The organism is Amycolatopsis lurida, from assembly GCF_900105055.1.
Lineage (GTDB): Bacteria > Actinomycetota > Actinomycetes > Mycobacteriales > Pseudonocardiaceae > Amycolatopsis > Amycolatopsis lurida.
Map to the genome: position 1 here is coordinate 7,562,849 of NZ_FNTA01000004.1, position 114,777 is coordinate 7,677,625.

The 114,777-nt window shown below is 67.9% G+C and carries 102 protein-coding genes and 3 rRNA genes (2 of these 105 only partly in view); 51 read left to right on the forward strand and 54 right to left on the reverse strand.

Annotated elements, in window-relative coordinates; genetic code table 11:
- The 3 genes from BLW75_RS40935 to BLW75_RS40945 form a co-directional block, all read right to left on the reverse strand.
- On the reverse strand, positions 1 to 1,237 hold the 5' portion of the coding sequence (locus BLW75_RS40935; RefSeq protein ID WP_034315940.1) for an ArnT family glycosyltransferase. The gene continues 284 nt to the left of window position 1, outside the view; 1,237 of the gene's 1,521 nt are visible here — the first part of the coding sequence; its start codon is at positions 1,235 to 1,237; its stop codon lies off the left edge, out of view.
- A gap of 89 nt (positions 1,238 to 1,326) precedes the next feature.
- Positions 1,327 to 2,853, reverse strand: coding sequence for an ArnT family glycosyltransferase (locus BLW75_RS40940; protein ID WP_241783783.1), 1,527 nt, complete (start codon positions 2,851 to 2,853; stop codon positions 1,327 to 1,329).
- 145 nt (positions 2,854 to 2,998) lie between these two features.
- Complete coding sequence (locus BLW75_RS40945) at positions 2,999 to 3,514, reverse strand: ribonuclease FAU-1 family protein (RefSeq protein ID WP_034316216.1); 516 nt, start codon at positions 3,512 to 3,514, stop codon at positions 2,999 to 3,001.
- Between the two features lie 143 nt (positions 3,515 to 3,657).
- Here BLW75_RS40945 and BLW75_RS40950 point away from each other — a divergent pair, with 143 nt between their 5' ends.
- Positions 3,658 to 4,950: a DUF5685 family protein gene (locus BLW75_RS40950; RefSeq protein ID WP_034315937.1), complete on the forward strand. Its 1,293-nt coding sequence runs from the start codon at positions 3,658 to 3,660 to the stop codon at positions 4,948 to 4,950.
- Between the two features lie 51 nt (positions 4,951 to 5,001).
- Entirely contained in the window at positions 5,002 to 7,158 is a 2,157-nt protein-coding gene (gene uvrB, locus BLW75_RS40955; protein ID WP_034316214.1) for an excinuclease ABC subunit UvrB, read from the forward strand.
- A gap of 177 nt (positions 7,159 to 7,335) precedes the next feature.
- Here the strand turns inward: uvrB and BLW75_RS40960 are convergent, their stop codons facing one another.
- The 5 genes from BLW75_RS40960 to BLW75_RS40980 form a co-directional block, all read right to left on the reverse strand.
- On the reverse strand, positions 7,336 to 8,745 hold the full coding sequence (locus tag BLW75_RS40960) for a S28 family serine protease (protein ID WP_034315935.1): 1,410 nt from the start codon (positions 8,743 to 8,745) through the stop codon (positions 7,336 to 7,338).
- A gap of 69 nt (positions 8,746 to 8,814) precedes the next feature.
- Entirely contained in the window at positions 8,815 to 9,588 is a 774-nt protein-coding gene (locus tag BLW75_RS40965) for an enoyl-CoA hydratase/isomerase family protein (protein WP_034315932.1), read from the reverse strand.
- A 42-nt stretch (positions 9,589 to 9,630) separates the two neighbouring features.
- A complete protein-coding gene (locus BLW75_RS40970) occupies positions 9,631 to 10,053 on the reverse strand; it encodes a hypothetical protein (protein WP_034316212.1) in 423 nt (140 codons plus the stop codon).
- A gap of 257 nt (positions 10,054 to 10,310) precedes the next feature.
- Positions 10,311 to 11,270, reverse strand: a complete 960-nt coding sequence (locus BLW75_RS40975) for an ABC transporter permease (RefSeq protein WP_091599496.1) — start codon at positions 11,268 to 11,270, stop codon at positions 10,311 to 10,313.
- Positions 11,263 to 14,172 (reverse strand): alpha/beta fold hydrolase, encoded by a 2,910-nt coding sequence (locus tag BLW75_RS40980; protein ID WP_167373573.1) that lies wholly within the window; start codon positions 14,170 to 14,172, stop codon positions 11,263 to 11,265. Before BLW75_RS40980 ends, BLW75_RS40975 begins: the two co-directional genes overlap by 8 nt.
- A gap of 319 nt (positions 14,173 to 14,491) precedes the next feature.
- Here BLW75_RS40980 and BLW75_RS40985 point away from each other — a divergent pair, with 319 nt between their 5' ends.
- Both BLW75_RS40985 and BLW75_RS40990 read left to right on the forward strand, forming a co-directional pair.
- Positions 14,492 to 15,466, forward strand: a complete 975-nt coding sequence (locus BLW75_RS40985) for a TerC family protein (protein WP_034324713.1) — start codon at positions 14,492 to 14,494, stop codon at positions 15,464 to 15,466.
- A 30-nt stretch (positions 15,467 to 15,496) separates the two neighbouring features.
- Complete coding sequence (locus BLW75_RS40990) at positions 15,497 to 17,458, forward strand: S9 family peptidase (protein WP_034324711.1); 1,962 nt, start codon at positions 15,497 to 15,499, stop codon at positions 17,456 to 17,458.
- Positions 17,459 to 17,515: 57 nt separating this feature from the next.
- On the opposite strand, the gene BLW75_RS40995 is transcribed toward BLW75_RS40990, so the two are convergent.
- From BLW75_RS40995 to BLW75_RS41005, 3 genes are all read right to left on the reverse strand, one after another.
- The gene (locus tag BLW75_RS40995; protein ID WP_007028108.1) at positions 17,516 to 18,172 is read right to left on the reverse strand and encodes an RES family NAD+ phosphorylase; all 657 of its coding nucleotides are present in this window, start codon (positions 18,170 to 18,172) and stop codon (positions 17,516 to 17,518) included.
- Between the two features lie 97 nt (positions 18,173 to 18,269).
- Positions 18,270 to 18,851, reverse strand: coding sequence for a hypothetical protein (locus BLW75_RS41000; protein ID WP_034324708.1), 582 nt, complete (start codon positions 18,849 to 18,851; stop codon positions 18,270 to 18,272).
- 333 nt (positions 18,852 to 19,184) lie between these two features.
- Positions 19,185 to 20,165, reverse strand: coding sequence for a LacI family DNA-binding transcriptional regulator (locus BLW75_RS41005; RefSeq protein WP_034324721.1), 981 nt, complete (start codon positions 20,163 to 20,165; stop codon positions 19,185 to 19,187).
- Between the two features lie 114 nt (positions 20,166 to 20,279).
- Here BLW75_RS41005 and BLW75_RS41010 point away from each other — a divergent pair, with 114 nt between their 5' ends.
- Entirely contained in the window at positions 20,280 to 21,794 is a 1,515-nt protein-coding gene (locus BLW75_RS41010; RefSeq protein ID WP_034324706.1) for an FGGY-family carbohydrate kinase, read from the forward strand.
- Here the strand turns inward: BLW75_RS41010 and BLW75_RS41015 are convergent.
- Positions 21,725 to 22,411, reverse strand: coding sequence for a helix-turn-helix domain-containing protein (locus BLW75_RS41015; RefSeq protein WP_167373575.1), 687 nt, complete (start codon positions 22,409 to 22,411; stop codon positions 21,725 to 21,727). The two genes, BLW75_RS41010 and BLW75_RS41015, sit on opposite strands and share 70 nt — an antisense overlap.
- Positions 22,412 to 22,441: 30 nt before the next feature.
- Between BLW75_RS41015 and BLW75_RS41020 the strand changes: the two genes are divergently transcribed.
- The 3 genes from BLW75_RS41020 to BLW75_RS41030 all read left to right on the forward strand — a co-directional run bounded on the left by BLW75_RS41020 (position 22,442) and on the right by BLW75_RS41030 (position 24,623).
- Positions 22,442 to 22,846: an NUDIX hydrolase gene (locus tag BLW75_RS41020; protein WP_091599499.1), complete on the forward strand. Its 405-nt coding sequence runs from the start codon at positions 22,442 to 22,444 to the stop codon at positions 22,844 to 22,846.
- Positions 22,847 to 23,190: 344 nt separating this feature from the next.
- Complete coding sequence (locus BLW75_RS41025; protein WP_034324701.1) at positions 23,191 to 23,676, forward strand: MmpS family transport accessory protein; 486 nt, start codon at positions 23,191 to 23,193, stop codon at positions 23,674 to 23,676.
- Positions 23,677 to 23,855: 179 nt separating this feature from the next.
- Positions 23,856 to 24,623, forward strand: coding sequence for an ABC transporter permease (locus BLW75_RS41030; protein WP_091599503.1), 768 nt, complete (start codon positions 23,856 to 23,858; stop codon positions 24,621 to 24,623).
- Here the strand turns inward: BLW75_RS41030 and BLW75_RS41035 are convergent.
- The 10 genes from BLW75_RS41035 to BLW75_RS41080 form a co-directional block, all read right to left on the reverse strand.
- Positions 24,586 to 25,272: a histidine phosphatase family protein gene (locus tag BLW75_RS41035; protein WP_034324819.1), complete on the reverse strand. Its 687-nt coding sequence runs from the start codon at positions 25,270 to 25,272 to the stop codon at positions 24,586 to 24,588. The genes BLW75_RS41030 and BLW75_RS41035 overlap by 38 nt on opposite strands.
- 18 nt (positions 25,273 to 25,290) lie before the next feature.
- Positions 25,291 to 27,159 carry a Na+/H+ antiporter gene (locus tag BLW75_RS41040; protein WP_198935873.1) on the reverse strand — a complete coding sequence of 623 codons (1,869 nt, stop codon included), beginning with the start codon at positions 27,157 to 27,159 and terminating at the stop codon, positions 25,291 to 25,293.
- Positions 27,160 to 27,199: 40 nt separating this feature from the next.
- Positions 27,200 to 27,595, reverse strand: coding sequence for a VOC family protein (locus BLW75_RS41045; protein WP_034324822.1), 396 nt, complete (start codon positions 27,593 to 27,595; stop codon positions 27,200 to 27,202).
- A gap of 5 nt (positions 27,596 to 27,600) precedes the next feature.
- Entirely contained in the window at positions 27,601 to 28,005 is a 405-nt protein-coding gene (locus BLW75_RS41050) for a helix-turn-helix transcriptional regulator (protein ID WP_198935874.1), read from the reverse strand.
- Positions 28,006 to 28,122: 117 nt separating this feature from the next.
- Positions 28,123 to 31,215 carry a glycosyl hydrolase 2 galactose-binding domain-containing protein gene (locus BLW75_RS41055; protein WP_091599506.1) on the reverse strand — a complete coding sequence of 1,031 codons (3,093 nt, stop codon included), beginning with the start codon at positions 31,213 to 31,215 and terminating at the stop codon, positions 28,123 to 28,125.
- A 124-nt stretch (positions 31,216 to 31,339) separates the two neighbouring features.
- Positions 31,340 to 31,726, reverse strand: coding sequence for a YchJ family protein (locus BLW75_RS41060; protein WP_034324826.1), 387 nt, complete (start codon positions 31,724 to 31,726; stop codon positions 31,340 to 31,342).
- A gap of 19 nt (positions 31,727 to 31,745) precedes the next feature.
- Entirely contained in the window at positions 31,746 to 32,123 is a 378-nt protein-coding gene (locus tag BLW75_RS41065; RefSeq protein ID WP_034324829.1) for a DUF1801 domain-containing protein, read from the reverse strand.
- A gap of 71 nt (positions 32,124 to 32,194) precedes the next feature.
- Entirely contained in the window at positions 32,195 to 32,398 is a 204-nt protein-coding gene (locus BLW75_RS41070) for a helix-hairpin-helix domain-containing protein (protein ID WP_034324831.1), read from the reverse strand.
- Between the two features lie 60 nt (positions 32,399 to 32,458).
- A complete protein-coding gene (locus BLW75_RS41075; RefSeq protein ID WP_241784230.1) occupies positions 32,459 to 33,025 on the reverse strand; it encodes a hypothetical protein in 567 nt (188 codons plus the stop codon).
- Positions 33,026 to 33,829: 804 nt separating this feature from the next.
- Entirely contained in the window at positions 33,830 to 35,083 is a 1,254-nt protein-coding gene (locus tag BLW75_RS41080; RefSeq protein WP_091599509.1) for an HNH endonuclease signature motif containing protein, read from the reverse strand.
- Positions 35,084 to 35,624: 541 nt separating this feature from the next.
- Between BLW75_RS41080 and BLW75_RS41085 the strand changes: the two genes are divergently transcribed.
- The gene (locus BLW75_RS41085; RefSeq protein ID WP_198935831.1) at positions 35,625 to 36,422 is read left to right on the forward strand and encodes a DUF1684 domain-containing protein; all 798 of its coding nucleotides are present in this window, start codon (positions 35,625 to 35,627) and stop codon (positions 36,420 to 36,422) included.
- On the opposite strand, the gene BLW75_RS41090 is transcribed toward BLW75_RS41085, so the two are convergent.
- The 8 genes from BLW75_RS41090 to BLW75_RS43105 all read right to left on the reverse strand — a co-directional run bounded on the left by BLW75_RS41090 (position 36,404) and on the right by BLW75_RS43105 (position 44,735).
- Positions 36,404 to 37,399 (reverse strand): BtrH N-terminal domain-containing protein, encoded by a 996-nt coding sequence (locus BLW75_RS41090; RefSeq protein WP_034321488.1) that lies wholly within the window; start codon positions 37,397 to 37,399, stop codon positions 36,404 to 36,406. The genes BLW75_RS41085 and BLW75_RS41090 overlap by 19 nt on opposite strands.
- Positions 37,396 to 38,199: a MerR family transcriptional regulator gene (locus BLW75_RS41095; protein WP_034321491.1), complete on the reverse strand. Its 804-nt coding sequence runs from the start codon at positions 38,197 to 38,199 to the stop codon at positions 37,396 to 37,398. The genes BLW75_RS41090 and BLW75_RS41095 overlap by 4 nt, the downstream gene beginning before the upstream one ends.
- Positions 38,200 to 38,245: 46 nt before the next feature.
- A complete protein-coding gene (locus BLW75_RS41100) occupies positions 38,246 to 41,152 on the reverse strand; it encodes a discoidin domain-containing protein (protein ID WP_034321493.1) in 2,907 nt (968 codons plus the stop codon).
- A gap of 159 nt (positions 41,153 to 41,311) precedes the next feature.
- Complete coding sequence (locus BLW75_RS41105; protein WP_034321498.1) at positions 41,312 to 41,998, reverse strand: hypothetical protein; 687 nt, start codon at positions 41,996 to 41,998, stop codon at positions 41,312 to 41,314.
- Between the two features lie 36 nt (positions 41,999 to 42,034).
- Positions 42,035 to 42,754, reverse strand: a complete 720-nt coding sequence (locus BLW75_RS41110) for a HEAT repeat domain-containing protein (RefSeq protein ID WP_034321501.1) — start codon at positions 42,752 to 42,754, stop codon at positions 42,035 to 42,037.
- A gap of 190 nt (positions 42,755 to 42,944) precedes the next feature.
- Positions 42,945 to 43,430: an AMIN-like domain-containing (lipo)protein gene (locus BLW75_RS41115; protein WP_034321504.1), complete on the reverse strand. Its 486-nt coding sequence runs from the start codon at positions 43,428 to 43,430 to the stop codon at positions 42,945 to 42,947.
- 77 nt (positions 43,431 to 43,507) lie between these two features.
- Positions 43,508 to 44,527: a DUF6734 family protein gene (locus tag BLW75_RS41120; protein WP_034321507.1), complete on the reverse strand. Its 1,020-nt coding sequence runs from the start codon at positions 44,525 to 44,527 to the stop codon at positions 43,508 to 43,510.
- 40 nt (positions 44,528 to 44,567) lie between these two features.
- Entirely contained in the window at positions 44,568 to 44,735 is a 168-nt protein-coding gene (locus BLW75_RS43105; RefSeq protein ID WP_167373577.1) for a hypothetical protein, read from the reverse strand.
- Positions 44,736 to 44,923: 188 nt separating this feature from the next.
- Here BLW75_RS43105 and BLW75_RS41125 point away from each other — a divergent pair, with 188 nt between their 5' ends.
- Together BLW75_RS41125 and BLW75_RS41130 are read left to right on the forward strand one after the other, a co-directional pair.
- Positions 44,924 to 46,108: a hypothetical protein gene (locus BLW75_RS41125; protein WP_091600198.1), complete on the forward strand. Its 1,185-nt coding sequence runs from the start codon at positions 44,924 to 44,926 to the stop codon at positions 46,106 to 46,108.
- A gap of 254 nt (positions 46,109 to 46,362) precedes the next feature.
- Positions 46,363 to 46,719, forward strand: coding sequence for a hypothetical protein (locus tag BLW75_RS41130; RefSeq protein ID WP_034321674.1), 357 nt, complete (start codon positions 46,363 to 46,365; stop codon positions 46,717 to 46,719).
- Positions 46,720 to 47,177: 458 nt separating this feature from the next.
- On the opposite strand, the gene BLW75_RS41135 is transcribed toward BLW75_RS41130, so the two are convergent.
- Positions 47,178 to 47,855: an MBL fold metallo-hydrolase gene (locus BLW75_RS41135; protein ID WP_034321510.1), complete on the reverse strand. Its 678-nt coding sequence runs from the start codon at positions 47,853 to 47,855 to the stop codon at positions 47,178 to 47,180.
- A gap of 107 nt (positions 47,856 to 47,962) precedes the next feature.
- On the opposite strand from BLW75_RS41135, the gene BLW75_RS41140 reads away from it, so the two are divergent.
- Together BLW75_RS41140 and uvrA are read left to right on the forward strand one after the other, a co-directional pair.
- Positions 47,963 to 49,186 (forward strand): acyltransferase family protein, encoded by a 1,224-nt coding sequence (locus BLW75_RS41140; protein WP_034321514.1) that lies wholly within the window; start codon positions 47,963 to 47,965, stop codon positions 49,184 to 49,186.
- A 77-nt stretch (positions 49,187 to 49,263) separates the two neighbouring features.
- Positions 49,264 to 52,119: an excinuclease ABC subunit UvrA gene (gene uvrA, locus BLW75_RS41145; RefSeq protein WP_034321518.1), complete on the forward strand. Its 2,856-nt coding sequence runs from the start codon at positions 49,264 to 49,266 to the stop codon at positions 52,117 to 52,119.
- 25 nt (positions 52,120 to 52,144) lie between these two features.
- Here the strand turns inward: uvrA and BLW75_RS41150 are convergent, their stop codons facing one another.
- On the reverse strand, positions 52,145 to 52,783 hold the full coding sequence (locus BLW75_RS41150) for a fibronectin type III domain-containing protein (protein ID WP_034321523.1): 639 nt from the start codon (positions 52,781 to 52,783) through the stop codon (positions 52,145 to 52,147).
- A 260-nt stretch (positions 52,784 to 53,043) separates the two neighbouring features.
- On the opposite strand from BLW75_RS41150, the gene BLW75_RS41155 reads away from it, so the two are divergent.
- Genes BLW75_RS41155 through BLW75_RS41170 form a run of 4 tightly spaced genes read left to right on the forward strand, consistent with a single transcriptional unit; the run spans position 53,044 to position 55,486 of the window.
- Positions 53,044 to 53,595: a sigma-70 family RNA polymerase sigma factor gene (locus tag BLW75_RS41155; protein WP_167373663.1), complete on the forward strand. Its 552-nt coding sequence runs from the start codon at positions 53,044 to 53,046 to the stop codon at positions 53,593 to 53,595.
- Positions 53,592 to 54,302: an anti-sigma factor family protein gene (locus BLW75_RS41160; protein WP_034321526.1), complete on the forward strand. Its 711-nt coding sequence runs from the start codon at positions 53,592 to 53,594 to the stop codon at positions 54,300 to 54,302. The genes BLW75_RS41155 and BLW75_RS41160 overlap by 4 nt, the downstream gene beginning before the upstream one ends.
- Positions 54,299 to 54,772, forward strand: coding sequence for an SRPBCC family protein (locus tag BLW75_RS41165; RefSeq protein ID WP_034321531.1), 474 nt, complete (start codon positions 54,299 to 54,301; stop codon positions 54,770 to 54,772). Before BLW75_RS41160 ends, BLW75_RS41165 begins: the two co-directional genes overlap by 4 nt.
- A gap of 9 nt (positions 54,773 to 54,781) precedes the next feature.
- Positions 54,782 to 55,486 (forward strand): carbon-nitrogen hydrolase family protein, encoded by a 705-nt coding sequence (locus tag BLW75_RS41170; protein ID WP_241784025.1) that lies wholly within the window; start codon positions 54,782 to 54,784, stop codon positions 55,484 to 55,486.
- Here BLW75_RS41170 and BLW75_RS41175 read toward each other — a convergent pair.
- Positions 55,465 to 56,868: an MFS transporter gene (locus tag BLW75_RS41175; RefSeq protein WP_034321534.1), complete on the reverse strand. Its 1,404-nt coding sequence runs from the start codon at positions 56,866 to 56,868 to the stop codon at positions 55,465 to 55,467. The genes BLW75_RS41170 and BLW75_RS41175 overlap by 22 nt on opposite strands.
- A 98-nt stretch (positions 56,869 to 56,966) precedes the next feature.
- Here BLW75_RS41175 and BLW75_RS41180 point away from each other — a divergent pair, with 98 nt between their 5' ends.
- Complete coding sequence (locus BLW75_RS41180) at positions 56,967 to 57,368, forward strand: winged helix-turn-helix transcriptional regulator (RefSeq protein WP_034321536.1); 402 nt, start codon at positions 56,967 to 56,969, stop codon at positions 57,366 to 57,368.
- Here BLW75_RS41180 and BLW75_RS41185 read toward each other — a convergent pair.
- Both BLW75_RS41185 and BLW75_RS41190 read right to left on the reverse strand, forming a co-directional pair.
- The gene (locus BLW75_RS41185; RefSeq protein ID WP_034321538.1) at positions 57,358 to 57,939 is read right to left on the reverse strand and encodes a DUF6000 family protein; all 582 of its coding nucleotides are present in this window, start codon (positions 57,937 to 57,939) and stop codon (positions 57,358 to 57,360) included. The two genes, BLW75_RS41180 and BLW75_RS41185, sit on opposite strands and share 11 nt — an antisense overlap.
- Positions 57,940 to 58,022: 83 nt before the next feature.
- Complete coding sequence (locus BLW75_RS41190) at positions 58,023 to 59,342, reverse strand: cation:dicarboxylate symporter family transporter (RefSeq protein WP_034321541.1); 1,320 nt, start codon at positions 59,340 to 59,342, stop codon at positions 58,023 to 58,025.
- A gap of 205 nt (positions 59,343 to 59,547) precedes the next feature.
- Between BLW75_RS41190 and BLW75_RS41195 the strand changes: the two genes are divergently transcribed.
- From BLW75_RS41195 to BLW75_RS41215, 5 genes are all read left to right on the forward strand, one after another.
- A complete protein-coding gene (locus BLW75_RS41195; protein ID WP_091599512.1) occupies positions 59,548 to 61,152 on the forward strand; it encodes an ATP-binding protein in 1,605 nt (534 codons plus the stop codon).
- Entirely contained in the window at positions 61,149 to 61,817 is a 669-nt protein-coding gene (locus BLW75_RS41200; RefSeq protein WP_034321544.1) for a response regulator, read from the forward strand. The genes BLW75_RS41195 and BLW75_RS41200 overlap by 4 nt, the downstream gene beginning before the upstream one ends.
- Positions 61,818 to 61,854: 37 nt before the next feature.
- Positions 61,855 to 62,220, forward strand: a complete 366-nt coding sequence (locus BLW75_RS41205) for a MerR family transcriptional regulator (protein WP_034321686.1) — start codon at positions 61,855 to 61,857, stop codon at positions 62,218 to 62,220.
- A gap of 18 nt (positions 62,221 to 62,238) precedes the next feature.
- On the forward strand, positions 62,239 to 63,189 hold the full coding sequence (locus BLW75_RS41210; RefSeq protein WP_034321546.1) for an alcohol dehydrogenase catalytic domain-containing protein: 951 nt from the start codon (positions 62,239 to 62,241) through the stop codon (positions 63,187 to 63,189).
- A 153-nt stretch (positions 63,190 to 63,342) separates the two neighbouring features.
- Positions 63,343 to 63,891, forward strand: a complete 549-nt coding sequence (locus BLW75_RS41215) for a snapalysin family zinc-dependent metalloprotease (RefSeq protein WP_034321548.1) — start codon at positions 63,343 to 63,345, stop codon at positions 63,889 to 63,891.
- Positions 63,892 to 63,942: 51 nt separating this feature from the next.
- Here the strand turns inward: BLW75_RS41215 and BLW75_RS41220 are convergent, their stop codons facing one another.
- Positions 63,943 to 65,193: a choice-of-anchor Q domain-containing protein gene (locus BLW75_RS41220; protein WP_034321551.1), complete on the reverse strand. Its 1,251-nt coding sequence runs from the start codon at positions 65,191 to 65,193 to the stop codon at positions 63,943 to 63,945.
- 67 nt (positions 65,194 to 65,260) lie between these two features.
- On the opposite strand from BLW75_RS41220, the gene BLW75_RS41225 reads away from it, so the two are divergent.
- Positions 65,261 to 66,337, forward strand: a complete 1,077-nt coding sequence (locus BLW75_RS41225; RefSeq protein ID WP_034321554.1) for a DUF5005 domain-containing protein — start codon at positions 65,261 to 65,263, stop codon at positions 66,335 to 66,337.
- Positions 66,334 to 66,876: a hypothetical protein gene (locus BLW75_RS41230; protein ID WP_034321557.1), complete on the forward strand. Its 543-nt coding sequence runs from the start codon at positions 66,334 to 66,336 to the stop codon at positions 66,874 to 66,876. The genes BLW75_RS41225 and BLW75_RS41230 overlap by 4 nt, the downstream gene beginning before the upstream one ends.
- Here the strand turns inward: BLW75_RS41230 and BLW75_RS41235 are convergent, their stop codons facing one another.
- From BLW75_RS41235 to BLW75_RS41275, 9 genes are all read right to left on the reverse strand, one after another.
- Entirely contained in the window at positions 66,877 to 67,458 is a 582-nt protein-coding gene (locus tag BLW75_RS41235; protein WP_034321560.1) for a hypothetical protein, read from the reverse strand.
- A 151-nt stretch (positions 67,459 to 67,609) separates the two neighbouring features.
- Positions 67,610 to 69,022, reverse strand: a complete 1,413-nt coding sequence (locus BLW75_RS41240) for a beta-N-acetylhexosaminidase (RefSeq protein WP_091599515.1) — start codon at positions 69,020 to 69,022, stop codon at positions 67,610 to 67,612.
- A gap of 1 nt (position 69,023) precedes the next feature.
- Positions 69,024 to 69,899, reverse strand: coding sequence for a carbohydrate ABC transporter permease (locus tag BLW75_RS41245; RefSeq protein WP_034321566.1), 876 nt, complete (start codon positions 69,897 to 69,899; stop codon positions 69,024 to 69,026).
- A complete protein-coding gene (locus tag BLW75_RS41250) occupies positions 69,890 to 70,849 on the reverse strand; it encodes a carbohydrate ABC transporter permease (protein WP_034321570.1) in 960 nt (319 codons plus the stop codon). Before BLW75_RS41250 ends, BLW75_RS41245 begins: the two co-directional genes overlap by 10 nt.
- Positions 70,850 to 72,133 carry an extracellular solute-binding protein gene (locus tag BLW75_RS41255; protein WP_034321573.1) on the reverse strand — a complete coding sequence of 428 codons (1,284 nt, stop codon included), beginning with the start codon at positions 72,131 to 72,133 and terminating at the stop codon, positions 70,850 to 70,852. It lies immediately after the preceding gene.
- A 12-nt stretch (positions 72,134 to 72,145) separates the two neighbouring features.
- Positions 72,146 to 73,276 carry a lactonase family protein gene (locus BLW75_RS41260; protein ID WP_034321576.1) on the reverse strand — a complete coding sequence of 377 codons (1,131 nt, stop codon included), beginning with the start codon at positions 73,274 to 73,276 and terminating at the stop codon, positions 72,146 to 72,148.
- 27 nt (positions 73,277 to 73,303) lie between these two features.
- Positions 73,304 to 74,692 (reverse strand): GntP family permease, encoded by a 1,389-nt coding sequence (locus tag BLW75_RS41265; RefSeq protein WP_034321579.1) that lies wholly within the window; start codon positions 74,690 to 74,692, stop codon positions 73,304 to 73,306.
- On the reverse strand, positions 74,689 to 76,284 hold the full coding sequence (locus tag BLW75_RS41270) for an N-acyl-D-amino-acid deacylase family protein (protein WP_034321582.1): 1,596 nt from the start codon (positions 76,282 to 76,284) through the stop codon (positions 74,689 to 74,691). Before BLW75_RS41270 ends, BLW75_RS41265 begins: the two co-directional genes overlap by 4 nt.
- 33 nt (positions 76,285 to 76,317) lie before the next feature.
- A complete protein-coding gene (locus BLW75_RS41275; protein ID WP_034321586.1) occupies positions 76,318 to 77,622 on the reverse strand; it encodes an amino acid deaminase in 1,305 nt (434 codons plus the stop codon).
- Between the two features lie 269 nt (positions 77,623 to 77,891).
- On the opposite strand from BLW75_RS41275, the gene BLW75_RS41280 reads away from it, so the two are divergent.
- From BLW75_RS41280 to BLW75_RS41290, 3 genes are read left to right on the forward strand one after another with little or no spacing between them, the layout of a single operon-like run.
- Positions 77,892 to 78,869 (forward strand): sugar kinase, encoded by a 978-nt coding sequence (locus BLW75_RS41280; protein WP_091600203.1) that lies wholly within the window; start codon positions 77,892 to 77,894, stop codon positions 78,867 to 78,869.
- Positions 78,866 to 79,630: an IclR family transcriptional regulator gene (locus BLW75_RS41285; protein WP_034321589.1), complete on the forward strand. Its 765-nt coding sequence runs from the start codon at positions 78,866 to 78,868 to the stop codon at positions 79,628 to 79,630. Before BLW75_RS41280 ends, BLW75_RS41285 begins: the two co-directional genes overlap by 4 nt.
- Complete coding sequence (locus BLW75_RS41290; RefSeq protein WP_034321592.1) at positions 79,627 to 80,010, forward strand: RidA family protein; 384 nt, start codon at positions 79,627 to 79,629, stop codon at positions 80,008 to 80,010. The genes BLW75_RS41285 and BLW75_RS41290 overlap by 4 nt, the downstream gene beginning before the upstream one ends.
- A 56-nt stretch (positions 80,011 to 80,066) precedes the next feature.
- On the opposite strand, the gene BLW75_RS41295 is transcribed toward BLW75_RS41290, so the two are convergent.
- The 3 genes from BLW75_RS41295 to BLW75_RS41305 all read right to left on the reverse strand — a co-directional run bounded on the left by BLW75_RS41295 (position 80,067) and on the right by BLW75_RS41305 (position 82,159).
- Positions 80,067 to 81,062 (reverse strand): 1-aminocyclopropane-1-carboxylate deaminase, encoded by a 996-nt coding sequence (locus BLW75_RS41295; protein ID WP_034321595.1) that lies wholly within the window; start codon positions 81,060 to 81,062, stop codon positions 80,067 to 80,069.
- Entirely contained in the window at positions 81,059 to 81,697 is a 639-nt protein-coding gene (locus tag BLW75_RS41300; RefSeq protein ID WP_034321598.1) for a GntR family transcriptional regulator, read from the reverse strand. Before BLW75_RS41300 ends, BLW75_RS41295 begins: the two co-directional genes overlap by 4 nt.
- A gap of 102 nt (positions 81,698 to 81,799) precedes the next feature.
- Positions 81,800 to 82,159, reverse strand: a complete 360-nt coding sequence (locus tag BLW75_RS41305; protein ID WP_005163289.1) for a DUF1844 domain-containing protein — start codon at positions 82,157 to 82,159, stop codon at positions 81,800 to 81,802.
- Positions 82,160 to 82,427: 268 nt separating this feature from the next.
- Here BLW75_RS41305 and infC point away from each other — a divergent pair, with 268 nt between their 5' ends.
- The 7 genes from infC to BLW75_RS41340 all read left to right on the forward strand — a co-directional run bounded on the left by infC (position 82,428) and on the right by BLW75_RS41340 (position 91,867).
- Positions 82,428 to 83,003: a translation initiation factor IF-3 gene (gene infC, locus BLW75_RS41310; protein WP_051137636.1), complete on the forward strand. Its 576-nt coding sequence runs from the start codon at positions 82,428 to 82,430 to the stop codon at positions 83,001 to 83,003.
- A 70-nt stretch (positions 83,004 to 83,073) separates the two neighbouring features.
- On the forward strand, positions 83,074 to 83,268 hold the full coding sequence (gene rpmI / locus BLW75_RS41315) for a 50S ribosomal protein L35 (protein WP_007028043.1): 195 nt from the start codon (positions 83,074 to 83,076) through the stop codon (positions 83,266 to 83,268).
- Between the two features lie 62 nt (positions 83,269 to 83,330).
- The gene (gene rplT, locus BLW75_RS41320) at positions 83,331 to 83,708 is read left to right on the forward strand and encodes a 50S ribosomal protein L20 (RefSeq protein WP_005163284.1); all 378 of its coding nucleotides are present in this window, start codon (positions 83,331 to 83,333) and stop codon (positions 83,706 to 83,708) included.
- Positions 83,705 to 84,538: a TrmH family RNA methyltransferase gene (locus tag BLW75_RS41325; protein ID WP_091600205.1), complete on the forward strand. Its 834-nt coding sequence runs from the start codon at positions 83,705 to 83,707 to the stop codon at positions 84,536 to 84,538. The genes rplT and BLW75_RS41325 overlap by 4 nt, the downstream gene beginning before the upstream one ends.
- A 236-nt stretch (positions 84,539 to 84,774) precedes the next feature.
- Positions 84,775 to 85,839 (forward strand): phenylalanine--tRNA ligase subunit alpha, encoded by a 1,065-nt coding sequence (gene pheS / locus BLW75_RS41330; RefSeq protein WP_034321604.1) that lies wholly within the window; start codon positions 84,775 to 84,777, stop codon positions 85,837 to 85,839.
- Positions 85,840 to 88,407, forward strand: a complete 2,568-nt coding sequence (pheT, locus tag BLW75_RS41335; RefSeq protein WP_034321608.1) for a phenylalanine--tRNA ligase subunit beta — start codon at positions 85,840 to 85,842, stop codon at positions 88,405 to 88,407.
- A gap of 88 nt (positions 88,408 to 88,495) precedes the next feature.
- Complete coding sequence (locus BLW75_RS41340; protein WP_034321612.1) at positions 88,496 to 91,867, forward strand: tetratricopeptide repeat protein; 3,372 nt, start codon at positions 88,496 to 88,498, stop codon at positions 91,865 to 91,867.
- Here the strand turns inward: BLW75_RS41340 and BLW75_RS41345 are convergent.
- Positions 91,848 to 92,540: a DNA alkylation repair protein gene (locus BLW75_RS41345; RefSeq protein WP_034321615.1), complete on the reverse strand. Its 693-nt coding sequence runs from the start codon at positions 92,538 to 92,540 to the stop codon at positions 91,848 to 91,850. The genes BLW75_RS41340 and BLW75_RS41345 overlap by 20 nt on opposite strands.
- Before the next feature lie 196 nt (positions 92,541 to 92,736).
- Here BLW75_RS41345 and BLW75_RS41350 point away from each other — a divergent pair, with 196 nt between their 5' ends.
- Positions 92,737 to 94,323, forward strand: a complete 1,587-nt coding sequence (locus BLW75_RS41350; protein WP_034321619.1) for an alpha/beta hydrolase — start codon at positions 92,737 to 92,739, stop codon at positions 94,321 to 94,323.
- A gap of 227 nt (positions 94,324 to 94,550) precedes the next feature.
- Here BLW75_RS41350 and BLW75_RS41355 read toward each other — a convergent pair whose 3' ends face one another.
- Positions 94,551 to 95,000, reverse strand: a complete 450-nt coding sequence (locus tag BLW75_RS41355) for a DUF6294 family protein (protein ID WP_143055434.1) — start codon at positions 94,998 to 95,000, stop codon at positions 94,551 to 94,553.
- 215 nt (positions 95,001 to 95,215) lie between these two features.
- Here BLW75_RS41355 and BLW75_RS41360 point away from each other — a divergent pair, with 215 nt between their 5' ends.
- Positions 95,216 to 95,710: a hypothetical protein gene (locus BLW75_RS41360; RefSeq protein WP_034321624.1), complete on the forward strand. Its 495-nt coding sequence runs from the start codon at positions 95,216 to 95,218 to the stop codon at positions 95,708 to 95,710.
- 42 nt (positions 95,711 to 95,752) lie between these two features.
- On the opposite strand, the gene BLW75_RS41365 is transcribed toward BLW75_RS41360, so the two are convergent.
- Complete coding sequence (locus BLW75_RS41365) at positions 95,753 to 96,718, reverse strand: helix-turn-helix transcriptional regulator (protein WP_034321627.1); 966 nt, start codon at positions 96,716 to 96,718, stop codon at positions 95,753 to 95,755.
- Between the two features lie 90 nt (positions 96,719 to 96,808).
- Here BLW75_RS41365 and argC point away from each other — a divergent pair, with 90 nt between their 5' ends.
- From argC to argH, 8 genes are read left to right on the forward strand one after another with little or no spacing between them, the layout of a single operon-like run.
- Positions 96,809 to 97,837, forward strand: a complete 1,029-nt coding sequence (gene argC / locus BLW75_RS41370) for an N-acetyl-gamma-glutamyl-phosphate reductase (protein WP_034321631.1) — start codon at positions 96,809 to 96,811, stop codon at positions 97,835 to 97,837.
- A complete protein-coding gene (argJ, locus tag BLW75_RS41375; protein WP_034321634.1) occupies positions 97,834 to 98,994 on the forward strand; it encodes a bifunctional glutamate N-acetyltransferase/amino-acid acetyltransferase ArgJ in 1,161 nt (386 codons plus the stop codon). Before argC ends, argJ begins: the two co-directional genes overlap by 4 nt.
- Complete coding sequence (argB, locus tag BLW75_RS41380) at positions 98,991 to 99,911, forward strand: acetylglutamate kinase (RefSeq protein WP_034321637.1); 921 nt, start codon at positions 98,991 to 98,993, stop codon at positions 99,909 to 99,911. Before argJ ends, argB begins: the two co-directional genes overlap by 4 nt.
- Entirely contained in the window at positions 99,908 to 101,101 is a 1,194-nt protein-coding gene (locus BLW75_RS41385; protein ID WP_034321641.1) for an acetylornithine transaminase, read from the forward strand. Before argB ends, BLW75_RS41385 begins: the two co-directional genes overlap by 4 nt.
- A gap of 16 nt (positions 101,102 to 101,117) precedes the next feature.
- Positions 101,118 to 102,044, forward strand: a complete 927-nt coding sequence (argF, locus tag BLW75_RS41390; RefSeq protein ID WP_034321644.1) for an ornithine carbamoyltransferase — start codon at positions 101,118 to 101,120, stop codon at positions 102,042 to 102,044.
- Positions 102,041 to 102,562 (forward strand): arginine repressor, encoded by a 522-nt coding sequence (locus BLW75_RS41395; RefSeq protein ID WP_034321647.1) that lies wholly within the window; start codon positions 102,041 to 102,043, stop codon positions 102,560 to 102,562. The genes argF and BLW75_RS41395 overlap by 4 nt, the downstream gene beginning before the upstream one ends.
- Positions 102,552 to 102,905 carry an adenine nucleotide alpha hydrolase family protein gene (locus tag BLW75_RS41400; RefSeq protein ID WP_034321650.1) on the forward strand — a complete coding sequence of 118 codons (354 nt, stop codon included), beginning with the start codon at positions 102,552 to 102,554 and terminating at the stop codon, positions 102,903 to 102,905. Before BLW75_RS41395 ends, BLW75_RS41400 begins: the two co-directional genes overlap by 11 nt.
- Positions 102,906 to 102,932: 27 nt before the next feature.
- A complete protein-coding gene (gene argH, locus BLW75_RS41405) occupies positions 102,933 to 104,348 on the forward strand; it encodes an argininosuccinate lyase (protein WP_034321653.1) in 1,416 nt (471 codons plus the stop codon).
- A 57-nt stretch (positions 104,349 to 104,405) separates the two neighbouring features.
- Here argH and BLW75_RS41410 read toward each other — a convergent pair whose 3' ends face one another.
- Genes BLW75_RS41410 through BLW75_RS41420 form a run of 3 tightly spaced genes read right to left on the reverse strand, consistent with a single transcriptional unit; the run spans position 104,406 to position 106,287 of the window.
- A complete protein-coding gene (locus BLW75_RS41410) occupies positions 104,406 to 105,044 on the reverse strand; it encodes a TetR/AcrR family transcriptional regulator (protein ID WP_034321655.1) in 639 nt (212 codons plus the stop codon).
- Positions 105,044 to 105,715 carry a DUF4166 domain-containing protein gene (locus tag BLW75_RS41415; RefSeq protein WP_034321658.1) on the reverse strand — a complete coding sequence of 224 codons (672 nt, stop codon included), beginning with the start codon at positions 105,713 to 105,715 and terminating at the stop codon, positions 105,044 to 105,046. The genes BLW75_RS41410 and BLW75_RS41415 overlap by 1 nt, the downstream gene beginning before the upstream one ends.
- Positions 105,712 to 106,287, reverse strand: coding sequence for an SRPBCC family protein (locus tag BLW75_RS41420; RefSeq protein WP_034321660.1), 576 nt, complete (start codon positions 106,285 to 106,287; stop codon positions 105,712 to 105,714). The genes BLW75_RS41415 and BLW75_RS41420 overlap by 4 nt, the downstream gene beginning before the upstream one ends.
- A 118-nt stretch (positions 106,288 to 106,405) precedes the next feature.
- Here BLW75_RS41420 and BLW75_RS41425 point away from each other — a divergent pair, with 118 nt between their 5' ends.
- The 6 genes from BLW75_RS41425 to BLW75_RS41450 all read left to right on the forward strand — a co-directional run.
- Entirely contained in the window at positions 106,406 to 107,041 is a 636-nt protein-coding gene (locus BLW75_RS41425; RefSeq protein WP_034321663.1) for a DNA-3-methyladenine glycosylase, read from the forward strand.
- A gap of 32 nt (positions 107,042 to 107,073) precedes the next feature.
- Positions 107,074 to 108,348, forward strand: a complete 1,275-nt coding sequence (tyrS, locus tag BLW75_RS41430; RefSeq protein WP_034321665.1) for a tyrosine--tRNA ligase — start codon at positions 107,074 to 107,076, stop codon at positions 108,346 to 108,348.
- A 350-nt stretch (positions 108,349 to 108,698) separates the two neighbouring features.
- A 16S ribosomal RNA gene (locus BLW75_RS41435) occupies positions 108,699 to 110,215 on the forward strand.
- A gap of 327 nt (positions 110,216 to 110,542) precedes the next feature.
- Positions 110,543 to 113,679 (forward strand): 23S ribosomal RNA (locus BLW75_RS41440).
- Positions 113,680 to 113,761: 82 nt separating this feature from the next.
- Positions 113,762 to 113,878, forward strand: a 5S ribosomal RNA gene (gene rrf / locus BLW75_RS41445).
- Together the 16S, 23S and 5S rRNA genes form the textbook arrangement of a ribosomal RNA operon.
- A 163-nt stretch (positions 113,879 to 114,041) precedes the next feature.
- Positions 114,042 to 114,777: the 5' portion of a hypothetical protein gene (locus BLW75_RS41450; protein ID WP_034322255.1), read on the forward strand. Its footprint extends 1,214 nt past the window's final position; only the first 736 of its 1,950 coding nucleotides appear in the window; the start codon lies at positions 114,042 to 114,044; the stop codon falls past the right edge of the window.

A 114,777-nucleotide genomic window follows, 5' to 3' on the forward strand; every position in this document is an offset into this window, starting at 1 on the left:
CTCCGGCCTGCCAGTACCCGGCCGTGACGAGCGTGGTGCGCGCCCGCTGCTCCGGCGGGAGCCGGTGGTGGACGTCCGCGACGGAACGGGCGAGGTCCGGCCAGCCGATCTCCTCCAGCGCGTACGCCGGACGCGGGACGTCCCGGCCTTCCGCGAGCCAGGCGGACGGCCACACCGGCAGCGCATAGGGGAGCGTGTACAGCGCGGAAAGCAGGAACACCGGCCAGGTCGGGATCCAGCGGAACCACCAGGACGGTCGCAACTGTCCGAAGTGGACCGCGGCACCCGCCCACAGGACGCCGAACATGCCCGCCGCGTAGTAGTAGCGGCCGTTCGACAGGATGAACAGCGCGATCACGCCGACCGCGGTCCAGCCGAGGAACCGGTATTCGCGCAGCCTGGCCGAGAACAGCAGGACCCCGAGTCCGTAAAGGACACCGACGACACCGATACCGAGCCCGGCGCCGGTCAGCAGCGCGGGAAGGAACCCGGCGCGGCCGCTCCAGCCACCGGTGGTCTCGTGCGCGATGACGTCACCCATCTCCAGTTGCGGCCAGCCGTTCGCGGCCTGCCACCAGAGCGTCGGCACCATCGAGAGGGCGGCGATTCCCGCGCCGAGCCAGAGTTTGGGCCTGCGCAAGAGATCCCGTGGTCCGAAGACCAGGATCGCTACCCCGGCGGCGACCCAGAACGTCGCGATCAGGAGCTTGACGTTCAGCGCGACGGCGGTCGCCACGCCCAGCCACAGCAGCAGAGTGCCGTCGCGGGTTCGCATCCACCGCACGAGCAGCCACGCGATGAGCGTCCACAGCGCCGGGTCGATCGTCGAAGTGGCCAGGTAGTGCCCGCTCCCGAGGAACTGCCCGCAGATCGCGTATGCCGCCGCGGCGCGGGCCTGGGCCCGGCGGTCCCCGCCCATCTCGCAGGCGATGAGCCCGGTGAACACGACACCGGCGGCCGTCGCGAGGACGGCGGGCAGACGGAAGACGAAGACGTTTCCCGGCGCGAGCGTGTCCATGGCCAGTGCCAGGGCCGGGAGCACCGGCGGCTGATCCGCGTATCCCCAGGCCAGCCGCTTGCCCGCGGAGAGGAAGTACAGTTCGTCGCCGAAGTAGCCGTACCGCCACGCCGTCGCCATCAGGACCGCGGCGGCCGCGGCGGCGAGGAGCCCCACCGGGAGCCGGGCGAACGCCGCACTGGACACCGTCGGTGTTTCGGCCGCGCGGGCGGCTTCCATCCATTCCTCGCAGATCCCTCGGGTGCCGGTCCTCTCGCACCTTACGTGCCACCGGCGTGGCGCGTCGGTCGTGAGAGGACCGGTGAGGCTCAGAAGCCCCAGTCCGCGAGTTTCGGCCACACCGTGTCCCAACTCCCGTTCCGGCCGGTGGCCAGCCAGATCTTCATGCCCTGACTCACGTTCTGGATCCCGGCCCCGTTGTCGAGCGCGCCGACCTGACGCACCTGCGTGAAGTACGGCACAAGCCCCGAAGGGTCGTTCCCGACGAAGAGGATGTCCCGTGCCGATTCCGGCGGCCTCGGCAGCGTCACGTAGCCGCGGTTGGGGCTCGACGGCGACGGAAGCCCGAGCTCCGGTCCATAGTGGTCGATGGCACCGGCCTGCCAGTACTTCGCCGTGACGACACCGGTCCGGGAGGGATCGGGAACGGTCCGGTACACCCGCGCCACCGACTCCGTGATCTCCCTCCAGCCGACCTCTTCGACGGCGAAGATCGGCCGCGCCCACATCGGGGCGCTCGCCAGGTCCGCCCGCGGGAGGATCGGAAGTGCCTGCGGGATCGCGATCACCGCGGCCACGAGGTACACCGGCCAGGTGGCGATCCAGCGCCAGTACTTCGACGCCTGGCCCGCCTCGATCTCCACCGCCGCCGCGGCGAACAGCGGGGCGAACATTCCCGCCGCGTAGTAATAGCGCCCGTTCGCCAGCAGGAACAGGGCGAGAACGCCGAGCGCGGTCCAGCCGAGGAACCGATACGGCCGCAGGCGTTCGGACCTCAGCAGGCGCCACAGTCCATAGCAGACCAGGATCGCCCCCACCGGTACTCCGGCGCTCAGCACCAGCGTCGGAACGAAGGTGATCCGCCCGCCCCAGCCTGCCGAGACCTCCTGGGAGATCGCCGCGCCCATGGTCAGTTGCGGCCATCCGTTCGCCGCCTGCCAGACGAGGGTGGGCGCGATCATCGCGGCGGCGATCACCGCGCCGAGCCACAGCGCCGGACGGCGGACGAGGTCACGCGGCCCGAACGCCACCGCGGCGGCCAGTACGACGACCCAGAAGCCCCCCACGAGGAACTTCGTGTTCAGGGCGACCCCGGTCACCACGCCGGCCCAGACCAGGAGCTTGTCCGTCCGGGTCCGCATCCAGCGGACGAGCAGCCAGAGCAGCAGCGTCCACAGGAACGGGTCGATCGTGCTGGTCGCCAGATAGTGCCCGCTGCCGAGCATCTGGATGGACACCGCGAACGTCACCGCCGCGATGGTCTGCGCTTTGCGCCCGCCGCCCAGTTCCCTGGCGATGAGCGCGGTCAGCACGACGCCCGCCACCATCGCCAGCATGGCCGGGATCCGCAGGACGAACGGTGAATCGGCGCCGAACGCGTCCATCAGGCGGGCCAGCAGCGGCAACAGCGGCGGTTGGTCGGCATACCCCCAGTCCAGATGCCGACCGGCCGCCAGGAAGTACAACTCGTCGCCGAAATAGCCGTAGCGATCGGCCGTCGCCGCGAGGACCGCCCCCATCGCCCCGGCGATCACCAGCACCGGTGTCCTGGCGAACGACGCGACCTCCGCGTGTTCTCCTCCACCGGACCGTTCCCGGAGTCCCTCGGCCTCCATGACCACGGGTATCCGCCCCCTCTCGATCGGTTACGCCCTTGATCGAGAGTCCCGCGGCGCCGCCCGTCCGGGGATCCATCGGCCGGTCAGGATCGGCTCACCCAAGGGATGAGCCAGGATCAACCGATCGATGGATGCGGGGGGATCAGTGCCGTCGCCAGCCGAGTGTGATGTCCTTGGTGGACAGCCAGCCGCGCAGGTCGTGGCCGTGCGTCGCCAGTCCGTCGACCGTCGTGTGGCTGACGCCGAGCGCGCGTTCGCCGTCGGCGGGGGAGAGCAGCCCGGCGGTGACCGCGGCGAGGAGCTCGTCGGTGTCGATCACCTGGACGGATTTCTTGTCCCGGAGGACGAGGTCGAGATAGAGGTCGGTGGCCACCCAGACGCCGTCCTCGTGGCGGATGTCGACGACGTCGAGGTAGAAGTCCTGATCGCGTTCGTGGCCTGGAGTGAACCAGAAATCGGTGATCCGCAGGCCGAGATCCGGCAGCAGCCAGGACTCGATGTAGTGGAACTGGGTCCGCCCCGGCGTCGGCCGCGCCATGTAGAGGCCGAAGGGTTCTTCGCGGTATTCCTCGACGTCCCTCACGATGCCCTTGGGATCCGTGTTGGTCTTCGCGGCCGGGTCGAAGTACTCGACCTTGGGCGGATGCAGCGCGGTCATCCGCCCATCTTGGAAGGCGGCGCCGCCCGCGACCACCGCCCAACCGGGTGGACGATCACGGTTTGCGGGTTTCGGAGGAGCAGCGGGGCCCGGCCGGATAAGGTGCGCTGGTTCCGCCAGAGGGGTGAGTGGGGAGTCGACGCATGTTCGGGATCATCAGGCCGTGCCGCCACCGGCTTTCCGCGGGTCTGCACGCGGACTGGCTCGCCCATCTCTGCGGCCTTTGCCTGGCGTTGCGGGACGAACACGGACATCTCGCCCGAATGGTGACGAACTATGACGGACTGATCATCTCGGCGCTCGTCGAAGCCCAGTCACCGCGTGCGGAAGGACGTCGTGACGCCGGCCCTTGCCCACTTCGGGCGATGAAGGGGACTTCGGTCGCGAAGGGCGGGGGTGCCCAGCTGGCGGCGGCGGTCTCCCTCGTGCTGGCCTCGGCCAAGATCAGCGACCACGTCGAGGACCGCGACGGCGCCTTCGCGCGGCGTTCCGTCGCACTCGCCGCGAGGCGGGTCGCGACGCGCTGGGCGGATCAGGGAAGCCGCACGGGAATCCGGGTCGGCTTCGACACGACGGTCCTGACCGAGGCCGTCGACCGGCAGGCCGAGATCGAGAACGCCGTCCGCCTCGGCGATTCGGCCGTCCTCGCCACCGAACCCGCCGAGCTGGCGACGGCGGCCGCGTTCGCGCACACCGCGGTCCTGGCGGGCCGCCCCGGGAACGCGGCGCCGCTGGCCGAGGCCGGCCGCCTGTTCGGCAGGGCCGCGCATCTGCTCGACGCCGTCGAAGACCTCGCGGAGGACGAGGCCGCCGGTGCGTGGAACCCGCTGACGGTCACCGGGACCGGGCTCGCCGAGGCGCGGCGGCTGTGCGACGACGCCGTGCTCGGTGTCGAACTCGCCCTTCGCGAGGTGAAGTTCGACCAGCCCGAGCTGGTGCACGCGCTGCTGGTGCACGAGCTGCGACAGGCGGTGCGGCGCGCCTTCGGGCACAACCTCACCGGCCACGGCCACGGCCACGGGCACGGCCCGCAGCAGCCGCCGCCGGGCTGGATCGGGCCCGGGCCTCAGCCGCAACAACATCCTCACCAGCCTTATCCGCCCCACCAGTACCCGCAGGGCGGCTACCAGCCTCCGCCTCCGCCGGCGGGCGCTCCCGGTGGCGGAGGCCCGCCGCAGGAGCCGCCGAAGAAGAAGGGCAAGCACCGCGGCGAGGGCGGGCCGGTCGATGGTCAGGGCGGTGGCTGCTGGGTCCCGAAGTTCCGGGTCCCGCCGAAACCGAGGAACTTCTTCTTCGGCTGCGCCGTGGCGACCTACATGTGCTGTTCGTGCCAGTTCTGCTGCCGCGATCCCTTCCCCGGCCCGTGGAGCGGCAAGCCCAACAGCAGCTGCGACTGCGACTGTGACTGCTGTTCCTGCTGTGACTGTTCCTGCTGATCCGACCAGGCGAAACGGAAACTGTCGGACCCAGCGCCTACTCTGGTGGACGTGGCTTTCGCAACCGAACACCCCGTGCTCGCCCAGTCGGACTTCCGCCCCGTCACGGACATCCCCCGGACCGGCGGCCGGTTCGAGGTGGTCAGCGAGTACAAACCCGCCGGTGACCAGCCGGCGGCCATCGACGAGCTCGAGCGCAGGATCAACGCGGGCGAGAAGGACGTCGTGCTGCTCGGCGCCACGGGTACCGGCAAGTCGGCGACGACGGCCTGGCTGATCGAGCGCGTCCAGCGTCCGACGCTGGTGATGGCGCCGAACAAGACGCTCGCCGCGCAGCTGGCGAACGAGCTGAGGGAGCTGTTCCCGCACAACGCGGTCGAATACTTCGTCAGTTACTACGACTACTACCAGCCCGAGGCGTACATCGCGCAGACGGACACCTACATCGAGAAGGACTCGTCGATCAACGACGACGTCGAGAGGCTGCGGCACTCGGCGACGATGAACCTGCTGTCCCGGCGCGATGTCATCGTGGTCGCGAGCGTCTCGTGCATCTACGGTCTCGGCACGCCGCAGTCGTACCTCGACCGGTCGACGAAGCTGAAGGTCGGCGAGCAGCTCGACCGGGACGTCTTCCTTCGCGCGCTCGTGGACGTGCAGTACACCCGCAACGACATCGCCTTCGCACGCGGCACCTTCCGCGCCCGAGGGGACACGGTCGAGATCATCCCGGCGTACGAGGAGCTGGCGATCCGCGTCGAATTCTTCGGCGACGAGATCGAGAAGCTGTACTACCTGCACCCGCTCACCGGAGACATCGTCAAAGAGGTCGACGAGGTCCGCATCTTCCCCGCCACCCACTACGTGGCGGGCCCGGAGCGGATGGAGAAGGCCATCGGCGGTATCGAGGCCGAGCTCGAGGAGCGGCTGGCCGAGCTGGAGAAGCAAGGCAAACTGCTCGAGGCCCAGCGGCTGCGGATGCGCACCGCGTACGACATCGAGATGATGCGCCAGGTCGGGTTCTGTTCCGGCATCGAGAACTACTCGCGCCATATCGACGGCCGCGGCGCCGGCACCGCGCCCGCGACCCTCATCGACTACTTCCCGGAAGACTTCCTGCTGGTCATCGACGAGTCGCACCAGACCGTCCCGCAGATCGGCGGCATGTTCGAAGGCGACATGTCGCGGAAGCGGAACCTGGTCGACTTCGGGTTCCGGCTGCCCAGCGCGGTCGACAACCGGCCGCTGACCTGGGAGGAGTTCACCGACCGGATCGGACAGACGGTGTACCTGTCGGCGACACCGGGGCCGTACGAGATGGGGCAGGCGGGCGGCGAGTTCGTCGAACAGGTCATCCGCCCGACCGGCCTGGTCGACCCGAAGGTGGTCGTGAAGCCCACCGAGGGCCAGATCGACGACCTGGTGCACGAGATCCGCGAGCGGGCCGAGAAGGACGAGCGCGTCCTGGTCACCACGCTCACCAAGAAGATGTCCGAGGACCTCACCGACTACCTGCTGGAGCTGGGTATCCGGGTGCGGTACCTGCACTCCGAGGTGGACACGCTGCGCCGGGTCGAGCTGCTGCGGCAGCTGCGCGCCGGCGATTACGACGTGCTGGTCGGCATCAACCTGCTCCGTGAGGGGCTCGACCTGCCCGAGGTCTCGCTGGTCGCGATCCTCGACGCCGACAAGGAGGGCTTCCTCCGCAGTGGCACGTCGCTGATCCAGACGATCGGCCGCGCGGCCCGGAACGTGTCGGGCGAGGTGCACATGTACGCGGACAAGATCACCGACTCGATGCAGCACGCCATCGACGAGACCGATCGCCGCCGCGCCAAGCAGGTCGCCTACAACAAGGAACGCGGTGTCGACCCGCAGCCCCTGCGGAAGAAGATCGCCGACATCCTGGACCGCGTCTACAGCGAGGCGGAGGACACGGAGTCCGTCGCCGTCGGCGGCTCGGGCCGGAACTCTTCGCGCGGCAAGAAGCCCGAGCAGGGCGACCGTGTGCGCAGTTCCGGGATGCTCGCGGACAAGGACGTCGCCGGGATGCCGCGCGCCGAGCTGGCCGATCTCATCCAGCAGATGACCGACCAGATGATGCAGGCCGCGCGCGACCTGCAGTTCGAGCTGGCCGCCCGGCTGCGGGACGAGGTCGCGGACCTCAAGAAGGAGCTCCGGGGCATGGACGCGGCCGGCATCAAGTAGCAGGTCCAGCACCGGGGATGTCCCGTGACCGACCGGACGACACGCGTGATCCGGCGGACGACACGCGTGACTGATCGGACGACACGACCGCGGCCGGGTTCGGCCACGAGTCGTCCGTCTGATCACGCGTGTCGTCCGTTCGATCACACGTGTCGTCCACCGGATCACGACGGCCGGTCAGAGGCGACGGCGTTCCAGCATGGTCAGGTCGGCGTCGAAGTCCGGGAACCCGGCGGGCACCGAACGCGTGCTGACACCCGGGGAGACCGGAGGCAGACCGGCCCACCGCCGCACGGTGTTCGTCGCTTCGGCGGCCTGGGCCGCGGGAAGCTGCGAGATCCGGGCGCCGTGGTTCCCGCCCGGCACCGTGTAGCTGTAGGAATCCTTCGTGCCGAAGCCGAGCTTGAACGGCTCCGCACTCCACGGGTCGTTCTCGCCGTTGACGAACATCAGCCGCTTCCCCTGGGACTTCACCCAGAAGTCGATATCCGGCATCGCCAGATGATCGAATCGCGGGATGTCGACCGACTTCGGCACGAACGTCCGCGACACGTTGGAGCCGGGATAGCGCAGCAGATCCCGCAGATAGCCTTCGTAGGACTCGGGGGCGCCGAGCTGGTAGGCCGCCTGGAAGTAGTACGGGACGTAGACCTCGAGGTTCTGGTCGGAGTAGGTGTTGAGGCTCTCGACGCGTTCGAACCAGGCGTAGATCTCCGCCGCCGGAGCACCGGCCTTCGGGATCGTCGCGCAGTCCGACTGCCTCTGGTACTGCCAGAAGGCGAAGTACGAGTCGATCACGGAGATCTCCAGCGACACGTCCGCCGAGCCGACGGTCTTAAACGTGTAGCCGTTCTTGGCCGCGTCGGCGGCGGCGAGCGCCGCGAACTCGGGACGCCGGGTCAGCACGTCCCGCTGGATCGCCTTCAGCGCCGACCGGCACGACGGGTCGTCGCCGACGTTCGCCAGGAAGCGGTTGTAGCGGTCGTGCGCGTTGATGACGTCGTTGGGCGCGACGTACGGGATCGTCGCGTCGACGTCTTCCGGGAAAAACCTACGGAAGTAGGTCGCCGTCATGCCGCCTTTGCTGCCGCCCGTCGCGAGCCACTTGCCCGGATAGATCCGCTTGAACGCCTCGACGGCACGGTGCTGATCGGCGGCGGCCTGCCAGATCGTCAGCTGCTTGCCCCAGTCCGGATGGTCCGGCCGGGAGGGGGTGAAGAACCGGTACTCCATGGACAGCTGGTTGCCGTCGACGATCTGGGTCGGCTCCGAGCGGTTGGGTGATTGCGAGACGTTGTACCCGCTCGTGTACACCACGGTCGGCGACCGGAATTCCTTGTGCAGCAAGGTGAACCGCTGCTGGAAGGTGCCGCGGTCGGGCCTGTGATGGTCGACCGGCTGGGTATAGGTGAGTTTGAAGAACCGGTACCCGGCCGGCGCCGGATTCTCCGAGACGACGGTCAGCCCGGGTATCCGCCCGAGCGCGTCCTCGATGTCCCCGGGTGCCGCCTGCGCGGCCGGGGACAGCCCGGCCAGTGCGAGAACGGTTGTCGCCAGAACCGACCACGCGGCCGTGAGCTTCCGCATCCATGCCCTCCCCATCGGGACCTGTTGAGCGGTCGGATACTCACAGAGTCCCCGCCGGTGGGCAATCGCCTATCCGGTCGAGCCGCGCAGGACCCTCTCGACGTAGGCCTTGATGGCGGCGAGCGCCTCGGGGGAGCTCCACAGTTCGAGGACGTGGGCGTCGTCGCCGGTGCGGTGCTCGGCGATCCGCTCGTGGAACGGCCGATGCAGTTGTGCTTTCGTGTGCGCGTACGCGGCCGTCGGGATCTCGGCGAGCTTCCGGGCCACCTCCACCGCCCGCCCGACGACGTTCTCGGGCGCGGTCACCTCGTTCACCAGGCCGAGCCGGAGCGCTTCCGCGGGCAGGTGGGTTTCGCCGAGGAACGCGAGCTCGGCGAGGACGTCGGCGCCGAACCCGGAGCGCAGGATCTCCAGCGCCGCCAACGGGAACGGCACGCCGACGAGCAGCTCGGTGATCCCGATCCGGCCGGGGCCGTCGGCGAGGACACGGCGGTCGCAGGCGGCGGCGAGCACCGCCCCGCCGGCGATCGCGTGCCCGTTGACGGCCGCGACCACCGGGCCGGGGAAGCCGAAGACCGAGAGGAACGCGTCCGACAGCGCGGGCAGGAAGTCCTCGATGTAGTCCGCGCCGCCGTCGTGTACTCGTCGCAGGTCGACACCCGCCGAGAAGATGCCGCCGGTACCGGTCAGCACGACGCCGCGATGGCCGCCGAGCTGGACGTCTTCGAGCCGGACGATCAGCTCCTGGCAGAACTCGGTGTCGAGGGTGTTCGCCTTGCCGTGCTGCAGGGTGACGACGGCGATCCCGCCTTCGTCGTCCACGCGGATCGAAGAGGTGGCCATGGCCCGACCGTACCCGAGCCCGCGACGATCTACAGTGGACCGCTAGTCCCGCAGCCGCACGGTGACCGTCGGGCTGAAGGACCGCTTGCGGTTCCAGCCGGTCTCGGCGCCGATGCTGAGCTGGATGGCGCGGTCGGCGGGCGCCCAGTAGCCGGTGCGCACGAAGTAGGCGTCCATCGAACACAGCCTGGCGCAGGACTTGCGGTTGCAGATCGTCTCCCAGCCCCACTGCCTGCCGCTCTCCTCGACGCCGTTGCGCCGGACGAAAAGATGCGGATTTCCGATTTCGCGGCAGTAGGCGCTGCCCTCGGAGATGTAGAGGACCCCGTCGATCTTGTAGAACCGATTGTTGTCGAGAAGCGTCACCTGGCCCGAGACGGCGAATCCGACCCGGCCGCCTTTGCCTGCGCTCATGGTCCAATCAAGAGAGAATTCTTGGACCGGTGTCTCGACTGACTGGGTCATGGTGACATCCCCGCTTTCCGCTCGCGTCGGCACCTTTCCACTGAAGATAAGGATTTCCCGGAGGTCCCCGAAGATGAATGCGAGGTTTTCACCCAATGGGTCGATGATCGGAAAATCGATGTTCTCATGCGCATGAAACACCGGTTACCGGCGCTAATGGGTGAAGGTCGCCACGGCCAGTGAAAACCGGGGCCCACCAGGGAAGAGGATTTCGTCTTCCCGGTGGACCCCGGCGCTTTTCCGGTACGGAAACGCTCTCAGCTGGTGATGTCCTTCGTCGCGAACCGGCGGCCCGCCAGAAGGAAGAAGACCGTGCCGTACAACGCCGCGGACAGCATGCCGTTGGCCATGTTCGTCCAGTCGATGTCGGTCGAGATCAGGTCCATCCACGAGAACGCGAAATGCGTCGGCAGGTAGTCGCGCAACCCCTCCAACGCGGTGATCTGGTCGAGGATCTGCGAGACGATCGCGACGATCACCGCGCCGCCGACGGCGCCCAGCGGGGCATCGGTGGCGACCGAGAGCAGCATCGCCAGACCGGCCACCCACGCCAGCTGCAGGATGATGTAGATCGTCGCGAGCCCCATGGCGACGAGACTGTCGCCGAACGTCACCGCGTCCCCGGTCGGGCTGATCGCGTCGCCCGCGCCGTACCAGATGACGCCGACCACCAGTGAAACCAGCGGCAACAGGATCAGCGCGACCGCGGACAGGATGCCGGAGACGATCGCCTTCTGCCGCAGCACTCGATGCCGGGGGACCGGCATCGCGAGCAAGTACTTCAGGCTCGACCACGACGCCTCGCTCGCGATCGTGTCGCCGTAGAACAACGCCACGATCATCGGGAGCAGGAACGTCCCCGAGACGAACAGCGCGAGCACCACGAAGTTCGGCGCGCTCGCGGTGGCGAGGTCGACGAAGCCGCCGCTGCGGCGGTTCGGATTGGCCTGCCCGATCTCGAACGCGATCACCAGGATGAACGGCAGCAGCGCGACGAACCCCAGCATCAGCTGGGTCCGCCGCCGTTTGAGCTGCCGTTTCAGTTCGACGCCGAGCCGCAGCGTCCGGTCGGCGCGGTACCCCGCCACGGCCCCGTCGGGACCGACCTCGGTCGGTTCGTGCGACGCGACCTCCGTCAGCTCCAGCAGTGCCGCCGGATCGGTGTGCACGCCGTGATCCGCCCGGGTCGCCGGGCCGGAACCATTGGTCTTACTCACCCTTCGAGTCCTCTCCGACCAGCTGCAGGAACGCGTCTTCCAGACGGCGCCGCGGCCCGGCCTGCTCGACCGCGACCCCGGCCCGCACCAGGACGGCGACCGCCTCGGCACGCGCGAGACCGTCGAGATCCGCGTGGACCAGCTCCCCGTCGACGTCGACGCCGGAAACGCCGCCAACCTTCCGCAGCGCTTCGGCCGCTTCGGCGGGCTTGTCGACGCGGAACGTCGCCTCGCCACTGGACGCGGCCAGCTCGCCGACCTCGCCCGAGGCGACCAGCATGCCGCGGTGCATCACGACCACGTGCGTACAGGTCTGCTCGACCTCGGCCAGCAGGTGGCTCGACACCACCACGGTGCGCCCGGTCGCCGCGTAGCGCTGGAGCACCTCACGCATCTGGTGGATCTGAGGCGGGTCGAGCCCGTTGGTCGGTTCGTCGAGCACCATGAGCTCCGGCAGGCCGAGCATCGCCTGCGCGATCGCGAGCCGTTGCCGCATGCCCTGGCTGTAGGTGCGGACCCGCCGGTTCACCGCGTCGCCGAGCCCGGCGATCTCCAGTGCCTCGGCGAAATGCGCCTTGTCCCTCGGGCGGCCCGTGCTCGCCCAGTACAGCTCCAGGTTCTCCTTGCCGGACAGATGCGGCAGGAAGCCGGAACCCTCCACAAAGGACCCGATCCGGGACAGCACCGGCGCGCCGGGCGCGATCAGATGGCCGAACACGCGGATGGTGCCCGCGGTCGGCGTGATGAGCCCCATCAGCATGCGAAGGGTCGTCGTCTTGCCCGCGCCGTTGGGCCCGAGCAGCCCGAGCACCTGACCGGGTTCGACCCGGAACGACAGATCCTTCACCGCGACGAACCCGCCCGCGTAGGCCTTGCGCAGACCTTCGATCACCAGCGGGGTCTTCGCCAGGCTCTCGTCGACGTCGTGGGCACGGCGGCGGCGGAACGCGGCGATCACGGTGATCGCGATCCCCGCGAGCAGCGTTCCGGCGATCCCGAGCAGCTGCGCGGTGGGCGCGCCCGCGCCGACCGAGTTACCGGGGACGACCGGCACGCCGAGCCGCCCGCCGTCCGCCAGTCCGATGCGGAACACGGCGGGCTCCACCGGCGTCGCGAACGCCTGGTCCGTCGTGGCGACCACCAGCCGCAGTGTGTGCCCCGCTTCCAAGGGCCGCACGATGCCCGGCAGGGTCACCGTCACCTCGACCGGGCTGCCGTCGGCGGGCAGACCGGAGACCCGGAAGGGGGCGACGGAGTTGGCCGGAAGCGTGCGGACACCTTCCGAGTTGACGTCGTAGAGCTTCGCGAACAGGACGGCTTCCTGCTGAGGAGCTGCGGTGGAGGGGTCGGCCGAAATCTGGAGCCGGACCGTCGACGAACCGGCCGCGATCGTCTGCGCGTCGAGCGGCGGTGTCGCGAATTGCGCGGCCTGCCCCGGCGGGTCCAGGCTGAACAGTCCGGACAGGCGGGACGAACCCGCCACCGCTCCGTTCAGACCGGGGATCCCGCTCACCGCGGCGGGATTGCCACCGGCGGGGCGCACGACCGGCTGGGCCGGGCCCGCCAAGGTGAACTGCCGCCGTTCGGTGGCGTCCCCGGTCGCTCCCGGGTACGCCGGTGCGGTCACGGTCCGGACCGAAGGCGCGCCGTTGGCCCGCAGGGTGCCCTGGATGTCGTAGCTGAACCCGGTGCCGGGATCGGTGCCCTGCCCGGTGAGGGAGAACTTGAGGAAGTCGGCGATCTGCGCGCGCAGTTTCTGCCCGGGCTTCCCGCCGTCGTGGCCGCCGGTGTACCAGATCGTGCGGACCTTGCCGCCCGCCGCGGTGATCTGCCGGGCGGTCGCGTCGGACTGGTCCAAGCCGAACAGCGTGTCACTTTCGCCCTGTACCAGCAGGGTCGGCACGGTGATCTGGTCCGTCACGGACGCGGGGGAGACCCGGCGGAGCAGGTCGACCGTCTTCTGGCTCGCCTTCCCCGTGGTGGCGAGCTCGGTGTAGGCCTGGCAGACGTCCGCGGTGAACCGTCCACAAGGGTCGGCAGGGCCGGACGGTGGCCGCTGCCCGTTCTGGCCACCGAGCGGCAGCGACTGCGCCGCGGCACCCGCCGCGCCGGTGCCCTGCGCCGCGCCTGATTCGCTCGTCTCGTCACCCGCTTCGGGTGCGTCGTTGGCGGGGGAGCCGCTCTGCGCGGCGCCGGAACCGGCGGAGAAGAAGATGCCCGCCCACGACTTCTTGAAGACGCCGTCCGCGGTGAACGCGCCGGCGGCCGGAGTCGTGGCGTTCGGCGCGGCCGGAGCGGCGGCGTTCGGGAAGAGGCCTTGGGCGAGGTCGTTGTAGGTGATCACCGGCGCGATCGCGTCGACCCGCTTGTCGGTCCCGGCGAGCAGCAGCGAAAGCGCGCCACCGTAGGAAGCGCCGGACACGGCCACCTTCGGGTCGCCGTTCTCTTTGAGGACCTCGGGGCGCGCGGCCAGGCCGTCGATCAGCTTCTTGGCGTCGGCGACCTCGCGGTCGGGGTCGTTCAGCGCGATCTTCCCGGTGCTGCGGCCGAAACCGCGCGCGGACCAGGTCAGCACGACGAAGCCCTTTTCGGCGAGTTCGCGGGCTTCGGTGGTGACACTGTTCTTGTCCCCGCCGAAACCGTGGGCGAGCAGAACGGCCGGAGCCGGGGTCTGTTCGGGCAGGTACGTGGTCGTGTCGATCTTCACGATCTCGGACGAGCCCGGGGTTTCGGGCAGGTCGAGGGTCGTGTCCTGGGTTCTGACCGCGGACGGGGCGGGTTCGCTGTTCGTCCACACGACGGCCGCGGCGGCCAGGACCACCACGACCGCGGCGAGCGCGGTGAGCTTCGCGCTTCGCGTGCGAGGGAGCGGGATTCGGGGCACGGAATGACCGTATTTCACGGAAGCTGAGAACCGCTTCCCCGGCACACACGAACCACACAAGGGTGACTGTTAGGCCGCCACCGGAACGGGTACTCAAGAAGAGAGAAGAGGTGGGTGTGACGGGAGTTACGCCATCTTCTTGGTGACAAGGGCAACCTTAACTGGCGTCATGCGTACAGACAGGTCAAACTGGACCAGCTGTGAGGGGAGTATTCCTTCGCGGCGGTGTCGTCAGCACGGTGGCCTTCGCAGGCCCCCGGCACCGTCGGCCGGTTTCGCACCGGCGGAAGAGACCTCCGGTTAGTTGCTGCTGTGCACTATCCGGAGGGTTGGATACATGTCTGTTCCCCTGTGGCTGTGGATCGCCACGGTCGGTGGCCTGCTCGCGCTCATCGCGCTGGACCTGGTCATCGTCGATCGCAAGCCGCATGAGGTCACCACCGGCGAAGCCGCCCGGTGGGTCGTCTTCTACATCGCCGTGGCCATCGCGTTCGGCGTCGGCGTCTGGGTCTTCGCCGGGCACGACTACGGTGTCCAGTTCTTCACCGGTTACATCACCGAGTACTCGCTGAGCGTCGACAACCTGTTCATCTTCATGATCATCATGACGTCGTTCAAGGTGCCCGCGATCCACCAGCACCGGGTGCTGCTGATCGGCATCCTGCTCGCGCTCGCCATGCGCAGCGTGTTCATCGCCGTGGGTGCCGCGCTGATCGCGCAGTTCGTCTGGGTCTTCTTCCTCTTCGGCGCCGTCCTCGTCTGGACCGCGATCAGCATGGTCCGCAACAAGGACGAAGAAGAGGAATACGAGGAGAACGCGCTCACCCGCTGGGTGCGCAAGCTCTTCCCGGTCACCGACGAGTGGCACGGCCACAAGTCCTTCGTGAAGAAGGACGGCAAGCGCTGGATCACCCCGATGTTCCTGGTGATCGTCGCGATCGGCAGCGCGGACCTGCTGTTCGCCGTCGACTCGATCCCCGCGATCTTCGGTATCACGCAGGAGGCCTTCCTGGTCTTCACCGCCAACGCGTTCGCGCTGATGGGCCTGCGCCAGCTGTACTTCCTGCTCGGTGGCCTCGTCACCAAGCTGGTGTACCTGTCCTACGGCCTCGCGGTGATCCTCGCCTTCATCGGCGCCAAGCTGTTCCTGCACGCGCTGCACGAGTACCACGTCGTCCCCGACTGGCTGGACATCAACAACTGGGTCTCCCTGGGCGTCATCGTGGTGGTCCTGACCGTGACGACGGTGGCCAGCCTCGCGAAGGCGAAGAAGCTGGAAGCCGCTGAGCGGGAATCTTCGATCAGTAGTTAGACCTGCTAAGGATCGGGTACCGTCGGGCCCGTGCGTCCCGTTGACATCGAAGCCCTGACGGTCCCCGGCATCCTCGCGCTGCGCGGCGACCTGCTGCTCACCGCGGTGAGTAGGCCTGATCTGAAGTCGAACAGCTACCGCGGAGCCCTGCGCAGGGTCGATCCGGGTGGCGGCGGAGAGAGCGCCTGGACCCACGGGACCAAAGACTCCGCCCCCGCCATCTCGCCGGACGGCCGATGGGTCGCGTTCCTCCGGACGGGCGAAGGCTCCGGGCGCGCGGCCAAGCCACAGGTGCACGTGATGCCCGCGGCCGGCGGCGACGCGAAGGGGATCACCGATCTGCCTCTCGGCGCGGGCGCCCCGGTCTGGGGACCCGATTCCCGGCGAATCGCGTTCGTCGCCCGCGTGCCCGAGCCGGGCCGCTACGGCACCGAGAACGCGGACGGTGAAACGCCGGAGCCGGGTGAGGAAGCGCCGCGGCACATCACGAACCTCTTCTACCGCGTCGACGACGTGGGTTTCCTCAACGACCGTCCACAGCGTCTGTTCGTCGTGGACGCGGTCGCCGCGCTGGGCGAGGAGTCGCCTGCCGAGCTCACGCCCCTGACCGACGACCGGGCCGACGTCGACCATCCCTCGTGGACGGCCGACGGTGAGCAGGTCCTGTTCACCGGTCCGCGTGACTGGGCCGCCGAGGACACCGTCCGTACGGATGTCTACGCCGTGCCCTCGGGCGGTGGCGAACCCCGGCTTCTGGTCCGGACCCTGGGCACCGCGGACCGGCCGGTCGTCGCTCCGGACGGTTCGATCCTGTTCTACGGCAACGAATTCCCCGGTCTGGAGGACGTCGCCCGCAACACCGGCCTCTGGCAGGCGCCGTGGCCCTCCGGTGACGAGCCCTCGTCCCCGCGCCGGCTGACCGACGTCGAGACGGTGGACTGCGACAACGCCGCCGGCGCTCCGGTCGTCGTCGGCGACGAGGTCCTAGTCGTGGTCAGTACTCGCGGTGCCGCCGAGCTGCGTGCCGTTCCCCTCGACGCCGAACTGGCCGAACTGAAGTCGCTGCGCCACCTGATGGGGGAGCGCGCCGCGGTGAAGTCGTTCGCCGTCGACGGCGAACGGATCGTCGCGGTGGTCGGGACACCCGAGAGTTCCGGTGACGTCGTGCTGCTCGCGGACGGGGAGCCGCACGTCCTCACCGACTACTCGAAGGCGTTGCGGGACACCGGGATCCTGCCGCTGGAGGAACTGAACGCGACCGCTCCGGACGGCTACCCGGTCCACGGCTGGGTCGTCCGGCCCGCCGGAGACGGCCCGCATCCCGTGGTCCTGATGGTCCACGGTGGACCGTTCGCGGCGTACGAATGGAAGGTCTTCGACGAGGCGCAGGTGCTCGCCGCCGCGGGATACGCCGTCGTCCTCGGCAACCCGCGCGGTTCCGCCGGCTACGGCGAAAGCCACGGCCGGAGCATCGTCCACGGCCTCGGCACCGTGGACGCGGACGATCTGCTGGCACTGCTGGACGAAGCGCTCGAGCTGCCGAATCTGGACGGCGACCGGGTCGGCGTGATGGGCGGTTCGTACGGCGGCTTCATGACCAGCTGGCTCGCCGCGCACCACGGCGGCCGGTTCCGCGCCGCGTGGAGCGAGCGCGCCGTCAACGCCTGGGACTCGTTCGTCGGCAGTTCCGACATCGGCTGGTTCTTCGCCGGGGGTTACGCCGGTGACGACGTCGAAGAGCAGCGCAAGCGCAGCCCGCTGACGTACGCGGGGAAGATCGACATCCCGTTCATGGTCGCGCACTCCGAGCAGGACTGGCGTTGCCCGCTGGAGCAGGCGCAGCGGATGTACGTGGCACTGCAGCAGAACGGCGTCGCGGCCGAATTCCTGCTGTTCCCCGGGGAGGGGCACGAACTCACGCGTTCCGGGCTGCCGCGGCACCGGGTGCAGCGGTTCGACGCCGTACTGGAGTGGTGGGGCCGCCACCTCTGAACCTCGTGAGTGGTAAGGACGGTTCTAACCGTCCTTACCACTCACGAGCGTCGGAGCTCAGCTGAGCAGCGTGTAGTTCAGTTCTTCGCACACCCGGCCCAGCGGGACGTCGAGCCCCGGATGGTCCAGCGGGAGCAGCACGTCCGGCGCGACCGGCAGCGAGTTCCCGGCGGGCGGGTCCCACAGCGCGAGCGCGGGGCCGCCGGAGTCCATGGACGACCGGTACCAGACGCCGTCGAGGTCGCCGAAGGCGGCGCGGATGGCGCGGGCCCAGGCCTGGGTGATCTTCTTCGGGCCGCTGGAGATCTCCTGCGAGGCGCCGACCCGGGTCGGCCAGAGGCCGGCGAGGTCGAGCAGCCGCAGCGTCCGGGTCGGCCGGACGACGACCAGGCGCGGGCCGCGGGACTTGCGGTCGACCGTCGACGTGGTCTGGAAGACCTCCGCGATGCTGGTGCGCACGGTGAGACCGAAGTACAGGACGCCGTTCCCGGGGTCGGTGACCGGGCGACCGCCGCGACCGGGGGTCTGCGGGTCGAACCGGCCGTGCGGGAGCGGGCCGCTGTAGCGGAACGAGTTCCACTGCTGGGGGTGATTGCCGTGCGCGGTGAAGATCCTGACCAGCCTGGTGCCGGGGTGCACCGTCACCACGTCGTTGGTGCGGTGCAGCTCCTTGACCAGGACAGAGCGTGCGGGCGGCAGGGGGAGCCGGGCCATACCTCGGGAGTCGTCCGTCCTTGTCGGGTGATCTTGCTCGGTGGGGTCAGCCTACGGCCTACCCCCGACTGGAATTTTCCGTCGTCGGGCAAGGATCTCAGAACGGCGAGCCCAGGGTGGCCACCAGTCTCGCGACGTGCTCGGGGTCGCCACCGGAGAGGAGCCATTGGCGCGGGGTGGCGGGATGCTCGTTGATCACCAGATCGGTCTGCGGGGTGCTCATGAACGCGGCGACGACAAGCGCGGGCTGGTCCTCGGGGACGGCGCGCAGTACGACCTCCAGGCCGGGTAGCACCCCGGAACCGGCGAACTGCCAGGCGGGCAGCCGCCAGCCCTGGTCCTTCCAGCCGGTGAGCCTGCCCTCCTTGAGGCGGTGCCGGATCCGGCTGTCGTCCACGCCCAGTGCCTTCGCCGCTTCCAGCACGCTCAGCGCGGAATCGGCGAGTACGGCGTGCGCGGCGACCGTGCGGGCGCGGAAGTCCGGCTCGTCTTCACCCCGGGGGGAGAGGTCCAGCCCGACGTCGGTGAGCGCGGCCCGCTGGTCCGCCGAGAAATAGTGCGACGGATCGGGGTTCGGTGGGGTCAGTCTCCGCGCCGCGTCCTCGACGAGGTTCAGGAACTCGTTGGCGTCGACCTTCAGGCCCGCCTTGGCGAGAACGTTCTCGAGCGCTATGGACATGCGCCTAGGGTAACGCGTCTGTGCGGGTTCGTGCGGTCTCATCTCGATTTCGTGGGGGAATTCACCAGAGATGAACACAGAGTGCACGGAATCAAACACGCGCAGTAGGCAATATCGCCATAGTCTGCCCGGATCGGGCGAGCTTGTCCAGGATTTCGGCTTGACACGTGGTAAACAGGAACTTACCGTCCGAACGGTAAACGATTTCTTCCCACCGCTTCGGAGAACCCGGCTGGTGTGGGGCCGGCTTGGGGGAACAAGGGGGTGGGGCGTTCCTGGGCGGCCGGTGCGAGCCGGTCGCCCAGGCACGTCGTGCACCGGGATCTCCGGGTGTCAGTCGCGTCGTGAGCTCCGGCGCACGATCAGCTTCGCCTGAAGTGTGGTCGTCGTGGCCTTGCGCGTGCTGTCGCTGATCCGCGCGAGCAGCAGCTCGGCGGCGACCCTGCCCACCTCGTTCGCGGGCTGGGCGACCACCGTCAGCGGCGGGTCGATCAGCGTCGTCCACGGCGCGTCGTCGAACGACACGATCCCCACGTCCTGTCCCGATCGCAGACCGCGCGCGGCCAAGGCCTCCAGGACGCCGATCGTCATCGTGCTGTTGCCGACCAGCAGCGCGTCCGGCGGCTCCGGCTCGTCGAGCAGGCTGAGCGCGGCGAGCCTGCCGCCCTCGGCGCGGAATTCCGCCCGCCGGGTGAGCGCGTTCTCCTCGCCGACGGCATCCGTGTAGCCGGCCAGCCGGTCTTCCGCCGTGCGTACCCCGGGCGGTCCGCTGACGCAGGCGACCCGCCGGTATCCGCCGTCGAGAAGGTGCTGGGTGGCGTCGCGGGCGGCGAGCCGGGTGTCGACCAGCACCTGGTCGCCGGTGTTCTTCAGCAGCGGCCGGTCGACGGCGACCACGGGGGTGCCGCGTTCGGTCAGCCGGTCGACGTTGGTGGCCCGGCCGGTGGGGGAGAGCACCACGCCGGCGACCCGTTCCTGGAGCGCGACGTCTATGTAGCGCCGCTCCTTCTCCTCGTTGTCGTCGGCGTTGCACAGCACCACCGAATAGCCCGCGGTCTGCGCGATGTCCTCCACGCCGCGGGCGATCGCGGTGAAGAAGGGGTTCTCCACGTCGGAGATGATGAGCGCGAGTACCGCGGTCTCCTGACGGCGCAGATTCCTCGCGAGCCCGTTCGGGTGGTATCCCAATTCGGCCGCGGCGGCCTGCACCCGTGCCGCGAGCACCGGGTCCACAGTGGACTTCCCGTTGAGCGTTCTCGACACGGTCGCCGTCGAAACCCCGGCCTTCGCCGCCACGTCGTTGATGGTGGCCACCGTGACCTCCCCTTCCGCAGGTGTGTTGACACCCTCGCACGGGAAGAATAGCTTGACCGACAATCGTTACCATCCGCTGATCGCGCTACTCGCGCGGAGGAGTTCGGAGGCGTCGTGCGGGAACCGGGCCTGGTGCTCGGCGTCGACATCGGCACCTCGAGTTCCAAAGGTGTCCTCGTCGATTCCCGGGGCGCCGTGGTGGCACGGGCATCCCGCCCGCACGACACTTCCCGGCCGCATCCCGGCTGGTTCGAGCACGACGCGGAAACCGTGTGGTGGCAGGACTTCGTGGCGCTGGCAAGGGAACTCGCCGGGGATCATCCCATCATCGGAGTGTCGGTCAGCGGGATCGGGCCGGTGCTGTTGCCCGCCGACGGTTCCGGGAGACCCCTGCGTCCGGCGATCCTTTACGGTGTCGACACCCGCGCATACGACGAAATCCGGGAATTGAATCGGCAATTCGGCGAAGAATCCATTGTGGAACGAGGCGGGAGCGCGCTCGGCTCACAGGCCGTGGGACCGAAATGGCGCTGGCTGGCCAAGAACGAGCCGGATGTCTTCGAGCGGGCGAAGCTCTTCCTGATGGCGAGTTCGTTCCTCGTGCTGCGACTGACCGGCGAATACGTCCTCGATCATCATTCGGCGAGCCAGTGCGATCCGATGTACGACCTGCGCGAGGCCCGCTGGGCGCCGGACCGCGTCGCCGCGATCGCTCCCGGCATCGAGTTGCCGAGGCTCGCGTGGCCGACCGAGGTGGTCGGCTCGGTGACCGCCGAAGCGGCCGCGGAAACCGGCCTGCCGCAAGGGATTCCGGTCACGGCGGGGACGGTGGACGCCTGGGCCGAGGCGACCAGCGTCGGGGTGACCGCGCCCAGGGACACCATGCTCATGTACGGCACCACGATGTTCCTGATCCAGATGCTCGCCGATCCCCGCCCCGGGCGGGGGCTGTGGACGACCCGCGGTGCCTTTCCCGGCAGCTATTCGCTGGCCGCGGGGATGGCCACGTCCGGCGCCATCACCGAGTGGCTGCGGGATCTCGTCGGCGGCGAATTCGGGGAATTGGCCGCGGCCGCGGCCGAGGTCCCGGCGGGCAGCCGCGGTCTGCTGATGCTGCCGTACTTCGCGGGAGAACGGACACCGGTGCCGGATCCGGACGCGAGAGGGATCATCGCCGGGCTCACCACTTCCCACGATCGTGCCGATCTGTACCGCGCGGCGCTGGAAGGCACGGCGTACGGCGTGCGGCACAACCTCGAAGCCATGCGGGAGGCCGGTGGCGGTACCGGCCGGATCGTCGCCGTCGGTGGCGGGACGCAGGGCGGGGTGTGGACTCGGATCGTCAGCGACGTCGCGCGGATCGACCAGGAGATCCCCGCGGAGACCATCGGTGCCGCGTTCGGAGATGCCGTTCTCGCCTCGGTCGCCCTGGGAAGGGAACCGGATATCGAAGCCTGGAACCCCGTCGCCGAAATCGTCCGCCCCGGCGCGGACGCCGACGTCTACGACGAGTTCTATCCGCACTACCGTGACCTGTACCGGTCCACTGTGGACATCGCTCACTTCCTGGCGCGGAAGAACTCGCTCGCTTTCATGCCGGAGAGCTCCCGGCAATCCCGGCTCAGATGAGCCTGATCGGCGTAACCCGCCGAAAACGCCAGCGAGGCGAGATCCGTCGCCGTACTCGCGAGGCCGACGGCGCGCTGGAACCGGGCGACCCGCAGGTACGTGGCCGGGCCGTAGCCGACCGCGAAGGTGAACCGCCTCCGCAACTGCCGCTCCCCGATGGTGAACCGCTTCAGCGCGGCGGAAACCCGGGGCACGCCGCGGTCCAGCCTGGCGATGAGCTCCGAAACCTCCCGGTCGGCTCGTCCGGCTCCGCGCCGCTCGACGACGTCGGCCAGCGAAGCGGCGCCGGAGAGCACGCGCTCGGCCAGCAGTTCGCCCTCCCTGCCCCAGAGGTCGCCGAGGGGGACACGCTGATCGCGTAACTCGTCGGCGCCCAGGCCCAGGACGTCACCCGCTCTGCCGGGGGCGAACCGCACGCCTCGCGCCTGCTCGCCGGTCTCCCAGGTCCAGGGCGCCGTGTCCGGCCCGGCTATGAAGACCTCGCCGCCGCTCTCCACCAGATCCACGCAGCCGTCGGGCACGATCCGCTTCGGCGCCGTGCCCGTGTCCTCCCACAGGCAGCGCACCACCCCGGCCGGCCCGCCGGGCGCCTTCGTCTCCCGATACACGCTTGCCATGATGCCCCCGGCCTACGACAGAATCGGGCCGTGTCCGTAGCAGAGATCGATTCACTGGCCTGGATCCACGTCCGCGACCGCCGTCTGCTGTCGGTGCGGACCGAGGGGAAGGCCAAGTTCTACCTGCCTGGAGGCAAGCGCGAACCCGGCGAGGGCGACGTCGCCGGGCTGTGCCGGGAGATCAGGGAGGAACTCGGCATCGAGCTCGACCCGCCGAGCTTCCGCTTCTTCGCGGTGCTGAACGAGCAAGCCGATGGTTACGCGGACGGCCGCCGCGTCCGCATGACCTGTTACACCGCCGACCATCGCGGGGAACCCGCGCCCGGGCGCGAGATCGCGGAGTCCGCCTGGCTGTCGTCGGCCGACGCGCACCTCTGCCCGCCGGCGGGCAGGCGGATGCTCGGGATGCTCGCCGATGCGGGTCTCGTCGACTAGTCGGTGTCCTGTAAGTCCGCGCGTGCCACTCACGACCCTGGTGACCGGAGGCGAAGGGGCCTTTCACCGCATCAGACGCGGCGAAGGGAGCCTTCGGCCCACCGCCGGCTCCGCCCGCGACAGGACTTGCAGGGCGTCGACTGGGCCGGATCACTCAAAGTGAGCTGTTCGGCTCACTCTGCTTACGCCGATCGCCCCATGACCAGCGACTCCCCGCTCACTGGGACACCCAAAAGGGTGAATATCGGGTTTCTTCCCGATAACGGCTAACGCGGAGTCACCTTCGTGCGAGAAGTAGTCGACGCACTCGACGGAAGTGCGCTCGGACGAGAGAAGACCTCTCCATGGGTGTTCCCACCGCGACCCCTCCGGCATCGGCGCCGGAACAGGGTGCCCCCGGCAGGCTGAAGCCGCTGGGGACCGTCGTGGTCGTGCTGGGTGTGATGGCCGTCGCCGTCACCCTGACCAGTTACGTGCTGCCGAAGGCCTCCAGGCCCGTGCAGAGCCCGCCCGCGCCGCAGGTCGAACAAGCGGCGGCCGCCGTGCGCACCGTGATCCACTCCGTCGTCTACGAGCTTTCCGGCGCGGAGGGCGCCCAGAACGTCACCTACGTCGCGCAGGGTTCGGAACTCATGCAGAAGACCGAAGTGACGGTGCCGTGGAGCACCGCCTTCGAGCGCACGAGCCAGGAAGGCCGCGACGAGTTCTACAGCCTGTCCGCGCAGGGTTCGGGTAGCGGCGCGCTGCGGTGCCGGATCCTCGTCGACGGTGAGGTCGTCAGCGACCGCACCGCCCCCGCCGCGGGCGCGCCGGTGACCTGCACGGCCTAGGCGGTGTCCGGCAAGTCGTGTTCGCGGTCTCCGCGCCCAGGCGGCCCCTGACGGCACGGGCGGATGCGGCCGAGTACGACCCGGTACGAGGCCGATCCGCCCGCACCGCCGGGAACCACCTGGATCACGAAGCCCATCGAACAGACTTACAGGACACCGCCTAGGGCAGGATCATCCGGGTGACGGATGGTGCGATCGCGTTCGGCCCGGTGCTCGCGGTGGTCTTGGCCGTGCTGGCGATCTTCGGCGCGGCGGTGGTGCAGTTCGGGCGGCTGGGGCAGGGCAAGGCGGTGCTGTTCGCGGCCGGACGCGCCGTCGTGCAACTCGCCGCCGTGTCGCTGGTGATCGTCGGGATCCTGAGATCCGGCTGGCTGACCGGCGGTTTCGTGCTGCTGATGTTCACGATCGCGGCGGTCACCTCGGCGCGCCGGATCGGGGTGGCGAAGGACCTGGTGTGGGTCGCGCTCGCCATCGCGTCCGGTGTGGTGCCGGTGCTGACGCTCGTGCTCGCGACCGGGGTGGTCCCGTGGCGGCCGATCGCGATCGTGCCGATCGCCGGGATCGTCATCGGCGGCGCGATGTCCGCGACCTCGCAGGCGGCGCGGCGGGCGCTGGACGAACTCGTTTCCCGCCACGGCGAATACGAAGCCGCGCTGGCACTGGGTTTCCTGCCCCGCCCGGCCGCGCTGGAGATCTGCCGCCCCTCGGCTGGGCACGCGCTGATCCCCGCCCTCGACCAGACCCGGACGGTCGGCCTGGTGACCTTGCCCGGCGCCTACGTCGGTGTCCTCCTCGGTGGCGCCGGGCCGGTGCAGGCCGGCGTGACCCAGGTGCTCGTGCTCATCGGGCTGCTGGCCGCCGAGGCGGTCGCGGTCCTGGTCGTCGTGCACCTGGTCGCGGCGGGCCGGATCAGCCGAAAGGCGACTGAAGATGCGACGTGTCGTTGAACCGCCGCACCATCCAGTCTTCGCCCGACACCACCAGATGCGAGATCGAGCCGTTGTCCGCGCCCAGGAACGCGAACCGGTTCTTCGCGCCGCTCGCCTGCGCGAAGACCTCGCCGATGACACCGCCGTGGGTGAACACGGCGATCCTCCGGTCCGGGTTGGCCGCCGCCAGCCTGCCGATGGCCGCCCTGATCCGGCCGCCGAACGAGTCCATCGTCTCCGCGCCGGGAATGACGTCCCAGCGCTGTTCGCGCCACAGCTGTTCGACGATCGGGTGGCCTTCGTAGGTGTAGCGCCGGAAGAGCCCGTTCTCCCAGTCGCCGAGGTGGATCTCCCTCAGGTCCGGCTCGACCTCCGGCGTGAGCCCGAGCTTCGCCGCCAAAGGCGCCGCGGTCTGCGGCGTCCGGCGCAGTGTCGTCACGTACAGCGCGGAGATCCGCTCGTCCGCCAGACGGCGCCCCACCCGCTCGGCGTGATCCCTGCCTTCCGGCGCGAGGTCCGGATCGGCCTGCCCGTCGACGAGGTCGAACGGCGCGCTGCCCTTCGCCGGGGCCGATTCGCCGTGGCGGACAAGGAAGATCTCGGTGGCGCCGGGCGGAGGTGAGAACCGGTGCTGGCGGTATTCGACTTCCTGCTCAGGGGTGCTCATGGGCGCGACGATACCGACTCACCCCAGCTGTTTGTCCACGAAACACCAGCGCCAGGTCTCGCCGGGTTCGTGGCTGCGCATCACCGGGTGCAGGGTGTCGTGGAAGTGCTCGGTCGCGTGCTTGCCCGGTGAGGAGTCGCAGCAGGCGACGTTCCCGCATTTGACGCATTCGCGCAGATGCACCCAGGTCATCCCGTTCTCGACGCAGACGGCGCAGACATCAGGGGAGCTGGGTTCGACCGCGGGCCACTCCTTGGTGAGATGCTTGCAGGATCCCGCCGTCGCGGCGGGGGTGCGCAGTTCCCGATCGGAGTCCGGCACGGTCTCCTCCTCCCTGTCCAGCATGGATTCCTCGATGTCGAGGCGGTCGAGGATCCGGCGCAGGACATCATCATCGGCCATGCCGGAGTCTCGCGCCTCCAGGAACTTCTCCCGCTCGACTTCGAGCAGCCGCAGCCTCAGCCGCCGATACGCGTCGCTCGGTGTCTCGGACAGCGCACTCTGCCTGCCGAGTTCCTCCCATGCCGAGTCCGACCGGTGCTGGAGCCGGCTGCGCAGGCGTTCGACGATGTCGTCGGGGTCCTCGGGCGTCCGGATCTTCTCCAGCTCGTCGAGCGCGGCCCTGGTCATATCGTGGAGCACGGCCGCTTCCTGCAACGCGTCCTCGGCCGGGTCGGGCGGCGGCAGTTTCAGGCGGCGGACCAGCACGGGCAGCGTCGTCCCGTGCAGCAGCAGCGTTCCCGCCACCACGACGAACGCGACCAGCACCAGTACGGCACGCTGAGGGGTGTCCGCCGGCAGCACGAACGCCGCCGCGAGCGTGACGACCCCGCGCATCCCCGCCCACGCGATGACCGCCGAATACCGCCACGGCCAGGCGTGACGGCGGAACACCCGCCGCGCCAGCCCGATGCCCGCCATCCAGACGATCCGGGTGACGATGGTCGCGGCCAGCGTGGCGGCGCAGATCAGGACCAGTTCCAGCGCGGTCAGCCCGCTGTCGCCGACCTCGGTCATGATCCGGCGGACCTGCAGGCCGATCAACAGGAAGACGATGTTCTCCAGCAGGAACTGGATGGTCTGCCAGTTCAGCCTGCTGGCCAGCCGGGAGCGGCCCGAAAGCATGCTCGGCGCCTTGTGCCCGAGGATCAGCCCCGCGACGACCACGGCGATCACGCCGGAACCGTGGATCGCCTCGGCGGCGAGGTAGGCGACGAACGGGACCACCAGCGAAAGCGCGGTGTCGGTGACCGGATCTTCGAGGCGGGTGCGGATCAGCGCGGCGAGTGCGCCGACGGCGAACCCGATCACCAGCCCGCCGCCCGCGGCCAGCAGGAAATCCCCGCCGACCTGCAGCAGGCTCACCGACCCGGCGATGGCCGCGATGGCGGTCCGCAACGCGACCAGCGCGGCCGCGTCGTTGAACAGGCTTTCGCCCTCCAACAGCCGGGTCAGCTTGCGCGGCATCCCGACCTTGCGGGCGACGGCGGTGGCCGCGACCGCGTCCGGCGGCGCGACCACCGCGCCGATCGCGAGCCCGGCGGCCAGCGGCAGGCCGGGGATCACCAGCCACGCCACGACCCCGACCACGGCCGTGGTGAAGATGACGAGCCCCACCGACAGCAGCAAGATCGGCCCGCGGTTGCGGCGGAAGTCGATGAGCGACGTGCGGATCGCGGTGGCGTACAGCAGCGGGGGCAGCAGCCCCAGCAGCACGACCTCGGGGTCCAGTTCGTATTCCGGGACGCCCGGCACGTACGAGGCGACGACCCCGACCGCGATCAGGCACAGGGGCGCCGACCAGTCGAGTTTCCGCGCCGCGGCGGTGACCAGGAGGACGGCCACCACCAGTGCCACTAGTTCTACCGCGATCTCCACGCCGCTCATCATCACCCGGGGGCCTCGGTGCGCGCGCACCGAGGCCGGGCTACCGCTCCTCGAACCGCACCAGATTGCCCGCCGGGTCGCGGAAAGAGCAGTCGAAGGCGCCGTAGGACTGCTTCATCGGTTCTTGGACGACGTCCGCGCCGGCCGCCTGGATCCGGTCGAACGTGCCGATCAGGTCCGGGGTGGACAGCACGATGATCCCATGGACGCCCTTGGCCATCAGTTCGGCGATCGTGGCGCGTTCCTCGTCGGTGATCTCCGGATCGGCGGCGGGCGGGTGGAGCACGAGCGACGTCTCCGGCTGCCCCGGCGGGCCGACCGTGGCCTGGAGCGGGCCCCGGTCGCGCACCTCGAAGCCCAGGATGTCGCGATAGAAGGAAAGGGAAGCCTCGAGATCGTCCGCGGGGAGGTAGGACGCCTGAATCGAGAGGGTCATACGCCTCAAGGTAGGTCGGCGCGCGGAGGTGCCGCTTCTCGATTCCTGATCGGTCGCATGACCTGTTTGACGACGCAGCCGGGCATGCCGCGGCCGTCTTCCGCCGCCTGTTTGCGATATGCGCTCGGCGAGATGCCGACCAGCTCGGAGAAGCGAGTGCTGAACGTGCCCAGTGACGAGAAACCGACGTCGAAGCACACTTCGGTGACCGACATGTCTCCGCGCCGCAGCAGCATCATGGCCCGCTCGATCCGGCGGGTCATCAGGTAGCTGTACGGCGATTCGCCGTACGCGGCCCGGAATTCGCGGCTGAGGTGACCGGCGGAGACGTGCACGCCGCGGGCCAGCGCTTCGACGTCCAAAGGCTGCGCGTAGTCACGATCGATCCGGTCGCGGACACGGCGCAGCATCGCCAGGTCCCGCAGGCGCGGGTCGGGTTTGCCGGTCACCCGGAAAGCGTAACCCACGCCAGCATGGGAGAGGCCCCCTTCGCCGGGTGGCGAAGGGGGCCTCGGGCGACTCCCGCGCTAAAGGGTGATCTTGTCGATGTTGGGGCCGCCGTTCGCCGTGGTGGCGACCGCCTTGATCTTGTTCACTCCCGCCGCCAGCGTGACCTTGACGGTTCTGGTCGTCCAGTTCGGCCAGGCCCCGGTGCCGCCGAAGCCGACCCCGGACGCGCTGATCGAGCCGTTGACGGAGAAGTCCAGCGGCCGGTTCGCCGTCGTCCCGTTGGCGTAGCGGACGACCACGTCATAGGTGCCCGCGGCCGGTACGTTCACCGTCCACTCGACCGAGCTGCCCGCGACGTTGTCGTAGTTGACGAATCCGGTGCCGGTGAACCCGGCGTGGTTCGACTCCACCGCGCCCTGGACGATCGTGGCGTCCTCGGCCTGGTAGTCGACCGGGTCGGCCGGTCCGGAGCCGTCGGCGGGAACGGTCTGCGTGCCGGTGTTCCAGCCCGAGACGCGGACCGAAGGCTTGGAGCCCTTGAGATCGGCGGTGCGGTACTTCGCGGTCAGCGTGGTCGTTTCGCCCGGCCACAGGCTCACCGCGTTGTCGTTCCACTCCACCGGCAGCACCGGCTTGCCCGCGGCGTCCACGACCTTCGAGTCGACGTAGAACGCCGGGAGCTTGCCGCCCGAGGTGTTCTTCAGCGTCACGGTGGTCGTGGTGGTGCCGTCGCCGGCGGCGACCGACTTCGCCGTCGCGCTGACCGCGGACTGCCCGAGGTTCTTCAGCCCGGTCAGGTCGGCGTAACCCGACTGGGGCGTGTAGTACCAGTCGCTGCCGGCCCAGTTCAGCGTGTCGGCCTTGGTGGAGAGCCAGTACACGTTCCGGCTGACCTCCTTGCCGGACGAGTCGGTGAGCACCAGCTTCGCCAGGTAGGTGTTCGACAGCCCGCTCACCGCCGGGACGGTGACCGCGGTGGCCTTGGCACCCAGCGCGCCGACCGACAGCCCGGTCTTGGTGTTGCTGTACTTCTCGGTGCCGTCGAGGTTGTACAGCTTCGTGGTCGCCGTCAGCCCGCTCACCGCGTTCGACGTCTGGTTGATCACCACGACCGACCGGTTGTCGTGCGAGTACTGGATGTGCAGCGGCTCGTTGGCCTTCTTCGCCCCGTAGTAGGCACCGTTCTGGTCCATGTAGGCGTCGAACAGCTGCCAATGCAGCGAGGTCCACGGGCTGTTGAGCATCCAGTAGATCAACCCGGTCGACGGGTTGGTCGAGTCGGTGTAGTTACGCGAGTGCGACTCGAACTCCGCGCGGACGTTCTCGTACTGCGCGAGCTGCGCCTTCCGCACGAAGTCGTTCAGGTCGGCCGGCGCGCCGTAGCGCTTGGTGAGCGCGTTGGCGAACAGCTTCAGGTTCGCGAACGTCGTCGACGAAGAACGGTGGTACTGGGGTGCGGACGGGTCCTTCCACATCGTTTCCAGCTCACTGTCCGACATCATCCGCTTCAACGTGTCCATCGTCGGGATGTCGACGCCCGCGCTGGTCTCGGAGTTGAAGCTCCACGCGCCGCCGCGGTCCTTCTGCGACTTGTCGTACCAGTAGACGGGCGGGACGTAGTCGTACGGGCCGTTCATCTTCATGCCGGAAGCGCCCGTGATCGGGGACGGACGCTTCGACGCCGACGGGATCACCGGGAGGGTGAAGTCGGCGGCCTTCATCGCGTCGAGGTAGCCCTGCTCGATCCGCCGGTCCGGCGCGAAGTCGCTGCCGATGTGGAAGGAGATCACGCTCGGGTGGTCACGCAGGCGCTCGGCCTCGGAGAACATCGACGCCTTGGCGATCGGGTAGTCCGACTCGACCCAGGGCTCGCCCTTCTCCTCACCGTTGACGTGTCCTTCCCATTTGTCGCAGCATTCCCAGCCGGGCATGGTGAGCACGCCGAGGTCGTCGGCGAGGTCGAAGAATTCGTCCGGCTCGATGTGGCCTTCCAGCCGGACCGTGTTGAGCCCGAGGTTCAGCACGTACTTGAGCTTGTCGGCCGCCGCGGTCTCGTTCCAGCGCAGGAACAGGTCCGGCGTGTAGCCGCCACCCCTGATCAGCAACGGTTTGCCGTTGACGCTGTACTGCCGCCCGCCGCTGGAGTTCAGCGGCGCCTTGACGTCGCGGACACCGAACTTCGACTTCGAAGTGTCGGACGGCGTGCCGCCGGCGCTCGCGGTCAGGTCGAGCTCGTACCGGTGCTGACCGCCCATTCCGGCCGGCCACCAGAGGTTGGGCTTGTCGAGGCCGACCACGCCGAAGGTGACCGTTTTGCGTTCCTTGGCGGCCAGCGAGACCGTCTGGGTGATCGGCTTGCCCGCGACCGTGCCGGCGACGGTGGCCTGTACGGCGTTCGCCGAGTCGTTGCGGACGTCGGCCTTGACCGTCAGGTCGGCGTGGTCCAGTGAGGAGTTCAGCTTCTGGACCACGTGGGCGCTGCGCAGTGCGACCGGGCCACTGCGGCGGACGAGGACGTCGCGCACGATGCCCATGTTCTGGTCCGGCGGGGTCTGCGCCCAGTCGATCCAGCCCATCGAGAGGTCGTTGTTGGGGTCGTTGGGGTAGACCTTGAACGCGACGCTGTTGACGCCCTGGCGCACGTGCGCGGTGATGTCCAGGTCGTGGCGGGTGTAGGCGCCGTTGACCTGGTCCTTCGTCGCGATCTTTGTGCCGTTGACCCAGACATCGGCCTTGGAGAGCACGCCGCTGAAGTCGAGGTAGGTGCGCTTCGAGGTGTCGTCGACGTTCAGGTCCGTGCGGTACCACCACGGCACCGAGAACTGGGCGGTCGGGACGTTCTTCATGTTCGTCGAGTAGAACGGGTCGGCGTACTTGCCGTTCTGCAACAAGCCGGCGTAGACCGTCGAGCGTGACGACACCGGGTACCAGCCGGCGGTGGGGAAGCCAGGCTTCGACACCGCCGAATCGTCACTGACCTGTGCCGAGGACTGGATCACGTAGCCGGGGATCGGGGTGGCGTTGCCCGCGGCGGCGCCGACGGACAGCGGCGCGGCCACTTCCGCGCCGGTGGCGGCGGGAGCGGTGGTCACCCCGCAGACCGCGGCGGCCAGCGCGGTGACGGTCATGGCCAGTAAGGGGATCCGGGTTCTCTTCTGCCGAAAACTCACGAGCGCGCCTCCTCGGGCACACGGCGGCGGACCTAGGCGAAATCGTTAAGAAAGTTCCCTAACAATGTTGGGGGAGATAGTAGCCGCCACTTCCCGTGGAGAACAGACCCTTGCACGGGGTTCGTCAGCTGACGGGCGCCACGTAGCTCCACTGCCCGTCGACGCGGACGAAGCGGCTGTTCTCGTGCATGCTGTCCACCCGGCGATCCTGCCGGTAGTGGGCCCGGAACTCCACAGTGCCCTCGTTCTCCAGCAGTCCGCCGCCGGTCTTGCCGAGGATCTCCAGGAACGTCCAACGTTGCCCTGGATCGAGCTCGAGATCGGCGGGCCTGGTCTTCGGATGCCAGGTCTTGGTGAGGTACTCGGTGTCGCCGACGGCGAACGCGCTGAACCGCGACCGCATCAGGAGTTCCGCGGTCGGCGCGGCCGCGGCCCCCCGATGGAAGCGGCCGCAGCACGCGCCGTAGGGCTCGCCCAGGCCGCAGGGGCAACGGGATTCGTCGGTGATCACAGGCACGTCGCAGATTGTGTCATCGCGCCGCCGCGGTGATCTCGAGGTCTCGTGCCTGCTTGAGCCACCCGGTGAACAAGGCGGCATCGATGTCCTCGACCGAACGCAGCTTGACGTGCGCCATCTCTCGCGCGCTCGCCTCCAGCCTGCCGGACTCGTCGTCGACGAGCTGCCCCTTCCACAGGGCGAAGGTGACGTACGACGAGTAGGCCTTCATGAGGCAGACGAGGTTCTTCCCGACGGCTTCGCCGGCGCTCCAGGTCGGGGAGGCGTGGTACATCGCCTCGATGGAGCCCGGCAGGGCGGCGTTGACGATCGGGCGCAACGCGGTGGCGACTTCGCGCAGGTTCTCGGGCAGGGCGGCGATGTAGTCGTCGACGTTCGCGAACTTGGCCATGGCTCGTACTCCTTCGGGCGGTGTGGTGTACAGCCAACCGTCCGAAGGGTGAAGTTGTCAAGACAAAAAAATTAGTCGGTGCGTTTGAATGTCTGACCTCGTGTTTCCAGTGCTTCGCGGATGATGCGGAGCGCTTTGGGGCCGACGCCGTGCAGGCTCGCGAGTTCGGCTTCGGTGGCGCGGGTGAAGTGCTCCAGCCGCGTGTAGCCGGCTGCGGTGAAGGCACGCGTCGCCGGGTTGCCGATGCCGGGCGGCAGGTCGGTCTGATCGTTCATGGGTGTCCTCTCAGGTCGTGTCCGGCCTGGTCGCCTCCATTGTGGACCGCTGATGCGGGGTCAAGGTGCGGGAAACTCGACGGCGACGTCGACGGCGGTCTCCAGCGTCGCCTCGCTCGGTCGTCCTGAGGCTGGGGCGGACTCCGCGATCACGACCAGCTTCTTGGCCAGACGGGAGTCGTAATTCTTGCCGGTGAACCGGCTCCCGGGCGGTGCCTCGCCGAAGAGCACGACGTTGCCGGTGCCGTCCTTGTCGACAAGGCGTTTCAGATCGCTAGCCTCGCTCGCCCTCGGCATCTGCACCCACGCGACGGACACGGCGATGGTGTTCCCGGCGCCGTCGTCGACGGTGACCATCATGCGATCGAGATCCACGCAAGGATGACGCAGGAAGAAACGCTGGACTTCGCCGAAGGAATGCGGTCCGCAGTTGAGTTCCCGCCTGGCGGTCTTCTTCAGCTGGCGCCAGCCCAGGCGTTGCCAGGTTTCGGAATGGCGGCCCTTCTGTGCGGATTTCTTGCTGGAGCTTTTGCCTTTGAGGGCTTGGCTCGCGGCGGAATCCAGGGAGGCGGCAGTGCCTCCGCCAATGCCGTTGGTGGCGGCGACGACCACTCCTGCCGTGGCCATCGCGCCCACGCCGTACTTGTATTTGATCCAACGGCCGTCCGGGCCGCGTGGTTGATTCACCATGCTGCGCTCCGTCCCCTCCCAAGTCCGGAACGGCCGATCTTGCTCCGGGTTTTGCGAAGGAATCGAGAACTCTTGCGCTAATACGCCCGAACGGCGCAATCGGTCTTCGGGTTTACGCCGGTACTGAACAGGTTTCAGGGGTGATAAAGGGTTCGTGGCCAGCGAGAAGGGCCCGTCGCCGGTGTGGCTGGTGGGCTTCTCGGGTTCAGCGGGTGGCGGGGGTGTTGCGCGGGGTTGTCGGCGCGGGTCTCGGTGTTGCGGCGGGTGAACTCCGGTGGTCCGTGGGGGTCAGTCGGAATTCGGTGCCAGCGGCGGCGACCCTCATGTCGCGTCCTGTGGCGGGGCCGGGTGTGGGTCTGGTGTGGAGCGGCGGTCACGCTGCTGTCAGGCACGCCCTTGCGGTCCCTCGCCGCTCGCGACCCTCGCGGCCGAGTGGACGCATGCCGAGGGGCCCGTCGCCGGTGTGGCTGGCGTACTTCTCGCGTTCAGCGGTGGTGGAGGGTGTTGCGGCGGGGTGAACTCCGGTGGTCCGTCGGGTCAGCCGGATTTCGGTGCCAACAGCGGCAACCCTCAAGTTCCGTCCGTGTGGCAGGGCCGGGGTGTCGGTCTGGTGCGGTGCCGCGGTCCTGTGCGGAGCTACTGTCAGGCACGCCCAGCAGTCCTTCGTCACTCACGACCCTCCGACGGAGTGGACACATGCCGAGGGGCCCGTCGCCGGGTGGCTGGCGGGCTCCTCGGGGTTCAGACGTGATGCAGGGTGTTGCGGCGGGGATGTCGGAGCGGATCCCGGTATTGGGGTGGGATGAACTCCGGTAACCCGTCGGCCGCCATCCGTACTTCCCAGTCACCGTGATGGATCAGGCGGTGATGGAACCCGCACAGCAGCACCAGATTCCGAAGATCCGTGGGTCCGCCGTCTGCCCAGTGATGGATGTGGTGAGCGTGGCAATTCTTGGGTTTCCGGTGACAGCCGGGGAAGGCGCAGCCGCCGTCGCGGATGTTCAGTGCCCGGCGTTGGCCTGGTGTGACGAAGCGTCTGAGTCGTCCGACGTCGAGGGGTTCGCCGGCGGCGCTCAGCACGACCGGCAGCATCAGGCAGTCGCAGGCAGCGAGCCGGGCTTCCCTCGCGGTCATCGTCCCGACGAAATCCAAGCACGCGGTCCCGAGACCCGACTTCAACTCCTCAAGCCCGATAGTGACGTTCACGAGGGTGCGATACCCGCTGGTGCCGGGCTGGTCCGGGCAGGCGATCGCCAGGTCGAGAAGGTCGACCCAGGCGTCACCCATGCGCTCGCATTTCATCCGAAGATCCGCCTGGCCGAACTCGTCCACCGGCCGCGGTTGCGCGTAGGCCTCCAGCGCGGCGGCGGTGCGGGCACCGGTCTCGTCATCCAGGAGACCGGTCAGCTTCCAGAACCCGTCCTTGCGGCGCTCCAGGGTGATCTCCCGGCGCGGCTCCTTCGGTTCAGGCTCTTTCGGCTCGTTCCCGTCGGGGTCCAGCAAGGCGAGCAGGTTCGCTTCAGCGTCCGCCAACTGGCGGGGACCAGCGTCGCGAGCGAGGGTGGCGAGAATCTTCTCCGCATTCGCCCGATCCTCCACCGAGATCTCGGCCGGAAGCCTCTTCAGAATCTCCAGGATCTGATCGATCCGCTCATCACCGACCAACCCCTCGGCCGCCACCGCAGCGGTCGTGGGCAGCGCGGCCGGAACCTCGCTGCCATCCAACGCACGGGACGGGTTCAACGCGATGGCCCGCATCACCACCGCACCCGCCTCACCGACCGACAACCCCGCCACATCCGCGAACCATGCAGCCGTACGGCCATACCCGTACAAGTCCTTGACACCCCGAGACTCGACCTCCGCCAGGTACCGCCCCAAACCGGCGGTGGCCATCCTGATCACCCGCAAAGACTGCTGCACGCCATGGGCAAGCTCCAGCTTGCCAGCGCGCCACAACTCCTGCGGCAACTCGGGAAGGAAGGTCTCGGACACCCCTCAATAATACACGAACAAATAGAACATGTGTTCGTAATTTTAAGCGACGAGCGAAACGCGCGAACAACACTGAAGGGTGATTCGGCCTCGCGCAGCGACCACGTAAAGAAAGCGTGGCGCAATTAGCCGACTAAATGCGGGCCAGGCGACGAAGTGAGTAGCCACGCCGGCACAAAAGGCCGTCGCCTGGCACCGGAACCACGACCACCGGAACCACGACCACCGGAACCACGACCACAGGAACCACGACGACAGTGGAACTGACCCGCTTCGAGGTCCTGTCCGACACCGTGGACGAACTGCTCCAGGCCCGACCCGCCCGCCGACTTCCAGGCCGACCGGGAAGCGTTCCTCGACGCCCAACTGATCCGGGACTTCGCCGCGTCGCGGGAGGAGGGCGAACCTGCCGGGGATCAAGGTCTTCGTCGCGCCCACACCGAAGACCACCGGGCATTGCCCACATACCGGGACAGGAAATATCCTCGCCGCCGTCCCGTTGACCTGGAGGAACGAGCAAGGTCACGGAAGGGGATCGGCGATGAGCACAAGCCTGGACACGTTCACGCGGGATTGGCAGGGCTGGAAGACCCAGCGCGAGCGTGATCTCGCCGATCCGCTCGGCTGGCTCGCCCTGGTCTCGCTCGATTGGCTCGAGGGCAAGCCGCGCGCGTACGACGGGCTTCCCGGCCTGTGGTGGCAGGACGCCGACGCGGCGTATCTCGATCCTCAGGGCGCGGATCTCTCGCACGATGGCGAACGGATCACCGGTGTCCGTCGCTTCGAGCTGGTCAACAGCGGTGCGACGACCAGGGTCGTCGCCGGCGACATCGAGATCGAGGTGGCGCGCCGCGGCGGATACCTGATCCGGACGCACGACCCGAAGGCCTCGGTGCTGAACGCTTTCCGCGGTGTCCCGGCGTACGAGCCCGACTCGGCCTGGGTGCTGTCCGGGGCCTTCGAGCCCTTCGACGAGCCACGGCCGACCACGGTCGGAGCGGTCGTCGAAGGACTCAGCCACGTCTACGTTTCGCCGGGTGTCGTGCGGTTCGAGTACGACGGCGTGGAGCACACACTCACCGCGTTCAACGGCAAGAAGGACGGCCTGCTCATTCTCTTCACCGACGCCACGAGCGGTGTCACCACCTACGCGGCGAACCGGTCTCTCGCGGTGCCGCCTCCCGAGGAAGACGGTTCGGTCGTCCTTGATTTCACCCGCGCGACGAATCTGCCCTGCGCGTTCACCGATTTCGCCACGTGCCCGCTGCCGCCGGCGGGCAACGACCTGCCGTTCGCGGTGGAAGCGGGGGAGAAGCTGCCTTACGAGCGGCAGGGCTGAACAGTCGCGAGCGCCGTCATCGCCTCCTGTTCGCGCCGGGCCAGCTCGGACAGGACGGCGGACGCGCCGTTCAGCGTCTCGGCGTCGCCGGTTTTCCCTGCCTGTGCCACCAATTCCGCGACTTCTGTCCATAGTGGAACGATTTCGCGGTATTTCCCATATGCGGTGCGGAGACCGGCGTCGTCGACGAGTGCTGTGCTTTCTTCGAGGAAGTCTCGGTAGATCCGGCGGAAGAGCGCGCCGCCGGTCCCTGCCCGCTCCATCAGGACGGCGGCCTGCGGAAGGTCGTGCGCCGGATCACTGCTGCGCTCCAGCCATTTCCGCACCTGCGCGGCGGCATTGCCGATCCCGCGATACCCGAGGTTCGCGATGGGCGGATCGAGGAACTCCGCAGCGTTGGCCCGGACGGCCGTGCGGATGGCGTCGGCGAGCGGAACGAGGGGCGTGTCGGCGCCGATGGTGAACGAGCGATTCTTCGCCGCCATCGGGCCCTTCTCCCCGCGAGCACGCTCCAGGCTCTCCAGCGAGGTCGATACGGACCCGCCTTGCTGGCTTGTGTCGACCAGGAAAGCGCGCTCGTCGTCGTAGCCGTACAAGGCGGCGAAGTGTCCTCCGAAGTGGACTTTCGACGTGAAGTACTCCAGGTGGTACGAGTCGAGCTGAAGACCGACCGGCACGTCGGCGTCGATTTCCTCGGCCACGTTCCGCCACGCCGTGCGCGCCGACGTCGTTTCCTTGACGCGCAGGGACAGGCCGAGCCGGTCGCTCAGCTTCCGCGTGATCTCGATGGGCTTGCTGCGGCCTCCGAGGAACGGGAACGGCAGGTTCTTCCCGTCCCAGTAGATGAAGCCCAGTCCTTCGCCGAGCCCGAACAGCATCGGCTCGGAGAGCTCGACCCCGGCGTGCCGCAGGAGGACTTGGAGCGTGCTGGTCTCGCAGTGTTCCCCGCCCGCGGACGCGACCCCCTCGATGATCACGAGGTCACCGGCCAGGCGATTTCGGTGCGGTAGGCCTCGGGCGCGACGCCCGGTCCGGGCGCCACCAGGTACAACTCCTCGGCAGGGCCCGCCGGGAGGCGGTCGCGTTCGGCGATCCAGCGGCCGAGCGATCGGTACGCGGTCTCGACGTCTTCGTAGCCACCTTCGTGGATCGTCGCCACGAGCAGCGCACCGGGAAGCTCGGCGGAGCCGATCTCTCCCTCTTCTCTTACCGGCCCCTCGACCGGGACGAACAGTTCGACGGTCAGCTCGTCGGGGTCGACGGCGAGGTAACGGGCCCCGGGCGGTCCGGACGGCGTGACCCGTTGCCCACCGAGCGCCGCGAACAGCCGGGCGTACGCGGGGCCGATCAGCTCGGCCAGCCCGCTCAGCGGGGTCCGGATCGACAGGCGCGCGATCGGCTGCGGCGCGCGCACACGCTCGTAGACATGCAGCCACCGCGTCGGTTCGGCGAGCACGGAGTCGAGTCCGTCGGTGATCGCCGCGAGCTCCGCGGCCCGTGCCGCCACCCGGTCGTGATGCCGTTTGATCGCGGCCTTCACCTCGTCCGGGTCGCCCGCGTCCAGGATCGCGGCGATCTCCGCCAGCGGCACCTCCAGCTCCCGCAGCCGCCGGATCAGACCGGCGCGGGCGAACTGTTCGAGCGAGTACCGGCGGTACCCGGTGCCGGGATCGATCCTGGCGGGTACCAGCAGCCCGATCCGGTCGTAGTTCCGCAACGCGCGGACCGACAGCCTGGTGGCGTGAGCGAACACGCCGATCGGCATCAGGGTCGTCATGGGACCAGCCTGAACCCTCTCCCGGGGAGAGGGTCAAGCCGGTACCTCACCCCAGTGACAGCCGATCGAGATCCGGGGCGGACGCGTGGTCGTTGTGCAGTTTGATCGTGTTCGCCCCTGCCTTCAGCTCGACCGGCACCGACGTGGTGAGCCGGGTGTTGTTGCCGGCGCCGTCGACCTTCACCTCGATCGGCGTGCCGCCGTTGACCGTGACGAAGTACGAGCGCGGTCCGTTGACGGTGAAGTCGATGTAGAGGGTGTAGCGCCTGGTCTCGGGCATGGTGACGGCGTCGAACCGCACGAACGAGCTCGGGTCACCGCCGATGTTGCGGACCTTCTGCCCACCCGAGCACACCCCGCAGTTCGTGACGCCCGCGTCACCGACGTCGTTCGCCGAGTCTTCGGCCTCCCGCATGAAGACCCGGTCCGCGGGCCGTGGGCTCACCCGGACGGGTTTGCTCACCGATTGAACCCGGCCGAGCAGGTCGAACGACGCGGTGACCGGGATGTCGGCCGCGGTGACACCTTCGGGCGAGAGCAGCGTCCACGAGGCTTCGAGCTCGTTCCCGACCCGCATCGACGCCGTGCTCGCCGGAGCGCCTTGCAAGGTCCAGCCCGCCGGGATGACGGGTGCGAGGCTGACCTGCTTGATCGTGTCGTCGGCGTCGAGCCGCAGTTTCGCGGTCACCTGAAGGGACTGCCGTCCTGGCGCGAGCCATTGGATGCCGCCCGGTTCGACGGTCAGCGTCGTTTTCGGCGTGTAGGACGACGGTGGCAGGGGAGCGAACGCGATCCGGTCGAGGCCCGGCCCCGAGGAGGCGTCGCTGAACACCTTGACGGTGTTGACGCCGGCGTTCAGTTCGACGGGGATCGCCGTCGAGGAGACGACGCCCGGTGTTCCGGCGTCGATCGCGGCTTCGACGGGGATGCCGCCGTTCACACTTACCGCAACCGACGTCGCGGGACCGCCCATGGTGTCGAGCTGAAGCCGGTGGCTTCCGGCTTCGGCGGCCGTCACCTTCGGATAGGTGACCGAGTTGCGCGAGCCGCCACCGAGCCCGGTGACCTGGAACGAGCCGGAGCAGGACGAGCATTGGCCGAGCCGGGCGCGGCCGTCGCGGTCGTTGTGGAAGGACTCCGCCTCCAGCGGGACCTGCGCGCCCAGTACCGAACTCGGGTAGCCGTACGCCACCTTGATCTCATCGATCGCCAACTGCCGGTAGAAGGGTTTCGCCTGCGGCCCGGACCAGGTGTTCAGCACTTCGAGTTTGACGAACCGGGTCTGCCGTTCGCCGAAATCGATGAACTGCACACCGCGGGCGCTCGGCATCGCGCCGGTGCGGATCGGTTTGCCCCAGTTCCTCCCGTCGTCGCTGACGTAGACGCGATAGTCCTTGATCCGCGCCGAGTCCTCCGGCCTGCCGAACGATTCTCGCGCGTGCGTCGGTGACATCTCGCGCTGGTTCACCGCGAGGTAGGTGGCGGTCCGCCGCCTGCCCAGGTCCAAGGTCAGCGAAACCGGTTGCTTGCCGTCGGCATCCCAATAGTTCTCGAAGTTCCCGTCGACCAGGTTCGACGCCGGATGCCCGGCGCGCGAGGACGAAGCGGTCGCCTTGATGGTGCGGGAGTCGAGGAAGTGCCGCTGCCCGGCCGTTTCCACCTTGAACACCGTGTCGTAGGTATCCCAGTCTTTGATGTCCACAATGGTCAGATAGCCGCCGGATTGGCTGAAGCGCAGCGACTTGCCGGTGCGCAGATCGGACACCCCGGTCACCTTGTATCCGTTGTCACGCAAGCGGAGCAGGTCGGTGCGCGGCCGCGTGACCACGTGGAGATATTGCGTTCGCGCGCCCGGTTCGACGGTGATGACACCGTGCGCGCCGTCGTTCCAGAACCCGGGCTGCATGCCGCCGTACAGGTACCCGCCGCCCTCCTTGCCCTGCAGGGAGGACTTGATCGGCGGCACCCAGCTCGCCATGAAGTTGTTGTACGCCTCCTGCTGCGGCGGGAACTTTCCGTTCACCATCGGGGTTTCAGCCATCAGCGATTTCATCGACGAACCCGCGTTGGCGATGTAGCGTCCGGTCGACAACCGGAAGTCGACGGCCTGATCGGTGCCGTCGTACCACCAGCCGCCGTTGGTCGGCAGTTTGTAGTCGGCCTCGGTGAGCCTCGGCATCGGGGTGAAGGCGGCCTGCGGATAGTCGTACGGCGGGGTGATGCCGGTCTTCTGTTCGTTGCTGACGGTGTCCATGATCGGGGTGTCCTCGTTGTTGTTGCTCAGCAACCAGGACGGTCGTTTCTCGCGGATCTGTTCGTAGAGCCGGTTCTTCTCCCAGTAGTCGTTGTCGTTGTCGATCCAGAACCCGGCGAGGTCCGCGTAGCGGTCCATGACCTCGTGGAAGAGGTCGTAACTGTACTCACCGAAGCCGGGACGGGTGGTCAGGTCGACCTGCTTGCCCTTGTAGGCGGAGTACGCGGCGGAATCCAGCGACTCGACCCCGGTCTCCTTGTGCCACTGGGGATCGTCGGTCATGTAGAGAATCGTCCGGACACCCTTCGCGTTGCCCGCCTTGACGAGCTCGCCGAGGAGGTCGCGGCGGGTGGAGCAGCTGCCCGGGATCGCCGAAGGCCACGGACGCGCGTAACCCAGCCTGCTGTGGAAAGTGGCGAGCACGATGTAGGAGGCGCCCAGCTTGCGGGCCTCGTCCACCCAGTAGTCCGCGCTCCAGCCGCCGTCGGTGACGGCGCGTTCCCAAGCGGCGCAATCGGTGTGCCGCGGTGCGGTGAACATGCCCCAATGGAGGAACAGGCCGGCGGTGGCTTCGCGCAGCCACTTCTGCCGGGGATGGTGCACCTCCGCGCTCGCCGCCGTCGTGGTGAGCAGGCTTGCCAGCAGGGCGAGAACTACGGCGAGCCAGGCGGTGCGATGCGCTCGAACTCTCATGACCATCCGCTCTCATCCAAGGCGTGGGTTCCCGAGAGATCCGATGATTGCGGCAGAAATGTCACTGGTCAAGCCCCGATGAGCGGGACATAGCCCGAGTCATCAGAGGTATTGCGCGATAAGGCCCTCTCGTCTGCAGTACGAGAGGGCCCTTTCGGTCGGAATTCAGATGTTGAAGCCCGGATGGGTCGCGAAGGCGTTGTCGATCACGAGGTTCCCGCGCTGGCGGGCTCGTTCACGCAGCGCCGAAGTCGTGCGGGCGCCCTGGGCGTAGAACCACCACAGGTAGAGCGCGCCGTACATCCAGGCGCCCTCGTAGCCCCAGGTGGAGTCGGCGCCGCTCTTGCCTGCTCCGAACACCGAACCCGCCGGGAAGTTCGCGTTGTGCGGCTTCCCGCCCTGGTGGCGCGATTCGTGGATCAGCGTCTCGGCGCGGCCGGGTACGTCCTTGGAGTACCAGAAACCGAGGTACAACTCGATCCGGTCGTCGACGAACGCCCCGCTGAACGAGCGCGCGATGGCGCTGCCGTCGCCGCAAAGCGAGCGGAGGTCGTCGCAGTTGTCGCGGACGTACCGGCGCGCCCAGTTCAGCATCGGCCCGGAGTAGGCGTCGTTCTGGTAGTCCTGTGCCGAATAGGTCAGCAGGTAGCACGCGTTGAACGTCCGGGCCAGCGGCTTGTCGGTGTTGCACGCGTCTTCCCAGCCGAAGCCGTCGTCCCAGTACTCCTTGTTGCCCGCGAAACCGTAGGTGTTCCAGAAATAATCGATGTAGGTCTGATTGCAGATCGAGGCGCCGTAGAAATTGTCCCCGGTCACGTTCTTGTCGGGCACGGTGTAGCTGCAAGTGGCCATCGGAGATCACCTGTCTGTAGAAGGTATGGGTTCGGTTCAGGAGCGCGGTGGCTCCGGCGGTGGCACGTCGTCGGTCCGCGTGTCCTTCACGTGCCGTCCGCCGACGGCCTGGGGGACACCTCGGACGTCGACCCGCCGGATGTTCAGCAGGCGCTCGTCCTCGGTGCCGCTGAGCGCCTCGCGTACTTGGACGGTGAGTTCGGTGTCACCGGTCTCGGCGATCGCCTGGACCGCCGCACGCCGCACCGTGAACACCTCGTGCCGGACCTGCCGCAACAGCAGCTCCTTGGCCGCGCGGTCACCGGCGGATGCCAAGCGCCCCAGCGCTTCCACGGCGGTGGTGCGGATGATCACCTCTTCGCCGACGGTGCTGATCCCGTGCGCGGGGTCGTCGGAACGTTCCGGCGGGATGGGTTGGCGCAGTACGTTTTCCAGTACCGAAACGGCGGCGGTGTGCCTCAGATCGGTGAGGAGCTGGACCAGGCCCCACCGTTCCAGGTACTGCTCCTCGGACAAGGCGTCGTACTGCGCTCCGAGCGCGGGGACCACGTCGTCCGCGCGCTCGCGAAGCCGGTCGAGGCTCCGCTGGTAGTTCCGTTCGGCGTCCTCCCCGGACGCGGCCATGGTTTCGGCGGCCTGGGTGACCAGTTCGCCGATTTCGCTGTTCGAGAAGCTTCCGAGGCCCGAACTGCCCGGACCCGCTTCGAGATTGTCGCCACCCGGGCCCAAGGACGGGGTGTCGGGATTGCGTGGCATGAGGTTCTCCTTCGCAGCGGCGGTGATGCTGACGGAAGGAAGGAACGCGGGCCGGCGCGGCAGATACCGGTTTTTCCGAAAATTCGCCCCTTGGGGCAAAACGTGATTTTCACCGCGGGAATCCGAAAAGGACTTTGCTCACCGGAAGCCGGGTGGCCGCCGAAAAGCCTTCACGGACGCCCGCTCGTGATTAATGGCGGACATCGATGACGACGCGGTTCGGCGAAGTCAGGGTGAACACGGTGACCGGTGTCCTCGACCGGACGCCGAGACCGATGGACAAGGTGCCTTCGTAGTCGCCGGTGACCGCGACCGCCATGACGTTGCGGAGATTCCGGGTCCGGAACTTCTGCGGGCCGGGATAGGCCGAATTCCCGGCGTCGTCGTGTGCGGCGGCCGGGGTCGCGGTGACCGCGATGAAGAATTCCCCGGTCAGCCAGACGATTTCGCCCGAACCGTCGGCGATCAACTCGTCGACGAGGTCGTACCGGACGGCGGGAGCCGGGCCGGCGGTCAGGTCGAGCACGACCCGGTCGAAGCCGGGGTTCTGGCCGGTGCGGAGCCCGGTCATGGCGGGGATCTGGTGCGCCGCTGCGGAAACCGGTGTGACCGCGGCGATGGCCCCGGTCATCATCAGGACGGTGGCGGCGAGTGCGCGTCGTAGGGTGATGGTCATGGCGATGACCTCCTGCCGGAGAGTTGGTTCCGGAAAGACGCCCCAGGGCGCGGGAGGTTGTATCCTCCGCGCTATCGTTACCGATCGCCGAATTCGCGTCGAACGATCTCGAAGTCGGCGGGGAAATGGTTTCTCACTCGCTCCGTTAGCCAGTGCATGTAGCGGAGATCGCTTTTCGCGGAAGCGATGAGATGGGTGAATCTCCGATCGTCTTCGCGATAGCTGTCGTCCTGCGAGGCGAAGACACATTGGACGTCCGTGGTGCCGCCACCCCAGCAGAGTGCGCCAAGAAGATACTGCTCGACGACGAGGTTGTAATCCTCTAGCGGCGCGAGCCGTTGCCAGGCCGTCTGATTCTCCGTCGACTCCACCATGCGGATGGCGAGATCGGCGTAGCGGCGGAGGAAGGGAACCGCCGTGCCGCCGACGATCCCGGTGCAGAGTGCGGCTTCCCCGGTGTAGTCGCTGAATTCCATCGGCAGCAAGCCGCCCGTGCTCCGGATCGCCGCGGCGGCGGCCGCCGGGCGGTAGTAGCCCGCATCGGAAGCCGGTGCGTGCTCGGGATTCTGTGCGACGACCTCTCCGTCGAGCCCTTCCGCCGGGAAGCCGGGCCAGAGGAACACGTCGTTGTCGATGTGCAGGAAGGGCTCGCGCTGCTCGCGGTACGCATGCAACTTTCCGAGCGCCCACCAAGACGGGTCCTGCCCGGCGAGTCCGTTGAGTGCCAGGGAAATGTCGTCGAAGGGCAGCCGTAGCCGTCCGACGAGCAGATCGTGTCCCCGATCGTCGGTCACCAACGCCGTCGTCGGGAAGAGGCAGGACGCGAGCCGGAACGACAGGACCCAGGACAACGCGTGGAAGAAGTCGCTCGGCCAATGTCTTCCGTGCCGGAGCCGGTGCGGGACGCTCCAAAACGACCAGACCGCCCGGCGGATCGGCCGCGCGGCCCTGTCACCTGGACGGAGTACACGGACCGGCGGAGGGCGCCAACCCGGCACGCTGATCTCGCCGTATCCGCCGTGGCGGGGGATTCCGGGCGCGAGCAACCGGCCGCCGATGGCGACCGCTGTGCCGGGGTCGTATCCGTAGTACGGCATCGCGCGGTGGTTCGGTCCGGGGTGGTCGAACGTTACGGGGTCAGTGACGGAATCCGCTGAGATAGAGCACCGTGAGTGCGGTAGCCGTGCCGAGAGTCGTCACGACGAAGGATCCGGTGACCAGATAGAGACCTCCCACACCGGCAAGTGAGGCTTTGATCAGCTTCACGATTCCTTCGTGCTCATTGTCAGAGGTTTTCTTGGCCATTTGTCGAACCCTCCGCGTGTGGTGTACTAGTACACCGTAGGGCGCGACGGCCGGCGAAACCTTCGCCGGTTCTGATCTTTCACGGTCAGGAGGATTTTCTTGTCGTCGAGGGTGGACTCTCTGATCGTCGGCCGTTGTCCTGACGCGTCGCGAATTGTCGATCATCGCCATGATTCATGGAGGGCGTCGTGACAATCCAGATGGAGGGGGAGTGTCTTGACGGCACGCGTCCGGCCGCCGCGGTGGAGGCCGCGCTGCGCTGGCTCGCGGTCCGTAAGGACGGTCGACCGCTCAGGTACCTGCGTTACGCGATCGAAGACCCGGCGAGTGAATCGGCCGCCGTGCTCGGTTGCCTGGTCCGGCCGACGGCGTCGATGGCCACGGCGAGCCCGGAAGTGCGGGCGCTCGCGGTCTGGGGTTTACTCCTCGATGAGATCGCGAAGATCGGATCGACGGCCGAGTCCCGGCGTCGCAACACTTTGAGCGCCGCGTTCCGGGTAGGTGAGCGGGAGTGGAAATCGACCCTCGATGACCGTTTCCGCCAGTTGGGGAACCTGCGCGGCGTCTTCGGGGATCCGCCGCCGACCACGACGACTCCGATGCACAAAGCCTGGCGGCGTGCGGTGAGTGACAAGCTCGCTCCGTGCCTGGCAAGGAATCTCGCGAGACTCGCGGTCGATGGCGAGGCCTGGCGGCCCTATGTGGAGATCGCTCGGGCGGCGTCGTCGGAGCCGCGGGCATCCGGTGGCCGGACACCTTCGGGCGGGGCTCAGCCTGTATTCCTGGAGCGCCTGCTGGTTGCCGTGGAAATGCGGCGCAGGACGGCCCATCGCCGGTTGACGGTGAGAAACGTCGTCGCTCGCGAAGATGGAGTGGGTAGCTATATGGCGCGGGCTTTGACGGGGTGGACCGGCGATCTGGCTTCCATTCCCGTCAAAGCGATCTTCGGTTGCCATGTGGAGACCTCGCCGGGGGGCCAGCCAGGAGACCCGATGGTCGTGGACCTACGTTTTCCGAGGACGCTGCGCAAAGGGGAGCGGCACGAGTTCATCTCGCTCGCGTGCGAAGACGATCCGGACGAAGAGCGGTATTGGATCAATGTCGACGTCGACCATCATGGGATCGCGCCGGGTGTCGTCGATGAAGAGGGCAAGGTGACCGGAGGTTTGAGCATCAGCATCACGTTCGACGACTGCGTTCCGGAGGCCTGCTGGTGGTATGCGGAGCAAACCGACTATGAGCGCCTTGTCCGGCCGTCCGTCGGTGATCGGCGTCTGCTCGAGATTCGGCGAGGCGTCGTCGAGCACACGTTCCTGGGACCTTGTCACCCACGGGAGGAGTACGGCATCGCTTTTCGTTGGCCTCAGGCCTGATCGAAGCGGGCCGCACGCGAGATCGATGTGGCCCGCTCCGGCCGGTGGTCGCTAGTTGCCGGTGTTGCCGCCGCCGCTGCCCTTGCCGTCGTCGCCGTGGATCGTCATCGAACCTCCTTTGATGCCTTGGGTGCGGGGGCAACCTATCGACACTGTGGGTGATGACTGGTGACGGGGTGTACTCAACGTGGAGATCCACTTCCGCTAGGGTGGCGGTGGCTTCCCTGGAAGGCTCACGGTTCAGGGAGTTGAACATGTCCGATGAAGAGGACCTGGAGCCTCTGCTCAGGTACGCACGGGAAGGCTGTGTCGGCCTCTCGGTCGTGGTCGTCGTGGCGGAGATGAAGGCTGGCCGCGGCGCGCACTTCACCGAGCTGACCACTGCGCTGCTGTCCGTGGTCGGCATGCTGATCGACCGGGGCGCGGTTCCCGGCGATCTGGTCGACGATGAACCCTGCTTCGTGGCCTGGCCGGGGTCGAAGAGCGAGATTCTCGGGCGGCTCGCCTGCGAGATCAAGGCCATGGGAGAGATACCGGCGACCGGGGAGGTTTGCTGGATCCACGATCCTGCCACCACGCTGGGCCAAGGCCTTACCCCTCGCAGGAGGTAACACCGACGCGGGGTGGTTCGACTGACTCACGAATTCGGGTGTTGCGGGCGAGAGGTGAGCGGATGGACTGTGTGCGATGTGGACTGATCGTCGGCCTCGGCTGTGCCTGTGCGACAGAACGGCGCCCTCGTCGGAAACGGGCCAAGCCGGCGAGTCCGCGACGTGACGTTTCGTCCGCGGCGCCCCTTCGCTCGTTCCGCGAACTACGTGACTTGTTTCGGCAAGGCAGGGTCGCTTGGAGCGATCTTTCCGCTGCCGAACGTTCCGCGGTCACGGTGGAACAGCGTCGCCGACTGTTGGACCTCGAAAACGACGTTCTCCACCGCGGTGATCAAGACATCCACGGTTCTGGCTCGGTGCCCACGCGATCTGGCGGCTTGCCGACCCTCGGTCGACGCCGCTGAATACGAACGGGGCTGCCTACCAGGTAGACAGCCCCATTCGAAAACGTCGTCGGCTCACCAGCCGCGTTCGCGCCATTCCGCCAGGTGCGCCCTCTGCTCACCAAGCGTCGAGTCGTCCCCGTGCCCTGGGTAGAACCACGTCTCATCCGGCAGTTCGTCAAAGATGCGGGAAGACACATCGTCCAACAACGACGTGAAGTCCTCCGGCGAACCGGTCTTGCCGACACCGCCTGGGAACAGCGAGTCGCCGGTGAACAGGTGCGGATGCCCGTTCGGGTCGCGGTACAGCAGCGCGATGGAGCCGGGGGTGTGGCCGCGCAGGTGGATCACCTCGAGGGTGATCTGCCCGACCTCGAGCGTGTCGCCGTGTTCGACGAGGAAGTCCGGCGGGATCGGCAGCGGTTCGGCGTCCAGCGGGTGGGCGGCGGTGTTCGCGCCGTTCGCGCCGGCGACGGCGCCGAGGGCCTGCCAGTGATCTTGGTGCTGGTGGGTGGTCACGACGGTCTTCAGCGCGGGCCGGTCGGGGCCGTGGCCGATGAGGTCGGAGATCCGCTCCGGGTCGTTCGCGGCGTCGATCAGCAGCGCTTCGTTCTCGGCGCGGCAGACGAGGAGATACGCGTTGTTGTCCATCGGGCCGACCGACAGCTTCGTGATGGTGAGCGCGTCCAGGGTGCGGCGGGCGGCGTCGCCGCCGGGGTCGACGTGCCCGGTGTAGGTCTCGACGATGTTCACACCGCACACGGTAGTCGTTCGCCTGCAAGCGGTTCCACCCGCACAGGCGGCGCACAGGTGCACGACGTAGGCTCGCGTCGCCCCGCCAGCCGAACCACAGGACGCTCGTGCCCGACGCTTCGCCGCGCGCCTCGCGCAAGATCAGTTGGGACGTCCTTCGTGTTGTCGCCGTCTTCGCGGTCATGCTCGGGCATATCACCCATCAGGGGGCGCTTCTGCATCCCGAACTGGTGGGGTACCCCTTTCGGGTGACCGCACAATTCGGCGCGGCCATCCTTCTGGTGATCTCGGCCTTCTTCGTGTGCGCGAGCCTGCGCAAGGGGCGGCCTGGACGGTGGCTGTGGAACCGGGTCGCGCGGCTGGTGCCCGCGTACTTGGTGGCGGTGGTGGTCACCTATGTCGTCGCCAGGTATGCGACGATCCGGTTCAGCGGCCTGCCGTTCCCGCCGGGCCTTTCCGGGTTCCTGTTCGGTGTTCCGCAGGGCCCGCCGTCCGATCCGTCGCCCTGGTACGTCCCCACCGGCGCCGATCTGCTCGCCAACCTGGGCATGGTCCAGGAATGGGGCTGGCGGTACGAGCTCTTCTACTACCTCGACGGCGCCTACTGGACGCTGCCGGTCCAGCTCGTCGCCTTCACCGCCGCCGCGCTTCTGTGGCCGCGCCGGTGGCGCACCCACCGGCTCACGGTCGGCCTGCTCTGGGCGTTGATCCTGGTTCCGCTGTTCCTCCGGTTCGTCGTGTTCGACCCGGTTTCCACGCCGAAGCTCGTGGAGACCTTCTACTACGGCCTCGGGTTGCATCGCGTGCACGTCTTCGCCATCGGGATCGCCATCTGGCTGTGGTCGAAACGACGTCTCGCGCACTGGCATCTCGCGTTGTTCGTGCTCGCCGCTTGCGCGGCGCAGGACCTGCAGGTCTTCCCGTTCCACCAGGCCCTGCCGAACGATCCCGAGCGCTGGCCGTCGGCCATCGGGTTCGCGATCATGCTGCTGCTGGTGTGCCTGGCCGCGCGCGGACCGGACTGGCGGTTGCCCGGCCTCGCCAGGGCCGCCCCGGCTGTCACCTGGCTCGCGGGCATCTCGTATGGTCTTTATCTGGTGCACCAGGAACTCGGTTACATCCTGGCCCGTGCCCTGCTGAACGCCGGTGTCCCCGGTTGGCTGCGGCTCCCCGTCGTGCTGGCCGCCGCCGTTTTCGGGGGCTGGGCGATCACCGCCGGCGTGGAACGGCCGGTCCACCGGTGGCTCACCGCTCGCCGGGATCGACGCGAAAAGCCGGGAAAACCGCAGGTCAAAGACTCGGAACCGGTTTCTGTCGGTGGTGCCTCGTAGCATGGAAGCGGCCGCCCGTGCAGCTATCGACCGGGACGGCGACCGCAGCTGAGAATGAAACCTGAAGGGACCCTGGCGTGGCTGATCGCCTCGTTGTTCGCGGCGCCCGCGAGCACAACCTCCGCGGTGTGGATCTCGACCTGCCCCGCGACAGCCTGATCGTGTTCACCGGTCTGTCCGGGTCCGGGAAGTCGAGCCTCGCCTTCGACACCATCTTCGCCGAAGGGCAGCGGCGCTACGTCGAGTCGCTGTCGGCGTACGCGCGCCAGTTCCTCGGCCAGATGGACAAGCCGGACGTCGACTTCATCGAGGGCCTTTCGCCCGCGGTGTCGATCGACCAGAAGTCCACCTCGCGCAACCCGCGTTCGACCGTCGGCACCATCACCGAGGTCTACGACTACCTGCGCCTGCTCTACGCCCGCGCCGGAAAGGCGCACTGCCCGCAGTGCGGCGAGGCGATCAGCAAGCAGACCCCGCAGCAGATCGTCGACCAGGTGCTCGCGATGGAGGAGGGCACCCGCTTCCAGGTGCTCGCGCCGGTCGTCCGCGGCCGCAAGGGCGAGTACCTCGACCTCTTCGAGAACCTGCAGCAGCAGGGCTACGCGCGGGTCGTGGTCGACGGGACGGTCCACCCGCTCACCGACCCGCCGAAGCTGAAGAAGCAGGAAAAGCACCAGATCGCCGTCATCATCGACAGGCTCTCGGTGAAGACCAGCTCACGGCAGCGGCTCACCGACTCCGTCGAGACGGCGCTCCGTCTGGCCGACGGCCTGATCGAGCTGGAGTTCGTCGACCTCCCGGAGAACGACCCGCATCGTGTGCGCGGGTTCTCCGAGAACCTGGCCTGCCCGAACGGCCACCCGCTCGCGATCGAAGACCTCGAGCCGCGGTCGTTCTCCTTCAACGCGCCCTACGGCGCCTGCCCCGACTGCACCGGTATCGGCGTCCGCAAGGAGGTCGACCCGGAGCTCGTGGTCCCGGACGACGAGATGTCCCTCGGCGAAGGGGCCATCGCGCCGTGGGCGGGCGGCCAGAGCGCGGACTACTTCATCCGCCTGCTCGAATCGCTTTCGGAGACCATCGGCTTCCGGATGGACACGCCGTGGCGCAAGCTGCCGGCGAAGGTGCAGAAGGCCGTCTTGCACGGCGTCGACGAGCAGGTCCACGTCCGCTACAAGAACCGCTATGGCCGCCAGCGTTCGTACTACGCGAGCTTCGAGGGCGTCATTCCGTTCCTCGAGCGCCGCCAGGAGCAGACCGAGTCCGAGTACATGCGCGAGCGGTACGAGGGCTACATGCGTGAGGTGCCGTGCCCGGCCTGCCAGGGCACGCGGCTCAAGCCGGAGATCCTCGCCGTCACCCTGGAGCACAAGACGCAGGGCGACCGGTCGATCGCCGAGGTCTGCGCCCTCTCGATCGCGGAGGCGTCGCAGTTCCTTGACGAACTGGAGCTCGGCAAACGCGAGCAGGTGATCGCCGGCGCCGTGCTCAAGGAGATCCAGGCGCGGCTGCGCTTCCTGCTCGACGTCGGCCTCAACTACCTCTCGCTCGACCGCGCCTCCGGGACGCTGTCCGGCGGCGAGGCGCAGCGCATCCGGCTCGCCACGCAGATCGGCTCCGGTCTGGTCGGCGTGCTGTACGTGCTGGACGAGCCGTCGATCGGCCTGCACCAGCGCGACAACCACCGCTTGATCGAGACGCTGGTCCGCCTGCGGGATCTCGGCAACACGCTGATCGTCGTCGAGCACGACGAGGACACCATCCGCTCCAGCGACTGGGTGGTCGACATCGGCCCCGGCGCCGGTGAGCACGGTGGCCACATCGTCCACAGTGGACCGTACAAGAAGATCCTGCGGAACAAGGAATCGATCACCGGCGCCTACCTCTCGGGCCGCACCAAGATCGAGGTCCCGGCGATCCGGCGCCCGATCGACAAGAAGCGGCAGCTGACCGTCGTCGGCGCGCGCGAGCACAACCTGCGCGGTCTCGACGTGTCGTTCCCGCTCGGCTGCCTCGTGTCGGTCACCGGTGTCTCGGGTTCCGGGAAGTCCACGCTGGTCAACGACATCCTCGCGACCGTGCTGGCGAACAAGCTCAACGGTGCCCGCCAGGTCCCCGGCCGCCACACCCGCGTGAACGGGCTGGCCAACGTGGACAAGCTGGTCCGCGTCGACCAGTCGCCGATCGGCCGCACCCCGCGGTCCAACCCGGCGACGTACACCGGCGTGTGGGACCACGTGCGGAAGTTGTTCGCCGCGACCACCGAGGCGAAGGTGCGGGGCTACCAGCAGGGCCGGTTCTCGTTCAACGTCAAGGGCGGCCGGTGCGAAGCCTGCGCCGGTGACGGCACGATCAAGATCGAGATGAACTTCCTGCCGGACGTCTACGTCCCGTGTGAGGTCTGCAAGGGCGACCGGTACAACCGCGAGACCCTCGAGGTGCACTACAAGGGCAAGACGGTCTCTGACGTGCTGAACATGCCGATCGAGGAGGCGGCCGAGTTCTTCGAGCCGATCAAGGCGATCCACCGGCACCTGGCGACCCTCGTGGACGTCGGCCTCGGCTACGTCCGGCTCGGGCAGCCCGCGCCGACCCTGTCGGGCGGTGAAGCACAGCGCGTCAAGCTCGCCAGCGAGCTGCAGAAGCGGTCCACCGGCAAGACGGTCTACATCCTCGACGAGCCGACCACGGGCCTGCACTTCGAGGACATCAGCAAGCTGATCGGCGTGATCAACGGGCTGGTGGACAAGGGCAACACGGTGATCGTCATCGAGCACAACCTCGACGTCATCAAGACCTCGGACTGGATCATCGACATGGGTCCCGAGGGTGGTTCCGGCGGTGGCACCGTGATCGCGGAGGGCACGCCGGAGCACGTCGCTGCGGTGGAGGAGAGTTACACCGGGCAGTTCTTGAAGACCGTTCTCGCGTGAGGTCTCGTGAGTGGTAAGGACGGTTCTAACCGTCCTTACCACTCACGAGGTCCAGCACCGGAGAAGCGGGCCCGTAGTAGAAGGCGCGCAGCCGGTACGAGGCGCCTTCTTCGCCCGGCATCGTGGCGAGCCCGGCCGACGTGGTCCCCGGATCGGTGACCTCGATCGGCACGAACTCGGCGGCGCCGGGTTTCTTGATCTCCACAAGGAATCCGTCTTCGTCACTGGAGCGATCGGTCCAGCTGAATCGCACCATCTCCTCCGGCGCGGGCTCGGCTCGGAACGACGCCGGAGCGGCCGAGCGATCGCCCGTCCGCAGGGGCACGGTGGGCCCGGCCGCGGCCGGAGTGGCAGGCCCGGAAACCGTGACGGCGTCCGAAGCAGCGCCGTAGAAGGGCCGGATCCGGTAGTAGAACCGCGTTTCCGGCATCAGGTCCGGATGCCGGTAGCTCGTCTGCCTCGGCGGCACGAACTGCAGGATCGTGTATTCGCCCTGCGGATCGGTCGTGTACTCGACGATCCGTCCCGCGGCGGACGGATCGTCGTCGGGCCAGCTCAGGTCGACGTTCACCGGGTCCGTCAGCGTCGCGGTGAAACCGGGTTCCTCACCGCAGCCCGACACGAAGGCGACCGCCAGCAGAACGGCCGCGAGTTTCCTTGGCACGCCGAGACCCTCCCGGGAATCAGGCGGCGGCGGAATCCGGAGGCGTCAGCATACGAGCGCGTCCGGTGATCGACAAGGCCCCGGTTGAACCGCGTCCCCGCGCCGTCCGTGTGGGAGGCAAGAGGAGGCGGCCATGGAGAACCGAGGAGAGGCCGGTGCCGATGCACAGTTCGATCGCGGCGCGCGCCGAACGATCCACTCTGCCCCTGCGGGTTGCAGTACTGTCCTCGCCGACCCAGAAGACCGTCGGGAGGACGCGAGTGGCGATCGGAGGCTGGCGGCCCAAAAAGGCCAAAGGCGAGGACTTGGTCCGGCACTTGTACGCCGAACACGGGCGAAGCCTGCTGGCGTACGCGACGAGGCTGACCGGGGACCGCGCGGCCGCGGAGGACGTCGTGCAGGAGACCCTGGTCCGGGCCTGGAAGCACGCCGAAGACCTGGAGAACGACGCGAAGGGATCGGTGCGGGGCTGGCTGCTCACGGTGGCCCGCAACATCATCACCGACCGCGCGCGGGCCAGGGCGGCGCGGCCACCGGAAGTGGCGGAGCCGGAGGAAGGGGTGCCCACCCCGGCGGTCGAGCGGGATCACGCGCAGAGCGTCGTGGATTCGATGGCCGTGCTCGGGGCGATGGACGGCCTTTCCACGGAACATCGTGAGGTGCTGGTGGAGATCTACTACCGGGGCCGGACGGTGGCCGAAGCGGCACAGTCCCTCGGCGTGGCCCCGGGTACCGTTAAGTCGAGATCTTATTACGCGTTACGGGCGCTCAGAGCCGTGATGGCGGGACCGGGAAGGGAGGTAGCGCGATGAGTGCGGTGGGACACGACCAGGGCCAGCTCGCCGCCTACGTCCTCGGCGGGCTCACCGCGGCGGAAGCGGCCACGTTCGAGACACATCTGGCGAGCTGCCCCACGTGCCGCCGTGAGGTGCGCGAGCTGTCGGAACTGCGGTATCACCTCGACGAGGTGCCGCCGGAGGCGTTCCTCGAGGGACCTCCCGACGGCGGAGATCTGCTGCTGCAGCGCACGCTGCGCCAGGTTCGCGAAGAAGAAGGCACCCAGGAGCGCAAGCCGCGGCGGCTGCTCGCCGTGGCCGGTGCCGCCGTACTGGTCGTCGTGGCGCTGGGCGCGGGTGTGCTGGTCGGACGTCAGACGTCGCCCGAACCGTCGACGGTGGCGTTGCCGGTGCCGACGGTGGCGGCCCCGGTGCCCGGCACTCGCGATCTCGCGGCCACCAACCGGGACACGGGAGTGCAAGTGGCGGTCCGGGTGGTTCCGGCCGCGGGATGGGTGCGGCTGCACGCCAAGGCGACCGGCGTCCGCGAGGGCGAGAAGTGCTCGCTCATCGTGGTGACCAAAAGCGGAGAGCGGGTCAACGCGGGCAGCTGGCTCGTTTCGGAGAAGGGGCAGCGCGAGGGGACCGGTGTCGACGGTTCCGCGTTGGTCGCCCCGGGCGACGTGGCCTCGGTCGACGTCGTGACCATGGACGGCCGGAACCTGGTGTCGGCGCGCGTATGACGGATTCGCTCGCGGGTCGCGGAGGCGGTTGGTACCGCTTCCGCGACACGTGGCTGCTTCCGGCCTCGCCCAAGGCGGTTTTCGACGCCGTCGTCGACCTGGCCGCGTATCCGCTGTGGTGGCGCGACGTCCGATCGGTCAGCCAGGTGGACGAGGACACCGCCGAACTCGTCTGCCGGTCCAGGCTGCCGTACGCGCTGACCGTACGGATGCACCGGGACCGGCAGGACGAGCGTGAGGGCCGGGTGCGGGTCCTGCTCAGCGGCGATCTCGAAGGGACGCTGGCCGGCGCGCTGATGGCGGTGGGGACCGGCACCAGGCTGGAGATCACGCAGGAGGTCGAGGCGCGGAAACCGTTGCTGCGCAAGCTCGATCGGATAGCGCGGCCGGTGTTCCGGATCAACCACGCGCTCATGATGCGGCGCGGCCACAACGGATTACGGGGGTATCTGCGGGCATCCGCGGGATAGGCTCGCGCCATGCGTGTCGCCACCGTGCAGCCGTTCACCGTCCCCGCGGATCTTCCCGCGAACATCGCCGAACACGCGAGGCTCCTTCGGAGGGCGGAGGCCGATCTCTGCGTCTTCCCCGAACTCTCCTTGACCGGCTTGGAGTTCGAGGCGCTCGCCGCCGATCCGGCGCTGTGGCTGTCCTCGGAGGATCCCCGCCTCGAACCGCTTCGGGAAGCTTGCCGGGCCAGCGGTGTCCATGCCGTCATCGGCCTTCCGCTCGTGGAGGACGGACGACGGCTCATCGGCTCGCTCGTCCTCGGGCCGGCCGGGAAAACCGTTGCCACCTATGCGAAACGGAACCTGCACAACAGCGAGGAAGAGCTGTTCGAACCGGGCACGCGGCAGGTGATCGTCGAGGTCGGTGGCAGGCGTCTCGGCCTCGCGATCTGTCTCGACGCGGCGAATCCGGACCATGCGCGGGAGCTTGCCGAGGCGGGTGCCGAGGTCTACGTCCTCAGCGCGCTCTTCAGCGAGGGCCAGGAACAGCGGCTGCTCGACCAGGTCGGCGTCGCGGCCGGATACGGGATGTGGGTCGTGCTTTCCCAGTATTCCGGCAAGACCGGCGGGATGGCCGCGTTCGGCGGCAGCGGGGTCTGGAAACCCGGAGGCGCCGCCGAGGTACGCCTCGGCGGCCAGGTCTCCGAGTGGGCCTACGCGACGATCGCTTCCTGAACTTTCCGCGTGCGAAGGAACACCGTGGCGGAGAAGACGGCGAGAGCGAGCAGTCCGGCGCTCAACGCGTACGCCGTCCGGTAGCCGCTGGAGAGCGCTTCGGGAACCGCGGTGCCCTCGGCGAGAAGCGAGCCGGTGCGGGACGCGGCGGCGGTCGCGAGCACGGCGGTCCCGATGGCCGCGCCGATCTGCTGCGTGGTGTTGATCAGTCCCGACGCGACTCCGGTATCGGCGGGGGCGACGCCGGACATCGCCTGCCCCATCAATGCCGGCATCGCCGCGCCGAACCCGATGCCCATCAGGACGAGGGCGGGCAGAACGTCCGTCGTGTAGCTTCCGTCCGCCTCGACGGTGGCGAGGAAGCCGAGCGCCAGCGTGACCAGGGAAAGCCCGGTGACGAGTACCGCTCGTGCCCCGAAGCGGTGGTTCAGCCGTTCGGCGAAGACCAGCGACATCACCGCGATCGACAGCGGTGCGGGCAGGAAGGCGAACCCGGTGCTCAACGCGTCGAGTTCGAGCACTCGCTGCAGATAGAGCGCGGTGATGAACTGGAAGCCGAACAGCCCGGCGACCATCAGCACCATCACGGCGTTCGCCCCGGACACCGCGCGGAGCCGGAAGATCCGCAGCGGCAGCAGCGGCTGACGGGCCTTCGCCTGCCGGAGCACGAAGCCGGCGAGAAGAAGCAGCGACACCGCGAGCAGCCCGAGCGTGCGGGCGTCGGCCCAGGTGTACTCCTCGGCCTTGACGATCGTGTAGACCAGCAGCATCAGCCCGCCGGTGACCAGCCCGGCGCCGGTGACGTCGGTGCCGCCGCGCAGGCCGGGGCCCCGGTCGTCGGCGAGCAGGCGGACGGCCAGCGCCAGCGCGATCGCGCCGATCGGCAGGTTGACGAAGAACGTCCAGTGCCAGTCGAGCAGCTGGGTGAGCGTTCCGCCCGCGATGAGCCCGATCGACGATCCGGCGGCCTGGGTGAAGCTGTAGACGCCGATGGCCTTCGCCCGTGCCCGCGGTTCCGGGTAGAGCGTGGTGATCATGCCGAGCACGACGGCCGACGCCAGCGCGCCGCCCGCGCCTTGAAGGAAACGGAACCCGATGAGCTGCGCCTGATCCTGGGCGATTCCGCAGAGCAGCGAGGCGAGGGTGAACAGCCCGAGCCCGGCGAGGAAGACCCGTTTCCGCCCGATCAGGTCGCCCAGCCTGCCGGACAGCAGAAGCAGCCCGGCGAACGCGATCAGGTAGGCGTTGACCACCCAGGCGAGGGTGGACGGCGTGAAGCCGAGATCCTTCTGGATCGCGGGCAGCGCGACGGCGACGATCGAGCCGTCGAGGACGACCATCAGCGAGACGGCGCAGAGGACGGCGAGGGTGAGAGCGCGCATGGTGGTCCTTCGAGATTCCCCAGGTGATACCTTGGTGCACCACTTGTAACAGCGCCCATCTTGTGTGACTCTGTTCCTCGCCGGAAGGAGGCACTTTCATGTCCCAGGGGAACACCGATGTGACCGCGCAGGCCAGGCTGGTCGATCCGGAAAAACTCGAGGTGTGCACCGTGCTCGAGGTGATCAACCGGATCAGCGGCAAATGGGCGATCGGCATCCTGCTGGAGGCCACGCGCGGTCCGGTGCGGTTCACCGAACTGGAACGGTCGGTGGAGGGGATCAGCAGGCGGATGCTCACGCTGACGTTGCGGAACCTGGAACGGGACGGCCTGCTCGTGCGCACCGTGTACCCGACGGTGCCGCCGAAGGTGGAGTACGAGGCCACGCCGATGGCGAAAGAACTCTATGCGTCGCTGAGCGGCTTGCTGAGCTGGGCCGAGCGCCACCGCGACTCGATCGCCGAGTCCCGCGTCGTCTACGACGAGAAGGTCAGCGCCTGACGTCCGCCGTGTGCACGGCGCGCTGGACGTGCGAGCACAGCAGGTCGAAGTACATCTTGTGGAACGGCAGGTCCGTGCTGTTCTTCGCGGACCAGCTCTCCCAGAGCCCGCCCGGCCGCAGATAGCGCGACGTGTACGCGGTCGTGAGGTCGGCGTCGATGTGATGCAGGGCCGCGAACGCCCATTCCTGGTCGTAGCGCAGATCCGGCCGCGCGAGGTAGTGGTCCAGATAGGACACGAGGATTTCGGCGTCGGCGATGGTGCCGAACCGGGCGAACGCGAAACAGTAACCCTGCCCGGCGAAGACCAGGCCGCTTTCCAGGAACAGCTCCCGGAGGCGTCCGCGCCACGCGGTGCGGCGGCCGACGCCGATGAGCCACGCCGCGGTGATCCTCGGCCGCCAGTCCGCCGCGAGCAGTTCTTCGAGTTCGTCGTCGGTGATGCTCCGCGCGTCCTCGACGAGGTCGCGCAGGAAGGCCTCGCGTTCCGGGGCGCTCATCATCCCGGCGAAGTTGCCGTGCAGCAGCTTCGAGTACCGCGAGACCACGTATCGGTCGATGGCGTCCGGCATGCCGGTGAGTTTCCCAGAAAAGAAGGAACCGCGGTGCGAGGACGGGGGACCCTCGCACCGCGGTTCCGGTTCGCCGCCGGGCGCTACGCGTGCGCCACGGCCTTTTCCCTGTCGCCTTCAGGATCCTGCGATGTGTCGGGATGGTCGTCGATCAGGGTGGCTTCGTCGAACGGGGCCTGGCCGCTGAAGACCCGGTTGGCCTGGTCCCGGTCGAACTCCTTCGTCCACGTTCCGACCAGGACGGTCGCGACGGCGTTGCCCGCGAAGTTGGTCAGCGCGCGAGCCTCGGACATGAACCGGTCGATGCCGAGGATGAAGCCGACGCCGTCGACCAGTTCCGGCCGGTGCGACTGGAGACCGCCCGCGAGCGTCGCGATCCCGGCGCCGCTGACGCCCGCCGCGCCCTTCGACGCGATGATCATGAACAGCAGCAAGGAGATCTGTTCGCCGACGCCCAGCGGCTGGTCCTGCGCGCTGGCGATGAACAGGGTCGCCATCGTCAGGTAGATGGCCGTGCCGTCGAGGTTGAACGAGTAGCCGGTGGGCACGGTGATGCCGACGACCGGCTTGCTGACCCCGAGGTGTTCCATCTTCGCGATCAGGCGCGGAAGGGCCGATTCGGACGACGAGGTCGACAGGATCAGGAGGAACTCGCGGCCGAGATAGCGCAGCAGCGTGAAGATGTTGATCCGCGCGCCGAGCCACAGCACCGAGCCGAGCACGCCGAACACGAACACCAGACAGGTCAGGTAGAAGCCGATCATGATGACGGCGAGGCTGCGCAGCGCGCCCCAGCCGGTTTCGCCGACCACCGCGGCGATCGCGCCGAACGCACCGACCGGGGCGGCCCACATGATCATGGCGAGGATCCGGAACACCAGCCGCTGGATGTGCTCGATGCCGCGGCGGATCGGCTCGCCCTTGGTGCCCAGCTTCTGCACGGCGAATCCGGCGAGCAGCGCGACCAGCAGCGTCTGCAGCACCTGGCCTTCGGTGAACGCGGAACCGAAGCTGGTGGGGATGATGCCCATCAGGAAGTCGACGGTGCCTTCGCCGCCTTCGGCCTGCTTGTGCGCCTTCGCGGCGGCGGCGGGGTCGAGATGCAGGCCCTCACCCGGGTGCAGGAGGTTGCCGACGACGAGGCCGATCGCGAGCGCGAAGGTCGACATCATCAGGAAGTAGCCGAGCGACAGCAGCCCGACCTTGCCGACCTTCGCGGCCTTCGCCACCGATCCGATACCGAGGACGATGGTGCAGAAGATGATGGGGGAGATCATCATCTTGATCAGGTTGACGAAACCCGTGCCGAGCGGCTTGAGTTCCTTGGCCAGATCCGGCGCGGCGAACCCGACGATGACGCCGAGGACCACCGCCGCGATCACGGCCAGGTACAGGTAGTGCATCTTGTCGCGACGTCGTGGCGCCGCTTCCGGCGTTGTAGGCACCTTTGCCTCCAGCTCAGGGGGTGTCCGTGGGATTGCCGGTCACTATCACCCGGCCAGGTGAGCTGGGTCACGGTTGTGTTCATTGAGTTCGCGCGAGCGGTTTCCGGGGAATTCCGGCCGGGCGCGCCGAGCGGCCCCGTGAGCGGTGTGCTGGTATGAGCGGGTGCCCTCGACGACGCGGATCCGGACCAGGCGCGGCAGTCTCGCCCGCCAGCTGCTGATTCTCCAGCTCGTGGTGCTTTTCGCCCTCGTCGCGGCCGGGGTGGCCTTCGCCTATCTCGATTCCGTCCGGGCCACCGAAGACCGGGCCGAGGACAAGGTGATCGCGGTCGCGGAAGCGGTGGCGGACGCGCCGGGAGTGCTGGCCGCACTGTCCACATCGGAGCCCAGTTCGACGCTGCAGCCGTTCGCGCAGCGTGTCCGCGCGGACACGGAAGTGGATTTCGTGACCATCATGGACAAGAACGGGATCCGTTACACGCATCCGAATCCGGAGCTGATCGGGCAGCCGTTCATCGGCAACATCGGCGAGGCGCAGCGCGGCGGCAGGGTGCTCGAAACCTACGCCGGCTCGCTCGGGCCGTCCGAACGCGTCGTGGTGCCGGTGCACGATGCCGCCGGACAGGTCGTCGCGCTGGTGTCGGTCGGCATCACCGTGGAAGCGATCGACGCCGAACTGCGGGAACGCCTGTGGCCGCTGATCGGGGTCGCGGTGGCGGTGCTGGTGGTCGGCGGGGTCGGCAGTTATCTGGTCAGCGCCCGGCTCCGGCGGCAGACCAGGGGGATCGCGCCCGAGGAACTGAGCAACCTGTTCGAGTACCACGAAGCCGTCCTTCATTCCGTGCGCGAGGGGTTGCTGCTCGTCGGCGGCGACGGACGAGTGGTGCTGTGCAACGACGGAGCCCGCGCGCTGCTGGAGGTCACCGACGATCCGGTGGGCCGCGAACTGTCCGCATTGGACATTCCGGAAGACCTCGTCGAAGCGTTCACCTCGGGGGAGGAACGCACCGACGAACTCCATCTCACCGAAGCCAGGGTGCTCGTCGTCAGCACGTCGCCGGTGCGCTCGCGCGGAAAGGCGATGGGCACCGTGGTGATCCTGCGCGACCACACGGAACTTCAGGCGCTGACCGGGGAACTGACGACCGTGCGCGGCCTGGCCGAGGCGCTGAAGTCGCAGGCGCACGAGGCGGCGAACCGGCTCCACACCGTCGTTTCGCTGGTCGAAATCGGCCGCCCCGAACAGGCCGTCGAGTTCGCGACCGAAGAACTCGCGCTGGCGCAGGAGCTCACCGACCGCGTGGTCGGCGCGGTCGCCGAACCGGTGCTCGCGGCGTTGCTGCTCGGCAAGGCGGCGGAGGCGAGCGAGCGCGGTGTCGAGTTCACGATCACGCCGGACACCGTCATGGAGGACGCGGACACCGGCGTCCCGCCACGCGACCTGGTGACCATCCTCGGCAACCTGATCGACAACGGCATCGACGCGGCGGCCGGGAACGTCGGCGACGGCGGGCGGCCCGGCGTCGAGGTCACCGTGCGGTCCGACGCCGGGGGTCTACTGCTGCGGGTCGCCGACACCGGCCCCGGCGTGGACGACGTCGAGGACGTCTTCCGGCGCGGCTGGTCCACCAAACCCGAGGACGGGCACGGACTCGGCTTGGCACTGGTGGGTCAGGCGGTGCGGCGGCACAGTGGGACGATCGACGTCGGCCGTGCCGAGGGCGCGGTGTTCACCGTCCGCCTGCCGCCGAAGGAGTCCGCGCGATGATCAAGGTGCTGGTCGTCGAGGACGAACCGGTGGCCGCCGACGCGCATCGGGTGTACGTCGAGCGGATGCCCGGCTTCACCGTGTCCGGTGTCGTCCACTCCGGCGGCGACGCCCTGCGGTTCTGCGAACGCGAACCGGTGGACCTGGTGCTGCTGGACTTCTATCTCCCGGACACGCACGGCCTCGCGGTTTGCCGGTCGCTGCGCGCGGCCGGCCTCCCGATCGACGTCATCGCGGTGACCTCGGCGCGGGATCTGGCGCTGGTGAAGGCCGCCGTGTCGGTCGGCGTGGTGCAGTATCTGCTGAAACCGTTCACTTTCGCCTCGCTGCGGGAGAAACTCGAACGCTACGCCGAGTTCCACGGCGCTTCGGGCGAAGTCACCGGACAGGCCGAGATCGATCGCGCGCTCGGCACCCTGCGCACCACCGAGCGGCAGGTCCTGCCGAAGGGGATGAGCGCGCAGACCCTGGAGTCGATCACCGAGGTCCTCGCCTCGGCCGCGGACGGCCTCTCCGCCGGGGCGGCCGCGACCGCGATCGGCGCCTCCCGCGTCACCGCGCGCCGCTACCTCGAATACCTCGCCGACAACGGCCTCGCCCAGCGCGAGCCCCGCTACGGCCAGGTCGGCCGCCCCGAGGTCTGGTACAAACCGAAAACCGTATAACGACCTATACGTCGGCTCGACGGCTACCTTGGGCATCGTGAAAATCGGCGAACTCGCGCGGAAGACCGGGGTCAGCGTCCGTTCGCTGCGCTATTACGAGGAAGAGGGCTTGATCAGCCCAGGCCGCGAAGGCAACGGTTATCGCGATTTCTGCGAAGGCTCGGTCGAGGCCGTCCTGCAGATCCGCGGGATGCTCGACGCCGGACTGCCGGTCAGGCTGATCCGTGAAGTCCTGCCGTACCTCGACGGACCGGAGCAGGTCCGGCCGAAGGAGCCGTGCGAGTACATGATCGGCGAGGTCGCGCGGCAGCGGGAAGTGCTCGATCGCCGGATCGCGCTCATGACCCGCAATCGCGACGCCCTCGACGCGTACCTCCGCGACTTGACCCTCACGCAAATGTGAGGGTTTTAGCGTGCGGACATGACTTCGATGCGCGCGCTGCGACAGAACTCCTCGAACGGTCCCGAAGACCTTCACTTGATCACCGACGCACCCGTTCCGGCGCCGGGACCAGGTGAAATCCTGCTGAAGGTCACCGCCGCGGGGGTCAACTTCGCCGACGTCATGCAGACGCGGGGCACGTACGAGGGCGGGCCGGAAGCCCCGTATGTCGCCGGGTTCGAGGCCGCCGGGGTGGTCGTCGCCGTGGGGGAGGGGGTGACCGCGCCCGCCGTCGGCGATCACGTCGTCGGGACCGGTGGCGGGGCTTTCGCCGAGTACATGGTCATGTCCGCGGCCGGCGCGGTACCGGTGCCCGGCGGCTGGTCGGACGAGCAGGCGATCGGGCTGATCCTGAACTGGGTCACGGCGCTCGCCGCGCTCAAGCCGCTGGGCAGGCTGGCCGCCGGTGAGACCGTGCTGGTGCAGGCGGCGGCAGGCGGGGTCGGCCAGGCCGCGGTCCGGCTGGCCAAGCACTACGGGGCGACCGTCGTCGGCGCCGCGTCGCCGGGCAAGCACGACTCGGTGCGGGCGCTGGGCGCCGACCGCGTGATCGCTTACGGCGAAGAGACGGGCGACGTGGACCTCGTGCTGGAATCGGTGGGCGGCGCGGCTTTCTCCGCCAGTCTGGCCGCGGCCAAGCGGGTCACCGGACGTGTCGTGGTCTACGGCGTCGCCGGAGGTGAGGTCGCGATCACGAACCGCGACTTGAACTTCCGGCATCAGATCCACGTGATCGGACTGCATCTCGGCGTGCTGATCGAGCACGCACCCGCGATCTTCGCGGAGCTGATGGACGAACTGCGCAGCCTCATCGCCGCCGGTGTCTGCATGCCCGGAAGGCCGACGGTGTACGACCTCGCGGACGGGCCGAAGGCGCTCGCGGAACTCGAGGCGAGGGCGACGTCGGGAAAGCTGGTGCTACGGCCTTGAGCCCGACATGGTCGTATGCGAACACGTGCATGTCAATAGGGCGAAAGTGTTGGTAAATCACCAGCTGTCAGAGGCGACGAAAGTTGGTGCCGGGGCTCGGCCGGGGCTCCTAAATTCACGAACCATTCCGTTGTCCTCACAAGGAGTGGGTCCATGGCAAGGAAGTTCTTCGTCTCCGCGTCCGTGAGCTTGGCGCTGCTGGCCGTCCCGGTCACCGCGGGCCAGGCCACGGCGGTGGTCCAGCCTGCTCAGCAGACCGCGGCGGCGACCACGGTCTACTACGACGCCTCGGGAGCGCCCAGCTTCCGCGCCGCCATCCAGGCGGGCGTGGCCAACTGGAACAACTCGGTGTCCAACGTGAAGCTGCAGGAGAGCTCGTCGGGCGCCACCCTGCGCTACACCGAGGGCAACGACCCCTCGGGTTCGTACGCCGAGACCGACGGCCACGGCCGCGGCACCATCTTCATCGACTACACGCAGGCGCGGGAGTACGACCAGACGCGGATCGCCGCGCACGAGACCGGTCACGCGCTCGGCCTGCCGGACAACTACCAGGGTCCGTGCTCCGAACTGATGTCCGGCGGCGGCCCCGGCCCGTCCTGCACCAACGCGAAGCCGAACGCCCAGGAGGTCTCCCGGGTGGACTCGCTGTGGGCCAACGGGCTCGTCGCGGCGGGTGTCATGCAGCGCATCTACAACTGACGCCTCTGGCCCCTCGTGAGTGGTAAGGACGGTTCTAACCGTCCTTACCACTCACGAGAATTCGTAGGCGCCCGCGTCGACCGCCAAGCCCGCGTACACGGGATTGCCGTCGACGTCGCGGTCGTCGTACTTCGTCGTGCCGAGGTCGATCGCCGGGCTCCCCGCCTGAAGGATCAGGTTCGTGGCCGAGGTGAACTTCGGGTCCGCGATCTTGTCCGTCGCACCGGGCGTGAACTGCCGGAGCCCGCCGAAGTACACGTTGTGGTCGGTCGCGGTGAACGTCACGTCCGCGTAGCCGACCTTGTACGCCGCATGGACGACGTTCTGCGTCATCGTCAGCATCCGGTTCGTGCAGCCGCCGTAGCAGACGAAACCCTCCGCCTCGGCGTTCGGGAGCCGGAGCGAGTTGTTGCGGAACACCGTGCCGAGCACGGGCCCGTTGCCGTCCTCCGCGCCGCGCGTGATGATCCCGCCGCGCGTCTTGGCGCCGTAGATCGCGTTGTATTCGAAGACGTTGCCGGTCGAGACGCCGTCGGGGTCCTTCGCGTCCGTGCCGAGTTCGGTGAAGGTCTCGTTGTCCTCGGAGATGTTGTGGTGGACGACGTTGCGGGAGCCGTAGAAGATCTCGACCGCGGCGCCGTCGAGGCCGCCGAAGTCGTCGGCCTTCGCGATCGAGCCGCTGATCCGGTTCCAGCCGATGTCGGAGTCGTTGCCCTGGACCAGGATGGCGAACGCGCCGGAGTCGTCGTCGCCGCCCGGTGTCACGACGGTCATGTGGTTGTTGTCGACCAGGTCGTTCTGCGTGACCTCGGTGCCCTCGGCCGACGGCGCGATGTACACCCCCGCGCCGGCGCCGGTGATCAGGTTCGACAGCACCTTGTCGCGGTCGCCGGACACCTTCACCCCGGCCCACGAGCAGCGTCCCGCGTCGGCCGCGACGCCGACCTGGAGGTCCTTCACCACGATGTCGTCGCCGGCGAGGTCGACACACGCTTCGGCGTTGCCCTTGACGATCGGCCGCGCTCCGGTGCCGTACGCGCCGATCGTGACACCCGGGCTCTTGACGGTGAGGCCGCCGGACCAGGCGCCTCCGCGACGCAACAGGACGGTGTCGCCCGCGGCGAACGTGGTGGCGGAGACCTTCGCCAGGGATTTCCACGGGGTCTGCTGCGAAGTGCCGCTCGCGGTGTCACTGCCGGAGACCTGGTCGACGTAGTAGGTCTTCGAGGCGGCTTCGGCCGTCGTGAATCCGGTGCACGCGACGGCGGCGAGCACGGCCACGGAAAGCAGTTTCCAGGACATCCCGCGGACGGTAATCACCTGGCGCACAAGGGTCGTACAAAGACGTCGGTGGCTTTAGCATGATCCGATGCGCCGGGCGTCGAGGATTCTCGTAGCGGCCGCGCTGCTGTTCAGCGCCGTGGTGGCGAGCAGCGGGATCGCGTCCGCGCCGCCACCGGTCGCTCCCGCCGCCGGGCTGAACGAGCTCTGGAACGGCTACGGCGATCAAGGCGGTCACTGGACCGGCGGGGATCGCACGGTGTCGGTCCCGCTGCCGGACGGCCGGACCGCGTGGCTGTTCTCGGACACGTTCCTCGGCACGGTGAACCCGGATCACAGCCGCCCCTCGGACAGCCCGATCGCCCGCAACACCCTGGTCGTCCAGCGGCCGGACGGCACGCTGGGGGAGACGCTGCACGGCGGCACCGCGGACGAGCCGGAGGCGCTGATCGGGCTCGCGGGTTCCGGCGAGCACTACTGGGTCGGCGACGGAGTCGTCCAAGGCGACGTCCTGCGGGTGCTCTACAACCGGTACCGGACGACGGGACCCGGAGGCCTCGACTTCCGGAGCAGCGGGACCTCGCTGGCCACCTTCCGGTTGCCCGAGCTGACGCCGTCCGAGCTGCTGGTGATCCCGGTGAGCGACAAGGTCGCGTGGGGATCGGAGCTGCTCGAAGACGGTGGCCACACCTACATCTACGGTGCCGAACAAGGACATCTCCGGCTCGCCAGGGTGCCCGTCGGGGGCCTTCGCGGGCCTTGGCAGTTCTGGACCGGCGCCGGGTGGTCGTCCCACGAAGAGGACTCCGCCCGGATGCTCGCAGGGGTCGGAACCGCGTTCTCCGTGACCCGCGTCGACGGCGAATACGTGCTGATCACCATGGACACGAGCCCCGGCTTCAGCCCGGTGATGCTCGCCTACACCGCCGCTTCGCCGACCGGCCCGTTCGGCGATCCTGTCGTTCTCCACCGGGCACCCGAAGCCAGTGACCGGCGCATCGTCTACGACGCGACCGCCCATCCTCAGCTGAGCCGCGCCGGGAAGCTCACGGTGTCGTACAACGTGAACAGCCTGGATCACGCCGACAACATCGCGGACGCGCGGATCTATCGGCCGCGGTTCGTCGAGGTCGCCTGGCCGCCTGCCCTACGCTTCATCGAGTGATCGAGATACTCGACGACCTCGACGTCCTCACCCGGCCGGACGTCGATCCGCGCGAACTGAGCCTCGCCGGCGCCTGCTACGGTTCGAAAGCCGCCGACACCGTCGCCCGCGACAGCGTCATCGAGGTCACGCTCTCGCCGATCGTCCACCGCTCGATCGGCGGAAGCGGCCGGGCCACGGAGTACTACGGCGCGGACGGTGAGCTCCTCTCTCGTGAAGAGGTGGTAGAGAACGCCGTCGAAACCGAGGGAATCGTTCACTTTTCCGGCAAATTCAGCTACCGGATCGTCGGCGGAACGGTCTCCGGGTTCGCCTTCTACGGTGGGGAGCGTGGCCTGCTCGCTCACTTCGGCCACCTGCGGTCTCGTGACGAGTTCCTCGACCTGTTCGGGACACCCGATCTCGTCGAGGAGAGCGTCGATTGCGGCGAGCTGATGGGCTACCGGCATCGCTACCGGACCGCCGGGAAGCAGGTCTTCTGGGACAGCTGGGACGATCGCGTGAGCTGGTTGAACATCGGTGACTTCGACTCTCGCTGATCATTCGAGCGCGCGGCCTCCCGGCGCTTCGATGGTCAGGGGAACCGACGTGTCACCGGTGAGCTGGTTCAGCCGGGTCATGGTCCGGTCCAGTTGCTCCGCCAGCCGCGGGATCGTGCTGGACGGGAGATAGGCCTCGGCCCCGGCGTCGAGAAGACGGCGCACCGGGCCGTCGTACTTGACGCCGAGCTCAGCGTCCTCGATCTCCGTGATCACGATCCGCGCCTTCGGGTACAGCGCACGGAAGTTGCCGATCAACTGCGGGCTGCCCGGCGGGACCAGCAGAACGTCGACGGTCGGGGGAGCCGAGCGCAGGTCCAGGACGAGGTAGCCGGGGCCGAGCCGCTCGGACAACGAGTCCCGCGCCGACGCGGACAGCTTCATGGCGGTGGCCACCACCGTGATGTCGCCGGAGTCCGGCGAAGGGACCGGTTCTTCGCGGACAGCGGCGGAAATCGTCGCGATGGTCTCGCCGTTCCTGGTGATGAGCACGTCCTCGCCAGGGCGGAGGGTGTCGATGAGCGCTACGAGTTCTTCAGGAAGCTGGGTGGCGTCGACCCACCGTGCGGACTGATCACTCATCACCCCATGATGGCCTGATTCCCCGCGCGTGGTGCAAGGACGGTACGTGAAGGCCCCCTTCACTGCGCTAGGCGCAATGAAGGGGGCCTTCACGTACTCCGGCGGACAAGAACACCGGTCGTGAGCGGCGATCACCACTCACGCCACGTGCTCACCGCTGCCGAGGCCGCCCCGGAACTCCGGGCCGCGTCTGCCAGGGGTGCGGCCCGTCGAGCGGCCGGTACTCGACGCCCAGCGCGTCCAGCCGGGGCAGGTGGTGGTCACGCAAACGCGGCAGGAACTCCGCGTAGTCCCGCCCGTCCGGCTCGCTCCACGCCACCTCGGCGAAGGCGCACAGACGCGGGAACGCGACGTAGTCCACCCGCCGCACGGTGTCGAGATGCTCCGACCACACCTGCGCCTGCGCGCCGAGAATCGACTTCCCCTCGGGGAAATCGGCGGGCACCGGCTCGTAGCCGTAGAAGCTCTCCAGCGTGCTCAGGTAGCCGACGGGGATCGGTTCGTCGGGGTGGTCGGACTGCCGGTGATCCAGGTACACGTGCTCCTCGGGGCACATGACGACGTCGTGCCCGGCGGTCGCCGCGCGGGCGCCGGCGGCTTCGCTCTGCCACGAGCCGATGACCATCGGCGGCAGGTCGCCCGCTTCGAGTACTTCGTCCCAGCCGAGCGGACGACGCCCTCGATCGACCAGGTGTTGCGCGATCTCGCGGACGAACCGGCCGTGCTCCTCGGTCGCGCCGGGCACCTCGTCGCCGCCGAGTGCGATGACCTCGGACGGGAAGATGTCCAGCACGTGGTCGAAGACGCGCTTGAAGAAGTCCACAGTGGACTTCTCCGTGTTCAGCAGCGACGTGCTGATGCCCCAGCTCGTCCAGACCTCCCATGGTTCGGCGGTTTCCGGGCCGAGTTCGGGGTACGCGGCGATCGCGGCCCGCGCGTGTCCGGGGATGTCGACCTCCGGGACGACCGTCACCGAACGTGCGGCGGCGTACGCGACGATCTCGCGGAGATCGTCGGCCGAGTAGAACCCGCCGTGCGGCCGCCCGTCCCGTTCCGGGCCGTCGTGCCGCCCGACCATGGACGACTTCCGCCAGCCACCGACCTCGGTCAGCCTGGGGAACTCGGGGATCTCGATCCGCCAGCCCTGGTCGTCGGTGAGGTGCAGGTTGAGCACGTTGAGCTTGTGCGTGGCGATCAGGTCGATGAACCGCAGCACCTCGGCCTTGGTCCGGAAGTTCCTCGCCACGTCCAGTAAACAGCCGCGCCAGCCGAACCTCGGGTGGTCGGTGACCACGCCGCACGGGATCGTCTGCTGTCCACTGTGGATCGATGCGGCCCGGAACGCGTCCGGCCCGATCAGCTGGCGGAGCGTCTGGCGGCCGTAGAACTCGCCTGCCGCGTCGGCCGCGTGCAGTGTCACGCCGGACGGATCGATCTCCAGCCGATAGCCCTCGGCGGGCAACAGCGCGTCGCGGCGCACGTCCACTTCGGACGGTACTGGGCATTGTCCCGGCAGGGGTTCCACCGAGACGGGGCGGGGGAGCAGAGTTTCGAAGCCAGGCATGTCAGCCCTTCACCGCGCCGCCCATGACGGACACGAGTCGTCGTTGCACGAGAATGAAGAACACCAGCACCGGGATGGTCATCAACGTCGAACCCGCCATCACCGCGCCCCAGTCGGTGTCCTCCGGTTTGAAGAACACCAGGATCGCCAGCGGGAGCGTCTGGTTCTCGGTGTTGGAGATGATGAACGTCTTCGCGAACAGGAAGTCGTTCCACGCGTGGATGAACGCCAGCACGCTGATCGCCACCAGCCCGGGTGCCACCAGCGGGAACAGGATCTGCCAGGTGAACCGCATCCGGCTCGCCCCGTCGATCTTCGACGCCTCTTCCAGCTCCTGCGGCACCGCGGCGACGAAACCGCGCAGCATCCAGATCGCGAACGGCAGGCTGAACGCCAGGTGCACCAGGATCAGCGAGCCGAGGTGGTTGGTGCCGAACGCCGGCGCGACGTCGCCGACCGACCGCATCAGGAAGAACAGCGGAATGGTCAGCGCCTCGACCGGCACCATCTGCGCCACCAGCACCATCACCAGCAGCACGGTCCGGCCCTTGAAGTTGAACCGGGTCAGCGCGACCGCCGAAAGGAACGACAGCAGCAGGGACAACGCCACCACGACGACGGCCACGATCACGCTGTTCAGGAAGAACAGCGCGAAGCCTTCGCCGCTCAGCACTCGTTCGAAGTGCTCGAGCGTCGGCGTGAGCGTCCACGGCCGGGGGTTCTCCTCCTGGATCTGCCCGGTGGGCTTGAACGCCGAGAGCACCATCCAGTACACCGGGAAAGCGACCATCCCCGCGATCACCACGCAGATGATCTCGGCGATCAGCCTGCCAGGGCGCTTCACCCGGCGGTTCTTCGGCGCCGTCGTCACACCCATCCCGCGCTCCGGCGTTGCGACCGGACGTACAGCCCGGTGATGGACAGCAGCAGCAAGGTCATCACGACTCCGAGCGCCGCGCCGAGACCGTATTCCTGTCCGGCGAAGGCCTGTTGGTAGGCGAAGACGTTGAGCACGAGGTTGCGCCCGGCCACGCCGCCGCCGTTGGTCATCACGTAGATCTGCGTGAAGATCTTGAAGTCCCAGATGATCGACTGGATCGTGGCGATGGTCAGCAGCGGCCGCACCATCGGCAGCGTGATCGACCACGTGGTGCGCCAGGTCGACGCGCCGTCGAGGTACGCGGCCTCGACGACCTCTTCCGGTACCCCTTTGAGCCCCGCGTACATCGTCACCATGACGAACGGGAACGAGCACCAGATGACCTCGGCCGCCACCAGCCCGAACGTGCTGTAGGTGTCGAACGTCCAGGAGTGGTTCGCCATCCCGGTGAACCCGATGCCCGAGAGCACCTCGTTCACCAGGCCGAAGTCCGCGTCGAACAGGAACAGCCACACGTACGAGCCCGCCATCGCCGGCGTCGCCCATGCGGCGAGCGCCGCCAGGAACAGCGGGACGCGCGCCCACGCGCGGACCCGGGTCGCCAGTACGGCGAGCCCCGTCCCGAGCGCCAGGCTGCCGACGACACAGACCGCGGTGAAGCCGAGGGTCTTGGCCAGCACCTCCCAGAACTGGAGGTTCTCCAGCAGTTCGACGTAATTGCCGAAGCCGAGGAACACCAGCGGGGCGTTGCCGACCGCTTGCGGCTGGCCGTAGTCGTAGAACGAGATCAGGACGAGCTGGTAGATCGGGTACACCAGCATCGCCAGCAGCAGGATGCCGCCGGGCGCCAGGTAGAGCAGGGCCGCCCGCCCGTCCCGGCGACGGCGGGGTGACCGCCGTGCCGGGACGGCCGGAGCCGTGGTGCGGGGGATTTCCTTGGTGACCACTTAGCCGAACGCCTTGTTCATCTCGGCGGCCGCGGCGGTCAGCGCCGTCGCGGGGTCCTTGCCGCCGGTCGCGATCTGCTGGATCGCGGTGGGCAGGACGTTCTGCGCGTCGATCTTCGACCACGCCGCGGTGGCGGGGACGAACTTCGTGCCCGCCGTGAGCGTGTCGACGAACGGCTTGACCGACGGGTCGCTCGCGGCGAGCTTCTGCTGGACGCTGCCGAGGGTGGGCAGGTTGCCCATGGCGACGTACATCTTCTCCTGGTACTTCGCGCCACCGAGGAGCTGGGTGAACTCGACCGCGAGGCTCTTGCGCTTGGTCGCGTTGAACACGCCGAGCAGGTTTCCGCCCGCGAACGCCGGGGCGATCTTGCCCGCCTCGGTGCCCGGGATCGGGATGATCGCATACTTGCCCTTCACCTGGCCCGCTTCGACGGCCTTGCGGTTGAAGTCACCGCCGATGGACATCCCGGCCTTGCCGCCGGCGAACGCCGTGATGCTCTGCGTGCCGGTGAGGTTGGCGCACTGCTCGGGCGGGCAGATGTCCGCCTTCAGCAGGTTCGCGTACGCCGTGACGCCCGCCTTGGCCTGCTCTGAGTCCACAGTGGACTTCCACTTGCCGCCGTCCTGCTTGGCGATCTCGCCACCGTGCGCCCACAGGAACGGCAGCATCGCGTAGGTGTACTTGCCGCCGACGGAGATGCCGTACAGCTCCGGCTTCCTGGCGCGGATCGTCTTCGCGGTCTCGGTCAGTTCCGCCAGCGTCGTCGGCGGCTTGAGGCCGAGTTCGGCGAAGAGGTCCGTGCGGTAGTACAACGCGCGGATACCGGTGAACCACGGAAGCCCGTAGGTCTTGCCGCCGGATTTCGCGGTCTCCAGCACCGCGGGCAGGATGTCGGCGCCTTCCTTCCACGACGACAGGTCGCCGGTCAGGTCGGCCAGCGCGCCGGTGGCGGCGTAGCTGGACACGTCGGTGTTGCCGAACTCGGCGACGTCCGGCGCGCTCGCCGGATCGTTGAAGGCGCCGGAGAACTTGTCCGCACGGCCCTCCACCGGAACCCACTGGACGTCGACCTCGACGCCCGAATGCGCCGCCTTGAACTCGGTGATCGCCTCCTTGACCGCCGCCTCCTTGGGCGCGCGGTTGGCCTCGTCGAACAGCCAGACCCGGATCGTGCCGGTCTTCTCGTCACCGCCGCTCGCGGCTGGGGTGTTCTGGGCCGGCGCGCAGCCGGCCACGAGGCCGACGGCCGCTAGGCCCGCGATGAGGACGCGAGTTCTCATGGGATTTTCTCCTTAAGCGAAAAAGACGGAATTGACCTGGGGGAGCGCCAGTTTCCCGGCGACGGCCCCCGGAAGACCGGTACCGGGATCGCGCGGCAGCCAGCTGAGCGTGCCGGACTTGTCGCTCGAGACGTAGAACCAGCGCTCGGTCGGGTCGAGCGTGAAGTGACGCGGGTACACGCCGCCGACGGGCGCGTTGTTCAGCAGTGTCAAGGACTTCCCGTCCTCGCTGACGCCGAACGACGCGATCGTGTCGGAGCCGCGGACGGAGGCGTAGACGAACTTCCCGTCCTTGGCCGTGGTGATCTCACCCGGGTACTGCGCGCCGGGTGTGCCCGCGGGAACGGCCGGGACGACCTGTCCGGCGGTGAGTTTCCCGGTCGCCGGGTTCCACGCCGCGACGGTCACCTCGGCGCGCAGCTCGCCGAGGATGTACGCGTACTTGCCGTTCGGGTGGAACGCCAGGTGCCGCGGCCCGGCACCCGACGGGAGCTTCAGCTGCTGGTTCAGCTTGAGCTTCCCGGTGGCGACGTCGAGTTTGTAGACATAGACCGAATCCGCGCCGAGGTCGACGGCGAGTACCCACTTGCCGGTCGGATCGTTGACGACCTGGTGCGCGTGCGCCTGACGCTCGGCGCCCTTGTGCTGGGCCAGATCGACGACGTCGCCGAGTTTCCCGCCCGCGAGGATCGGGAGGACGACGACGCTGCCGCTGCTGTAGTTCGCGGCCAGCACGTACTTCTGGCTCGAGTGGACGCTCAGATGGGTCGGGTGCTGGCCCTTGGCCGACTTCTTGTTGAGCAGCTTGGGTTTCGCCGGATCGGCCAGGCTGAACGAGGAGATCTGGCCGTTCTCGTCCTCGTTCGTCACGTAGAGCGTTTTGCGGTCGGCGCTGATGTCGAACCAGGAAGCGTTGCTGACTCCCGGGATCGTGCGGTCGACGACGAGCGCGTTGGTCGCCGCGTCCCGGTGAGCGACATCGAGTCCGTGCCCGGAACTGGTGTAGCTGCTGACGTAAATGGCTCCGGTTCCCTTCGGTCCGCAGGTCTGTTCGGAGGCGTTCGCGAGGTGGGAACCGAGAACGGTGGTGAGTCCAGCCGCTCCGACGGCGCCGAGGAAGGTGCGTCGATCCAGTCCGGTCATCGTGATCTCTCCCAGTCGTCAGGTGGTTTAAACCACTGCCATGAGCAATGCTGCCACGCCGAAACCGGAAACGGAAAGGACGGTTTCCAAGACGGTCCAGGTTTTCAGGGTCTGCGGCACGGTCATGTTGAAGTACCGCGAGATGATCCAGAAACCGCCGTCGTTCACGTGCGAGGCGATGATCGAACCCGCCGAAATCGCGACGACCAGCAGCGCGAGCTGCATCTGCGAATAGCCCAGCGTCGCGACCGTCGGTGCGACGATGCCGCTCGTGGTCACGATCGCGACGGTCGCCGAACCCTGCGCGATCCGCATTCCGCAACTGATCACGTATGCGGCCAGGATGACCGGGAGACCGGCGTTGTCGAGCGAACCCGCGACGGCCTTGCCGATCCCCGTGGCGGACAGCACGGCGCCGAAGAACGCACCCGCGCCGACCACCAGCAGGATCATCGCGACCGGGCGGAGCGATTTCGCTGAAAGCTCGCTCAGATCCTTGCCGGTCAGGCCGCGGCGCAGGCCGAGCAGCCAGGACGCGAGCAGGACCGAGATCGTCAGTGCGACCGCCGGGGTCCCGATGAACGCGGCGACACCGGCGGACGCCGAGTTCTTGGGAAGCCAGATGCTGCCGAAGGTTCCGGCGAGGATCAGCACCAGCGGGACGGCGATGATCCCCAGCACCAGGCCGAGCGACGGCGGGTTCTCCTCTTTCTCGCCTTCTTCCTCGGCGACCAGGAATTCCGCGGGAACCTGCACGTCGACGCGCTTGCCGATCCAGGTCGAGTACGCGACGCCGCCGACGAGGAACGCCGGGATACCGCAGACCAGGCCCATCAGGATGATCCAGCCGAGTTCCACGTGCAGCAGGCCTGCCGCGGCGACCGGGCCGGGGTGCGGCGGGAGGAACGCGTGCGTGATCGAAAGCCCGGCGAGCAACGGCAGCGCGTACAGCACGAGCGAACGGCCGCCCTGTTTGGCGGCCACGTAGACCAGTGGCGCCAGCACGAAGATGCCGATGTCGAAAAAGACCGGGATACCGAAGACGAAACCCGCCAGCCCCATCGCCAAAGGGGCCCGCTTCTCACCGATGGCCCGCAGCAACGCGCCGGTGAGCACCCTCGCTCCGCCGGAACGCTCCAAAATGGACCCGAGGATGGTGCCGAGTCCGATGATCGCGGCGATATGGCCGAGAATCCCGCCGAAACCCTTTTCCAGCAGGGAATCCGACGCCTTCTGTGCCGATCCGACGATCTGGCCGACCGGCAGGCCCGCGGCCAGTGCGGTCAGCAGGCCGACCACGATCAGCGCGATGAAGGGCTCGAGTTTGACTTTGATGATGAGGAACAACAACACCGCGATCGAGACGGCGGCGAGGGTCAGGAGCCCTCCCGTCGTGTGTTGGAGCCAGTCGATCATCGGGCACTCCCGGGGTTCCGCAGTGAATGGCCGGCGAGGGCGCCGGTCGGTTGACCATCGTCGATGGCGGCGACACCGTTGACGAAGACATAGGGGATACCGGCGGCCTGCTGCCGCGGCTCGTCGAACGTGGCGGTGTCGGCGACGGTTTCCGGGTCGAACAGCACGAGGTCCGCCGCGTACCCGGCGCGGACGAGACCCCGGTCGGTCAGCCGCAGGCGCTGTGCCGCGCGGCCGGTGAGATGGGCGACGCATTCGGCGAGGCCGAGGACGCCGAGTTCGCGGACGTAGCGCGCGAGGTAACGCGGGAACGTGCCCCAGGCGCGGGGATGCGGCCGCGCGCCGACGAGCAGGCCGTCGCTGCCGCCGGTGTGCGTGCGGTGCCGCATGATCGCCTGGACGTTCTCCTCGTGCCCGACGTGCATCAGGCACGACGTGCCGAGCTTCTCCGAGAGCAGGACGTCGAAGTACAGCTCCGCGGCCGGTTTCCCGGCACGCTCCGCCGACGCGGCGACGGAATGCCCGACGAGATGGGCGTTCTCGTCCCGGCGGACACCGTTGATCTCGATCGCTTCCCAGTCGATCGGCACCCCGTGGGCGCCGTCGGAGCCGGTCTCCTCGATCTCGGCGCGGATCCGCTCGCGGGTGTCCACATCGGACAACCGGGCCAGTGTGGCGTCGAGCCCGCCTTCGGTGGCCCAGCTCGGCAACAGCGCGGAAAGATACGTGGCGCCCGGAAGGTAGGGGTAGGTGTCCAGCGTGATGTCGCAGCCGTCGTCGAGCGCCCGGTCGAGCAGCTCCAGCAGATCCGGCGCCTTGCCCTTGTTCACCGAGAAGTTCATCGTGGCGTGCGCGAGGTGCAGCGGGCACCCCGAACGGCGGGAGACGTCGACCATCTCGCCGAACGCTTCGAGCGCGCCCTTGCCGTAGCTGCGGTGGTGCGGGCTGTAGAAGCCGCCGTTCTCCCCGACGACCCGGCACAGCTCGACGAGTTCTTCGGTGGTCGCGTACATGCCCGGCGTGTAGGTGAGCCCGGACGACATGCCCATCGCGCCCTCGGCCAGCCCGGTCGCGATGAGTTCCTTCATCGCGTTCATCTCGGCTTCGGTCGCGGGCCGGTCCTCCCAGCCGACGGTGAGCATGCGGACGGTGCCCTGCGGCACAAGGTAGGCCGCGTTGACCGCGACCCCCGCGTCGAGCCGGTCGAGGTACTCGCCGACGGAACGCCAGTTCCAGTCGAAGCCGGCCGGATCGTCGTTCCAGCCGGCGAGCTGCTGGCGCAGCGCGGCGAGGACCTCGTCGTTGACCGGCGCGTAGGAGAGCCCGTCCTGCCCGAGCACCTCGGTCGTGACGCCCTGGGAGAGCTTCGCGAGGTGATCCGGATTGGCGAGCAGCTGAAGGTCGGAATGCGAATGCATGTCGATGAACCCGGGCGCGAGCACGAGTCCTTCGGCGTCGATGGTGCGGCGGCCCGCGAGCGAGCCGGGTTCGGCGACACTGGCGATCCGGCCGTCGGTGATGCCCACGTCGTGCCTGGTGAGCGGATCCCCGGTGCCGTCGGCGACCAGTGCGGAACGGACAACGATGTCCATGGTGATTCTTCCTCTGCGGCGGTGGAGGACGGATCAGAAGTGGGTGCGGACGAAATCGAGCACGGTCTCGCCGTCGGGGCCGACGACCGGGATCAGGGGCCATTTGTCGAAAACGGTGCACGGATGCGACAGGCCGAGGGCGACCCAGTCGCCGACCTCGACCGGCGACGACGCGGGCAGAGTGAGAAAGGCGTGCTGGTCGTTCATCTTCTGGATGGAATGACCTTCGAGCGCGGATGGCGGTCCGTCGCCCTTGCGGATCAGCCGCGGCTCAGGCATGCCTTCGTCGAAGGAGGCGTCCCGTTTGCCGATGGTGAGCAGCGCGAGTTCGTCCGTCGGCTTCGACGTCACCTGGGCCCAGGCGCGCAGCGCGGGACGGAACGAGGCGACGCCGTCGATACGCGGCTGCTCGCCCAGCGGCGAGATCACCCGGTAGAAGCCGTCGTCGTGGGTCACGTAGGCGCCACTGCGCAGGATCGGCAGGACGTCCAGGCCGGCCCAGTCCTTGGTGAGCTCGTCCGCGACGCGGTCGAAGTACGCGCTGCCGCCGCCGGTGACGATGATCTGGCCGGCGTCGTCGAGCAGACCCTTGGCGTGGAAGGCGAAGACGAGTTCGCGTAGGCCGTCCACATAGGAGCTGATCAGCTGGAGCGATTTTTCGTCCGTGTGGTGGGAAAGCGCGCCTTCGTAACCGCCGGATCCGCGCAACCGCAGGACCGGGCTCGCGTGCGCGGCTTCGGCGACGGCAAGCGCGGTCTCGGTGTCGCGGACGCCGGTGCGGCCGCCCTCGGCGCCGAGTTCGACCAGGACGTCCACCTTGCGGCGGGCGCCACGCAGGGCTTCGGTCATCAGCTCGACACCGCGGACCGAGTCGACCCAGCAGACGAACTCGAAGTCGTCATCGGCGTCCAGTTCGGCGGCGAGCCACTTCAGGCCCGACGGGTCGAGCAGCTGATTCGCCAGCAGGATCCGGGAAACGCCGAACGCGCGGTAGATCCGCAGGTGGCCGGCGTTCGCGCAGGTGATACCCCACGAGCCGTGCCGCAGCTGCCGCTCGAACAGCTGCGGCGCCATCGTCGTCTTGCCGTGCGGGGCCAGCGCGACCCCGCGTTCGGCGCACCAGTCCGCCATCGTACGGAGGTTGTGCTCGACGGCTTCCTCGTCGAGAACGACGAACGGGCCGAGGAAGCCGTCGTCGAACAGCTTCGCGCCGCGGGCGGCGGCCTCGCCGATCGTGAGACCGGACAGCGAAGGCGCGACCGAGCGGAAGCGCCAGTCGACGCGCTCCTCCCGGACGGCCGCGACCGCGGCGGAATCGATGGTACCGGCTTCGAACATGAGGTTCACCTCGGTTGCGTATGTTGCAACGGACGTTGCGCATATTGCGTGGGATAGGTGTAGCATCCGGTCCGCTGGAGGTCAACGGCGTGACGACTAGGAGACGCGAAGGTGACAAGCGAGCCTCGGCCGCCCGGGAATCTTTTGATCTTTTGGGGTCGCGCCTTCTCGGCCGGAAGCCCCGCCATCACGATGGCGGGGCGCTTTTCGGTCGTGAGGCGGCATGATTCCGCGAGGTGCGCCCTGGCAACGGGATGGCGGTCGGAGCGATGAAGAGCACTGACGTGTTGTGCATTGGGGAGTCGATGGCCTTGTTCGTGCCTGCCGAAGCCGGGCCGCCCGACGAGGTGCGCAAGTGGGTGCGGAGCATCGGCGGGGCCGAATCGAACGTCGCCTGCCATCTCCCGGCACTGGGTTTCTCCAGCGCGTGGGTGAGCGCCGTCGGCGACGATCCGTTCGGCCGCGCGCTGGTGCGCGAGATCGGCGAAGCGGGGGTCGACGTCAGCGCGGTCGTGGTCGACCCGACTCGTCCGACCGGGCTCTACATCAAGGAAAGCGGCGCGGACGGCAGCCCCGTTCGCTACTACCGCAAGGGCTCCGCCGCGTCCGGAATGGACGCCGGGCTCCTGGGGAAACTCGAACTCGACGGGGTGCGCGTCATCCACCTTTCCGGGATCACGCCCGCGCTGTCGGACGGCTGCCTCGATCTGGTGCGGGCGCTGATGGAACGACCGCGGGGCGACACGCTGGTGTCGTTCGACGTGAACTTCCGGCCCGCGCTGTGGACCGGACGCGACCCGTCGGTGCTGGCCGGGCTGGCCGCCCGCGCCGACATCGTGCTGGCGGGCGAGGACGAGGCCGAGCGAGTGTGGGGGACCGGTGACCCGGCACGGCTGCGTGCCGCCTTGCCCGGACCGAAGACGCTGGTCGTCAAGCACGGGGCACGCGGGGTCACGCTGATCGAAGGCGACGAAGCACCGCTTTTCTCGCCCGCGCTCCAGGTCGACGTCGTGGAGCCGGTCGGCGCCGGTGACGCCTTCGCGGCCGGTTTCCTCGCCGCGACCCTGCGCGGCGACGACCCCGCGACCCGGCTGCGGCGCGGTCATCTGCAGGCCGCGGCCACCCTGCTGACCCACGACGACGTGGGCACGCCGCTGCCCGAATCCGTCGTCGCAACGCTCCTCGGGGCGGATGAGGCAGCATGGGCGGCGGCCAAGCTGACGGACAAGGGAGTGGTGGGCGAATGAGCCAGAGCCTGGACAGGGCGCTCACGCTGCTGAGCGGGCTCGCCCGCGAGCCGAAGACATTGGACCAGCTCGCCGAGGAGATCGGCGTGCACAAGTCGACCGTGCTGCGCCTGCTGCGCACCCTGGAGACGCACCACTTCGTGCGCCGGGAAGGACAGCGGTACTACCGGCTGGGCAGTGCGCTCTTCGACCTCGCACAGCAGGCGCTGGAGGATCGCGACGTCCGCCGCACCGCGCAATCCGCGCTCGCCGGGCTCAACGCGCGCACCGGGCACACCGTGCACCTCGCCTCCTATGAGGACGGAGAGGTCGTCTACATCGACAAATTCGAGGGCAGGCACTCGGTGCGGATGTACTCCCGCATCGGGAAACGCGCGCCCCTGCACTGCACCGCCGTCGGCAAGGTGCTCGTCGCGGCGATGACGCCGGAGAAGCAGGCGGACGTGGTGTCGAGGATCGACTTCTTCGTCCGGACGCCGAACACGATCACCACACCCGAGGCCTACGAGAAGGAACTCGCGCTCGTCGCCGACCGCGGTTACGCGGTGGACAACGCCGAGCACGAGGACTTCATCCACTGCGTCGCCGCGCCGGTCCGCGGCCCGGGCGGCGTGGTGCTCGCCGCCGCGTCCGTGTCGGTGCCGAAGGTGCTGCTGGACTACGACGGCCTGATGGCGCTCGTGCCGGAGCTGATCGCCGCCGCCGAGGAAGCTTCCGTCCACAGTGGATGGACGGGGAACCGAAAGGGGAAGTTGGAATGAGCAAGACCGCGATCAGCACGGAGAACGCGCCGAAGCCGGTGGCCGCGTTCTCGCAGGCGGTCCGCAAGGGCAACATCCTGCAGGTGGCCGGCCAGGTCGCCTTCGACCCGGCCACCGGCGCCATCGTCGGCGAGACCGTCGGTGAGCAGACCGAGCAGACCTTCAAGAACATCGAGGCGGTGCTCGAGGCCGCCGGTTCGAGCCTGGCCGACGCGATGATGGTGCGCGTGTACCTGACCGACGTCGACCACTTCGGCGCGTTCAACGAGGTCTACAACAAGCTGATCGGCGAGGCGCCGCACCCGGCCCGCACCACCGTGTACGTCGGCCTGCCCGCCGGGCTGCTGGTGGAGATCGACGTCCTGGCCGTCACGGACTGACCCAGTGCCTCGTGAGTGGTAAGGACGGTTCTAACCGTCCTTACCACTCACGAGGGCTAGAGCACGCTCGTGTAGCCGTTCAGCGCGGGCTGCCCGCCCAGGTGCGCGAAGAGCACGTTCGAGTCCCGCGCGATCTCACCGCGCGCGACGAGATCGATCAGCCCCGCCATGGACTTGCCCTCGTACACCGGATCGGTGAGCACTCCCTCCAGCCGCGCCAGCGTCCGGATCGCGTCCAGCGTGGACTCGTTCGGGACGCCGTAGATCCCGGCGTGGTAGCGCTCGTCCAGTTCGACCTCGCCGATCTCGCCGGCACCGATCAGCTCGGCGGTCGCCCGGGCGATACGGGTGATCTGATCGCGTGTCTCGGCCGGTTTCGCCGATCCGTCGATGCCGAGGATCCGGCGCGGCCTACCGGAAAGCGCGGCCCCGGCGACCATTCCGGCCTGCGTGCTGCCGGTCACCGAGCAGACGATCACCGTGTCGAAGAAGACGCCGAGTTCCGCCTCCTGCGCTTCGAGCTCGACCATCCAGTTAGCGAAACCGAGCCCGCCGAGCCGGTGGTCCGAGCCGCCCGCCGGGATCGCGTACGGCTTCCCGCCGCCGGCTTCGATCTCCTTGACCGCGTTCTCCCAGCTCTCCTTGAAGCCGACGCCGAACCCGGCCTCGACCATCCGGATGTCCGCGCCGAGGATGCGCGAAAGCTGGATGTTGCCGACCTTGTCGTACATCGGGTCGTTCCAGTCGACCCAGCTCTCCTGCACCAGCACGGCCTTGAGCCCGGCCCGCGCGGCGGCCGCGGCGACCTGGCGGGTGTGGTTCGACTGCACACCGCCGATCGAGATCAGCGTGTCCGCGCCCTGGGCCAGCGCGTCGGCGACCAGGTATTCGAGCTTGCGGGTCTTGTTGCCGCCGAACGCGATCCCGGAGTTGACGTCCTCGCGTTTCGCCCAGACCTGCGCGCCGCCGAGATGAGTGGTGAGCCGCTCCAGCGGATGGACGGGGGAGGGGCCGAACAACAGCGGGTAGCGCGGGAAATCGGCGAGGGTCATGGCATCTCCAGGAGGTCTTCGAGTTCGGTCCAGATCGTGGCGGTGATCGCGCAGGCCGCGTCGACGTCGCCCGCTTCGAGGGCGTCGGCCAGTTCCGCGTGGCGCTGGACCGATCGGTGGGCGGGCAGGGAGCCGAAGCGGGCGTATTCGAGACGCCGCAGCAAGGGCGTGTAGCGGGCCAGCGTCGCGGCGATCGCCCGGTTGCGTGCGGCGGCCACGGGGACGTCGTGGAGTTCGTCGTCGGCGGCGATCGCGGCCTCGATGTCCCCGGCGGCGATCGCGTCGGCGAACCGGGCGTTGGCCGCGCGCATCGCCGCGACTTCCGCCGGACCCATCCGGGGAGCACCCGCCCGGACGGCGAACTCGTGCAGCGCGCGCACGAGCTGCAGGGCGTCACGGACGTCGTCGGGGACGAACCCCGCGACGCGCGTGTAGCTCTGTGGCTTCGACTCGACGAGACCGTCCTCGACGAGCCTCAGCAGCGCTTGGCGCACGGGAGCCCGGGAAAGCCCCAGTTGATCGGCGAGGTCGCCGTCGCGCAGGTTCGTCCCCGGCGGCAGCGTCCCGTCGATGATCGCCCGCCGGATGCTCTCGTAGGCCTCATCCCGGAGGAGGGACCTCGGCACCTTCGCCAATCCACTCACATCTGAAATGTTAGTTGACGCCGAAGCGGAAGTACATGAAGGCCCCCTTCCTGTACCCAGGCGCAAGGAAGGGGGCCTTCATGTACTTGAGGGCTAGTAGACCGGTCCCGTGTACTTCTCGCCCGGGCCCTGGCCCGGCGCATCCGGCACGGCCGAAGCCTCGCGGAACGCCTTCTGCAACGACTGGAGACCGTCGCGCAACGGGCCCGCGTGCAGGCCGAGGTACTCTGCGGAAGCGGTGACCAGCCCGGCGAGGGCGGTGATCAGGCGGCGGGCCTCGTCGAGGTCGCGGTGCGGTGAGCTGGCCGGGTCCTCGTCCGCGAGACCGAGACGTTCGGCGCCGGCGGAGAGCAGCATGACGGCCGCCCTGCTGATCACCTCGACGCTCGGGATGTCCTCCAGGTCGCGGACGTCCGGGGAATACGGGGGCTGCTGAACGGGTTCATCTGACACGTCTGGTACCCTTCCACGAGCGACCAGCCCCCGAGCGATCGGGGGCGGCAAGTGGAGCCCCGCTCCCACCCGTGTCACCGCCGTAGCACCAGGTGTCCGGGTCCGGTCTCGCCAAGACGATTTCGGGCGTCGAGGCGGTGTGTTCGGTTCTGGAGATCGAACACGATCGGAAAGAGTGGGCCCCGCGTACCGCACGGTACCGGGGCCTTAGGTATGTGGGCACCAGGTCGAAACGGTAGAAGAATTTACCTCGAACCAGGGAGGCCCCATCAGCTCCGAGACACGCATCAACGACCGAATCCGGGTACCGGAGGTCCGCCTCGTCGGGCCGGCCGGTGAACAGGTCGGCATCGTCCGGATCGAAGATGCGCTGCGGCTGGCACAGGAGAACGATCTCGATCTCGTCGAGGTCGCCCCGCAGGCACGCCCGCCCGTATGCAAGCTCATGGACTTCGGCAAGTTCAAGTACGAGAGCGCGCAGAAGGCCCGCGAGTCCCGCCGCAACCAGCAGCTCACCGTCATCAAAGAGCAGAAGCTGCGACCGAAGATCGACCAGCACGACTACGAGACCAAGAAGGGTCACGTGTCGCGGTTCCTGGCCGCCGGCAACAAGGTCAAGGTCACGATCATGTTCCGCGGTCGCGAGCAGTCCAGGCCGGAACTCGGTTTCCGCCTGCTGCAGAAGCTCGCCGACGAGGTGACCGAGCTCGGTTTCGTCGAGTCGTCGCCGAAGCAGGACGGTCGCAACATGATCATGGTGTTGGCCCCGCACAAGAACGTGAAGCCGCAGAAGGCCGCGAAGGCAGCGAAGGACGATTCGTCCGAGCCGCCCGCCGACGCGTAGCGCCGACCAGCACATGTCAGCGGCACACCGGGCACAACCGGTGTGCCGCCGCACGGAAGAGGACAACGTAATGCCGAAGATGAAGACGCACAGCGGGACGTCCAAGCGTGTCCGCGTCACGGGTTCGGGCAAGCTGCGCCGCCAGAAGGCCGGCCGCCGCCACCTGATGGAGAAGAAGTCCAACAGGCTCACCCGTCGCCTCGAAGGCACGACCGAGATCGCCAAGAACGACGTCGGCCGCGTCAAGCGCCTTCTCGGCCGCTGACACCCCGCACTTTGTAAACGCCGGGCGCGCCAGCGCGCCCCAGATCGACAGGATGGACCCCAGTGGCACGCGTCAAGAGGGCTGTAAACGCCCAGAAGAAGCGTCGCGCGACTCTCGAGCTCGCCAGCGGCTACCGCGGCCAGCGTTCGCGGCTGTACCGCAAGGCGAAGGAGCAGACGCTTCACTCGCTGAACTACGCCTACCGGGACCGTCGTGCCCGCAAGGGTGACTTCCGCCAGCTGTGGATCACCCGTATCAACGCGGCGGCCCGCGCCAACGGCGTGACCTACAACCGGTTCATCCAGGGCCTCAAGGCCGCGGGTGTCGAGGTCGACCGCAAGATCCTCGCGGACCTCGCCGTCAACGACGCCGCCGCGTTCACCGCGCTGGCCGAGCTGGCCAAGGCGAACGTGAACACCGAAGAGAAGAAGTCGGCCTGACCGGCGACAGCGCTCTTCACCGGCCCGGGGCTGCTCCGTTCACCGAACGGACACCCCGGGTCGTTGCTGCGCGCAAGCTCACCCGCCGAGCCGAGCGTGAGAAGACCGGCCGGTTCCTCGCCGAGGGCGCGAACGCGGTCGAAGCCGCGCTCGAACACGGCGGCAAGGTCTACGAGCTGTTCGTCACCGAACGCGCCGCCGCGCAGCACGAGCGCCTGGTCATCGCCGCGCGTGCGGCGGGTGTCCCCGTCTCGCCGATCACCGATCGCGCCGCCGACGGATTGTCCGAGACCGTGACGCCGCAAGGCATCGTCGCGGTCTGCGCGCTCGTCGACCGTCCACAAGAGACCGTTCTGAAGCCGGGCGCGAAGCTCGTCGTCGTCCTCGTCGACGTCGCGGACCCCGGTAACGCGGGCACCGTGATCCGGGTCGCGGACGCCGCCGGCGCCGACGCGGTCGTCCTCGCCGGGGACAGTGTCGACCCGCACAACGGCAAATGCGTCCGCGCGGCCGCCGGCAGCCTGTTCCACCCCGCCATCACCCGGATCCGGGACGTCGACGCGGCCTTGAAGGCCTGCTCCGCCGCCGGACTCCGCACTTTCGGTGCGCACGGCTACGCCGACACCGAGCTCGATCAGGTGACTTTCGCCGAGCCCACCGCGTGGGTCTTCGGCAACGAGGCGCACGGACTGCCGCAGGGTGTCTTGGAGTCGGTCGATCTCGCGGTCAAGATCCCGATGTACGGCCGCGCGGAGAGTCTCAACCTCGCGACGGCCGCCGCGATCTGCGTGTACACGAATGCGATGGCCTCCCGGGCCGCGTCCACGTAGAGTCGTGGGCAGCACGCCGTCGCAGCACGACACCAAGGGAGCTCTCATGGAACGCAGTGTTCGTTCCAGCACCTTGTTTACGGCGTAGAGCGCGTTTTTCGCACTTCCGAGTGACGGTGTGCCCAGCCCGAGGGTGATCGGGGGCCGCCGTTCGCTGTCCCATAGAATTCAGCAGCTGCTAAACCCATGTGTGCGCTCGCGTGCACCGGACCAGTCCCAGCGGACGCCGAGGAGTTATGTCCGAAGCCAACGACAAGCAGGACCCCCAGGCGGGAACGCTCGCGCCGGAAACGTTGACGGCCGCCGTCAAACAGGCCGAGACCGATTTCGCGGCCGCGGCGGATCTCGACGCGCTGGCCGCGGTCAAGCCCGCCCACCTCGGGGACCAGTCTCCGCTGCTGCTCGCCCGCCGCGAGATCGGCGCCCTGCCGAAGCAGGAGAAGGCCGAGGCCGGCAAGCGGGTCAACGAAGCGCGTCAGGGCATCCAGGCCGCCTTCGACGCCCGCCGTGCCGTGCTCCAAGCGGAACGCGACGAAAAGGTGCTCCGAGAGGAGGCCGTCGACGTCACGCTCCCGTGGGACCGCGTCCCCCGTGGCGCCCGGCACCCGATCGCGACCCTGTCGGATCGGATCGCCGACGCGTTCATCGCGATGGGCTACGAGATCGCCGAAGGCCCGGAGCTCGAAGCCGAATGGTTCAACTTCGACGCGCTGAACTTCGGCAAGGACCACCCCGCGCGCCAGCTGCAGGACACGTTCTACCTCGGCGAGGAGGACTCCGGCCTGGTGCTGCGGACGCACACCTCGCCGGTGCAGGCCCGCACGCTGCTGCACCGTGACCTGCCCGTGTACGTCGTCTGCCCCGGCCGCACCTACCGGACCGACGAGCTGGACGCCACGCACACCCCGGTGTTCTCCCAGGTCGAAGGCCTCGCGGTGGACAAGGGCCTGACGATGGCGCACCTCAAGGGCACCCTCGACGCCTTCGCCCGCGCGATGTTCGGCGGTACCTCGAAGACCCGTCTGCGCCCGCACTTCTTCCCGTTCACCGAACCGTCGGCCGAGGTCGACGTCTGGTTCGAGGAGAAAAAGGGCGGACCCGGCTGGGTCGAGTGGGGTGGCTGCGGCATGGTCAATCCCAACGTCCTGCGTGCCTGCGGCGTCGACCCCGAGGTCTACTCGGGCTTCGCCTTCGGCATGGGTATCGAGCGCACCCTGCAGTTCCGCAACGGAATCCCGGACATGCGCGACATGGTGGAGGGCGACATCAGGTTCACCCTGCCCTTCGGAACGGAGGCCTGAGTGAAGGTCCCAGCCAGCTGGCTGACCGAACACCTCGACGTCGACGAGGAGGTCACGGCCCAGGATCTGGCCGACGCCTTCGTGCGCATCGGCATCGAGGTCGACGACGTCCGGAAGCTCGAACCGGTCACCGGCCCGCTCGTGGTCGGCCGTGTCGCCGAGATCGAGGAGCTCACCGAGTTCAAGAAGCCGGTCCGGTTCTGCCGGGTCGACGTCGGCGAATCGGATGACGGCACCGACAAGCCCGACGAGAACCTCGACGAAGACGAGGACGACGACGAAGGGCCTTTCGAGGACAACGGCCCCACGGGGATCAAGACCCGCGGGATCATCTGCGGTGCCTCGAACTTCGCCGAGGGCGACCTGGTCGTCGTCGCGCTGCCCGGCACCGTGCTGCCCGGCGGTTTCGAGATCGGTTCGCGCAAGACCTACGGCCGCCTCAGCGACGGCATGATCTGCTCCGCGAGCGAACTCGGCATCGGTGACGACCACTCCGGCATCCTGGTACTGCCGCCGAGCACGGCCAGCCCCGGCGAGGACGCGAACAAGCTGCTCGGCCTCGAAGACACCGTCCTCGAGGTGACGCCGACCCCGGACCGCGGGTACACCCTGTCGGTCCGCGGCCTGGCCCGCGAGCTGTCCAACGCGCTCGACGTCCCGTTCGGCGACCCGGCGTCCATCGAGGTCCCCGAGGCCGAGAGCGACGTCTGGCCGGTGCACCTCGAGGACACCGAGGGCTGCAAGCGGTTCGTGCTGCGCCGGGTCAAGAACCTCGACGCGACCGCGCCGACGCCGTGGTGGATGCGCCGCCGCCTGATGCTGGCGGGGATCCGCTCGATCTCGCTCGCGGTCGACGTGACCAACTACGTCATGCTCGAACTCGGGCATCCGCTGCACGCCTTCGCGACCGGTTCGGTCAAGGGCGATCTGGTGGTGCGCAAGGCGAAGCCGGGCGAGAAACTGACCACTTTGGACGATGTCGAGCGCACGCTCGACGCGGACGACGTGGTGATCGCCGACGACAGCGGCGTCATCTCGCTGGCGGGCACGATGGGTGGCGCGTCGACCGAGATCACGCCGGAGAGCACCGACGTGCTGCTCGAAGCGGCGCACTGGGATCCGTCGTCGATCAGCCGGACGGCCCGCCGTCACAAGCTGTTCTCCGAGGCGGCCAAACGGTTCGAGCGCTACACCGACCCGCAGCTGTGCGCGGTGGCCGTCGAGCTCGCCGCGCGCCTGCTGCGTCAGTACGGCGAGGGTTCGATCCTGCCCGGCCGCACCGACGAGGGCGGCGTGGAGCCGAACCCGCCGGTGACCATGCCGATCAGCCTCCCCGACCAGGTGGCCGGGGTGCGGTACGAGCGCGGTGTCACGGTCAAGCGGCTCTCGCAGATCGGCTGCAAGGTCAACGTGGGCACCTCCGAGGACGGCACCGCGCTGGTGACCGCCGTCCCGCCGAGCTGGCGCGGTGACCTGGTGCAGCCCGCCGACCTGGTCGAGGAGGTGCTCCGGCTGGAGGGCTACGACAGCATCCCGTCGGTGCTGCCCGAAGCCCCGGCCGGCCGCGGTCTCACCGACACGCAGCGTCGCCGTCGATCGGTCGCGCGTGCGCTGGCGGAGAACGGCTACGTCGAGGTGCTGCCCTTCCCGTTCATCTCGGACTCGGTCTGGGACGCGTTCGGGCTGCCCGAGGACGACGTCCGCCGCAGCACCGTGAAGGTCCGCAACCCGCTGGAGGCGGACAAGGACCGGATGGCGAGCACCTTGCTGCCGGGGCTGCTGGAGATCCTGCAGCGCAACATTTCCCGTGGTTTCAAGGATGTCTCGCTGTTCCACATCGGACAGGTGGTGCTGCCCGGGCCGAACCCGATCCCGATGCCTTCGCTCGGGGTGGACCGGCGCCCGACCGACGAGGAGCTCGCGGTGCTGGAGGCGGCGGTCCCGCCGCAGCCGCAGCACGTCGCCGTCGTGCTCGCGGGCCAGCGTGCCCGGGCCGGCTGGTGGGGTGCGGGCGAGCAGGCGAACTGGGCCGACGCGGTGCAGGCCGCGCGGCTGGTGGCGCAGGCCGCCGGTGCCGAGCTGACCACGGCCGCCGCCGACCAGCCGCCGTGGCACCCCGGCCGCTGCGCGCAGCTGCGCGTGGGGCAGTGGCCCGTCGGCTACGCGGGTGAGCTGCACCCGAAGGTCGTCGAGGCGCTCGGGTTGCCGCCGCGCACCGTCGCGATGGAACTCGACCTGGACGCGATCCCGATCCCGGACGGCCGTCCGGCGCCGCGGATCTCGGCGTACCCGCCGGTGCTGCTCGACGTCGCCCTCGTCGCCGAGGCGAGCGTCCCGTCGGCAGACCTCGCCGAGGCGCTGCGCGAAGGCGCGGGCGAACTGCTCGAGGACATCACGCTGTTCGACTCGTATCAGGGTGAGCAGCTGGGCGAGGGCAAGCGTTCGGTGGCGTACAAACTGCGGTTCCGCGCCGCGGATCGCACGCTGACCGTCGACGAGGCCACCAAGGCCCGTGACGCCGCCGTCGCGGTCGCCGGCGAGCGCTTCGGCGCGAGCCTGCGGGCCTGACCCGAAAGCCCCGTGAAGGCCCCCTTCCCTCGACTCAGCCGAGGGAAGGGGGCCTTCACGCGCTTTAGGTGTGGCAAAGTGAGGACCTGTGTCACGTCCAGACGGTCGGTCCAGTATCCAAGACATCGCCCGCGCCCGCCTGAGCGACGGTTTCGTCGGCAGGGTCGGGGAACGCGAGGACTTCCGGGTCAACCTGGGGCTGCCCGGGAGCGACCGCCGCCGGCGGTATCTGTATTCGGTGCACGGTCTCGCCGGAGTGGGCAAGTCCTTCCTGCTCGACCAGCTTCGCGGTATCGCCGAGGAAACCCGCGCCGTCGTCGGGTTCGCGGACGACCGGCAGCAGGATCTGCCCGCGACACTGGTCAAACTGGCGAAGGACCTCGCTCGCGGCGGGCACGAGATGCGCCGGTTCGAGAAGCGTTACGAGTCCTACCTCAAGGCGCGGGAAAGGCTCCACAACGATCCGCAGGCTCCGGCGGCGGGCCGTGAGCTCGTGACGAAGACCGTGGTCAAGGCCGGTCTCGGCGTGGCGAAGACTCTGCCCGGCGGCAGCATCGCCGCCGACGCGATCGACGCGGACGCGACGGCGAAACAGCTGGAGCAGTTGCAGGTCTACCTCGCGGCGAAGTTCAAGCGGAAGGCCGATGTCCAGCTCCTCCTGGAACCGGCGGAGGAGCTGACCAAACCGTTCGTCGAAGATCTCTGGCGTATTCCGGAAACCCGGCAGATCGCGCTGTTCTTCGACACCTTCGAGCGGACCTCGCCGGTACTGGAGACCTGGCTGCTCGACCTGTTCGGCGGACTGTACGGCGATCTCCCGCAGAACCTGGTGCTCACCGTCGCGGGCCAGTTCCCGCTGGACGAGGCGAAATGGAACCGGCACGCGCCGCTGGTGCGCGAGATCGAACTCCGGCCGTTCACCGAGCCGGAGGCGCGTCGCCTGCTCGCCGAGCACGGCATCACCGACGAAAAGGTCGTCGAGATCGTGCTGCGGCTGACCGACGGCCTGCCCGTCCTGGTCGCCATGCTGGCCCGTGGGAACCCCGCCGAAGCGGACGCCGTCGGCGATCCCAGCGACGACGCGGTCAAGCGGTTCCTGCACTGGGTTCCCGAAAAGGCCAGGAAGGACATCGCCGCCACGGCGTCGTTGCCCCGGTTCTTGGACGAGGACGTCCTCGGCGTGCTGACCGGCAAGGAAAGCGCGGGGGAGATCTTCCGCTGGCTGCGGGAACTGCCGTTCGTCGGGCGGCGTGAGCTCCCGGTGCGCTATCACCCGGTGGTCCGCGGCCCGATGGTGCGCATGGAACGCGGCCGTTCGCCCGCCGAGTTCGCCGAACGTCATCTCAGGCTCGGCGAGTACTACGAAGGCCGGTGCACCGAACTCGGCTTCAGCCGCCACCGTGACGCGTGGAACGACGAGCGCTGGCAGAAGCGGAAGCTCGAACAGACCTACCACCGGCTCTGCGGTGACCCGGCCGAGGCGCTGCCGGAGGCGTTGCTCGGCGCCGCCGAGATGATCACCACCGGCACCGCTTCCGCCCGCGTTTGGGCGCGCATGATGGAACAGGCGGGTGCCGACGCGGACGCGCCCGCGGTACTGGGCTGGGGACAGTGCCTGGCCGCCGCGGTCGGCGAAGGTGAGATCCCGGTGCTCGATCTGCTCGCCGGTGCGGGCGAACTCGACGCCGCCCGGCTTTCCACGGTGCTCCGGCGTCGCGCCTGGGCTTACGAAGGGCAAGATGACGTCCCCGCGGCGAAGCGGGACTTCGACCGGGCCGTCGATTTGAATCCCGCCGATCCCTACGCGTGGAGCGATCGGGGCAACCTGTTCCACAACGAGGGCGACTGGGAACGGGCACTCTCGGATCTGGACCGGGCGATCGAACTCGACCCCACCTACGCCTACTCGTGGCGTGGGCGCGGTTCGGCCAAGGCCGAGCTCGGCGACCTCGATGGTGCGATGGCCGACCTCGACGAGGCCGTTCGCCTTCAACCCGATCATCGGTGGGCGTACACCATCCGGAGCAAGGTGCACTTCAAGCGCGGCGATGTCCGGAAGGCGATCGACGAGATCGACATCGCGATCCGGCTCGATCCCGACTACGCCTGGGCCGTCCACTACCGGGCGACGCTGTTCGCGGAGCTCGGAGACAAGGAAGAGGCGCTCGCCGGCCACCGCGCTGCCGTCGCCCTTCGCCCGAAGGACGTGTTCTACCTGACCGAGCTCGCGTCGTTCCTCGAGCAGACCGGAGACGGGGACGCCGCGTCGGAGACCTTCGAGGCGATCGTCGCGGCGGATCCGGGAAGCGCGAGGTCCCACGCGATCCGGGCGGCGTTCCATCTCCGCGGCGAGCGCCACCGGCTCGCCGTCGACGGCTTCACCGCGGCACTCCGGCTGGACCCGGATTACGAGTGGGCGTATTACATGCGCGGCCAGGCGCACGACGGCCTGGACGATCGCGTGGCAGCGCTCGCCGACTACGAGCGTGCCATCGAACTGGCCCCAGAAGACGCCGAGAATCACCTCCAGCGGGGGAGCAGGCTCTGCCAACTGGAGAAGTACGGCGAAGCGGTGGAATCCTTGAGCCGCGCGATCGAACTCGATCCCGGCAACGAGTGGGCGTACACCTGGCGTGCGATGGCGCGCCAGCGGTCGGGTGACTATCAGGCCGCCCTCACCGACATCGACGCCGCGGTCGCGGCGAATCCGGAAATGGCCTTCTTCCACACCACCCGGGGAGACATCCTCAGAGGTCTCGACCGGCACGACGAAGCCCGCGCCGCGTTGGACGAGGGGGTCCGGCTCGGGCAGGACGGCGGATACGCCTTCTACCGGCGTGCCCGCCACCGGCTGATCCTCGAGGATTTCGCGGGCGCATTGTCCGATGTGGACAGCGCGCTGGCCGCCGGCCAGGGCGAGAGCCGCGCCTTGCGCGCGGAGATCCTCCGTCAGTCGGGCGAGTACGGCGAAGCCGTCCGGGAGTTGCGCGAACTGGTCGTCTCGGAGCCCGAGGACACCGACCACCGCGAGAACCTGGGGGAGGCCTTGCTGTTCGCCAGGGAGACGGCCGAGGCGATGCAGATCCTGCGTCCACTCGCGCCCGAGTCAGTGTGGGCTCGCGATCTCCTCGCGATCGCCTTGCTGCAGAGCGGAAGAACCGAGGAAGCTCACCAGTCCCTCGCCGCCGGCCTCGACGAAGCAGTCACGCGGACCGCGGCAGGCGACCTGGACTGGGAAGACGAGGTGCAGCCGCTCTTCTATCTCCTCGCCCTCGGACGTCACGCCGACGCGACACGCGAGCTCAGGGCCTTGCTGGAGAAGGATCCGCCCTGCGAGACGCGACTCATCCTGCTCCGTGACCTGAAAGACCTCCGAGAGCTGTTGCCCGAATTCGGCGGAGTGATCGAGGACCTCATCGCCCGCATCCCCCGGCCGGTGCTCACTCGCCCAGGTGCTTGAGCGCCTCCTTCCTGGACAGCGGCGACAGTGCCGGATGCGCGGTGACGAAGGCGCGCACCCAGTCCGGCTCGGTCTTCGCGTACTCGCGCAGGGCCCAGCCGATCCCTTTGCGCAGGAAGAAGTCCTTGTCGTCGATGTTGGCTTCGACCGCGCGGGTGAGCAGGTCGGTGTCCGTTCCGCCCTTGGCGCCGATCTGGCAGATGACCGACGTACGGCGACGCCACCGGTCCTCGTCGTAGGCCCAGGTCAGCATTCGCGTGGTCACCGTCTCCGGCTCCGCCCGCAGGATCGGCCCGATCCGGCGGATCGCGACTTCGTCCACATAGTCCCACCAAGCACCCGTCACGATCATCTCCTCGTACAGGCCGAGCAGATCGCCGTCCTGCCAGCGGGCGTAGGCGCGGTGGCCGGACAGCGCGATCGCCGCATAGCGCTCTTCACGGAATTCCGCTTCACGCCACAAGGTGAGAACCGCCGTCGAGAAACTCACTCGATCGGGTAGCGGGTGTTCGGCGTAAACCCGCTTCACCAAGGCCGCCCGAGGCGGGGACGCCACACCGAGGAACGGCATCTCCGACTTCATGTACGCCTGCATCGACGGAGCCTTTTCCGGATCGGCCAGCCCGGCCAAACCGTTGCGAACCGCCGAAACCAGGCTTTTCACCTCGTCCACGCGTTCTCCTTTCCCCAGTGGGCGCCGCGAGCGTACGACAGGGGACCGACAAGACGGATTTGCCCGGATCGAACCGCGTTCTCGGACCGGATACCGACTAAAGAGGGATGGCGGTCAACGTGTCGGTCAGCGAGATTGAAGCCGGTTCTCGGTAGCTTCGGCACGACCGGGTCGAACGCGGACGAAAAGGAACACAGTGAAGAAATTCGTTGCCGCCCTGGCGGTCGCGGGGATCGGCGTCGGAACCATGGCGCTCGCTCCCTCCGCCACGGCCGCCTCGGCGTCGGACTTCGATCCGAAGCCCATCTCCTGGGGAGCCTGTACTCGCCCGAGCCTGGTCAAGGCCGGCGCGGAATGCGGTTTCCTCGAGGTTCCGCTGGATTACGCGAAGCCCGGCGGGGAGAAGATCTCGATCGCCGTCTCGCGCGTGAAGCACAAGGCCGCCAAGTCGCAGGGGGTCATGCTGGTCAACCCGGGCGGACCCGGCGGCTCCGGCCTCGGCCTCTCGACCCTCGGCAGGGCCATCCCCAAGAAGGCCGGCGAGGAGTACGACTGGATCGGCTTCGACCCGCGCGGCGTCGGGGAGAGCAAGCCGTCCCTGACCTGCGACGGGAACTACGCCTCCTACAACCGCCCGCAGTACGTGCCGACCACGCGCGCCATCGAGACGGCGTGGCGCGAGAAGGCGAAGGGCTACGCGAAGGCGTGCGCCAAGAACGGCGCGATCCTCGACCACATCAAGACCATCGATGTGGCGAAGGACGTCGACAACCTGCGCAAGGCGCTGGGCGAGAAGCAGATCAACTACTACGGCTTCTCCTACGGCACCTACCTCGGACAGGTCTACAGCACGCTGTTCCCGCAGAACGTGCGGCGGATGGTGTTCGACGGCACCGTCGACCCCCGCGACGTCTGGTACAAGGCGAACCTGAACCAGGACATCGCCTTCGACAAGAACATCAAGACCTACTTCGGCTGGATCGCGAAGTACGACGACGTCTACCACCTCGGCAAGACCGCGGCCGCGGTCGAGAAGCTGTGGTACGCCGAGCAGAAGAAGCTGTACGACAAGCCCGCGGGCGGCGTCATCGGCGGGTCCGAGTGGACGGACATCTTCCTGCAGGCGGGCTACTACGTGTTCGGCTGGGAAGACATCGCGAACGCGTTCGCCGGCTGGGTGCACAAGGGTGACTGGCAGACCTTGAAGGGCCTGTACGACGACTCCAACCCGCCGGGCCAGGACAACGGCTACGCGGTGTACGCGGCCGTCCAGTGCACCGACGTGGCGTGGCCGCAGAGCTGGCCCCGCTGGAAGTTCGACAACTGGGTCACGCACTTCCGGGCCCCGTTCGAAACCTGGGGCAACGCCTGGTTCAACGCGCCGTGCCTCGACTGGCCCGCCAAGCCGGGCAAGCCGGTGGAGATCGACGGGAGCAAGGTCCCCGGCATCCTGCTGGTCAGCGAGGAGAACGACGCCGCGACGCCGTACCCCGGCAGCATCGAGGTCCGCAAGCGCTACCCGAACTCCAGCCTGATCAGCGCTCCGGGCGGCACGACGCACTCGGGCTCGTTGTCCGGTGTGTCCTGCGTGGACGACAAGATCGCGGACTACCTGCTGACCGGAAAGCTGCCGGTGCGCAAGCCGGGCAGCGGTTCGGACGTGCAGTGCGGCCCGGTCCCGGCGCCGGTTCCCGCCGGTGCGTCCGCGACCGCCAAGTCCGACGTGCCGTCCTCGGTCACCGAAGTGAAGAAGGAGGCGCTGGCTCAGGCGCTGCCTTTCTGAGACCTTTCGCTGGAGAAACGCCCCGGTCCGGGTTTTCCGGACCGGGGCGTTTTTCTCTCTGACGCTCCTCGACATGGTTGCGAAAGCCACTTTCGCAACCTTCAACGTTGCGAAAGTGGCTTTCGCAACGTGCGGCGGCGGTCGTGGATGGTTTGCCCGGCCTGCCGAGGGCGAGGTGGCCGTCGAGGGCCTTGGTGGTCAGGCCCCCAATGTCGCATTGGGGACGTTCAGCAGTGGCTCGTCATCCGCATGCTGTGGATGCGGTCGAAGAACGCGGCGTCGAACGACCCCTCGGCGAACCACCAGTGCCACACGTTCTTGACAGTGCCTTTGACGAACTTGGTGTCACCGCCGTGATGGATGGGCCCGAGGACGATGCCGTTGCTGTCCAAGGTGTTCACCCACATCAGCCACGCGTCGTTGCTGTCGCTGCTGACGATCGTCGCTTCGAACGAAGCGCTGCCATTGCGCCTGAGCGTCCATTTCGCGTTGTCCATCGTGCAGTCGCCCGCCTGGATGCGGCCCCAGGTGAACCAGCAGTAATCCGATCCGGTGCAGGTGGCCTGCGCGGTGGTGGACGCCGTCGTCCCGGCCGAGGCGGGCGTGGCGAAGACGGTACCGATCGTGAGCACGAGCATTGTCACGAAAAGCGACATCCGACGTGCTGTGGTTTTCATGTTTCCTCCCCGAAAATCGTCGATCCGTTCCGGTCTGTGCGCAAAGCTAACTCGCGGGCGACCGGGGTCTGGATCACTTAGGTGCGGCGACTGGGGTGGCCGATAGTGCGTGACCGGCACCCTCTCCTCCCTGAATGCGATGAAAGTTCCGGTCACGCACCGAATCTCCTCGCCGCGCCGCGAAACTGTCGGGCCCGCCCCTTACCGTCCCCGGCATGACCATCGTCGAAGAGCACCGGACCGAGATCCGCGTGCAGGACACCGTTTATCGCATCGAGGTCGCCGCCCGTGAGGGTGGCGGCGCGGCCGGGGAAGACCGCTGGGTGACCGTCATGGTCGGCGGAGCCGGACCGCAGGAGGAGCCTGTCGCCGAAGGCAGGCTCGATATGGACGCCGAAGCCGTACCGGCCTTGGCGACCGTCCTTTCCGACACCCTCCTGGCGTTCGCCGGGCAGGGCACGGGCAGAAACGGCCGCCGAAGATCGGCGGACCGCCCCGCCCAGCAGGGCTCGCCGTGGTCCGACGAGCTGGATGCGGAACTGGAAAGCCGTTGGCTGGCCGGGGAAAGCGTCGAGGAGATCGCACGGCGGTTCGAGCGGACACCGGGCGGGATCCGGGCCCGGTTGCCCAGGGTCGGCTGCGATCCCGAGCGCCGGGGCGCGTACCTCCCGATCCCGCCGAGCAGACGAGAGGCAGGTGAACTCGGCTGAACCGAGGCGGTCGCGAGGGCGGGCAAGTCCTCGCGACCGCCGTCAGTCCACTGTGGACTTCGTTCCGCGCCGGGCCCTGGCCGCCATCTCCTTGAGGTGAGCGATCAGTTCCGGCGGCTCGTGCACGGTGAATTCGCAGCCGAGCCCGAGGACGCGGAACGCGAGCCAGTCCAGGGTGTCCGTGCTCGCGTGGAAAACGCAGCTCTCGTCGTCGGCCGGTTCCAGTTCGCCGGATCCTTCGCCGAGCGCGGGGGAGACCTGGCCGATCGGAGCGTGCAGGGTCACGCGTGCGCTGTAGGTGGGAAGGAGGCTGTACATCCTGTCGGTGACATAGGCCGCCACGTCCTTCGCGGGTGGCTGTCTCGGCGTCGCCCGGCCGCCGGTCGCCCGCGGTTCCGAGATCCGGTCCGCGCGGAAGATCCGCCAGTCGTTCCGGTCGAGGTCGTAGCCGAGCAGGTACCACCGGCGTCCGGCGGAGACGAGCCGGTGCGGTTCCACGTGCCGCCGGGACTCGGCCCCGTCGCCGGTGCGGTAGGTGAAGCGCGTCCGTTCGGTGTTGGCGATCGCGCCGGCGAAGACCGTGAGGTGCTCCGGGTCCACCGCGGCTCCGGTGCCCGGGATCGGCACGGTCGCGGCGCCCAGCGCGCTGACGCGGTACCGGAGCCGTGACGGCAGCACCTGCTCGAGCTTGGCCAGCGCTCGCACCGAAGACTCCTCGATCCCCGAGATCGCCTGCCCGGCGGCGCCACGGAGACCGACCGCGATCGCGACGGCCTCCTCGTCGTCGAGCAGCAGGGGCGGCATCGCCATGCCGGCGCCCAGCCGGTAGCCGCCTTCGGAACCTCGTGACGCTTCGACGGGGTAACCGAGCTCACGCAAGCGGTCGATGTCGCGCCGGATGGTCCGGGGGCTGACCTCCAGCCGCTCGGCGAGCTCGCTGCCAGGCCACTCACGAGGGGTTTGCAGGAGTGACAGCAGGCTCAGCAGCCGGGCGGGCGTGTCGGTCATGCGCTCAAGGATGCCCGTATGAAGACCCGAATCGGGTGAGCCACACGACTTTGTTTGATTGAACTTGCATGGGAGTGCATAATCATGCGTATGACGGTGAAGATCGCGGTGGCCGGAGCCAGCGGGTACGCGGGAGGCGAACTCCTGCGCCTGCTGCTGACCCATCCCGAAGTCCAGATCGGCGCGCTCACCGCGGCCAGCTCCGCGGGGACGCCGCTCGTCCAGCACCAGCCGCACCTCGCGCCACTGGCCGACCGTGTCCTGCTGGAGACGACCCAGGAGACCCTTGCCGGGCACGACGTCGTCTTCCTCGCCCTGCCGCATGGCCACTCCGGCGCCATCGCCGCCCAGCTGGGCCCGGACGTCCTTGTGGTCGACCTCGGCGCGGACCACCGCCTCGCGGACGCGGCTGACTGGCAGCGCTGGTACGGCGGTGACCACGCGGGGCAATGGCCGTACGGGCTCCCCGAACTCCCCGGCGCCCGCGAACGTCTCGCCGGTACCAAGCGCATCGCGGTCCCCGGCTGTTTCCCGACCGGCGGTTCGATCGCCCTCGCCCCGGCGCTCGCCGCAGGCCTGGTCGAGCCGGAGGTCAACGTCGTGGCCGTCACCGGCACTTCGGGCGCGGGTAAGAGCCTGAAGCCGAACCTTCTCGGTTCCGAGGTGATGGGTTCGGCTACCGCGTACGGCGTCGGCGGTGCCCACCGCCACACCCCCGAGTTCGCGCAGAACCTTTCCTCGGTGTCGGGTGAGCGGGTCAAGGTCTCGTTCACCCCCGTGCTTGCCCCGATGCCGCGCGGGATCCTCACCACCGCGAGCGCTCCGCTGAAGACCGACCTCGACGCCGACGCCGCCCGCGAGGTCTACGAAAAGGCATACGCCACCGAGCCGTTCGTCCAGCTGTTGCCCGCGGGCCAGTGGCCGTCCTCGGCTTCGGTCGTCGGCTCGAACAACGTCCAGCTGCAGGTCACCGTCGACGCCGACACCCGGCGCCTGATCGTGGTCGCGGCCATCGACAACCTGACCAAGGGCACCGCCGGAGGTGCCGTCCAGTCGATGAACATCGCACTGGGCCTCCCGGAAACCACCGGACTACCGACCGTAGGAGTCGCTCCGTGACCGTCACCCAGCCGAAGGGATTCCGTGCCGCGGGCGTCGCCGCCGGGATCAAGGCCGAGGGCAAGCTCGATCTCACGCTCGTCGTCAACGACGGGCCGCTTCAGGTCGCGGCCGGTGTGTTCACGCGCAACGTGATCAAGGCCGCGCCCGTGCTGTGGTCGCAAGAGGTGCTCAAGCAGCAGCGGCTCAAGGCCGTCGTCCTCAACTCCGGCGGCGCGAACGCCGCCACCGGCCCCGGCGGTTTCCAGGACACCCACAAGACCGCGGAGAAGGTCGCCGAACTCCTCGAAGCAGGCGCGATCGAGGTCGCGGTCTGCTCGACCGGCCTGATCGGCGAACGGCTGCCGATGGACGCGCTGCTTTCCGGCGTGGACACCGCCTTCGCCGGCCTCGGCACCGGCTCCGACGCCGATCTCGCCGCCGCCACCGCGGTCATGACCACCGACACCAAGCCGAAGCAGGCTGCCGCGAAGCACGACAGCGGCTGGAGCGTCGGTGGATTCGCCAAGGGCGCGGGCATGCTCGCCCCGAACCTCGCGACGATGCTCTCCGTCCTCACCACCGACGCGGTCGTCACGCCGGAAGTCCTGGACAAGGCCCTGCGCGCCGCCACCGGCGTGACCTTCGACCGGCTCGACGTCGACGGCGGGACTTCCACCAACGACACGGTGCTCGTCCTCGCGTCCGGTGCCAGCGGGGTCGAGCCGACCGAGGCCGAACTGACCGAACTCCTGACCACGGTCAGCCTCGACCTCGTCCTGCAGCTGCGCGCGGACTCCGAAGGCGCGACCAAGTACGTCGACGTCACGGTCACCGGTGCGGCGACCGAGGCCGACGCCATCGCCGTCGGCCGGACCATCGCCGAGGACAACTTGGTCAAGACCGCCCTGTTCGGTTCGGATCCGAACTGGGGCCGCATCGCCATGGCGCTGGGCCGCGTGCCGGCGAAGATCGACCCGGAGAAGGTCGCCATCGCGATCAATGGGGTCACCCTGTTCGCCAAGGGCACCACCGCGGCGGACCGCTCCGAGGCTGATCTCTCGGGCCGGGACATCCAGATCGTCGTCGACCTCGGTCTCGGCGAAGGCGGGGCGACGATCTACACGACCGACCTCTCGCACGCGTACGTCGAAGAGAACAGCGCGTACTCGTCATGAGCCCTTCCGAATCCACCGTCCCCGCGGACGAGCGGCTCGCGACCGCCGCCGAGAAGGCGTCGATCCTCATCGAAGCCCTGCCCTGGCTGCAGCGTTTCCACGGCGCCACCGTCGTGGTCAAGTACGGCGGCAACGCCATGATCGACGAGAGCCTCAAACAGGCCTTCGCCGAGGACATGGTCTTCCTGCGCATGGCCGGGCTGCGGCCGGTGGTGGTGCACGGCGGCGGCCCGCAGATCACCGCGATGCTCAACCGGCTGGGCGTCGAGGGCGAGTTCAAGGGCGGCCTGCGCGTCACCACCCCCGAGACGATGGACATCGTCCGCATGGTGCTGACCGGTCAGGTAAGCCGGGAACTGGTCGGCCTGATCAACGCGCACGGCCCGTACGCGGTGGGCATCTCCGGCGAGGACGCGCGGCTGTTCACCGCCGAGCGCAAACAGGCCACTGTGGACGGTGTTCCGGTCGACATCGGGCTCGTCGGCGAGGTCTCCGAGGTCAACCCGGACGCGGTGCTCGACATCGTCAACGCGGGCCGGATCCCGGTGGTGTCCACCGTGGCCCCGGACGTCGACGGTGTCGTGCACAACATCAACGCCGACACCGCCGCCGGCGCGCTGGCCGCGGCGCTCGGCGCGGAGAAACTCGTCGTGCTCACCGACGTCGAAGGCCTGTACGCCAACTGGCCGGACCGCGGTTCGCTGGTCGACCGGATCCGCGTGGACCGCCTCGAAACCCTGCTGCCCGGTCTCGCCAGCGGCATGATCCCGAAGATGGAGGCCTGCGTGCGGGCCATCCGCGGCGGCGTCCGCCGGGCGCACGTGATCGACGGCCGCATCGCCCATTCGGTGTTGCTGGAGGTCTTCACCTCTCGTGGCATCGGTACCATGGTCTTCCCCGAAACGGAGCTTCCGTGACCACGTACAAGTCCAATGTAGACGGTCAGGAGCACTGGAAGTCGTCCCTCATGGACAACTACGGCACCCCAGCGCTGACCCTGGTCCGCGGTGAAGGCGCGAAGGTCTGGGACGCCGACGGCAAACCGTACGTCGACCTGCTGGGCGGGATCGCGGTGAACGCGCTCGGCCACGCGCATCCCGCCGTGGTCGCCGCGGTCACCGAACAGGTCGCGAAACTCGGGCACACCTCGAACCTCTACGTGAACCCGGTCGCCGTCGAACTGGCCGAAACCCTCCTGGACGTCGCCGGCCTGTCCGGCAACGCGAAGGTGCTGTTCGTCAACTCCGGCGCGGAGGCCAACGAAGCCGCGCTGAAGATCAGCAGGCTCACCGGCCGGACCAAGATCGTCGCCTGCGAGGGCGCCTTCCACGGGCGTACCATGGGCGCGCTCTCGCTGACCGGTCAGCCGTCGAAGCGGGACGCGTTCGCGCCGCTGGTCCCGGGCGTCACCCACGTTCCCTACGGTGATGTCGCCGCGCTTCGCGCCGCGGTGGACACCGAAACGGCGGCGGTGTTCCTCGAGCCGATCCTCGGGGAGGCAGGAGTCGTCCCGGCGCCGGACGGCTATCTCCAGGCCGCGCGGGAGATCACCAAGGCGACGGGGACACTGCTGGTCCTCGACGAGGTACAGACCGGCATCGGCCGCACCGGCGCGTGGTTCGCCTTCCAGCACACCGGCATCGTCCCGGACGTCATCACGCTGGCGAAGGGCCTCGGCGGCGGGCTGCCGATCGGCGCGGTCATCGGCGTCGGCGAGGCAGGGGAGCTGATGAAGCCGGGCCAGCACGGGACCACCTTCGGCGGCAATCCGATCTGCTGCGCCGCCGGGCTCGCCGTGCTCAAGACCATCACCAAGGACAACCTGAACGACCACGTTTCCGCGCTGGGCAAGGACATCGCCTCCCGGGTGGAGGAGCTCGGTCACCCGCTGGTGTCCGGGGTCCGCGGTGCGGGGCTGCTGCTCGGCATCGCGTTGCGCGAACCGGTCTCGGCGGCGGTCGCCAAGGCCGCGCAGGACGCGGGATACCTGGTCAACCCGATCGCACCCGACACCATCCGGCTGGCACCGCCACTGATCCTGAGCGCCGAAGAGGCCACGGGATTCCTCGAAGCCCTTCCCGGGGCGCTCGATTCCACCACCACCTAGGACAGAGACGAAACGCATGCTCCGCAACTTCCTCCGTGACGACGATCTCAGCCCCGCCGAACAGGCCGAGATCCTCGACCTCGCCGACCAGCTGAAGGCCGAGCCGCTGAGCTCCCGCGCGCTGGAGGGCAAGTCCGTCGCGGCGATCTTCGAGAAGAACTCCACCCGGACCCGGTTCTCCTTCGAGGTGGGCATCGCCCAGCTTGGCGGGAACCCGGTCATCGTCGACGGCCGCTCCATGCAGCTCGGCCGCGAAGAGACCATCGAGGACACCTCGCGGGTGCTTTCGCGGTATCTGGACGCGATCGTCTGGCGGACCTTCGCCCAGAAGCGCATCGACGCGATGGCGTCGGCGGCGAGCATCCCGGTGATCAACGCGCTCACCGACGAGTTCCACCCGTGCCAGGTGCTCACCGACCTGATGACCATCCGCGAGCGCAAGGGCAAGCTCGCCGGGCTCACCCTGGTGTACCTCGGCGACGGCGCCAACAACATGGCGCATTCGCTGCTGCTGGGCGGGACCACGGCCGGGATGCACGTCCGCGTCGTCTCGCCGGAGGGCTTCCAGCCGGATCAGCAGGTCATGCTCGACGCGAAGCACCGCTCGACGGAGACCGGTGGCAGCACCACGGTCTTCACCGATCCGTACGCGGCCGTCGAAGGCGCGGACGTCGTCGTCACCGACACCTGGACCTCCATGGGCCAGGAGAACGACGGCCTCGACCGCGTCGGCCCATTCCGTGAACTGCAGGTCAACGCCGCGCTGATGCGCCGCGCCGCGGACGAGGCGATCGTGCTGCACTGCCTGCCCGCGCACCGCGGCTGGGAGATCACCGACGAGGTCATCGACGGACCGGCCAGCGCGGTCTGGGACGAGGCCGAGAACCGGCTTCACGCGCAAAAGGCGCTGCTGGTGTGGCTGCTCGACGAGAAGCGACGATGACCGGCAGCCGAGTCACCCGGCAGGCCCGGATCACCGAACTCGTGTCCACGATGGCCATCCGCAGCCAGACCGAGCTCGCGAAGCTCTTGGCGGCGGAAGGTATCGACGTCACGCAGGCGACGCTTTCGCGGGACCTCGACGAACTGGGCGCGGTGAAGCTCCGAGGTGCCGATTCCGGCGCGCCGGTGTATGTCATACCGGAGGACGGCAGCCCGGTACGCGGGGTGCAGGGCGGCACGTCCCGGCTTTCGCGGTTGCTCGCCGAACTGCTCGTTTCGGCGGACTCGTCCGGGAACCTGACGGTGCTGCGTACCCCGCCGGGCGCGGCGCAGTTCCTGGCCAGCGCCATCGACAGGGCGGCGCTGGAAGAGGTCGTCGGCTCGATCGCCGGCGACGACACGGTCGCGGTGATCGCGAGGGAACCGTTGTCCGGCAAAGACCTGGCCGAGCGCTTCATGGCGCTGGCCCGACGGTCGTCCACAGTGGACGGCGGTGAGGAGACCGAAGGTGACGCCTGACGGGTTCGCCTTCCCGGATGACCCGGAGAAGCTGGTCATCACCTTCGACGAAGGTGTGCCGGTGGCCATCGACGGGGAGACCGTGACACTGCTGGAAGCCTTCCAGCAGCTGAACCGCCGTGTCGGCGCCTTCGGGCTCAAAGGACGCGAGATCTACGAGGGACCGGCCGCGCTCGCGCTGGTCACCGCGCACGAGGAACTGCAAAAAGTCAGTACCGGGCGGGTGTCCGGCGAGGTGCGGCTGATCCTGCACCGCGGCAACGCGGTCGTGAACTCCGCGCGCGACGAGCGCGCGCTGTACGACTTCACCACAGGCGCTACCTTCGACCGGTCAGTCGCCTGAAGAGAACCAAGGAATTCGAGGAGTGTCGTGAGCGGGAATGAGCAGCCGGTGCAGCTGTGGGGTGGCCGGTTCGCCAGCGGGCCGGCGGAGGCGATGGCGGCGCTGAGCGCGTCGACCCATTTCGACTGGCGGCTGGCGCCGTACGACATCGCCGGGTCGCGGGCCCACGCGCGAGTGCTGCGGAAAGCGGGGCTGCTCACCGAGGACGAGCTGACCGGCATGCTCGCCGCGCTGGACACCCTCGCGCAGGACGTCGAGTCGGGCGCGTTCACCCCGACCGTCGCCGACGAGGACGTCCACACCGCGCTCGAACGCGGCCTGCTGGAGCGGGCGGGCACCGAACTCGGCGGCAAGCTGCGGGCGGGCCGTTCGCGCAACGACCAGGTCGCGACGCTGTTCAGGATGTGGCTGCGCGACGCCGCCCGTCGCGTGGTCGCGGGCACCCTCGGTGTCGTGGACGCGCTGGTTTCGCAGGCGAAGCGGCACCCGGACGCGATCCTTCCCGGCCGCACCCACCTACAGCACGCCCAGCCTGTCCTGCTGGCGCACCACCTGCTGGCACACGGCCAGTCGCTGCTGCGCGACGTCACCCGGCTGCGTGACTGGGATGCTCGCACCGCCGAGTCGCCCTATGGCTCCGGCGCGCTCGCGGGATCCTCGCTCGGTCTCGACCCGGAGGCCGTCGCCGAGGAGCTGGGCTTCGACACCAGCGTCGAGAACTCCATCGACGGCACCGCCTCGCGGGATTTCGTCGCCGAGTTCGCCTTCGACGTCGCGATGCTCGCGGTCAACCTGTCCAGGATCGCCGAAGAGGTGATCATCTGGAACACCGCCGAATTCGGCTACGTCACCCTCGACGACGCCTGGGCGACCGGCAGCTCGATCATGCCGCAGAAGAAGAACCCCGATGTCGCCGAGCTGACCCGCGGCAAGGCCGGACGGCTCATCGGCAACCTGACCGGTCTGCTCGCGACGCTCAAGGCGCAGCCGCTCGCGTACAACCGCGACCTGCAGGAGGACAAAGAGCCGGTCTTCGACTCCGTCGAGCAGCTGGAGCTGCTGTTCCCGGCGATCGCGGGCATGCTCGAGACGCTGACCTTCCACACCGACCGGCTCGCCGAACTGGCGCCCGCCGGTTTCACCCTCGCCACGGACATCGCCGAATGGCTGGTGCGCCAGGGCGTTCCGTTCCGTGTCGCGCACGAAGCGGCGGGGGAGAGCGTCCGCGTCGCCGAAGCCCGCGGTGTCGGCCTGGACGAACTGACCGACGAAGAGTTCGAGAAGATCAACCCGGCCTTGACGCCCGCCGTGCGCGAGGTGCTGACCGTCGAGGGCTCGGTGAGTTCGCGCAACGCCCGCGGCGGTACCGCTCCGGAGCGGGTCGCCGAGCAGCGGGACCGGCTGGTCGCACGGGTCGCCGAACACCGCGCCTGGCTCGGCTGAGAAGTACTCGAAGGCTCCTTCCTTGCATCAGGCGCAAGGAAGGAGCCTTCATGTACTTCAAGATCGCTTCGCGGTCTTCCGGAGCTTCGCACGCACCGCGCGAGTGGCGACCGGGCCGAGCCCCTCGAAGACGTCGACCAGGACGGCAAGCTGCTCCAACGCCGCCAGTGCCTGTTCGCTGCCCTCGGGGTTCACCGACTCGAACAACGTCAGGCCGAGGAAACCGGCGGAGACCGCGTGGGCGAGCCCCTCGGTCTCCGCGAACTCCAGCACCGGCGAATCGGCCAGCACACGGTCGAGGGTGGCCCGGACTTCGCGCACCCAGTTGTCCAGCGCCTGCCGCGTCGCCTCGGCCAGCCGTCCGCCGCCCTGCGCGCCGGCGAGCGCCTGGGCGAGGACCGTCATATTCCCCTCGGCGCGTTCCTCCGCGTGGATGACCCGGCCCAGGTCGAGCAGTTCGCCGAGCGTGGTGACTTCGGCGAACCGGTCGCGGAAGTGGGCGACACGGCTCTCCGTCGCCGTCACGCAGGCCTGCGCGATCAATTCCTCGACACTGCCGAAGTGGTAGAAGATCAGCGCCTGATTGGTGCCCGCCGCCGCGGCGACGGTCCTGGCCGAAACGGCGGTGATCCCGCTGGTGCGGATCGTCTCCAGCGCGCCGTCGATCAACCGCTGTTTCGTGCTGGGCCCGTTCATCAGTCCAGGACCTTCTCACGCAGTGGCTTCACCGCGCCGCTCACCCCCGGCCGCAGGTCGACGAACCGAGCCTCGAAAGCGCCCCGGTAACCGAACAACGGCCCGAACCGCCGGTTCGTCACCCGGATCTCGATGCGGAAGAGTCCGCTCTCGTCGTCGAACCACTCGTCGACCTCGGCCACACCGACGAAGGAGCGCGGCACCACACACCGAAGCGGGCCTTCGCGGAGCCGGAACTCCTCCGACCGGATGCGGAAGCCACCGTCCGGTCGCACCGTCAGGTCGAGATCGACGGCGAGGTGCTGATGCGTCCCCAGGTAGTCGACGATCTTTCCGCGCTCGGTGCTGTAGATCATCTGCGCGTCGAACCGGCGTCGCCGTTCCGGTAGTTCGAAGGTGCGGACGAACGACACCGTCTCCCTGCCGAGCGAGTCGACGTACGGATAGTTCTCGATGGTGAAGGGGACGTTGCGGCCCCGTTCCGGGAACAGGATGTGCCTCGACGCGCCGAGCCGCAGGAACGGCGTCGTGAACGCGGCGCCGCGCCAGATCTCGTCCATCACGCCCACGCCGATCATCCCGACGCCGTTCTCCGTGCTCAGCGAGAGCCGTTCACGCATCCGCGGGTGCAAGGACGCGAAGTCGTCACCCAGCGCTTCTCGGAAGATCATGCCTGCTCCAGGGTGTCGAGGTTGCGGGGCGCGACGCCGTCCTTGCCCGGTCGCGGGCTCCGGCGGCAGCGCCCGGCCGAGGGCGAGAGCAACGGGAGCTCTTCCGGTGGTGCGCCCGTCTCGAGCCACAGGCGGAGCCTGTCGAACGACCAGGCCGTCATCCAGCCGAAGAGTGGCCGGAACAGCAGATCGGCGAACCGGCCGAAGACACCCCATCGAGTGATGTAGTCGAACCCGGTGACGAACCGGACGCCGCCGTCGACCGGGGTGTAGCGCCAGTAACCCGAACCGGACTTGATGAGCGACAGCGGATCCGCGGAGGCGAATCGCAGCGCGGACGTCCGGCCGCCGTCCGGCCGGGTGCTCTCCCCGGCGTGTGTTCCGGTCCCGCTGACGACGAGCCCCAGGAACTCGGTCGTGTACCGGAACAGTCCAGGCGAACCCACGACCGGCTCGATCTGCGAGAAGCGGAGATCCCACCGTTCGTGCAGACGCGGGTCCTGCGTGTACCGCCACAGCGTGTCGAGGTCGGTGCGGATCACCGTTTCGACGTAAAGCGCTCTTCGACTCATGGAGCCCCCTCGTTTTGAGCGACCGCTCAAATCACTGTAGAGCATGGTTGAGCGATCGCTCAATACCCGCCCCGTTAAGGTCGACCAGGGAGAATGCGACTTAAGGGGAGTGCGGCACATGAAGACCGGCAGGCAGTTCACTCGGCGCGAGCTGGCGCTGGATCCGGTGGAACTGTCCACACTCCTGCTCGGTGCGGTGATCGAAGCGACCGGTCCCGACGGCACGGTCGCCGTCCGCCTGGTGGAGGTCGAGGCCTATCGAGGGCTCGACGACCCCGCGTCGCACTGCTATCGCGGCAAGACGCCGCGCAACGCGGTCATGTGGGGACCGGCGGGGCACCTGTACGTGTACTTCGTCTACGGCATGCACTTCTGCGCGAACGTCGTCGGCACGGAAGACGGGCAGCCGGGCGCCGTGCTGCTGCGTGCCGGGGAGGTGGTGACCGGCGCGGACATCGCCAGGGCGCGCAGGCCGTCGGCACGGGGCAACGGCGAGCTCGCCAAGGGCCCGGCCATCCTCACCTCGGTGCTCGGCATCGACCGGGCCGAGAACGGCGTCGACCTGACCGACCCGGCATCACCCGTCCGGTTGTTCAGGGGCGAACGCGTTCCCCAAGCGGACATCCGTACCGGGCCACGTGTCGGTGTCGCGATGGCGATGGACACGCCGTGGCGGTTCTGGATCGACGGATCGCCCGCGGTCTCCACCTACCGCCGCGGCGGCAAGCGACGGGCGGCCGCCCCCGGCCGATAGTCGGTTGACCTGGTACGGGAGGATCTACAGGCGTGAGCGAGCACATCCTTGACGAGTTGACCTGGCGCGGCCTGATCGCGCAATCCACCGACATCGACGCACTGCGGCGAGACCTCGACCAAGGACCCCTCACGCTCTATTGCGGATTCGACCCGACCGCGCCCAGCCTGCACGCCGGCAACCTGGTCCCGCTGCTGATGCTCTCCCGCTTCCAGCGGGCCGGTCACCGGCCGATCGTGCTGGCGGGCGTCGCGACCGGGATGATCGGCGACCCGCGCGACACCGGTGAGCGCACGCTCAACACGCTGGACACCGTCGCCGAGTGGGCGGGCCGGATCCGCGGGCAGCTGGAGCGCTTCGTCGACTTCGACGACTCGCCGACCGGCGCGGTCATCGAGAACAACCTGAACTGGACCGGCAAGCAGACCGTGGTCGAGTTCCTGCGCGACGTCGGCAAGCACTTCCCGGTCAACATGATGCTGAACCGCGAGACGGTGAAGCGCCGCCTCGAGGCCGACGGCATGTCCTACACCGAGTTCAGCTACCTGCTGCTTCAGTCGCAGGACTACCTGCACCTGTACCGCGAATACGGCTGCAAGCTGCAGATCGGCGGCTCGGACCAGTGGGGCAACCTCGTCGGCGGTGTCGACCTGATCCGCCGGACCGATGGCGGCCACACCCACGCGCTGACCGCGCCGCTGGTCACCGACACCGAAGGGCGCAAGTTCGGCAAGTCCACCGGTGGCGGGAGCGTCTGGCTCGACCCGGAGATGACCTCGCCGTACGCGTGGTTCCAGTACTTCGTGAACGTCGCCGACGCCGACGTCATCCGCTACCTGCGGATGTTCTCCTTCCTCGGGCAGGAGGAGATCGCGGCACTGGCCGAGGACACCGAGCAGCGTCCCCACCTGCGGTCCGCGCAGCGAAAGCTGGCGGAGGACTTCACGACCCTGGTGCACGGCGAAGAGGCGACCCGCCAGGTCATCGCCGCGAGCCAGGCGCTGTTCGGCAGGGGAGAGCTGCGTGAGCTCGACTCGGCGACCCTCGACGCCGCCATGGCCGAGGTCCCCAACGGCAAGGTCGACCCGAACGGCGAGTCGACCATCGTCGACCTGCTCATCGCCGCCGGGCTCGTCGACAGCAAGGGCGCCGCGCGCCGCACCGTCAAGGAAGGCGGCGCGTACGTCAACAACACCAAGATCGCCGACGAGGAGTGGAAGCCGTCCGCGGACGACGCTCTGCACGGCCGCTGGCTCGTGGTCCGCAAGGGCAAGCGCAACGTCGCCGGCGTGCGCGTCGGGGGCTGATCGCGGCCCAGGCCCGAAACAGGGCTCCTGACCTGCGGAAACGCAGTTAAGGTACCCCCCTGTTTCGGGCCCTTCCGGGGCGTGTAAAGTTCTCCAAGTCGCCAGGGAAACCGGGTGGCCGACCGGGACACGAACCAAGCTCTCGCTCATAGCGATTGAGTGGGTGTCCCACCAAAAACTGCTAGGAATGACTGCTTCGGATAAGGCCGTGTAGCCACGGTGCGATCTGGGGTGTGTTGCTTGAGAACTCAACAGTGTGCTAGTGAACTAAGCCAGTAGAGCTTATGTATTTGAACCTCGTGTGAGGTTCCTTTGAGAGCAAGAAAATTTTGCCTCGATCAAATTTGACATTGTTGGAGAGTTTGATCCTGGCTCAGGACGAACGCTGGCGGCGTGCTTAACACATGCAAGTCGAACGATGAAGCCTTTCGGGGTGGATTAGTGGCGAACGGGTGAGTAACACGTGGGCAATCTGCCCTGTACTTTGGGATAAGCCTGGGAAACTGGGTCTAATACCGGATATGACTGAGCCTCGCATGGGGTTTAGTGGAAAGCTCCGGCGGTACAGGATGAGCCCGCGGCCTATCAGCTTGTTGGTGGGGTAATGGCCTACCAAGGCGACGACGGGTAGCCGGCCTGAGAGGGTGACCGGCCACACTGGGACTGAGACACGGCCCAGACTCCTACGGGAGGCAGCAGTGGGGAATATTGCACAATGGGCGCAAGCCTGATGCAGCGACGCCGCGTGAGGGATGACGGCCTTCGGGTTGTAAACCTCTTTCGCCAGGGACGAAGCGCAAGTGACGGTACCTGGATAAGAAGCACCGGCTAACTACGTGCCAGCAGCCGCGGTAATACGTAGGGTGCGAGCGTTGTCCGGAATTATTGGGCGTAAAGAGCTCGTAGGCGGTTTGTCGCGTCGTTCGTGAAAACTCCACGCTTAACGTGGAGCGTGCGGGCGATACGGGCAGACTTGAGTTCGGTAGGGGAGACTGGAATTCCTGGTGTAGCGGTGAAATGCGCAGATATCAGGAGGAACACCGGTGGCGAAGGCGGGTCTCTGGGCCGATACTGACGCTGAGGAGCGAAAGCGTGGGGAGCGAACAGGATTAGATACCCTGGTAGTCCACGCTGTAAACGTTGGGCGCTAGGTGTGGGCGACATCCACGTTGTCCGTGCCGTAGCTAACGCATTAAGCGCCCCGCCTGGGGAGTACGGCCGCAAGGCTAAAACTCAAAGGAATTGACGGGGGCCCGCACAAGCGGCGGAGCATGTGGATTAATTCGATGCAACGCGAAGAACCTTACCTGGGCTTGACATGCGCCAGACATCCCTAGAGATAGGGCTTCCCTTGTGGTTGGTGTACAGGTGGTGCATGGCTGTCGTCAGCTCGTGTCGTGAGATGTTGGGTTAAGTCCCGCAACGAGCGCAACCCTTATCCTACGTTGCCAGCGCGTTATGGCGGGGACTCGTGGGAGACTGCCGGGGTCAACTCGGAGGAAGGTGGGGATGACGTCAAGTCATCATGCCCCTTATGTCCAGGGCTTCACACATGCTACAATGGCTGGTACAGAGGGCTGCGATACCGCGAGGTGGAGCGAATCCCTTAAAGCCGGTCTCAGTTCGGATCGCAGTCTGCAACTCGACTGCGTGAAGTCGGAGTCGCTAGTAATCGCAGATCAGCAACGCTGCGGTGAATACGTTCCCGGGCCTTGTACACACCGCCCGTCACGTCATGAAAGTCGGTAACACCCGAAGCCCATGGCCCAACCCGTAAGGGGGGGAGTGGTCGAAGGTGGGACTGGCGATTGGGACGAAGTCGTAACAAGGTAGCCGTACCGGAAGGTGCGGCTGGATCACCTCCTTTCTAAGGAGCAACACATCCACCCCGCCGGGATACCCGGACCAACGGTTGGTGGAGTGGCCAGGGTTTCAACACCGACCGTGTGTTGGCACTGGTTGCTCAAGGAATTGTGGAACTACTGGTTTATGTCGGTTCGCTTGATGCCTGCACGGGCTAGTACTGCACCTTCGGGTGCGTGGAACGTGTGCTGCGGGGTCAAGGGAATTTCGATGTTCGCTGGCATGCTGTTGGGTCCTGAGGCAACACGCCGAGGGGCTTACACGAGCTCCGGGAGCTGTTTGTTTCTGGTGTGGTGTTTGAGAACTGTAGAGTGGATGCGAGCATCTTTGTGGTCAAGTTGTTAAGGGCACATGGTGGATGTCTTGGCTTCAGGAGCCGATGAAGGACGTGGGAGGCTGCGATATGCCTCGGGGAGCTGTCAACCGAGCTGTGATCCGAGGATTTCCGAATGGGGAAACCCAGCACCAGTTATGTGGTGTTACCCGCATCTGAATATATAGGGTGTGTGGAGGGAACGCGGGGAAGTGAAACATCTCAGTACCCGTAGGAAGAGAAAACAACCGTGATTCCGTGAGTAGTGGCGAGCGAAAGCGGAAGAGGCTAAACCATGCACATGTCAAGCTGTCAGGCGTTGTGTGTGTGGTGTTGTGGGACCCAGCGTCGAGGATCTGACAGTCCTCGGAGCGGTTACGCGTGTTAGTGGAACGTCTTGGGATGGGCGACCGGAGTGGGTGAGAGTCCCGTACGCGAAAACACGTTGTGGATCGTTTGTTTGGTGTTCCCGAGTAGCAGCGAGCTCGTGGAATTTGCTGTGAATCTGCCGGGACCACCCGGTAAGCCTAAATACTTCCTGAAGACCGATAGCGGACTAGTACCGTGAGGGAAAGATGAAAAGTACCCCGGGAGGGGAGTGAAAGAGTACCTGAAACCGTGTGCCTACAAGCCGTCAGAGCCCGAGCACATCCTTGTGATGTTGAGGTGATGGCGTGCCTTTTGAAGAATGAGCCTGCGAGTTAGTGCTGCGTGGCGAGGTTAACCCGTGTGGGGTAGCCGTAGCGAAAGCGAGTCTGAATAGGGCGTCTGAGTCGCGTGGTCTAGACCCGAAGCGGAGTGATCTACCCATGGCCAGGCTGAAGCGTCGGTAAGACGACGTGGAGGGCCGAACCCACTTAGGTTGAAAACTGAGGGGATGAGCTGTGGGTAGGGGTGAAAGGCCAATCAAACTCCGTGATAGCTGGTTCTCCCCGAAATGCATTTAGGTGCAGCGTCACATGTTTCTCCACGGGGGTAGAGCTACTGGATGGTCTAGGGGCCTTACCGGGTTACCGAAATCAACCAAACTCCGAATACCGTGGTGTGAGAGTGTGGCAGTGAGACGGCGGGGGATAAGCTTCGTCGTCGAGAGGGAAACAGCCCAGAACACCAGCTAAGGCCCCCAAGTGTGTGCTCAGTGGGAAAGGATGTGGGATTGCCCAGACAACCAGGAGGTTGGCTTAGAAGCAGCCACCCTTGAAAGAGTGCGTAATAGCTCACTGGTCAAGTGGTCCTGCGCCGACAATGTAGCGGGGCTTAAGCACACCGCCGAAGCTGTGTCATTCGTGCATATAGATCGGCGTCTCTCTTGAAGAGATGTCTAGTCGCACGGATGGGTAGGGGAGCGTCCTGCATCCAGGGAAGCGGCGGCGGAAGCCAGTCGTGGAGGGTGTGGGAGTGAGAATGCAGGCATGAGTAGCGAATGCAGAGTGAGAAACTCTGCCGCCGGATGACCAAGGGTTCCTGGGCCAGGCTAATCCGCCCAGGGTAAGTCGGGACCTAAGGCGAGGCCGACAGGCGTAGTCGATGGATAACGGGTTGATATTCCCGTACCCGAGCACGTGCGCCCAGGATGAGGCGGTTGATACTAACCACCCAAAGCGCCAGTCGAGACCCTTCGGGGTGGAGATTGGTTGTGGAGCGTGGGATCTGATTCCGTAGTAGTCGAGTGATGGGGTGACGCAGGAAGGTAGCTCCGCCAGTGAGTGGTAGTACTGGTGTAAGCGTGTAGACCGAGTGGTAGGCAAATCCGCCGCTCATGAAGGTTGAGACGTGATGCGTAGCCGATTGAGGCGAAGTAGAGTGATCCTATGCTGCCGAGAAAAGCCTCTAGCGAGTGCGTGCACGGCCCGTACCCCAAACCAACACAGGTGGTCAGGTAGAGAATACTAAGGCGATCGGGTGAACTGTGGTTAAGGAACTCGGCAAAATGCCCCCGTAACTTCGGGAGAAGGGGGGCCAAACACTCTGAAGTCCCTTGCGGACTAGGGGTGGGTGGCCGCAGAGACCAGCGGAAAGCGACTGTTTACTAAAAACACAGGTCCATGCGAAGTCGCAAGACGATGTATATGGACTGACGCCTGCCCGGTGCTGGAACGTTAAGAGGACCGGTTAACCTTTCGGGGTGAAGCTGAGAATTTAAGCGCCAGTAAACGGCGGTGGTAACTATAACCATCCTAAGGTAGCGAAATTCCTTGTCGGGTAAGTTCCGACCTGCACGAATGGCGTAACGACTTTCCGGCTGTCTCAACCACAGGCCCGGCGAAATTGCACTACGAGTAAAGATGCTCGTTACGCGCGGCAGGACGGAAAGACCCCGGGACCTTTACTATAGTTTGGTATTGGTTTTCGGTTCGGCTTGTGTAGGATAGGTGGGAGACTGTGAAGCTGGCACGCTAGTGTTGGTGGAGTCGTTGTTGAAATACCACTCTGGTCGGATTGGGAATCTGAACCTCGGACCATGATCTGGTTCAGGGACAGTGCCTGATGGGTAGTTTAACTGGGGCGGTTGCCTCCTAAAGAGTAACGGAGGCGCCCAAAGGTTCCCTCAGCCTGGTTGGCAATCAGGTGTTGAGTGCAAGTGCACAAGGGAGCTTGACTGTGAGACAGACATGTCGAGCAGGGACGAAAGTCGGGACTAGTGATCCGGCACCACCTGGTGGAAGGGGTGTCGCTCAACGGATAAAAGGTACCCCGGGGATAACAGGCTGATCTTGCCCAAGAGTCCATATCGACGGCATGGTTTGGCACCTCGATGTCGGCTCGTCGCATCCTGGGGCCGGAGTAGGTCCCAAGGGTTGGGCTGTTCGCCCATTAAAGCGGCACGCGAGCTGGGTTTAGAACGTCGTGAGACAGTTCGGTCCCTATCCGCCGCGCGCGTAGGATACTTGAGGAAGGCTGTCCCTAGTACGAGAGGACCGGGACGGACGAACCTCTGGTATGCCAGTTGTCACGCCAGTGGCATGGCTGGTTGGCCACGTTCGGAAGGGATAACCGCTGAAGGCATCTAAGCGGGAAGCCTGTTCCAAGATGAGGTATCCCACCCCTTTGTGGGTTAAGGCCCCCAACAGACCATTGGGTTGATAGGCCAGAAATGGAAGCACAGTAATGTGTTGTCGAGTTGACTGGTACTAATAGGCCGAGGACTTGCCCACGAAGATGTTACGCATCCACTCTACAGCTCTGAAACACCACACCGATCGTGGAAACGAACGAGTGTGTGTTGTTTCGTAGTGTTTCGGTGGTTATAGCGTCAGGGAAACGCCCGGTCCCATTCCGAACCCGGAAGCTAAGCCTGACAGCGCCGATGGTACTGCAACCGAAGGGTTGTGGGAGAGTAGGACACCGCCGGACTAACTTCAGGACAGGGTCCTGACCAGGGTTGAGAACCCCAACAGGTTCTCCCCGGTCAGGGCCCTGTCTCTTTTCATGTCCATGGACCGACTAGAATGGTCCGTTGGCCCACCTGGCAGGTGGGTGCAAGTGTCGAAACTTTTCAATAGTGGCAGGAGGCCAGGTGTCCGAGTTCGGTCGACGTGACTCAGATGATGGCGCGTCCGGCCGGTCGGGTCGCCGGGACGACAGTCCCCGCGGAGGCCGGTCTGACGCGCAGCGAGGTGACCGGCGCGGTTCCGCCGGCGGACGGCAGGACCGCGGCGGCCGCGATGGTGGCTACCAGGGCCGCCCGCGCAGGGACGACCGCGGTGCCCGCGGTTCCGGAAGCAGCTACTCCGGCAAACCCCCGCGCAGCGGCGACGGCCCCCGTGACCAGCGCCCCGGTGGCAGCCGATTCGCAGGCCAGGGGCGCGACGACAACCGCCCCCGCTACAACAGCGACGACCGGTCCGGCGGCCGCGACAACGAACGTCGTGGCGGCTTCCGCTCGGACGACCGGCGCGACAACCGCGACCACAAGGGCGGCGACCGCGGCGGTTACCGGTCGGACAGCCGCGACAGCCGTGGTGGCGACCGCGGTGGATATCGCGGCGGTGACAGCCGGGACAACCGTGGCGGAGACAGCCGGGGCGGTTACCGCTCGGACAACCGGGGTGGCGACAGCCGCGGCGGTTACCGGTCCGACAACCGCGACAGCCGTGGTGGCGACCGCGGTGGTTACCGCGGCGGCGACAACCGCGGCAGCGACAATCGTGGCAGCGACAACCGTGGTGGCTACCGGTCCGAGAACCGGGGCGGCTACCGCTCGTCCGACAGCCGTCCTGAGCGCCGTTACGACAACCGCTCCGACAATCGTT

What these genes read in the sequence shown, in the direction of transcription:
- BLW75_RS41280 (WP_091600203.1), top strand. Translation starts at nt 77,892, where the DNA reads ATGAAGAGCACTGACGTGTTGTGCATTGGGGAGTCGATGGCCTTGTTC.
- BLW75_RS41130 (WP_034321674.1), top strand. Translation starts at nt 46,363, where the DNA reads ATGTCCGATGAAGAGGACCTGGAGCCTCTGCTCAGGTACGCACGGGAA.
- BLW75_RS41000 (WP_034324708.1), bottom strand. Translation starts at nt 18,851, where the DNA reads ATGTCCATAGCGCTCGAGAACGTTCTCGCCAAGGCGGGCCTGAAGGTC.
- BLW75_RS41410 (WP_034321655.1), bottom strand. Translation starts at nt 105,044, where the DNA reads ATGAACGGGCCCAGCACGAAACAGCGGTTGATCGACGGCGCGCTGGAG.
- BLW75_RS40945 (WP_034316216.1), bottom strand. Translation starts at nt 3,514, where the DNA reads ATGACCGCGCTGCATCCGCCCAAGGTCGAGTACTTCGACCCGGCCGCG.
- BLW75_RS41075 (WP_241784230.1), bottom strand. Translation starts at nt 33,025, where the DNA reads ATGGCCACGGCAGGAGTGGTCGTCGCCGCCACCAACGGCATTGGCGGA.
- BLW75_RS41395 (WP_034321647.1), top strand. Translation starts at nt 102,041, where the DNA reads ATGACCGGCAGCCGAGTCACCCGGCAGGCCCGGATCACCGAACTCGTG.
- BLW75_RS41070 (WP_034324831.1), bottom strand. Translation starts at nt 32,398, where the DNA reads ATGAACGATCAGACCGACCTGCCGCCCGGCATCGGCAACCCGGCGACG.
- BLW75_RS41220 (WP_034321551.1), bottom strand. Translation starts at nt 65,193, where the DNA reads ATGTCCTGGAAACTGCTTTCCGTGGCCGTGCTCGCCGCCGTCGCGTGC.
- BLW75_RS41275 (WP_034321586.1), bottom strand. Translation starts at nt 77,622, where the DNA reads ATGTTCGAAGCCGGTACCATCGATTCCGCCGCGGTCGCGGCCGTCCGG.
- BLW75_RS41120 (WP_034321507.1), bottom strand. Translation starts at nt 44,527, where the DNA reads ATGCCGTACTACGGATACGACCCCGGCACAGCGGTCGCCATCGGCGGC.
- BLW75_RS41285 (WP_034321589.1), top strand. Translation starts at nt 78,866, where the DNA reads ATGAGCCAGAGCCTGGACAGGGCGCTCACGCTGCTGAGCGGGCTCGCC.
- BLW75_RS43105 (WP_167373577.1), bottom strand. Translation starts at nt 44,735, where the DNA reads ATGGCCAAGAAAACCTCTGACAATGAGCACGAAGGAATCGTGAAGCTG.
- BLW75_RS41040 (WP_198935873.1), bottom strand. Translation starts at nt 27,159, where the DNA reads ATGAGCGGCGTGGAGATCGCGGTAGAACTAGTGGCACTGGTGGTGGCC.
- BLW75_RS41110 (WP_034321501.1), bottom strand. Translation starts at nt 42,754, where the DNA reads ATGCCACGCAATCCCGACACCCCGTCCTTGGGCCCGGGTGGCGACAAT.
- BLW75_RS41045 (WP_034324822.1), bottom strand. Translation starts at nt 27,595, where the DNA reads ATGACCCTCTCGATTCAGGCGTCCTACCTCCCCGCGGACGATCTCGAG.
- BLW75_RS41170 (WP_241784025.1), top strand. Translation starts at nt 54,782, where the DNA reads ATGCGTGTCGCCACCGTGCAGCCGTTCACCGTCCCCGCGGATCTTCCC.
- BLW75_RS41360 (WP_034321624.1), top strand. Translation starts at nt 95,216, where the DNA reads ATGACCATCGTCGAAGAGCACCGGACCGAGATCCGCGTGCAGGACACC.
- BLW75_RS41065 (WP_034324829.1), bottom strand. Translation starts at nt 32,123, where the DNA reads ATGGCCAAGTTCGCGAACGTCGACGACTACATCGCCGCCCTGCCCGAG.
- BLW75_RS40985 (WP_034324713.1), top strand. Translation starts at nt 14,492, where the DNA reads ATGTCTGTTCCCCTGTGGCTGTGGATCGCCACGGTCGGTGGCCTGCTC.
- BLW75_RS41215 (WP_034321548.1), top strand. Translation starts at nt 63,343, where the DNA reads ATGGCAAGGAAGTTCTTCGTCTCCGCGTCCGTGAGCTTGGCGCTGCTG.
- rpmI (WP_007028043.1), top strand. Translation starts at nt 83,074, where the DNA reads ATGCCGAAGATGAAGACGCACAGCGGGACGTCCAAGCGTGTCCGCGTC.
- BLW75_RS41180 (WP_034321536.1), top strand. Translation starts at nt 56,967, where the DNA reads ATGTCCCAGGGGAACACCGATGTGACCGCGCAGGCCAGGCTGGTCGAT.
- BLW75_RS41225 (WP_034321554.1), top strand. Translation starts at nt 65,261, where the DNA reads ATGCGCCGGGCGTCGAGGATTCTCGTAGCGGCCGCGCTGCTGTTCAGC.
- BLW75_RS41105 (WP_034321498.1), bottom strand. Translation starts at nt 41,998, where the DNA reads ATGGCCACTTGCAGCTACACCGTGCCCGACAAGAACGTGACCGGGGAC.
- BLW75_RS41245 (WP_034321566.1), bottom strand. Translation starts at nt 69,899, where the DNA reads ATGGGTGTGACGACGGCGCCGAAGAACCGCCGGGTGAAGCGCCCTGGC.
- argF (WP_034321644.1), top strand. Translation starts at nt 101,118, where the DNA reads ATGCTCCGCAACTTCCTCCGTGACGACGATCTCAGCCCCGCCGAACAG.
- BLW75_RS41415 (WP_034321658.1), bottom strand. Translation starts at nt 105,715, where the DNA reads ATGATCTTCCGAGAAGCGCTGGGTGACGACTTCGCGTCCTTGCACCCG.
- BLW75_RS41015 (WP_167373575.1), bottom strand. Translation starts at nt 22,411, where the DNA reads ATGGCAAGCGTGTATCGGGAGACGAAGGCGCCCGGCGGGCCGGCCGGG.
- BLW75_RS41265 (WP_034321579.1), bottom strand. Translation starts at nt 74,692, where the DNA reads ATGATCGACTGGCTCCAACACACGACGGGAGGGCTCCTGACCCTCGCC.
- BLW75_RS41210 (WP_034321546.1), top strand. Translation starts at nt 62,239, where the DNA reads ATGACTTCGATGCGCGCGCTGCGACAGAACTCCTCGAACGGTCCCGAA.
- BLW75_RS40970 (WP_034316212.1), bottom strand. Translation starts at nt 10,053, where the DNA reads ATGACCCAGTCAGTCGAGACACCGGTCCAAGAATTCTCTCTTGATTGG.
- BLW75_RS40965 (WP_034315932.1), bottom strand. Translation starts at nt 9,588, where the DNA reads ATGGCCACCTCTTCGATCCGCGTGGACGACGAAGGCGGGATCGCCGTC.
- BLW75_RS41255 (WP_034321573.1), bottom strand. Translation starts at nt 72,133, where the DNA reads ATGAGAACTCGCGTCCTCATCGCGGGCCTAGCGGCCGTCGGCCTCGTG.
- BLW75_RS41270 (WP_034321582.1), bottom strand. Translation starts at nt 76,284, where the DNA reads ATGGACATCGTTGTCCGTTCCGCACTGGTCGCCGACGGCACCGGGGAT.
- BLW75_RS41190 (WP_034321541.1), bottom strand. Translation starts at nt 59,342, where the DNA reads ATGCACTACCTGTACCTGGCCGTGATCGCGGCGGTGGTCCTCGGCGTC.
- BLW75_RS41365 (WP_034321627.1), bottom strand. Translation starts at nt 96,718, where the DNA reads ATGACCGACACGCCCGCCCGGCTGCTGAGCCTGCTGTCACTCCTGCAA.
- BLW75_RS41260 (WP_034321576.1), bottom strand. Translation starts at nt 73,276, where the DNA reads ATGACCGGACTGGATCGACGCACCTTCCTCGGCGCCGTCGGAGCGGCT.
- BLW75_RS41185 (WP_034321538.1), bottom strand. Translation starts at nt 57,939, where the DNA reads ATGCCGGACGCCATCGACCGATACGTGGTCTCGCGGTACTCGAAGCTG.
- BLW75_RS41160 (WP_034321526.1), top strand. Translation starts at nt 53,592, where the DNA reads ATGAGTGCGGTGGGACACGACCAGGGCCAGCTCGCCGCCTACGTCCTC.
- BLW75_RS40960 (WP_034315935.1), bottom strand. Translation starts at nt 8,745, where the DNA reads ATGCGGAAGCTCACGGCCGCGTGGTCGGTTCTGGCGACAACCGTTCTC.
- BLW75_RS41290 (WP_034321592.1), top strand. Translation starts at nt 79,627, where the DNA reads ATGAGCAAGACCGCGATCAGCACGGAGAACGCGCCGAAGCCGGTGGCC.
- argB (WP_034321637.1), top strand. Translation starts at nt 98,991, where the DNA reads ATGAGCCCTTCCGAATCCACCGTCCCCGCGGACGAGCGGCTCGCGACC.
- BLW75_RS41355 (WP_143055434.1), bottom strand. Translation starts at nt 95,000, where the DNA reads ATGAAAACCACAGCACGTCGGATGTCGCTTTTCGTGACAATGCTCGTG.
- BLW75_RS40940 (WP_241783783.1), bottom strand. Translation starts at nt 2,853, where the DNA reads ATGGAGGCCGAGGGACTCCGGGAACGGTCCGGTGGAGGAGAACACGCG.
- BLW75_RS41095 (WP_034321491.1), bottom strand. Translation starts at nt 38,199, where the DNA reads ATGACGACCCTGATGCCGATCGGCGTGTTCGCTCACGCCACCAGGCTG.
- BLW75_RS41085 (WP_198935831.1), top strand. Translation starts at nt 35,625, where the DNA reads ATGAGCACAAGCCTGGACACGTTCACGCGGGATTGGCAGGGCTGGAAG.
- BLW75_RS41425 (WP_034321663.1), top strand. Translation starts at nt 106,406, where the DNA reads ATGAAGACCGGCAGGCAGTTCACTCGGCGCGAGCTGGCGCTGGATCCG.
- BLW75_RS41165 (WP_034321531.1), top strand. Translation starts at nt 54,299, where the DNA reads ATGACGGATTCGCTCGCGGGTCGCGGAGGCGGTTGGTACCGCTTCCGC.
- BLW75_RS41240 (WP_091599515.1), bottom strand. Translation starts at nt 69,022, where the DNA reads ATGCCTGGCTTCGAAACTCTGCTCCCCCGCCCCGTCTCGGTGGAACCC.
- BLW75_RS41200 (WP_034321544.1), top strand. Translation starts at nt 61,149, where the DNA reads ATGATCAAGGTGCTGGTCGTCGAGGACGAACCGGTGGCCGCCGACGCG.
- BLW75_RS41050 (WP_198935874.1), bottom strand. Translation starts at nt 28,005, where the DNA reads ATGCTGCGCCGTGTCCGCGACCGGATCGATCGTGACTACGCGCAGCCT.
- BLW75_RS41235 (WP_034321560.1), bottom strand. Translation starts at nt 67,458, where the DNA reads ATGAGTGATCAGTCCGCACGGTGGGTCGACGCCACCCAGCTTCCTGAA.
- BLW75_RS41035 (WP_034324819.1), bottom strand. Translation starts at nt 25,272, where the DNA reads ATGAGCACCCCTGAGCAGGAAGTCGAATACCGCCAGCACCGGTTCTCA.
- BLW75_RS40950 (WP_034315937.1), top strand. Translation starts at nt 3,658, where the DNA reads ATGTTCGGGATCATCAGGCCGTGCCGCCACCGGCTTTCCGCGGGTCTG.
- pheS (WP_034321604.1), top strand. Translation starts at nt 84,775, where the DNA reads ATGTCCGAAGCCAACGACAAGCAGGACCCCCAGGCGGGAACGCTCGCG.
- BLW75_RS41420 (WP_034321660.1), bottom strand. Translation starts at nt 106,287, where the DNA reads ATGAGTCGAAGAGCGCTTTACGTCGAAACGGTGATCCGCACCGACCTC.
- argC (WP_034321631.1), top strand. Translation starts at nt 96,809, where the DNA reads ATGACGGTGAAGATCGCGGTGGCCGGAGCCAGCGGGTACGCGGGAGGC.
- BLW75_RS40995 (WP_007028108.1), bottom strand. Translation starts at nt 18,172, where the DNA reads ATGGCCCGGCTCCCCCTGCCGCCCGCACGCTCTGTCCTGGTCAAGGAG.
- BLW75_RS41295 (WP_034321595.1), bottom strand. Translation starts at nt 81,062, where the DNA reads ATGACCCTCGCCGATTTCCCGCGCTACCCGCTGTTGTTCGGCCCCTCC.
- BLW75_RS41115 (WP_034321504.1), bottom strand. Translation starts at nt 43,430, where the DNA reads ATGACCATCACCCTACGACGCGCACTCGCCGCCACCGTCCTGATGATG.
- BLW75_RS41175 (WP_034321534.1), bottom strand. Translation starts at nt 56,868, where the DNA reads ATGCGCGCTCTCACCCTCGCCGTCCTCTGCGCCGTCTCGCTGATGGTC.
- BLW75_RS41025 (WP_034324701.1), top strand. Translation starts at nt 23,191, where the DNA reads ATGGGTGTTCCCACCGCGACCCCTCCGGCATCGGCGCCGGAACAGGGT.
- BLW75_RS41100 (WP_034321493.1), bottom strand. Translation starts at nt 41,152, where the DNA reads ATGGTCATGAGAGTTCGAGCGCATCGCACCGCCTGGCTCGCCGTAGTT.